At 35.7% G+C, this 115,343-nt stretch carries 131 protein-coding genes, 2 tRNA genes and 2 rRNA genes (1 of these 135 running past the window's edge); 72 read left to right on the top strand and 63 right to left on the bottom strand.

Annotated elements, in window-relative coordinates; all coding sequences use genetic code 11:
* From ACMT7R_RS13695 to ACMT7R_RS13740, 10 genes are all read left to right on the top strand, one after another.
* A 16S ribosomal RNA gene (locus tag ACMT7R_RS13695) occupies positions 1–81 on the top strand; the annotation flags it as partial.
* Between the two features lie 814 nt (positions 82–895).
* Positions 896–3,865: ribosomal RNA gene (locus tag ACMT7R_RS13700) — 23S ribosomal RNA — on the top strand.
* A gap of 301 nt (positions 3,866–4,166) precedes the next feature.
* Positions 4,167–5,156: a DHHA1 domain-containing protein gene (locus ACMT7R_RS13705; RefSeq protein ID WP_415312522.1), complete on the top strand. Its 990-nt coding sequence runs from the start codon at positions 4,167–4,169 to the stop codon at positions 5,154–5,156.
* 52 nt (positions 5,157–5,208) lie between these two features.
* Positions 5,209–5,727 carry a dual specificity protein phosphatase 23 gene (locus tag ACMT7R_RS13710; protein ID WP_415312523.1) on the top strand — a complete coding sequence of 173 codons (519 nt, stop codon included), beginning with the start codon at positions 5,209–5,211 and terminating at the stop codon, positions 5,725–5,727.
* Positions 5,728–5,788: 61 nt separating this feature from the next.
* Positions 5,789–7,564 (top strand): trypsin-like peptidase domain-containing protein, encoded by a 1,776-nt coding sequence (locus ACMT7R_RS13715; protein ID WP_415312524.1) that lies wholly within the window; start codon positions 5,789–5,791, stop codon positions 7,562–7,564.
* A 53-nt stretch (positions 7,565–7,617) separates the two neighbouring features.
* Positions 7,618–8,040 carry a DUF6659 family protein gene (locus ACMT7R_RS13720; RefSeq protein WP_415312525.1) on the top strand — a complete coding sequence of 141 codons (423 nt, stop codon included), beginning with the start codon at positions 7,618–7,620 and terminating at the stop codon, positions 8,038–8,040.
* Positions 8,041–8,445: 405 nt separating this feature from the next.
* Positions 8,446–9,915, top strand: coding sequence for a menaquinone biosynthesis decarboxylase (locus ACMT7R_RS13725; RefSeq protein ID WP_415312526.1), 1,470 nt, complete (start codon positions 8,446–8,448; stop codon positions 9,913–9,915).
* 744 nt (positions 9,916–10,659) lie between these two features.
* The gene (locus ACMT7R_RS13730; RefSeq protein WP_415312527.1) at positions 10,660–11,028 is read left to right on the top strand and encodes a hypothetical protein; all 369 of its coding nucleotides are present in this window, start codon (positions 10,660–10,662) and stop codon (positions 11,026–11,028) included.
* A gap of 83 nt (positions 11,029–11,111) precedes the next feature.
* Complete coding sequence (gene dps, locus ACMT7R_RS13735; RefSeq protein WP_148687977.1) at positions 11,112–11,702, top strand: DNA protection during starvation protein; 591 nt, start codon at positions 11,112–11,114, stop codon at positions 11,700–11,702.
* A gap of 165 nt (positions 11,703–11,867) precedes the next feature.
* Positions 11,868–12,020 (top strand): hypothetical protein, encoded by a 153-nt coding sequence (locus ACMT7R_RS13740; protein ID WP_415312528.1) that lies wholly within the window; start codon positions 11,868–11,870, stop codon positions 12,018–12,020.
* Positions 12,021–12,291: 271 nt separating this feature from the next.
* Here ACMT7R_RS13740 and ACMT7R_RS13745 read toward each other — a convergent pair whose 3' ends face one another.
* Positions 12,292–12,801, bottom strand: coding sequence for a hypothetical protein (locus ACMT7R_RS13745; protein ID WP_415312529.1), 510 nt, complete (start codon positions 12,799–12,801; stop codon positions 12,292–12,294).
* 57 nt (positions 12,802–12,858) lie between these two features.
* Here ACMT7R_RS13745 and ACMT7R_RS13750 point away from each other — a divergent pair, with 57 nt between their 5' ends.
* A complete protein-coding gene (locus ACMT7R_RS13750; protein WP_415312530.1) occupies positions 12,859–13,293 on the top strand; it encodes a J domain-containing protein in 435 nt (144 codons plus the stop codon).
* A gap of 305 nt (positions 13,294–13,598) precedes the next feature.
* Here the strand turns inward: ACMT7R_RS13750 and ACMT7R_RS13755 are convergent, their stop codons facing one another.
* Together ACMT7R_RS13755 and ACMT7R_RS13760 are read right to left on the bottom strand one after the other, a co-directional pair.
* Positions 13,599–14,333 carry a glycosyltransferase gene (locus ACMT7R_RS13755; protein WP_415312531.1) on the bottom strand — a complete coding sequence of 245 codons (735 nt, stop codon included), beginning with the start codon at positions 14,331–14,333 and terminating at the stop codon, positions 13,599–13,601.
* Positions 14,326–14,766, bottom strand: coding sequence for an HIT family protein (locus ACMT7R_RS13760; RefSeq protein ID WP_415312532.1), 441 nt, complete (start codon positions 14,764–14,766; stop codon positions 14,326–14,328). The genes ACMT7R_RS13755 and ACMT7R_RS13760 overlap by 8 nt, the downstream gene beginning before the upstream one ends.
* A 119-nt stretch (positions 14,767–14,885) precedes the next feature.
* Here ACMT7R_RS13760 and ACMT7R_RS13765 point away from each other — a divergent pair, with 119 nt between their 5' ends.
* A complete protein-coding gene (locus ACMT7R_RS13765; RefSeq protein WP_148686916.1) occupies positions 14,886–15,071 on the top strand; it encodes a hypothetical protein in 186 nt (61 codons plus the stop codon).
* A 58-nt stretch (positions 15,072–15,129) separates the two neighbouring features.
* Positions 15,130–16,857: a dihydroxy-acid dehydratase gene (ilvD, locus tag ACMT7R_RS13770; RefSeq protein ID WP_415312533.1), complete on the top strand. Its 1,728-nt coding sequence runs from the start codon at positions 15,130–15,132 to the stop codon at positions 16,855–16,857.
* Here ilvD and ACMT7R_RS13775 read toward each other — a convergent pair.
* Positions 16,854–17,726 carry a hypothetical protein gene (locus ACMT7R_RS13775; protein WP_415312534.1) on the bottom strand — a complete coding sequence of 291 codons (873 nt, stop codon included), beginning with the start codon at positions 17,724–17,726 and terminating at the stop codon, positions 16,854–16,856. The two genes, ilvD and ACMT7R_RS13775, sit on opposite strands and share 4 nt — an antisense overlap.
* Positions 17,727–17,813: 87 nt before the next feature.
* Between ACMT7R_RS13775 and ACMT7R_RS13780 the strand changes: the two genes are divergently transcribed.
* Both ACMT7R_RS13780 and purC read left to right on the top strand, forming a co-directional pair.
* Positions 17,814–18,032 carry a hypothetical protein gene (locus ACMT7R_RS13780; RefSeq protein ID WP_415312535.1) on the top strand — a complete coding sequence of 73 codons (219 nt, stop codon included), beginning with the start codon at positions 17,814–17,816 and terminating at the stop codon, positions 18,030–18,032.
* A gap of 416 nt (positions 18,033–18,448) precedes the next feature.
* The gene (gene purC, locus ACMT7R_RS13785) at positions 18,449–19,306 is read left to right on the top strand and encodes a phosphoribosylaminoimidazolesuccinocarboxamide synthase (RefSeq protein ID WP_415312536.1); all 858 of its coding nucleotides are present in this window, start codon (positions 18,449–18,451) and stop codon (positions 19,304–19,306) included.
* Between the two features lie 13 nt (positions 19,307–19,319).
* Here purC and ACMT7R_RS13790 read toward each other — a convergent pair whose 3' ends face one another.
* Positions 19,320–19,763 carry a DUF371 domain-containing protein gene (locus tag ACMT7R_RS13790; RefSeq protein WP_415312537.1) on the bottom strand — a complete coding sequence of 148 codons (444 nt, stop codon included), beginning with the start codon at positions 19,761–19,763 and terminating at the stop codon, positions 19,320–19,322.
* Positions 19,764–19,831: 68 nt separating this feature from the next.
* Here ACMT7R_RS13790 and psmA point away from each other — a divergent pair, with 68 nt between their 5' ends.
* The 20 genes from psmA to ACMT7R_RS13890 all read left to right on the top strand — a co-directional run bounded on the left by psmA (position 19,832) and on the right by ACMT7R_RS13890 (position 30,237).
* Complete coding sequence (psmA, locus tag ACMT7R_RS13795) at positions 19,832–20,563, top strand: archaeal proteasome endopeptidase complex subunit alpha (RefSeq protein WP_415312538.1); 732 nt, start codon at positions 19,832–19,834, stop codon at positions 20,561–20,563.
* A gap of 83 nt (positions 20,564–20,646) precedes the next feature.
* On the top strand, positions 20,647–21,312 hold the full coding sequence (locus tag ACMT7R_RS13800; RefSeq protein WP_415312539.1) for a peroxiredoxin family protein: 666 nt from the start codon (positions 20,647–20,649) through the stop codon (positions 21,310–21,312).
* Positions 21,312–22,172, top strand: a complete 861-nt coding sequence (locus ACMT7R_RS13805; RefSeq protein WP_415312540.1) for a putative RNA uridine N3 methyltransferase — start codon at positions 21,312–21,314, stop codon at positions 22,170–22,172. The genes ACMT7R_RS13800 and ACMT7R_RS13805 overlap by 1 nt, the downstream gene beginning before the upstream one ends.
* 61 nt (positions 22,173–22,233) lie before the next feature.
* Positions 22,234–23,232 carry a 50S ribosomal protein L3 gene (locus ACMT7R_RS13810; RefSeq protein WP_415312541.1) on the top strand — a complete coding sequence of 333 codons (999 nt, stop codon included), beginning with the start codon at positions 22,234–22,236 and terminating at the stop codon, positions 23,230–23,232.
* On the top strand, positions 23,233–24,045 hold the full coding sequence (rplD, locus tag ACMT7R_RS13815; protein ID WP_415312542.1) for a 50S ribosomal protein L4: 813 nt from the start codon (positions 23,233–23,235) through the stop codon (positions 24,043–24,045).
* Complete coding sequence (locus ACMT7R_RS13820) at positions 24,042–24,341, top strand: 50S ribosomal protein L23 (protein WP_415312543.1); 300 nt, start codon at positions 24,042–24,044, stop codon at positions 24,339–24,341. The genes rplD and ACMT7R_RS13820 overlap by 4 nt, the downstream gene beginning before the upstream one ends.
* A gap of 58 nt (positions 24,342–24,399) precedes the next feature.
* Positions 24,400–24,807 (top strand): 30S ribosomal protein S19, encoded by a 408-nt coding sequence (locus ACMT7R_RS13825; RefSeq protein ID WP_415312544.1) that lies wholly within the window; start codon positions 24,400–24,402, stop codon positions 24,805–24,807.
* A gap of 5 nt (positions 24,808–24,812) precedes the next feature.
* Entirely contained in the window at positions 24,813–25,286 is a 474-nt protein-coding gene (locus tag ACMT7R_RS13830; protein WP_415312545.1) for a 50S ribosomal protein L22, read from the top strand.
* A gap of 1 nt (position 25,287) precedes the next feature.
* The gene (locus ACMT7R_RS13835; protein WP_415312546.1) at positions 25,288–26,016 is read left to right on the top strand and encodes a 30S ribosomal protein S3; all 729 of its coding nucleotides are present in this window, start codon (positions 25,288–25,290) and stop codon (positions 26,014–26,016) included.
* Positions 26,017–26,232: a 50S ribosomal protein L29 gene (gene rpmC, locus ACMT7R_RS13840; protein WP_415312547.1), complete on the top strand. Its 216-nt coding sequence runs from the start codon at positions 26,017–26,019 to the stop codon at positions 26,230–26,232. It abuts the gene before it with no gap.
* Positions 26,229–26,513, top strand: coding sequence for a ribonuclease P protein subunit (locus tag ACMT7R_RS13845; RefSeq protein WP_415312548.1), 285 nt, complete (start codon positions 26,229–26,231; stop codon positions 26,511–26,513). The genes rpmC and ACMT7R_RS13845 overlap by 4 nt, the downstream gene beginning before the upstream one ends.
* 5 nt (positions 26,514–26,518) lie before the next feature.
* A complete protein-coding gene (locus tag ACMT7R_RS13850) occupies positions 26,519–26,842 on the top strand; it encodes a 30S ribosomal protein S17 (protein WP_415312549.1) in 324 nt (107 codons plus the stop codon).
* 2 nt (positions 26,843–26,844) lie between these two features.
* Positions 26,845–27,279: a 50S ribosomal protein L14 gene (locus ACMT7R_RS13855; protein WP_148686898.1), complete on the top strand. Its 435-nt coding sequence runs from the start codon at positions 26,845–26,847 to the stop codon at positions 27,277–27,279.
* 12 nt (positions 27,280–27,291) lie between these two features.
* Positions 27,292–27,651 (top strand): 50S ribosomal protein L24, encoded by a 360-nt coding sequence (gene rplX, locus ACMT7R_RS13860; protein ID WP_415312550.1) that lies wholly within the window; start codon positions 27,292–27,294, stop codon positions 27,649–27,651.
* A 19-nt stretch (positions 27,652–27,670) separates the two neighbouring features.
* Positions 27,671–28,393: a 30S ribosomal protein S4e gene (locus ACMT7R_RS13865; protein ID WP_415312551.1), complete on the top strand. Its 723-nt coding sequence runs from the start codon at positions 27,671–27,673 to the stop codon at positions 28,391–28,393.
* Entirely contained in the window at positions 28,386–28,904 is a 519-nt protein-coding gene (locus ACMT7R_RS13870) for a 50S ribosomal protein L5 (RefSeq protein WP_415312552.1), read from the top strand. Before ACMT7R_RS13865 ends, ACMT7R_RS13870 begins: the two co-directional genes overlap by 8 nt.
* Positions 28,901–29,083, top strand: coding sequence for a 30S ribosomal protein S14 (locus tag ACMT7R_RS13875; protein ID WP_148686894.1), 183 nt, complete (start codon positions 28,901–28,903; stop codon positions 29,081–29,083). Before ACMT7R_RS13870 ends, ACMT7R_RS13875 begins: the two co-directional genes overlap by 4 nt.
* Before the next feature lie 11 nt (positions 29,084–29,094).
* On the top strand, positions 29,095–29,487 hold the full coding sequence (locus tag ACMT7R_RS13880) for a 30S ribosomal protein S8 (RefSeq protein WP_415312553.1): 393 nt from the start codon (positions 29,095–29,097) through the stop codon (positions 29,485–29,487).
* On the top strand, positions 29,477–30,019 hold the full coding sequence (locus ACMT7R_RS13885) for a 50S ribosomal protein L6 (RefSeq protein ID WP_415312554.1): 543 nt from the start codon (positions 29,477–29,479) through the stop codon (positions 30,017–30,019). Before ACMT7R_RS13880 ends, ACMT7R_RS13885 begins: the two co-directional genes overlap by 11 nt.
* Before the next feature lie 117 nt (positions 30,020–30,136).
* Positions 30,137–30,237: transfer RNA gene (locus ACMT7R_RS13890), tRNA-Asn, on the top strand.
* Positions 30,238–30,248: 11 nt separating this feature from the next.
* Here ACMT7R_RS13890 and ACMT7R_RS13895 read toward each other — a convergent pair.
* The 7 genes from ACMT7R_RS13895 to bioB all read right to left on the bottom strand — a co-directional run bounded on the left by ACMT7R_RS13895 (position 30,249) and on the right by bioB (position 36,182).
* Positions 30,249–30,605, bottom strand: coding sequence for a hypothetical protein (locus ACMT7R_RS13895; protein ID WP_415312555.1), 357 nt, complete (start codon positions 30,603–30,605; stop codon positions 30,249–30,251).
* A 35-nt stretch (positions 30,606–30,640) separates the two neighbouring features.
* Positions 30,641–30,982: a zinc ribbon domain-containing protein gene (locus ACMT7R_RS13900; RefSeq protein WP_415312556.1), complete on the bottom strand. Its 342-nt coding sequence runs from the start codon at positions 30,980–30,982 to the stop codon at positions 30,641–30,643.
* A gap of 1 nt (position 30,983) precedes the next feature.
* Complete coding sequence (locus tag ACMT7R_RS13905) at positions 30,984–32,081, bottom strand: thiolase family protein (protein WP_415312557.1); 1,098 nt, start codon at positions 32,079–32,081, stop codon at positions 30,984–30,986.
* Positions 32,078–32,983, bottom strand: coding sequence for an LLM class flavin-dependent oxidoreductase (locus ACMT7R_RS13910; RefSeq protein ID WP_415312558.1), 906 nt, complete (start codon positions 32,981–32,983; stop codon positions 32,078–32,080). The genes ACMT7R_RS13905 and ACMT7R_RS13910 overlap by 4 nt, the downstream gene beginning before the upstream one ends.
* A 74-nt stretch (positions 32,984–33,057) precedes the next feature.
* Positions 33,058–33,747: a nucleotidyltransferase family protein gene (locus tag ACMT7R_RS13915; protein ID WP_415312559.1), complete on the bottom strand. Its 690-nt coding sequence runs from the start codon at positions 33,745–33,747 to the stop codon at positions 33,058–33,060.
* Positions 33,748–34,036: 289 nt separating this feature from the next.
* The gene (locus ACMT7R_RS13920; RefSeq protein WP_415312560.1) at positions 34,037–35,221 is read right to left on the bottom strand and encodes an aminotransferase class I/II-fold pyridoxal phosphate-dependent enzyme; all 1,185 of its coding nucleotides are present in this window, start codon (positions 35,219–35,221) and stop codon (positions 34,037–34,039) included.
* Positions 35,208–36,182, bottom strand: a complete 975-nt coding sequence (bioB, locus tag ACMT7R_RS13925; RefSeq protein ID WP_415312561.1) for a biotin synthase BioB — start codon at positions 36,180–36,182, stop codon at positions 35,208–35,210. Before bioB ends, ACMT7R_RS13920 begins: the two co-directional genes overlap by 14 nt.
* A gap of 254 nt (positions 36,183–36,436) precedes the next feature.
* On the opposite strand from bioB, the gene ACMT7R_RS13930 reads away from it, so the two are divergent.
* The gene (locus tag ACMT7R_RS13930) at positions 36,437–37,033 is read left to right on the top strand and encodes a recombinase family protein (RefSeq protein WP_415312562.1); all 597 of its coding nucleotides are present in this window, start codon (positions 36,437–36,439) and stop codon (positions 37,031–37,033) included.
* Here the strand turns inward: ACMT7R_RS13930 and bioA are convergent, their stop codons facing one another.
* The gene (gene bioA / locus ACMT7R_RS13935) at positions 37,034–38,362 is read right to left on the bottom strand and encodes an adenosylmethionine--8-amino-7-oxononanoate transaminase (protein WP_415312563.1); all 1,329 of its coding nucleotides are present in this window, start codon (positions 38,360–38,362) and stop codon (positions 37,034–37,036) included.
* Between the two features lie 94 nt (positions 38,363–38,456).
* Here bioA and ACMT7R_RS13940 point away from each other — a divergent pair, with 94 nt between their 5' ends.
* Together ACMT7R_RS13940 and ACMT7R_RS13945 are read left to right on the top strand one after the other, a co-directional pair.
* Positions 38,457–39,017, top strand: coding sequence for a hypothetical protein (locus ACMT7R_RS13940; protein ID WP_415312564.1), 561 nt, complete (start codon positions 38,457–38,459; stop codon positions 39,015–39,017).
* Positions 39,018–39,069: 52 nt separating this feature from the next.
* Positions 39,070–39,390 (top strand): hypothetical protein, encoded by a 321-nt coding sequence (locus ACMT7R_RS13945; RefSeq protein ID WP_415312565.1) that lies wholly within the window; start codon positions 39,070–39,072, stop codon positions 39,388–39,390.
* Positions 39,391–39,417: 27 nt separating this feature from the next.
* Here the strand turns inward: ACMT7R_RS13945 and ACMT7R_RS13950 are convergent, their stop codons facing one another.
* Together ACMT7R_RS13950 and ACMT7R_RS13955 are read right to left on the bottom strand one after the other, a co-directional pair.
* On the bottom strand, positions 39,418–40,080 hold the full coding sequence (locus ACMT7R_RS13950; RefSeq protein WP_415312566.1) for a Snf7 family protein: 663 nt from the start codon (positions 40,078–40,080) through the stop codon (positions 39,418–39,420).
* A 109-nt stretch (positions 40,081–40,189) separates the two neighbouring features.
* On the bottom strand, positions 40,190–41,146 hold the full coding sequence (locus ACMT7R_RS13955; protein WP_415312567.1) for an asparagine synthase C-terminal domain-containing protein: 957 nt from the start codon (positions 41,144–41,146) through the stop codon (positions 40,190–40,192).
* Between the two features lie 53 nt (positions 41,147–41,199).
* Here ACMT7R_RS13955 and thrC point away from each other — a divergent pair, with 53 nt between their 5' ends.
* Positions 41,200–42,546 (top strand): threonine synthase, encoded by a 1,347-nt coding sequence (thrC, locus tag ACMT7R_RS13960; protein WP_415312568.1) that lies wholly within the window; start codon positions 41,200–41,202, stop codon positions 42,544–42,546.
* A 2-nt stretch (positions 42,547–42,548) separates the two neighbouring features.
* On the opposite strand, the gene ACMT7R_RS13965 is transcribed toward thrC, so the two are convergent.
* Both ACMT7R_RS13965 and ACMT7R_RS13970 read right to left on the bottom strand, forming a co-directional pair.
* The gene (locus ACMT7R_RS13965; RefSeq protein WP_415312569.1) at positions 42,549–43,979 is read right to left on the bottom strand and encodes an anthranilate synthase component I family protein; all 1,431 of its coding nucleotides are present in this window, start codon (positions 43,977–43,979) and stop codon (positions 42,549–42,551) included.
* A gap of 12 nt (positions 43,980–43,991) precedes the next feature.
* Positions 43,992–44,414 (bottom strand): DUF2203 domain-containing protein, encoded by a 423-nt coding sequence (locus tag ACMT7R_RS13970; RefSeq protein WP_415312570.1) that lies wholly within the window; start codon positions 44,412–44,414, stop codon positions 43,992–43,994.
* A 106-nt stretch (positions 44,415–44,520) separates the two neighbouring features.
* Here ACMT7R_RS13970 and ACMT7R_RS13975 point away from each other — a divergent pair, with 106 nt between their 5' ends.
* On the top strand, positions 44,521–45,102 hold the full coding sequence (locus ACMT7R_RS13975) for a DDE-type integrase/transposase/recombinase (protein WP_415312571.1): 582 nt from the start codon (positions 44,521–44,523) through the stop codon (positions 45,100–45,102).
* A 104-nt stretch (positions 45,103–45,206) separates the two neighbouring features.
* Positions 45,207–46,610: a glycerate kinase type-2 family protein gene (locus ACMT7R_RS13980; protein ID WP_415312572.1), complete on the top strand. Its 1,404-nt coding sequence runs from the start codon at positions 45,207–45,209 to the stop codon at positions 46,608–46,610.
* A 10-nt stretch (positions 46,611–46,620) separates the two neighbouring features.
* On the opposite strand, the gene ACMT7R_RS13985 is transcribed toward ACMT7R_RS13980, so the two are convergent.
* Positions 46,621–47,070 carry a DNA-directed RNA polymerase subunit K gene (locus tag ACMT7R_RS13985; RefSeq protein WP_415312573.1) on the bottom strand — a complete coding sequence of 150 codons (450 nt, stop codon included), beginning with the start codon at positions 47,068–47,070 and terminating at the stop codon, positions 46,621–46,623.
* A gap of 75 nt (positions 47,071–47,145) precedes the next feature.
* Here ACMT7R_RS13985 and ACMT7R_RS13990 point away from each other — a divergent pair, with 75 nt between their 5' ends.
* Positions 47,146–47,541: a cyclophilin-like fold protein gene (locus tag ACMT7R_RS13990; protein WP_415312574.1), complete on the top strand. Its 396-nt coding sequence runs from the start codon at positions 47,146–47,148 to the stop codon at positions 47,539–47,541.
* A 7-nt stretch (positions 47,542–47,548) separates the two neighbouring features.
* On the opposite strand, the gene ACMT7R_RS13995 is transcribed toward ACMT7R_RS13990, so the two are convergent.
* The 5 genes from ACMT7R_RS13995 to ACMT7R_RS14015 form a co-directional block, all read right to left on the bottom strand.
* A complete protein-coding gene (locus ACMT7R_RS13995; protein WP_415312575.1) occupies positions 47,549–47,860 on the bottom strand; it encodes a MarR family transcriptional regulator in 312 nt (103 codons plus the stop codon).
* 32 nt (positions 47,861–47,892) lie between these two features.
* Positions 47,893–48,123 carry a hypothetical protein gene (locus ACMT7R_RS14000; RefSeq protein ID WP_415312576.1) on the bottom strand — a complete coding sequence of 77 codons (231 nt, stop codon included), beginning with the start codon at positions 48,121–48,123 and terminating at the stop codon, positions 47,893–47,895.
* 37 nt (positions 48,124–48,160) lie between these two features.
* Positions 48,161–48,943: a transcription initiation factor IIB gene (locus ACMT7R_RS14005; RefSeq protein ID WP_415312577.1), complete on the bottom strand. Its 783-nt coding sequence runs from the start codon at positions 48,941–48,943 to the stop codon at positions 48,161–48,163.
* A 22-nt stretch (positions 48,944–48,965) separates the two neighbouring features.
* Complete coding sequence (locus ACMT7R_RS14010; RefSeq protein ID WP_415312578.1) at positions 48,966–49,259, bottom strand: H/ACA ribonucleoprotein complex subunit GAR1; 294 nt, start codon at positions 49,257–49,259, stop codon at positions 48,966–48,968.
* Between the two features lie 89 nt (positions 49,260–49,348).
* Positions 49,349–49,423: transfer RNA gene (locus tag ACMT7R_RS14015), tRNA-Thr, on the bottom strand.
* Between the two features lie 73 nt (positions 49,424–49,496).
* Between ACMT7R_RS14015 and ACMT7R_RS14020 the strand changes: the two genes are divergently transcribed.
* From ACMT7R_RS14020 to ACMT7R_RS14030, 3 genes are all read left to right on the top strand, one after another.
* Complete coding sequence (locus ACMT7R_RS14020) at positions 49,497–49,775, top strand: phosphoribosylformylglycinamidine synthase subunit PurS (RefSeq protein ID WP_415312579.1); 279 nt, start codon at positions 49,497–49,499, stop codon at positions 49,773–49,775.
* Between the two features lie 69 nt (positions 49,776–49,844).
* A complete protein-coding gene (locus ACMT7R_RS14025; protein ID WP_415312580.1) occupies positions 49,845–50,156 on the top strand; it encodes a signal recognition particle subunit SRP19/SEC65 family protein in 312 nt (103 codons plus the stop codon).
* A 100-nt stretch (positions 50,157–50,256) separates the two neighbouring features.
* Positions 50,257–52,371 carry a beta-CASP ribonuclease aCPSF1 gene (locus ACMT7R_RS14030; RefSeq protein WP_415312581.1) on the top strand — a complete coding sequence of 705 codons (2,115 nt, stop codon included), beginning with the start codon at positions 50,257–50,259 and terminating at the stop codon, positions 52,369–52,371.
* Between the two features lie 201 nt (positions 52,372–52,572).
* Here the strand turns inward: ACMT7R_RS14030 and ACMT7R_RS14035 are convergent, their stop codons facing one another.
* Positions 52,573–52,863, bottom strand: a complete 291-nt coding sequence (locus ACMT7R_RS14035) for a UPF0147 family protein (RefSeq protein ID WP_196815775.1) — start codon at positions 52,861–52,863, stop codon at positions 52,573–52,575.
* Between the two features lie 323 nt (positions 52,864–53,186).
* On the opposite strand from ACMT7R_RS14035, the gene ACMT7R_RS14040 reads away from it, so the two are divergent.
* The 3 genes from ACMT7R_RS14040 (at position 53,187) to purN (ending at position 55,036) form a co-directional block, all read left to right on the top strand.
* Positions 53,187–53,408: a hypothetical protein gene (locus ACMT7R_RS14040; RefSeq protein ID WP_415312582.1), complete on the top strand. Its 222-nt coding sequence runs from the start codon at positions 53,187–53,189 to the stop codon at positions 53,406–53,408.
* 45 nt (positions 53,409–53,453) lie between these two features.
* Positions 53,454–54,251 carry a sulfite exporter TauE/SafE family protein gene (locus ACMT7R_RS14045; protein WP_415312650.1) on the top strand — a complete coding sequence of 266 codons (798 nt, stop codon included), beginning with the start codon at positions 53,454–53,456 and terminating at the stop codon, positions 54,249–54,251.
* A 173-nt stretch (positions 54,252–54,424) separates the two neighbouring features.
* The gene (purN, locus tag ACMT7R_RS14050) at positions 54,425–55,036 is read left to right on the top strand and encodes a phosphoribosylglycinamide formyltransferase (RefSeq protein WP_415312583.1); all 612 of its coding nucleotides are present in this window, start codon (positions 54,425–54,427) and stop codon (positions 55,034–55,036) included.
* Between the two features lie 7 nt (positions 55,037–55,043).
* Here purN and ACMT7R_RS14055 read toward each other — a convergent pair whose 3' ends face one another.
* From ACMT7R_RS14055 to ACMT7R_RS14070, 4 genes are all read right to left on the bottom strand, one after another.
* A complete protein-coding gene (locus tag ACMT7R_RS14055; protein WP_415312584.1) occupies positions 55,044–56,159 on the bottom strand; it encodes a tetratricopeptide repeat protein in 1,116 nt (371 codons plus the stop codon).
* Positions 56,160–56,241: 82 nt separating this feature from the next.
* Positions 56,242–56,868 carry an EMC3/TMCO1 family protein gene (locus tag ACMT7R_RS14060; RefSeq protein WP_415312585.1) on the bottom strand — a complete coding sequence of 209 codons (627 nt, stop codon included), beginning with the start codon at positions 56,866–56,868 and terminating at the stop codon, positions 56,242–56,244.
* Between the two features lie 55 nt (positions 56,869–56,923).
* Entirely contained in the window at positions 56,924–58,918 is a 1,995-nt protein-coding gene (argS, locus tag ACMT7R_RS14065; RefSeq protein WP_415312586.1) for an arginine--tRNA ligase, read from the bottom strand.
* Positions 58,915–59,622, bottom strand: a complete 708-nt coding sequence (locus ACMT7R_RS14070; protein ID WP_415312651.1) for a phosphoglycolate phosphatase — start codon at positions 59,620–59,622, stop codon at positions 58,915–58,917. The genes argS and ACMT7R_RS14070 overlap by 4 nt, the downstream gene beginning before the upstream one ends.
* Positions 59,623–60,187: 565 nt before the next feature.
* Between ACMT7R_RS14070 and ACMT7R_RS14075 the strand changes: the two genes are divergently transcribed.
* Together ACMT7R_RS14075 and ACMT7R_RS14080 are read left to right on the top strand one after the other, a co-directional pair.
* The gene (locus tag ACMT7R_RS14075) at positions 60,188–60,562 is read left to right on the top strand and encodes a hypothetical protein (RefSeq protein ID WP_415312587.1); all 375 of its coding nucleotides are present in this window, start codon (positions 60,188–60,190) and stop codon (positions 60,560–60,562) included.
* A gap of 34 nt (positions 60,563–60,596) precedes the next feature.
* Positions 60,597–60,794 (top strand): 30S ribosomal protein S27ae, encoded by a 198-nt coding sequence (locus ACMT7R_RS14080; protein WP_415312588.1) that lies wholly within the window; start codon positions 60,597–60,599, stop codon positions 60,792–60,794.
* Between the two features lie 45 nt (positions 60,795–60,839).
* On the opposite strand, the gene ACMT7R_RS14085 is transcribed toward ACMT7R_RS14080, so the two are convergent.
* From ACMT7R_RS14085 to ACMT7R_RS14100, 4 genes are read right to left on the bottom strand one after another with little or no spacing between them, the layout of a single operon-like run.
* On the bottom strand, positions 60,840–61,526 hold the full coding sequence (locus tag ACMT7R_RS14085) for a hypothetical protein (RefSeq protein WP_415312589.1): 687 nt from the start codon (positions 61,524–61,526) through the stop codon (positions 60,840–60,842).
* 12 nt (positions 61,527–61,538) lie between these two features.
* The gene (locus tag ACMT7R_RS14090; RefSeq protein ID WP_415312590.1) at positions 61,539–62,690 is read right to left on the bottom strand and encodes a hypothetical protein; all 1,152 of its coding nucleotides are present in this window, start codon (positions 62,688–62,690) and stop codon (positions 61,539–61,541) included.
* A gap of 10 nt (positions 62,691–62,700) precedes the next feature.
* Positions 62,701–64,065 (bottom strand): signal recognition particle receptor subunit alpha, encoded by a 1,365-nt coding sequence (locus ACMT7R_RS14095; protein ID WP_415312591.1) that lies wholly within the window; start codon positions 64,063–64,065, stop codon positions 62,701–62,703.
* Between the two features lie 7 nt (positions 64,066–64,072).
* Entirely contained in the window at positions 64,073–64,759 is a 687-nt protein-coding gene (locus ACMT7R_RS14100) for a diphthine--ammonia ligase (protein ID WP_415312592.1), read from the bottom strand.
* Positions 64,760–64,822: 63 nt separating this feature from the next.
* Here ACMT7R_RS14100 and ACMT7R_RS14105 point away from each other — a divergent pair, with 63 nt between their 5' ends.
* Complete coding sequence (locus tag ACMT7R_RS14105) at positions 64,823–65,038, top strand: hypothetical protein (protein WP_415312593.1); 216 nt, start codon at positions 64,823–64,825, stop codon at positions 65,036–65,038.
* Positions 65,039–65,051: 13 nt separating this feature from the next.
* On the opposite strand, the gene ACMT7R_RS14110 is transcribed toward ACMT7R_RS14105, so the two are convergent.
* On the bottom strand, positions 65,052–66,827 hold the full coding sequence (locus ACMT7R_RS14110) for an SDR family NAD(P)-dependent oxidoreductase (RefSeq protein WP_415312594.1): 1,776 nt from the start codon (positions 66,825–66,827) through the stop codon (positions 65,052–65,054).
* 206 nt (positions 66,828–67,033) lie between these two features.
* On the opposite strand from ACMT7R_RS14110, the gene ACMT7R_RS14115 reads away from it, so the two are divergent.
* Positions 67,034–68,113, top strand: coding sequence for an LLM class flavin-dependent oxidoreductase (locus tag ACMT7R_RS14115; RefSeq protein ID WP_415312595.1), 1,080 nt, complete (start codon positions 67,034–67,036; stop codon positions 68,111–68,113).
* Between the two features lie 9 nt (positions 68,114–68,122).
* On the opposite strand, the gene ACMT7R_RS14120 is transcribed toward ACMT7R_RS14115, so the two are convergent.
* The gene (locus ACMT7R_RS14120) at positions 68,123–69,133 is read right to left on the bottom strand and encodes an MBL fold metallo-hydrolase RNA specificity domain-containing protein (RefSeq protein WP_415312596.1); all 1,011 of its coding nucleotides are present in this window, start codon (positions 69,131–69,133) and stop codon (positions 68,123–68,125) included.
* Positions 69,134–69,265: 132 nt separating this feature from the next.
* Here ACMT7R_RS14120 and ACMT7R_RS14125 point away from each other — a divergent pair, with 132 nt between their 5' ends.
* Positions 69,266–70,555 carry an alkaline phosphatase family protein gene (locus ACMT7R_RS14125; RefSeq protein ID WP_415312597.1) on the top strand — a complete coding sequence of 430 codons (1,290 nt, stop codon included), beginning with the start codon at positions 69,266–69,268 and terminating at the stop codon, positions 70,553–70,555.
* Positions 70,556–70,571: 16 nt separating this feature from the next.
* On the opposite strand, the gene prf1 is transcribed toward ACMT7R_RS14125, so the two are convergent.
* Positions 70,572–71,849, bottom strand: a complete 1,278-nt coding sequence (gene prf1, locus ACMT7R_RS14130; protein ID WP_415312598.1) for a peptide chain release factor aRF-1 — start codon at positions 71,847–71,849, stop codon at positions 70,572–70,574.
* Between the two features lie 224 nt (positions 71,850–72,073).
* Between prf1 and ACMT7R_RS14135 the strand changes: the two genes are divergently transcribed.
* From ACMT7R_RS14135 to ACMT7R_RS14150, 4 genes are read left to right on the top strand one after another with little or no spacing between them, the layout of a single operon-like run.
* On the top strand, positions 72,074–73,141 hold the full coding sequence (locus ACMT7R_RS14135; RefSeq protein WP_415312599.1) for a galactose-1-phosphate uridylyltransferase: 1,068 nt from the start codon (positions 72,074–72,076) through the stop codon (positions 73,139–73,141).
* Positions 73,142–73,189: 48 nt separating this feature from the next.
* Entirely contained in the window at positions 73,190–73,627 is a 438-nt protein-coding gene (locus tag ACMT7R_RS14140; protein ID WP_415312600.1) for a hypothetical protein, read from the top strand.
* A gap of 25 nt (positions 73,628–73,652) precedes the next feature.
* On the top strand, positions 73,653–75,164 hold the full coding sequence (locus tag ACMT7R_RS14145; protein WP_415312601.1) for a UDP-N-acetylglucosamine 2-epimerase: 1,512 nt from the start codon (positions 73,653–73,655) through the stop codon (positions 75,162–75,164).
* Positions 75,165–75,213: 49 nt separating this feature from the next.
* Positions 75,214–75,885, top strand: a complete 672-nt coding sequence (locus ACMT7R_RS14150) for a hypothetical protein (protein ID WP_415312602.1) — start codon at positions 75,214–75,216, stop codon at positions 75,883–75,885.
* Positions 75,886–75,931: 46 nt separating this feature from the next.
* On the opposite strand, the gene endA is transcribed toward ACMT7R_RS14150, so the two are convergent.
* The 3 genes from endA to ACMT7R_RS14165 all read right to left on the bottom strand — a co-directional run bounded on the left by endA (position 75,932) and on the right by ACMT7R_RS14165 (position 78,224).
* Positions 75,932–76,483: a tRNA-intron lyase gene (gene endA, locus ACMT7R_RS14155; protein ID WP_415312603.1), complete on the bottom strand. Its 552-nt coding sequence runs from the start codon at positions 76,481–76,483 to the stop codon at positions 75,932–75,934.
* Positions 76,483–77,133, bottom strand: a complete 651-nt coding sequence (locus tag ACMT7R_RS14160; RefSeq protein ID WP_415312604.1) for a DUF47 domain-containing protein — start codon at positions 77,131–77,133, stop codon at positions 76,483–76,485. The genes endA and ACMT7R_RS14160 overlap by 1 nt, the downstream gene beginning before the upstream one ends.
* 74 nt (positions 77,134–77,207) lie before the next feature.
* On the bottom strand, positions 77,208–78,224 hold the full coding sequence (locus ACMT7R_RS14165; protein WP_415312605.1) for a homoserine dehydrogenase: 1,017 nt from the start codon (positions 78,222–78,224) through the stop codon (positions 77,208–77,210).
* Positions 78,225–78,424: 200 nt separating this feature from the next.
* Here ACMT7R_RS14165 and trxB point away from each other — a divergent pair, with 200 nt between their 5' ends.
* Positions 78,425–79,360, top strand: a complete 936-nt coding sequence (gene trxB, locus ACMT7R_RS14170) for a thioredoxin-disulfide reductase (RefSeq protein WP_415312653.1) — start codon at positions 78,425–78,427, stop codon at positions 79,358–79,360.
* 32 nt (positions 79,361–79,392) lie between these two features.
* Here trxB and ACMT7R_RS14175 read toward each other — a convergent pair whose 3' ends face one another.
* Positions 79,393–80,409 (bottom strand): PLP-dependent cysteine synthase family protein, encoded by a 1,017-nt coding sequence (locus ACMT7R_RS14175; protein WP_415312606.1) that lies wholly within the window; start codon positions 80,407–80,409, stop codon positions 79,393–79,395.
* A gap of 1 nt (position 80,410) precedes the next feature.
* Positions 80,411–80,668 carry a sulfurtransferase TusA family protein gene (locus ACMT7R_RS14180; protein ID WP_415312607.1) on the bottom strand — a complete coding sequence of 86 codons (258 nt, stop codon included), beginning with the start codon at positions 80,666–80,668 and terminating at the stop codon, positions 80,411–80,413.
* Positions 80,669–80,904: 236 nt separating this feature from the next.
* On the opposite strand from ACMT7R_RS14180, the gene serB reads away from it, so the two are divergent.
* Genes serB through ACMT7R_RS14200 form a run of 4 tightly spaced genes read left to right on the top strand, consistent with a single transcriptional unit; the run spans position 80,905 to position 84,966 of the window.
* Entirely contained in the window at positions 80,905–81,552 is a 648-nt protein-coding gene (serB, locus tag ACMT7R_RS14185; protein WP_415312608.1) for a phosphoserine phosphatase SerB, read from the top strand.
* Between the two features lie 27 nt (positions 81,553–81,579).
* Entirely contained in the window at positions 81,580–82,350 is a 771-nt protein-coding gene (gene cofE / locus ACMT7R_RS14190; protein ID WP_415312609.1) for a coenzyme F420-0:L-glutamate ligase, read from the top strand.
* A 39-nt stretch (positions 82,351–82,389) separates the two neighbouring features.
* Entirely contained in the window at positions 82,390–83,373 is a 984-nt protein-coding gene (gene meaB, locus ACMT7R_RS14195; protein WP_415312610.1) for a methylmalonyl Co-A mutase-associated GTPase MeaB, read from the top strand.
* 6 nt (positions 83,374–83,379) lie between these two features.
* A complete protein-coding gene (locus tag ACMT7R_RS14200; RefSeq protein ID WP_415312611.1) occupies positions 83,380–84,966 on the top strand; it encodes an acyl-CoA mutase large subunit family protein in 1,587 nt (528 codons plus the stop codon).
* 15 nt (positions 84,967–84,981) lie between these two features.
* On the opposite strand, the gene ACMT7R_RS14205 is transcribed toward ACMT7R_RS14200, so the two are convergent.
* On the bottom strand, positions 84,982–86,829 hold the full coding sequence (locus ACMT7R_RS14205) for a PINc/VapC family ATPase (protein WP_415312612.1): 1,848 nt from the start codon (positions 86,827–86,829) through the stop codon (positions 84,982–84,984).
* A gap of 1,255 nt (positions 86,830–88,084) precedes the next feature.
* Between ACMT7R_RS14205 and ACMT7R_RS14210 the strand changes: the two genes are divergently transcribed.
* Positions 88,085–88,861 carry an ABC transporter ATP-binding protein gene (locus ACMT7R_RS14210; protein WP_415312613.1) on the top strand — a complete coding sequence of 259 codons (777 nt, stop codon included), beginning with the start codon at positions 88,085–88,087 and terminating at the stop codon, positions 88,859–88,861.
* Positions 88,862–88,879: 18 nt separating this feature from the next.
* Here the strand turns inward: ACMT7R_RS14210 and ACMT7R_RS14215 are convergent, their stop codons facing one another.
* Complete coding sequence (locus tag ACMT7R_RS14215; RefSeq protein WP_415312614.1) at positions 88,880–89,701, bottom strand: hypothetical protein; 822 nt, start codon at positions 89,699–89,701, stop codon at positions 88,880–88,882.
* Between the two features lie 80 nt (positions 89,702–89,781).
* On the opposite strand from ACMT7R_RS14215, the gene ACMT7R_RS14220 reads away from it, so the two are divergent.
* On the top strand, positions 89,782–90,393 hold the full coding sequence (locus ACMT7R_RS14220; RefSeq protein ID WP_415312615.1) for an NUDIX hydrolase: 612 nt from the start codon (positions 89,782–89,784) through the stop codon (positions 90,391–90,393).
* On the opposite strand, the gene ACMT7R_RS14225 is transcribed toward ACMT7R_RS14220, so the two are convergent.
* The 7 genes from ACMT7R_RS14225 to ACMT7R_RS14255 form a co-directional block, all read right to left on the bottom strand.
* Positions 90,390–91,427: an isocitrate/isopropylmalate dehydrogenase family protein gene (locus ACMT7R_RS14225; protein WP_415312616.1), complete on the bottom strand. Its 1,038-nt coding sequence runs from the start codon at positions 91,425–91,427 to the stop codon at positions 90,390–90,392. The genes ACMT7R_RS14220 and ACMT7R_RS14225 overlap by 4 nt on opposite strands.
* A gap of 27 nt (positions 91,428–91,454) precedes the next feature.
* Positions 91,455–92,975 (bottom strand): 2-isopropylmalate synthase, encoded by a 1,521-nt coding sequence (locus ACMT7R_RS14230; protein WP_415312617.1) that lies wholly within the window; start codon positions 92,973–92,975, stop codon positions 91,455–91,457.
* Complete coding sequence (ilvN, locus tag ACMT7R_RS14235; protein WP_415312654.1) at positions 92,965–93,456, bottom strand: acetolactate synthase small subunit; 492 nt, start codon at positions 93,454–93,456, stop codon at positions 92,965–92,967. The genes ACMT7R_RS14230 and ilvN overlap by 11 nt, the downstream gene beginning before the upstream one ends.
* A 51-nt stretch (positions 93,457–93,507) precedes the next feature.
* Positions 93,508–95,199, bottom strand: coding sequence for a biosynthetic-type acetolactate synthase large subunit (ilvB, locus tag ACMT7R_RS14240; RefSeq protein ID WP_415312618.1), 1,692 nt, complete (start codon positions 95,197–95,199; stop codon positions 93,508–93,510).
* 220 nt (positions 95,200–95,419) lie between these two features.
* On the bottom strand, positions 95,420–96,241 hold the full coding sequence (gene lsrF, locus ACMT7R_RS14245; protein WP_415312619.1) for a 3-hydroxy-5-phosphonooxypentane-2,4-dione thiolase: 822 nt from the start codon (positions 96,239–96,241) through the stop codon (positions 95,420–95,422).
* 55 nt (positions 96,242–96,296) lie between these two features.
* A complete protein-coding gene (locus tag ACMT7R_RS14250; protein ID WP_415312620.1) occupies positions 96,297–97,337 on the bottom strand; it encodes an alcohol dehydrogenase catalytic domain-containing protein in 1,041 nt (346 codons plus the stop codon).
* Positions 97,338–97,372: 35 nt separating this feature from the next.
* Positions 97,373–97,513: a YHS domain-containing protein gene (locus tag ACMT7R_RS14255; protein ID WP_415312621.1), complete on the bottom strand. Its 141-nt coding sequence runs from the start codon at positions 97,511–97,513 to the stop codon at positions 97,373–97,375.
* A 373-nt stretch (positions 97,514–97,886) separates the two neighbouring features.
* Here ACMT7R_RS14255 and ACMT7R_RS14260 point away from each other — a divergent pair, with 373 nt between their 5' ends.
* From ACMT7R_RS14260 to ACMT7R_RS14270, 3 genes are all read left to right on the top strand, one after another.
* On the top strand, positions 97,887–99,053 hold the full coding sequence (locus ACMT7R_RS14260; protein WP_415312622.1) for an aldo/keto reductase: 1,167 nt from the start codon (positions 97,887–97,889) through the stop codon (positions 99,051–99,053).
* A gap of 70 nt (positions 99,054–99,123) precedes the next feature.
* A complete protein-coding gene (locus ACMT7R_RS14265; protein ID WP_415312623.1) occupies positions 99,124–100,023 on the top strand; it encodes a prenyltransferase in 900 nt (299 codons plus the stop codon).
* Positions 100,024–100,030: 7 nt separating this feature from the next.
* Positions 100,031–100,894: a biotin--[acetyl-CoA-carboxylase] ligase gene (locus tag ACMT7R_RS14270; RefSeq protein WP_415312624.1), complete on the top strand. Its 864-nt coding sequence runs from the start codon at positions 100,031–100,033 to the stop codon at positions 100,892–100,894.
* Between the two features lie 45 nt (positions 100,895–100,939).
* Here ACMT7R_RS14270 and ACMT7R_RS14275 read toward each other — a convergent pair whose 3' ends face one another.
* The 6 genes from ACMT7R_RS14275 to ACMT7R_RS14300 form a co-directional block, all read right to left on the bottom strand.
* Positions 100,940–101,326 carry a hypothetical protein gene (locus ACMT7R_RS14275; RefSeq protein ID WP_415312625.1) on the bottom strand — a complete coding sequence of 129 codons (387 nt, stop codon included), beginning with the start codon at positions 101,324–101,326 and terminating at the stop codon, positions 100,940–100,942.
* A 260-nt stretch (positions 101,327–101,586) separates the two neighbouring features.
* Positions 101,587–102,180 (bottom strand): PsbP-related protein, encoded by a 594-nt coding sequence (locus tag ACMT7R_RS14280; protein ID WP_415312626.1) that lies wholly within the window; start codon positions 102,178–102,180, stop codon positions 101,587–101,589.
* Between the two features lie 87 nt (positions 102,181–102,267).
* Positions 102,268–102,576, bottom strand: coding sequence for a DNA-binding protein (locus tag ACMT7R_RS14285; RefSeq protein ID WP_415312627.1), 309 nt, complete (start codon positions 102,574–102,576; stop codon positions 102,268–102,270).
* Positions 102,577–102,612: 36 nt separating this feature from the next.
* A complete protein-coding gene (locus ACMT7R_RS14290) occupies positions 102,613–102,843 on the bottom strand; it encodes a hypothetical protein (protein ID WP_415312628.1) in 231 nt (76 codons plus the stop codon).
* A gap of 89 nt (positions 102,844–102,932) precedes the next feature.
* Entirely contained in the window at positions 102,933–103,124 is a 192-nt protein-coding gene (locus ACMT7R_RS14295) for a SecE/sec61-gamma family protein translocase subunit (protein WP_415312629.1), read from the bottom strand.
* An 82-nt stretch (positions 103,125–103,206) separates the two neighbouring features.
* Entirely contained in the window at positions 103,207–103,659 is a 453-nt protein-coding gene (locus ACMT7R_RS14300; protein WP_415312655.1) for an Lrp/AsnC family transcriptional regulator, read from the bottom strand.
* A gap of 180 nt (positions 103,660–103,839) precedes the next feature.
* Between ACMT7R_RS14300 and ACMT7R_RS14305 the strand changes: the two genes are divergently transcribed.
* Together ACMT7R_RS14305 and rpl12p are read left to right on the top strand one after the other, a co-directional pair.
* Entirely contained in the window at positions 103,840–104,334 is a 495-nt protein-coding gene (locus ACMT7R_RS14305; protein WP_415312630.1) for a hypothetical protein, read from the top strand.
* Positions 104,335–104,370: 36 nt separating this feature from the next.
* Positions 104,371–104,679: a 50S ribosomal protein P1 gene (gene rpl12p, locus ACMT7R_RS14310; RefSeq protein WP_415312631.1), complete on the top strand. Its 309-nt coding sequence runs from the start codon at positions 104,371–104,373 to the stop codon at positions 104,677–104,679.
* A gap of 156 nt (positions 104,680–104,835) precedes the next feature.
* On the opposite strand, the gene rplJ is transcribed toward rpl12p, so the two are convergent.
* The 3 genes from rplJ to ACMT7R_RS14325 all read right to left on the bottom strand — a co-directional run bounded on the left by rplJ (position 104,836) and on the right by ACMT7R_RS14325 (position 108,338).
* Positions 104,836–105,738 (bottom strand): 50S ribosomal protein L10, encoded by a 903-nt coding sequence (gene rplJ, locus ACMT7R_RS14315; protein ID WP_415312632.1) that lies wholly within the window; start codon positions 105,736–105,738, stop codon positions 104,836–104,838.
* Positions 105,739–105,756: 18 nt separating this feature from the next.
* Entirely contained in the window at positions 105,757–106,410 is a 654-nt protein-coding gene (locus ACMT7R_RS14320) for a 50S ribosomal protein L1 (protein ID WP_415312633.1), read from the bottom strand.
* Positions 106,411–106,673: 263 nt separating this feature from the next.
* A complete protein-coding gene (locus tag ACMT7R_RS14325) occupies positions 106,674–108,338 on the bottom strand; it encodes a hypothetical protein (RefSeq protein ID WP_415312634.1) in 1,665 nt (554 codons plus the stop codon).
* Between the two features lie 140 nt (positions 108,339–108,478).
* Here ACMT7R_RS14325 and ACMT7R_RS14330 point away from each other — a divergent pair, with 140 nt between their 5' ends.
* On the top strand, positions 108,479–108,865 hold the full coding sequence (locus ACMT7R_RS14330) for a hypothetical protein (RefSeq protein WP_415312635.1): 387 nt from the start codon (positions 108,479–108,481) through the stop codon (positions 108,863–108,865).
* 153 nt (positions 108,866–109,018) lie between these two features.
* Here the strand turns inward: ACMT7R_RS14330 and ACMT7R_RS14335 are convergent, their stop codons facing one another.
* The 4 genes from ACMT7R_RS14335 to ACMT7R_RS14350 all read right to left on the bottom strand — a co-directional run bounded on the left by ACMT7R_RS14335 (position 109,019) and on the right by ACMT7R_RS14350 (position 112,743).
* Positions 109,019–110,197: an ABC transporter substrate-binding protein gene (locus ACMT7R_RS14335; RefSeq protein WP_415312636.1), complete on the bottom strand. Its 1,179-nt coding sequence runs from the start codon at positions 110,195–110,197 to the stop codon at positions 109,019–109,021.
* Positions 110,198–110,496: 299 nt separating this feature from the next.
* Positions 110,497–111,018, bottom strand: a complete 522-nt coding sequence (locus tag ACMT7R_RS14340; protein ID WP_415312656.1) for an ABC transporter substrate-binding protein — start codon at positions 111,016–111,018, stop codon at positions 110,497–110,499.
* Between the two features lie 279 nt (positions 111,019–111,297).
* Complete coding sequence (locus tag ACMT7R_RS14345; protein WP_415312637.1) at positions 111,298–111,657, bottom strand: hypothetical protein; 360 nt, start codon at positions 111,655–111,657, stop codon at positions 111,298–111,300.
* A 156-nt stretch (positions 111,658–111,813) separates the two neighbouring features.
* Positions 111,814–112,743 (bottom strand): ABC transporter permease, encoded by a 930-nt coding sequence (locus ACMT7R_RS14350; RefSeq protein ID WP_415312638.1) that lies wholly within the window; start codon positions 112,741–112,743, stop codon positions 111,814–111,816.
* 270 nt (positions 112,744–113,013) lie between these two features.
* On the opposite strand from ACMT7R_RS14350, the gene ACMT7R_RS14355 reads away from it, so the two are divergent.
* Both ACMT7R_RS14355 and ACMT7R_RS14360 read left to right on the top strand, forming a co-directional pair.
* On the top strand, positions 113,014–113,511 hold the full coding sequence (locus tag ACMT7R_RS14355; protein WP_415312639.1) for a hypothetical protein: 498 nt from the start codon (positions 113,014–113,016) through the stop codon (positions 113,509–113,511).
* Positions 113,512–113,645: 134 nt separating this feature from the next.
* Positions 113,646–114,356 carry a hypothetical protein gene (locus ACMT7R_RS14360; protein WP_415312640.1) on the top strand — a complete coding sequence of 237 codons (711 nt, stop codon included), beginning with the start codon at positions 113,646–113,648 and terminating at the stop codon, positions 114,354–114,356.
* A 131-nt stretch (positions 114,357–114,487) separates the two neighbouring features.
* Here the strand turns inward: ACMT7R_RS14360 and uvsE are convergent, their stop codons facing one another.
* Positions 114,488–115,343 carry the 3' portion of a UV DNA damage repair endonuclease UvsE gene (gene uvsE, locus ACMT7R_RS14365; RefSeq protein ID WP_415312641.1) on the bottom strand. Its footprint extends 38 nt past the window's final position, so the window shows 856 of its 894 coding nt (coding positions 39–894); its start codon lies off the right edge, out of view; its stop codon occupies positions 114,488–114,490.

The following is a 115,343-nucleotide window of genomic DNA, read 5'->3' on the forward strand; positions in this document are numbered from 1 at the left end:
TACTATCGAACCTGGGGTCAGCAACGAGGGAGAAGTCGTAACAAGGTGGCCGTAGGGGAACCTGCGGCCGGATCACCTCCTTAGATATAATATTGTGTAGATTAGGGTAGCGGGTTAGAAGATTGCAAGGTCTTCTAATCTGCGAGACTATTTATACAATAATTTTATACTAACAAAATCAAATAAATAATAAATAATCCAACAATTCCTTCATTTTTCACACGTATGTTGATTGAAAAACTAACTATCAATTGCTTGATTGATCTAACGATTGATCGATTGATCGATTGAAGAACTATATATGTGCACGATTATTCTGATATTGTGACATCTGTGTAAATATCACAAAATAGTATATCATCATCATAATTATCATCTATCTGATCAATTCCTGATAAAAAAATAGTAACAGTGTCAGCAAACACAAAAAAAAGTAAGTAGGTAATAATAACAACCGGATGCAATTCTTTGTCAAAACGTCGACTGACGCGAGGAGTGAAAGAAAAAAAAGTGCGACTGACAAAGGATGAAGTTGATGTAGTAAGCGTGAGTTTACAATGATCATCGTGTATAGGAAAAACTCCAATTAAAAAAATAATAACACCATAAATACGACAATATATAATACAAGATTTCAAGATAAATTTATTCGCGTAATAACAATTTAGTACGCGGATTCTAGATTTAATGTTGATACCTTGATTTGAATATTGTACCGTAGTTGTAGTGCAAACAGCAAACAAAATATAGATTATCAAACTGACAGACAGAAATATACATACATACATACATACACTCGATAAAAAACAAGAATTAGACTTCTACCACAAGTGGAACGAACGAAATAATATAATCATCATCATTAGACTAGATCAATCAAATAAAAAAATATACTGGACTGGTGCAAAGACGCCGATTGGTGGATGACTCGGCTTGGTAAGCGATGAAGGACGTGGCAAGCTGCGATAAGCCTGGGTTAGGTGCATGCGACCGACGACCCCGGGATTTCCGAATGAGGTCTCTCTATACACTCCCTTGCTTCTTTTAGCTTGGGAGAGCGAACCGTCCGAAGTGAAGCATCTGAGTAGGACGAGGAAAAGAAATCAATTGAGATTCCGTTAGTAGCGGCGAGCGAAAGCGGAATAGCCCAAACTGAATCTGTTACGGTAACGTAATAGAGATGTGGTGTTACGGGTATGGCGTATAGGATCCTGTAATCACAGCTAAAGTGTACTGGAAAGTACCGGAATAGAGGGTGATACCCCCGTAGGCGAACGAAAGCAGGATTCTGCCATATTCAGAGTAGCTGGCCTTGGCAGTGGCCAGTGAAGATGGGTGAAAGTAGCATCCAAGGCTAAATATTCACCAAGACCGATAGAATACTAGTCCCGTGAGGGAACGTTGAAAAAGTACCCGGAAGGGGGGTTAAAAGCGCCTGAAACCAATCGGTTACAGACGTGTATGGCTCGAAAGGAATTCTAAGGTATACGTTCAGTATAAACACGGGCCAGGGAGATTGCTGTCATGGCGAGCTTAACCTTTAACAGAGGGAAGAGCAAAGGGAAACCGAATTTGCGCATTTTTTCTTTTTTTCAAAAAGAGGCAATGGATCTGAAAGGGTCTTAGTAATGGCAGTAAGGCTAGAACCGGACGATCTCGTCCTGGATAAGACGAAGGTGAGCAAAGACTCGCTGGAGGTCTGCAAGGGTCCTGACGTGCAGATCGGTCCCCTGATCTGGAATTCCGGGTCAAAAACCAATCTAGTCCGGTGATCGCTAGTTCCCACCGAAGTGATCGCAGTCCTGCCTTAGTTGAGATTGTTTATGTCCGAGCGCCAATCGGCGGTCAGGGCTTAGAAAGAGCAGCCGCCATCCATTCGAACTCCGAATGTGCAAGCGTCGTAGAAACTAGGAGGCGGGTTTATGTGGGGTAAGCCTCATAACCGAGAGGGGGACAACCCAGACTAAAGTTAAGGTCCCCAAATGTCTACTAAGTGTCAAACCAAAGGGTGTTTTCGAGCAAAGACAGCAGGAAGGTAGGCTCAGAAGCAGCCACCCTTCAAAGAGTGCGTAACAGCTCACCTGCCGAGCTCGAAAGCCCCCGAAAATGTACGGGGCTCAAGTAGACTACCAATCTTTAGACCACCGACGATGTCCGGTGCGTGGTAGGTGGGCGTAGTGTTTCGGGTAAAAGCTGGGCTGTAAAGTCCAGTGGACCGAACTGCTGGTGCAATCCTGGTGGTAGTAACAGCAAAGCCGGGTGAGAATCTCGGCGACCGCATGGGCAAGGGTTTCCCGGCAATGCGTCATCAGCCGGGGAGTTAGCCGGTCCTAAAAACAACCTCAACAGAATTGTTTGAATGGGAAACTGGTTAATATTCCAGTGCCTTGAAAGTTAGTTATACCTTTTTTGTCGCTTGGATAGGGTAAGCAGAACCGTCGTTCTGTCCAGTACTTCGAGCCTTCGAGGAGTGCCGTAATGGCGAGAATTGAGGCGAGATGCGAATCACCTTCACAAGAAGGGTTTACTTGATTCCAGGAGACAATGAGAAGCAGAAATCAGGAAGATACTTTCAGAGCCCGTACCCGAGATCCGACACTGGTGCCCTGGATGAGAAGTCTAAGGTCTATCGGGTATTACCGTATGGCAAGGGAGCTCAGCAGGATCGCTGGCATGTGCTGTCGGGTGTAAGGAGTGCCATGCAGTTTTTACGAGGAGTAGGGACTGCAGGTCGCAGTGACTAGGGGGTCCCGACTGTTTAATAAAAACACAGGTGGTCGCTAGTCCGAAAGGATGTGTATGGCCTCTGTATCCTGGCCAGTGGCGGTACCTAAAACCTGGGTTCAACTGGGCTAAGGGCCGCTAAACGCCGGGAGTAAGTCTGAGCTCTCTTAAGGTAGCCAAATGCCTTGTCGGGTAAGTTCCGACGTGCATGAATGGAACAACGAGGGCCCCGCTGTCCCTGCCTACAACCCGGTGAAGCCACATAACGGGGAGCGAAACAGTCCTCGAACCTCTTTGTCGGGGAGAGAAGACCCTGTGGAGACTTACTGCAGCCTGTTGTTGCGATATGGTTGCAAATGCAGAGAGTAGCTGGGAGCCGTTAAGGTCAGTTCTCCGGGACTGACATAGGCAAAAGTGTAACACCAGCCATTTGTTACCGTATCGCTAACCTGTTTATCAGGGACATCGGCAGGTGGGCAGTTCGGCTGGGGCGGCACCCCCTTGAAAATGTATCGAGGGGGCCCAAAGATTGGCTCAGGCGGGACAGAACTCCGCCGGTGAGGGCAAAGCCAAAAGCCAGTCTGACTGGATTCCCAATGATACGGGATTCAGAGGCGAAAGCCGGGCTTAGCGATCCATCATGTCCTCACTATTGGGGGCTGGTGGTGACAGAAAAGTTACCCTAGGGATAACAGGCTCGTCGCGGGCGAGAGCTCCCATCGACCCCGCGGTTTGGTACCTCGATGTCGGCTCTTCCCATCCTGGTTCTGCAGCAGGAGCCAAGGGTGGGGCTGCTCGCCCATTAAAGGGGAACGTGAGCTGGGTTTAGACCGTCGTGAGACAGGTCGGTCTCTGCCTGACAGGGGCGTGGTTGTCTGAGGGGAAGTTGCCCCTAGTACGAGAGGAACAGGGCAGCGCAGCCTCTGGTTTATCAGTTGTCCGACAGGGCAAGCTGAGCAGCTAAGCTGTTTAGGATAACTCCTGAAAGCATCTAAGGAGGAAGCCTTTCCCGAGAAAAGACAACCTTCCGTAAGGAGAAGGGCGGCCATAGAAGATGGCGTTGATGGAATGGAGGTGTAATTATCAAGCCTTCGGGCGAGGTATTCAGCCTGCCATCACCAATAGCCCAACGCACCTGAATCAAGTAAATCTATAAAGAGCTGGTAACAGACTACGATATGCATTCAAAAGAAGGTATCATAACTAGATCAATAATACGTTACTAAGTTGTGCGTAAAGAATAAATTTTTCTACTAGGGATCTAAACTAGTGTGCGTAGTTAGGTGATATGATTATTTTAATTGGTTTTTTTCTTATTTTGGTTACGAGAATAGTATGTTATCACTTGTTGTTGAACCCGGAGCGGATCTACCATAGATTCTATGTATACCTTTAGTAATATAAACATCTAAATAACAAATGAGATTTAAACCTCCGTTGTATTGAAAAGTATTTGTATTTCCCACAAAGAAGACGTTGATGGGATAGTTTCGGCCGCTCTATTACAAAAAGGTTTGAAAGTAAAGAATTTATTTTTGGTAGATTATCCAAATTTATTAAATTCATTGGACTATGTAATCTCTATTTGTAGTAAGGATAAGAAATTTACAAGAGTTTTCATTTGCGACGTTGGTTTGAATATGAAAAATCAGTTATTATTTTTAGAAAAGTTAAAGGTATTGATCTCAAACAATATTGAAGTGATCTATATCGATCATCATTACCTTGAACCCGAATTAGAAAATCAAATTACTGAAATTGGGATTAAATTAGTACATAACATTGGCGAATGTACATCAGTGCAGATTTATTATCTGCTTAAGAATCGTATTAGTAAAGTATTCTCATTTTTTGCCGCAGCTGGAGCATTGACCGATTATATGGAAGATCGTCCAAGGGCCCAAGTGTTGGTAAATAAGTTTGATCGAACGTTCCTGATGTTGGAAGCATGTTATCTTTCATATATTATATCAGCATCCCAAAAAGATATTGATTTTCTAAAATTAATCTCTAAGGAAATTTCAAAAGGAAAAATGCCTCATGAATTAAAAAATAGCTGCAATTTGGTTAGACAGTTCTCAGGGAAGGTAGCAAATGCTATTAGTTTGATCGAGAAACAATCAACTCATCTCAATAACATTTCCTATTTTGAACACGATCTCGATCTTTCCTCTAGTATGATTGTAAATTTTGTGTTGGGTTTGTCAGGAAAGAAGGTGGGAATTGCGTTTAAAATGAAGTCGACTATTAATTCCTACATATTATCTATAAGGGGATCAAAGGATTGTCAGATTCATTTAGGAAAGTTGGTGAATAATTTGTCAATGGATTTCGGTGGTAGTGGTGGAGGTCACGATAAGGCATGCGGAGCTGTAATACCAACGGAAGGTTTTCATAAATTTTTGCAAAGACTAGATGAATCGATCCGTTAAGATGATTTGAAAAACTCTTAAAGAGTTTTATCGTAATTAGGACAATATCTAGATGACTAAAATAGGAGAAATTTACAGGAAAGTTCATGGTCGCTTCGTAGAAAGACCTACTAATTTCAGTTGGGTTGTTCCTCAAAAACTTGCGGGGAGTGGTTTACCTTCGTCATTTGATCAGTTGACATGGCTTGCTTCAAACGGAATAAGAAGCTTGATAACCGTTAGGGAAATACCATTACCAAAAATTTGGTTTGAGAAAATAGATTCTCAATACGGGGAATTAGAAAATTACTTTTTAAAAACAGATGATTATAATGCTCCAACTGTTGATGAAATTCATCAGGTAGTTGAGTATATTGAGCAAAAAATCCATGCTAATAAACCCGTGTTAGTTCACTGTGCTGCTGGCAAAGGAAGGACTGGAACTGTCCTTGCAGCATACTTCATAAAGAACGATGGCTTAACTCCCATGGAAGCAGTTAAAAAATTAAGAGGAATGAGACCAGGTTCCATTCAATCTGAGAGACAAGAAATGGCAATAAATACATTTTATAAGTATCTCACAAGGAAATGACCTGACATTTGAAAACATACAATACTTAAATTGATATTAAATGCTTGATAAAGTGATGAATGTGTCAAGCAAAATTGATTGCAACGTTACTAATTTCAAAAAAGACTTAGGATTTTTGGAGCTAGGATTTGCTTTGTTGATAAGCTTTGTTGTTTTCAATTTGGTATTTGGAACGAATGTCTATGGTTTTACAGAATTAAGTTTAGTGGGATTTGAGATTGATAATGGATCGTCTCCCACTGCAGTCAAATCGTTTAATGAATCACAAGATAAAATGCTAAACTATGCCGATTCGTTACCTGATCTCTTTTCAAAAGTTGAGAAGTCTGTAGTTCAGATTACCGAACCAGGCAGCATTCAAAGCGTTGAACCTAATCCTTCCAGATTAGGTTCTGGATTTGTGTACGATAAGTTGGGTCATATAATTACTAATTTTCACGTTGTAGATGGCTCCAAGAATAACAAAGCATACGTAACCTTTTTGGATGGGGTATCGTACGAGGGGGAGATAATTGGGGCTGATCCATATTCTGATTTAGCCGTTGTAAAATTGTCTGGTGTGGACAAAAACATCAGTTCAAAACTTATTCCGCTAGAACTAGCAAATTCCTCAACTGTAAGGATTGGGGAAAAAGTAGTTGCAGTCGGAAATCCATTTGGGCTATCTGGATCACTTTCTGAAGGAATCATAAGTGGATTGGGTCGGTTAATGCCCGCCGGAGGACAAGATGAATCTCCTCCAAAGGAATTCGAGAATAAATTAAGTCAAATTCCATCTCCCTCCTTCTCTATACCTGATATAATTCAAACAGATGCTGCTATAAATCCTGGAAATTCAGGTGGTCCGCTAATTGATATGAATGGTAAGGTGATTGGTATCAATACTGCCATTTTTTCAAATACTGGTGTGTATTCGGGAATTGGTTTCGCAATTCCATCAAACTTTTTGATTAAGATCGTTCCTGAGTTGATTAAAAAAGGTTCATATGAGCATCCATACATTGGAATTAATGGTTTTGACATTACTCCAGAAATTGCTAAAATGCTTAAATTACCTGAAGCAATAGGATTTTTGGTCGTTAATGTTACAGATGGTAGCCCAGCCAGTCAATCAGGAATAATAGGCGGAAATCAAACAGTACAAGTTAATGGCATTCCACTAAAAATTGGAGGCGATATAATCACCCATATAGACGATAAATCAGTGAGGAAAGTTGACGATATTTTGTCCTATCTAGAGAACCACAAGACCATCGGAGAAAATGTCAATTTGACAATACTCAGGGGTCCAAACCTTGTTGAAAAAGAGATTTCAATGAATCTAACATCTAGACCTACTCACGAAAGCTATCTAAATCGGCCTGCATTAGGAATTCTCGGCTTGGATCTAACCCCGGAAATAGCCAATTTACTCAATCTTAACCATTCAGATGGCTTTCTTATCACAAGCATAATTGAAAATAGTTCTGCTTCAAAGGCCCATTTGAGAGGAGGGTATATAGTAAATGAAATTAATGGTACTCTAGTTGAATTAGGGGGCGATATAATTACCAAAATTGATAATCACTCAATTAAGACGCAAGATGATATACAAGAATATTTAAAATTGAAAAAAATTGGCGATTCAATTACCATTACTATTCTAAGGGATGGAGATTACAAGACCCTCTCACTAATTATCGAGAAAGTGAGTGAAAGTCAACGTGAACTTGAAGAGTCTATTCAAGATCCATCAGATCAAAATCCCTTATCATCTCAGTCACTTGAGCAGTTCCTAGAATCCTGTCTAAAAATACTACCAAAGGAAATATGTGATTCTATGATAATAATACGATAGACATTCTATGAACTACCATATATAAAGGGAGTAAGATTATATGATTTGAGAGTATGAAATCAAAGAATGAAGATGAATTTAATCAATTTTGTAAACAAATTATAAGTTTAGATTCATCTATAAGGTTTGCCGGCATCGCCAATGAAGATGGTGCTTTAGAATCCATTGCTGAAAGGGAAAATTTGATGCCTTTGCTGACCCCTGAGGAAAGGGCTCAATATGCCATTACAGCCGCGACTCGTCAATATACACGCTTAAGATGGGAATTTATGCTTGGAAAAATCCAATATGCAAGTTCAAAATATGAGAAATTGATCAGGGCTACGATTCCTATAACTGACGAAAATAGCACACTTTCATATGTCTTGTTGCTGTCATTTGATCCGGAAGTTTCTAATTTTCATGAGATCATTACAAAGAAAATAATACCTTTTATTAATGACAGCAAAGCTAATTTAAAAAGACTACATGGATAAAAGTTTAGGATCATTGTAATAATTCTTTTACTTTTTTGGGAACTTGATTTCGCATTCGTTCAAATACTTAAAAAGGTATGTCTTAATGGTAAATGAATTGTAATAGAGTGAAAAGCTTAAACGTGTTCTAAATAATGAGTATCTTAAGATATGCAAGTTAATCTGGTTTAATAGTCGCTCCCATTCTGACCTTGCGTGATAAAATAACGACCATAGACGTCAGGTGCTTGAGAATAAATTAAACGGGTAATATAATCATGATTGGGTATTACTCAACTTATATGGTAAACGATCAGTTCATGTCATTAAACTAATATTTCATTTTTATTTTAAATGATCAAACTTTATTTTCACACCATTCACGACAGACTGAATATTATATAGGACTGATTAATAATAACCTTGATGCCCTTTGAAAACTTGTCGGAATACATTGAAAAATTGGAAAATATTGGTGAATTACGAAGAGTTAGCACGGAGGTTGATCCTGAATTGGAGGTCGCCGAGGTAATGCGGAGAATGATGTATTCTAAAAATAGTCCAGCACTTCTATTTGAGAATGTAAAGGGATACAATATACCTATTTTAGGTAATGCATTTGGCTCAGTTAAAAGATTAGAAATTGCCCTAGAAATAAAAGATTTTTCTGAAATAGGAAATAGGATTGTTGAGTTGACAAAAATGAAAATACCTTCCGGAGTCCTAAACAAGATTCGAATGTTACCGAAATTGTCAGAAATTTCTGAATATGGCCCAAAAATAGTTGAAAATGGTCCAGTGCAAGAAATTTTTGAAACAGAAAATGCTTCATTTAACAGATTTCCTATTCTGAGATCATTTGTTAAAGATGCTGGCAGATTTATTACTTTTGGAATGACTGTTACTAGGCATCCAGACACTGGGATCAGAAATCTTGGCGTATATAGATTACAGATCATAAATGACAAGCAAGCAATAATGCATTGGCAAATACACAAGAGAGGTGCCCTACACTTTGATATTTCTAAGGAATCTAAAAATCCCATTCCAGTAGCAATAGTAATTGGATCTGACCCAGGAACGATTTTTAGTAGCATTGCCCCAGTTCCCGAAGGAATGGACAAGTTCCTATTTGCAGGAATTTCTAGGAGAAAGGGGGTTAAACTGGTCAAATGTCGAACAATTGACCTAGAGGTGCCGGCCAATGCTGAAATAGTGTTTGAAGGGACGGTGGAACCCTCGAATTTGGAACTTGAAGGACCATTTGGAGACCATACCGGATACTATACCCCACCAGATTATTTTCCAGTTTTCACATTAAAGGGGGTAATGTGCAAGAAAAAGCCTATTTATTTAACGACAGTTGTTGGGAAACCTATACTAGAGGATGCATATTTCGGAAAAGTAATCGAAAGATCTTTTTTACCATTAATACAAATGTTTCAGCCGGAAGTAGTAGATTTTTCCATGCCTCCATCGGGATGGTTTCAAGGGTTGGGGATTATATCGATTCGAAAAAGATATCCTGGTCAAGCAAAGAAAGTGATGATGGGATTATGGGGGTTGGGACAATTATCACTGACAAAGATTTTCATTGTAGTCGATCATGACGTAAATGTTCACAATATAGAAGATGTTATTTGGGCCGTAACTACCAAGTCCGATCCAAAGAGAGATACTATGATTATTGAGAACGTCCCTACCGATACTCTTGATCCAGCATCCCCTCTCCTTAATTACGGTTCCAAAATGGGAATAGATGCTACTACAAAGTGGAAGGAAGAAGGATTCTTCAGGGAAATACAAGAAGAGGTAACAGTCGATAATGAAACAAAGGATCTTGTAGACAGAAAGTGGACACAATATGGACTTGATCCAAATACCACAATATCTTAAATCTAGTTATATTAGTTTGAGATACAGAATTTATCACTTTCGTTACAATCGTTATCACAAATTGACGTAATTAATTCAGCTACTGTCATAAAGTTTACCTCTTGTATAATGATAATCTTCAAACAACGATTCTAACACAACCGATTAGTTTACAGTGGTTCATTTTGATAGTAAACTGCCTCAGATATTTGAATTGTCAAGGAAGGCTGATATCATCTGTTTTAATTCTAGTTTTCCCCAATTCACCGATAATGGGCGATAAGAAATGAAAAACTATACAAAAAAGTCTATAATATTACTTTACAAACCGTTATGAACCTTATCTCCTGATGAATCTAAACGACTGGTTTAAGAGGTTATGTTAAACCTTAAATATAAATAATTTCACAGATAGGTATTGCCGAGTATTGAAAAACCTCGTGAAATTTTTATTCGTGGGTTTGTATATACACAATATACACAATGACCGTATCCTAAATCCCTGCGGTGCCGCCACAAACTATGGTCTGGGAAACGAATTGTCCAAAAAAATTTATTACTTCGCATTTAGTGGTTTTCTTGAATTAGATGATATTGCACCTTATTTTCCTGACATGTGATCATCATAAATGACTAATATTTTCATAATTCCTGTGGTTAAATGTACTTATGTTGTCTATTCCAATGCCGGCTGAAAATCCAAATCCGTCCGTTATAGAGTTAAGTTTTATAACTTAGAATGACGTGTATGTTATATCCCGATAGATGATGTCTGACCCAGACAAAATCAAACTCAAAATGAATAGCCAACAAATGAAGAAAGTTGAAAAGTGTGAAGGCCTTGATGAAGGGACGTTTGCATTTCTTAATTGGATGAATTGTAAATCTTTTATTGGAGACGACTATGAACTTAATCCGCCTATGATATTAAAAAATATCGACTTGCCAAAAATAACTCGGGCGAAACTATATGATAGATACCTGGGAAAAGATATTATAGTCGATATAATTGATAACGTTCCACAATGTAAAAATTGCAGTTCAGATGATTGTTCGCACGTAGGCTTTATCATATGTTTAATTCAATTAATTGAAAGAGAGGGATTAGGTTCAATGGATGAATTAACAAAATAGATAAAACAAATGTTATTGTTAATCATGAGTAAACAAATCCTTTTACAATAATATTTTTATATTCAATTACCTAAAGCTTGATGATGACCGAAAATAATGAATACGTTCCAAATGTAGTTGCCTTGGAGGTTTTAGAAAAAAATGGAGTTAATGTTGAGAGATTAAAGGAATTAGTTACAAAGGGAGTGGGAGCAGAATTTACGACATACTATTATTATACTATTTTAAGAATGCATTGTACAGGTCTCGATGGCGAGGGAATTAAAGAAATAGTTGAAGATGCAAGAATTGAAGATAGAAATCATTTTGAAGCTATGGTGCCAAGACTATATGAATTAGGTGGTAGTTTGCCCCGTGATATTCGAGACTTTGCAACCCAGGCTGGGTGTCCTGATGCTTACTTGCCAGAGAACTGGAAAGACTTGACTTCTATCATTAAGGTATTGCTCGAAGCAGAACAATGTGCTATCCGTTCATGGGGAGAAGTTTGTGACATGACTGCAGGTAAGGATCCCAGAACTTATGATATCGCTCAAAGGATAATGCAAGAGGAAATTGAACACGAAGCATGGTTTATTGAGCTGTTGTCAAAAAGACCGTCTGGACACTTTAGGCGAAATTTCCCAGGCCAATCACCGTATTCCTCTGGTGCTGGAAATCTGAGCCACCTTTAATCTTTTTTTGGATAAATTACAATATATTTGTGACAAGTGAACACTTCAATCAATATTAAAACCATTTAAAGATATTAGGGAATTACTATACGATTTGGCATTGAATTTTCGGTAATATTGAAAAGAAACCTTTTATAAACCAGTCATAATTTAATGATGATTGACTTGCATTTAACGAGTAGAAGAAAGGGCGAAATTTTGATGACTATTTCAGGAATCGCACTAGCAATAGGAGCTGCGAGTATTAGTGTACCCCAAGTTGCTTATGCCGGTTTGTGTATAAGTGGTCTTGGGATTGTTTCAATGCTTTGGAGATGATCTTTCATGTTAATCTCAAAAAATAGTATTTCCATGGTAAATATTTAATAGCATAATTCGAGATTTTTCTAGTTCATATACATACTTTTCTAAAAATTTTAGGGAAACAATAATTTTATCAATATCAAGACATGTCTTGAGTATTAGTAGTCACAAAAGGAAATAATAACCTTATCAAATTTCAGACGAGCCGGAATAAGAGGAATATTTCGTTTTGAAACTTGTACCAATCAAATAGATTCAAACTCAAACAATATCAACTCCTATCACATTACTTCTTTCCTTCTGATTTGCTCTGTTCAGAGGTGTTCTTGGAATCCCAGCACTTCCTGCACATTTGTCCACTCATCTTCCAAATGGGCTTCGGGTTATATCTTATAAATCCTAATTTTTTTTGACAAGAATTACAAAAATTAATTATTTTTTCATATTCGTTACCCTTCTTAGTATAACATTCTGCGCAAAGAAGAGTGTTTGGTTGTAGATTCCACTTCCAGTTTGCCTGCACACCGTTTGCCTTTATTTCACATCTGCAAAAACTACAAACGCCGCATGTAGGGTTGGGAACCACATGAGCATCTTTACTGATTTTTTCTCCTAATTCTGAAATATTTTGAAGATTTTCAGGTGGGTTTGGTCTCTTTTTATCATTTCTGATTCGTTTTGATAAATCATTAGATTCCTCACTAATATCATGTTTTACCTGGCTGTACTTTTCAATTAATTTACGTATTGAAAACATCACATTACCTATAATCAATGAATATGATTTTTCAGGCATTTAAGGTTCGTGTTTACATAAGAATATTTATCTTTGGGGTCGCACATATCGATATCAGTGTCAGTTACTTATTATGACATACTTCAACTGGATCATAATGCTAGCGCGACTGATATTAAAAAATCGTTTAGACATTTGGCCCTAAAGTATCACCCAGATAAAAACAAAAGTTCAGAGTCCAATCAAATGTTTCTGAAAATCGTAGAAGCGTATGAGGTACTATCTGACATAAATACAAGAAAGAAATATGATTTGACTCTTCGGAACGATATTATTCAATCTTCTGATTCAATCAATGACGAATGGATTCCTTCTGCTGATTTATCAAGATTTTATAGCTATGATATGATCAAGAATTGGAATGTGCCTAAATCCGGAGGAGGTATTTGGGATATTGGGGAGAAAGAAAACATTGGGATGTGGAAAACAACCCTCGCATTGTTTGGGTGTCTTGCTACACTAGCAATCTGTATAATTATCATCTCAGGCTAGGAAATGCCTAGTCGATAAAAATGTTATACAATCCTCATACTGGATTTCTCAAATGTATCAAATCATAGTATGTACTCAAGTTCACAAATTAGTTACAGAAACTTTATGTGCTTTTAATGAAAATAATAAATGCATAATAAAATTATTCTAATGAACTTTTTGCTTTGTACTGTGTGCGATGTCCCATAGGTGCGTAACTTTGGAGCTATTCCGGGCATAAAATAGTGGAAAAAGACTGAAACAAAGTAGGAGTGAAATTGCTCCTCTTGGAAACTGTATTGAATTTTTCAAAAATTCTTTTATAATTACAGAGGGGGAGCTTCTAAATTAAAACTCTTCATAATATCCTTTATTTGGTCATAACCTTTCATAGATCGAACTATTTGGCTAAAAAAATCTTTGCGGTTATTCGGGGTGATAAAATAGACCTTGGCAGTGTCATCATAGACTACATTTTTATTTTGTTTCATTACCATACATTGAACATAAAGATCGATTGCAATTGTTTCCTCCGGGATTAATATTTTCTTAGCCACATGAGTATCTAAAGATAGCGCCCTGCCCATTGTCGTATACTGCGAAAGACCGTATAACCTCATAGACCTAAGCCAATTCGCTATAAATGAGGCGGCATTGGAATACATATTGTTATCTTTTCTTATAGGAATGGTATTGGAAGCACAAAGTCCTACATCTCCGTCAATTTTGTTAGCCAATATTTGAATGCAACTATCTCCCAAAGTTATATCTGCATCAAACAAAATCAGCACCTTGCCTTTCGAAACACTGAATATAGTATTCCATGCATGCGATGCTCCTTTCCTGGTCGTATTATGAATTAGGCGTATGCTAATTTCTGGGTTATTAATCCTTAGGTTTTCAATGATTTGGGGGGTAGCGTCATCTGAATCATCGATGAAAATAACTTCAACGGACCAGTCTTGGGAGGTTACCTGACTCTTTAGGACTTCAAAGAATTTTATTATATTTGCTTCTTCGTTATATGTAGGGATTCCTATTGTGATGTCAAATTCATTCATGCTGGTGCGCTAAACTCTCTGTAATTTTTCGTGCAAGATCTTGCAATTCCTGCATTTTAGCAATTTTTCGAGTCGGCCATTGACCTTTGACCTTTTCTGCAGAATATCTTGGTACAATATGTACGTGAACGTGAGGTACTATTTGATTTGCTGATTTGCCGTTATTCTGATTTATATTAAAACCGTCACTTTCGATTACGCTTGTAATAGCCTTGGCTAACTTAGGAATCAAAGAATACATTTCACCAACAATTTCAGCAGGCATTTCTAGAATGTTGCCATAATGCTCTTTAGGTACTATTAATGTATGACCGTGATTAATAGGGTATTTATCCATAAATGCAAGAAATTTATCATTTTCATAGATTATTGCATTAGGTATATCCTTCCGAATGATTCTGCAAAAAATGCAATTTCCATTTGCTTCATCCATCCAATTATCTTAATTTTGGAAATATTTAATTCATTAAATATTATCGGTAACTGTGAATTCTTCTCAATCAGGATTTAAATTTAGTTCATTTTAAATAGGTCGAAAATTTTTTACAATGTATGAGTGAATCGATTGAGTTAGATAATTTCACTGTGAACTTCTCTTTCCCTTGCCCTAAATGTGAATATCTAAACGAAATAGCATCCAGTGAGTTGCATAACAATAGCATTGAGTGTGGAATGTGTGAGACTATTTTCAAATTTGAGGGTCTGGATTCTATTAAAATAACTGCTACACTCGAATAATCTGACACAAGAATTATAGCACAGTCTTTATTCAATAGCCTTGATTTAGGTAATAGTAATGGTTTTACCGAGCAGAAAAACACTAGAAGGTCCTTCCCGTGCTCCTCATAGAGCTATGTATAAATCGATGGGTCTGAACGATGACGATCTGTCAAAGCCATTGGTGGCTGTATGTAGCACTTGCAATGAAGCAACTCCATGTAATATTCATTTGGGGAGACTTGCACTAAAAGCAAAAGAAGGTGTGAGAGAATCAGGTAACACACCTAGAGAGTTTACGACGATAGCAGTATCTGATGGAATTGCAATGGGGCATGAAGGAATGAAATCTTCTTTGATAAGCCGTGAAATAATCGCAGATTCAATAGAAATAATGGTACGTGCCCACCAATACGATGCGGTTGTAGGTATTTCGGGTTGCGATAAGAGTCTACCTGGAACCTTAATGGCAATGGCAAGACTCAACTTGCCGTCTATTTTTGTATATGGTGGAACAATTCTTCCAGGAAATTGGAACGGCAGGCCTGTTACAATACAAGATGTGTATGAAGCTGTAGGAACATACGACGCCGGCAAAATGACATTAGATGAGTTAATAGATTTGGAAAATGTAGCCTGCCCTTCAGCGGGATCCTGCGCAGGCATGTATACTGCAAACACAATGGCTTCAATAAGTGAGGCATTAGGGATGTCCTTGCTTGGCAGTGCTACTCCTCCAGCTGAGAGCGAGGAGCGACAACGCATAACCTTTGAGACCGGAAAATCCATTGGTTCTTTATTGGAAAATAACATCAAACCAAGAGACATCTTGTCATATGAGGCGTTTGAGAATGCAATCATCATGGCAAATGCTATAGGAGGATCCACTAATGCCATTTTACACCTCTTAGCGATCTCGAGAGAGGCAGGTATAGATTTAGACATTAAAGATTTTGAGTACATACGAAGGAAAACACCTCATATTGCAAATATGAGGCCAGGAGGTAATTACGTAATGCTAAATTTAGATAACGTTGGTGGCATACCAGTAATTTTAAAATCGCTGTTAGATAAAGATATTATAAATGGTAACGTGCTCACGGTAACAGGGAAAACTTTAAGACAAAACTTGGGCTCACATAACTTTCAGAATTCAAAGGTTTATTATAAAAACCACAGAACAGAATACAGGAATATACTAAAAACAGTTGACAATCCAATTGATAAACAAGGAACACTAAAAATATTATTTGGTAATTTGGCTCCTCAAGGAGCAGTAATCAAAATAGCCGGGCTGAAGGAGGAAACCTTTAGTGGTTTTGCAAGAGTGTACAATTCTGAAGAATCTGCATTTGAAGCTGTATCAAAAAGAGAAATAGAAGAAGGTGACGTTGTTATAATTAGATACGAGGGGCCTAAGGGGGGTCCGGGGATGCGAGAAATGCTTGCGGTTACGGCAGCGATTGTAGGACAAGGGTTAGGCGAAAAAGTGGCTATGATAACTGATGGCAGATTTTCGGGTGCAACGAGAGGATTCATGATAGGACATGTTTCTCCAGAGGCAATGGTTGGAGGACCGCTGGCAATAGTACAGAAAGGAGACAAGATCGAAATAGATCTTCGAAAAGAAATTGTCGATCTAAAGATAAGCAAGAAAGATTTTGGTGACAGGATGAAGAAAATTAAGACAATAAAGAATCGATATACGTCTGGAGCTTTAGCTAAATACGCTTCACTGGTTCAATCTGCCTCAGAAGGCGCCATTACAAAACCTATCACAAAATATATGAAAAGCATCCCAAGCTAATTTGGAATTTCAATCATATCAATCGTTCCATATATTGGCTGGTTATATAGGTGACCAGATATTTGATCATCCAAGAATATGATTTGAATCGTCTCCAAATTATTTATCATTATTGCTGTTTTGACGTTTTTTGAGACAAGTTTATTCTCAGTAAAAAAATCTACTGTGCCAATTAAGTAAATGTTCTTGTCATTTCCAAAATAAACCTTCGCATCGCTCTTAAGACCATTAATGGTATGCCAATGAAAGCCTGTTCCATTTGTAGTGATCATGACAAATCTAACATCAAAAACCGTTAAGTTTGATTTCAATACCGACATTTGCCAATTTCCTGCTAAAATTATCGAAATATTCTCGCTTTTCAATTGCAATGGGTCACTCAAATTTATAGAATTTATAGTCGGATTACCTTTTTCAATTGATTGAATAATTATTCCAGACAACATTGATACGAGATTGTTTGATAGATCATCCGTTTGATTCGATTCCATTAACAACGAAGGTTGTTGATTGATGCCAATTGAGGAAGAAATGCGACCCGAATCATCGATTTTTTCATTTTCCTCATCAAACTGACCGGAGATACCCGTGTTTGTATTTCGGGGGTCATTCAAATCTGCTCTATCTTCCGACCCCGGGGTCTTTGAATTTTTTATAATTTCGGTCATATTGGAATTAAGATCTATAGTCGATATAACTGAGCCTGAAAGGGAAAATGTTTCATTAGCACCTATACCGGAACTAAGTGCTCCTACGACCAAATTTTTTGAAATATGATCATCAATAGAAGATAGGTCAAATGATGTAAAGGTTAAAAAGAAAACGAAGATATTTGTTAAAAATATTAAAAAAGCTTTTTCATAGTTCAATGATGTTTATTAAAAACATTTTATTAAATCTCTTTCCATAATGTAGCCAATGTATAAATTTTGGATTTGAGGATATTGATTAGAAATATGTTAGACAAACAGGTTTTACTTGATTTTTTGAAATCTAATGATGGCAAAGAGTTTTCAAAGGAAGAATTAATCAATAGGTTTGCAGAATCGGATGATGACGCGAAATTAATTGACAAGTTGTTATCAGAAATTGAGGTTGATCATACTTATGTTATCAATCAGTTGGTGGCCTCCTGTAAGGGCGGTACTGTTTATTTTAGATGGGATAATCAATAAGCATGATGGTTCGAAACTTAATATTTTTGATTTCTTAGCCTACCATCAACAAAATTATTGGATATTATGGATTGTAAATTCACTCTAAGATAGGGTAACTTGCTTATTGATATCATGGCTTAGATTAATAATCAATGAAATAGTCGAGATAAAATAATTATGATCTATCATAAAGTTCGATATTCTATAGAACAACTATGGCAAAATTACAATTAAAGACTACATTTTAAATACTGCATACATGGAAGCCGAAACCGCGAATTCATTATCTTCTCCAATCCTAGATTTCAACCAGGTTTCCCAAGATAAGAAGTGTCAGGTTAGGTTTTTTTTGAGTCTTAAATTGAAGTTAAGTAACCTAATTAAAAGGATTTAAGAACTTCAATTATTATAAATTTACAGAATTCTATTTGAAATTGATAAGGAAAGGTAAAGTAAAGGATATTTATGAAGCAACGACTAACACGTTAATTTTTTCTTTTTCTAATAGGGTCTCTGCTTTTGATGTAATACTTGAAGATGAAATACCTTTTAAAGGTAAAGTATTGTGCGATTTTGCACTCTTTTGGTTTGAAAAATTAGAATTTAATAATCACTTCATCAGGAGGGTTTCTCCTACTATGATAGAAGTAAAAAGACTACAAGTGATTCCAATTGAATGTGTGGTTCGATCCTATCTCTATGGGAGCTTGTACTCTAGGTATCTAAAAAATAATCTTGATTTAGATGACTTGACTCACTATTTCAAAATTAAAGATCTTCCTATTGCCTCAAAATTGCCTCAATTACTTTTTGACCCTACTACAAAATCGGACGAGCATGATGAATCGATAACGGCCTCTAGGATTTTGGAGAATAAAGTGATTACTCAAGATGAATTTGATTTTCTGAAAAATTCCTCATTGGAGCTGTTTAGAAAAATAGATTCTATAGTTACCAAAGCTGACTTTATCCTAGCTGATATAAAATTTGAATTTGGAAAAAATCAAGTTACTAATGAATTGCTCCTTGCCGACTCTATCGGACCAGATGAATTTAGAATTTGGAGTAAAGATGATTATCGACCAGGCGTCATGCAAGAAAGTTACGATAAACAGGTGCTGAGAGATTGGTTGGATAAAACTGGGTTTAAACAACATGTAGAAGAGTGTCGCAAATCAAAGATAATTCCAAATGTACCTCGCCTACCTACCAAACTGATCTCCGATATTTCTGAAAAATATATCAATGCTTATGAGCGAATAACTGGACGCAGATTTGAAAAGTCCTATTAAATTTTTGAAAGTTCTATTCTGCTGTGATCCTTAATGTCCCTTTCTTTTCGGGATCTTTGAGCAGCTCGATTATTTGTCGGGGAATATCGACAGCAGCGGTGCTACTATTTAGACAAATTGTGCGGCTACAAACGAACGTACTTTTTCTTAGTACAATGTCGTGACTGTGGTTTAAAATTAGCTCACTACTCCCTAAACCAGAGATCCTTAGAGTAAACGGCTCTACAATTAGTTCAAATTCTATATGAGAGTTATTTGTCCTGATCTTCTGCTTTAGATCCGCACAGATGTCAGAGCAAGCCTTGGTAGCTTTCACACCTATAATACAATCCCCATTTGAAGTCAAACGCTGATCTTTCGTAATTTCTAATGTTCGCGGATGTAGAGAAAGAACATTCTTATGGCCAAAAAATTTAATTTCCTCTGTTATCAAATGACTAGTGACACTAACTAGCAAGGATAAATATTCGTTTATTTTTTAAATAAGGTAACTATAAATAAAGATCTACAAGTAGTTTAGTTGAATTGTTACCAGCAGCAGCAGGTTATGATAGAGGAATTACTGTTTTCTCACCTGATGGCCGTTTATATCAGGTAGAATATGCAATAGAAACGGTTAGAAGAGGTACTCTAGCTTTGGGGATTAAAAGCACTGATGGAGTTATATTAGCCGTTGAAGAAAAAACTCGAAAATTACAAATATCAAATGTTACTCAAAAAATATTTCAAATAGATGATCATATAGGACTTGCAGCAGCAGGTTATATTCCGGATGCTAGGACTCAGGTTGACCATGCGAGATTTTTTGCTCAGAGTAATAGATTGATTTATGATGAGGTGGTCGACGTTGAAGGGGTTGCCAAGAATCTAGCCGATATGGCGCAGCAATATACCCAATATGCGGGAGCTAGACCTTTTGGTGTTGCATTGATACTTGCAGGAGTCGATAAGAATGGAATCGGATTGTATCTTACAGACCCAAGTGGAACGTACATTGGCTATGATGCAGTTGCTATTGGAGCAGGTAGTGAACAAGTTACTGAGCATCTTGAGAAGAATTATAAGAATGATATTGGCTTAGAAAAAGCCTGCATTCTTGCAATTGAATCGATATTTATGGTTAGTGAAGAAAAAACAGGTACAAAACATATCCGACTGGCAGTGATTGATTCTAAAACTAAATCATTGCGTATGATGTCATCTGAGGAAATAGAAAACTACTCAAAACAGGTACAGAATAAGGAAACACAATCCTAATTTTTTTATTGATATTCTAAAAAAAATTAATTTTAAATACTTATCGTTTAAATAATTCTAAATTAAAGATGATCTAATTAATAATGTCCATTGAAATTGGATCTAAAGCCCCAAATCTTATCTTATCAGATTGGATGCAGGGCTTGCCAACCAATATTGACCAAATGATCGGTAATGTTATTGTAGTTGAGGTTTTTCAAGTCAACTGTCCGGGTTGCTTTCTGTATGGATTACCACAAGCAGTAAATCTATACGAAAAGTTCAAGGATAAGGGTGTAAAGGTAATTGGAGTCGCTACAGCATTTGAAGACTATGATAAGAATACGATTGAGAATTTGAGACTCTTAGTTTCGGAGGGAAAAGTAATAGGTGAAACTTACAAGGCTTTGAAACAACACGGAAAATTAGTAGAAGGTGATAAGTTATATTATAAAATTCCATTTCCGATAGCTCATGATAAAATTATCAAAATGCCTACAGTTGTTACTGACAAAATGATTACAGAATTCATTAACGTGTATGTGCCAGATTACTCTTCTTATTCAAATAAAGATAAAAGCGAATTAACTCAGAGAGTGCGGGATTATTTGGCTAATAAGGAATATTCACCTATTACTTTTGAAACATATAGGTTGCGCGGGACGCCTTCTTCAATAATCATAGATAAGGAAGGTACATTGCGTTACAGCTTTTTCGGATCAGAAGGATACTTAGAAGGCGCTGTTAATGAACTGTTAAGTGAAAGGTAGTGCAAACTACAGGAAAAAATTTGAAATATGATGTCGCTATTCCAGATTCATATCTATATGGAATTACAGAAGACATAGATAAGACTTTAAAAGTATTTCAATTAGCAAGAACTCTCTCAATATTCCGAATCAATAACATCAATATATTTCATGATAAAATTTTAAACCCTAGCACTTACGAACGAAATTTTCTATCAACCATATTAGAATATTTAGACACACCTCAGTATTTGAGGAAAAAAATTTATCCAATGTCAGAGATGTTAAAAACAGTTGGCCGACTTCATCCTATAAGAGCACCTCACCATAAAAACAAAGTCAATATTAGATTTCTGAAAAGCGGAGAAATCCGGGTTGGCATAATAGAAAAAAAAGGAGGGACACTATTTGTAGATATAGGACTCGATTATTTAATAAATTATGATGGACGATTTAATCAAGCTGGCAAAAAAATTAATGTAAGGTTGTTAAGGAGAAATAAACAGATACGCGCTGTAGATGTAACGGAAAAAGAACTTTCTAATATGTTTTGGGGATACTCCGTACGTTACTTTCCTGATTTGAAAACAATCGTTGATAGGTATAATCCGTCTAATTTGATTCTAACCTCAAAGTATTCAAAACATTTCGATAAACAAGAATTTCAAACTCAGATATCAGGAAATGTGAAAGCAGATGCAACAATTTTGGTGATGTTTGGATCTCCAAAGTATGGTTTAGACATGATATTTGCAAAGGAAGGAGTAGATATCCAGAGGTATCATTCTTATAATTTTTTTCCATTTCAAGGAACTCAAACAATAAGGCTTGAAGAAGCTGTTTTAGGAGTTTTGTCTATCCTGAACTCTTGTGTTAAATGAATTCAAAGTTTGGTTAACCGATAATAAACTTATTAATGGGATCCGAAAAATTTTCCTATCTATGGGTCACCGCAAATATAGCGCACCGAGAAGAGGTAGCATTGCCTTTCGCCCTAGGGCCAGAGCGAAAAGCTTAGAAGCTAAGATAAGAACATGGCCCGAGAATTCTAGTCGTGATAATGTTGGATTAGTTGGTTTTGCCGGATTCAAGGTAGGGCAAATTCAGGTTATGACAGTTGATGACAAGGAGAAAACTCCAAATTTTGGTAAACCCTTGATGAATCATTCCACGATAATATCCTTACCACCTTTAAAAATTGTGGGAATACGTGCATACTCTGAAGATCAATATGGCAAACATGCATTATTTGATGTATATTCTAAAGACAGCGTTAAAGAAATCTCTGCAAAATACAAGACCAAATATTCAGAAGATGCTATGAAAAAAGCCGAGGAGAAACTTTCAATAGCCAAGTATTTGATGGCTATCGTTGCAGTAAATCCAAATAAGATTGGATTATCCCAAAAATCCCCGTTTATTTATGAAATTTCTGTTTCTGGAAAAGATAGTCAATCAAAATTTGATTTTCTTAAATCAAAACTAGGTCAAGAGATTAAAGCTTCTGAAGTATTCAAGACTGGTCAAAATATTGACGTTCATGGAATTACTAGGGGAAAAGGGATTGAGGGCCCTATAACCAGATTCGGTGTAAAGAGGAAACAACACAAATCAAGGAAGAGTGTCAGGGCTGTTGGTACCCTTGGACCAATTTCTCCGGCCACTATAATGTATACCGTAGCAAGACAAGGACAAAGAGGATTTCATCAAAGAACCGAATATAATAAACGAATCTTGCTAATGTCAAATTCCGAAAATACAGAAGTTGTAAATATAAATCCTGCTGGTGGGTACAAGCATTTTGGATTGGTTAATGGGGACTATATGGTTGTAAGAGGCACGATTCCAGGAGTTCCCAAAAGACTCATAAAATTAAGACAGCCCATCAGGAGTAAACAATCTAAAGTCAACGAACCTAAAATATTGGAGGTAGTGATTTAAATGAATTCGAAGATTTTTGATCTAAAAGGTAAAGAAATAGAAAGCATCCAATTGCCTGCTGTATTTAATTATCCATATCGTCCAGAAGTCATAAAAAAAGCATTTGTTAATATTAATACTCATCACTTTCAGAGACAGGGTAGATATCCGGCTGCAGGTGAAATGGTCAGTGCCGAATCCCGTAATACAGGATTGGGTATTGCTAGACTCGCTCGTGCGAAGGGTGAAGGATTCTCCAGAGCAGGTCAAGCAGCTGGAGTTGGTGGAGTTCGCAAGGGTAGACTGACACATCCGCCAGAGTCATGGAAAGTAACGTACAAGAAAATGAATAAAAAGGAAAGAATTTTAGCGTTATATTCTGCGATCTCATGTACGTCCAATGGTGAGTTAATTACTAAAAGAGGTCATCTTATTGATGGCGTAAATTCATTTCCTATAGTAGTAACAAACGATGTGGAGAAGATTAGTAAAACAAAGACATTGCTTGAATTATTGAAAGTATTGGGTTTAGGAAAAGATCTTGAGAGGGTAGACCAAGCGGTAAAAAAACGATCGGGAAAAGCAAAACGGCGTGGACGCCCAGCCAGAGTGGGAAAAAGTGCTCTAATTGTGGTAGGAAATGATGAATGTGACCTATTAAAATTGGACAATTCTTTGCCTGGCGTAACCGTAAAACGAGTTAAGGATTTGAGCATACTTGACTTAGCTCCGGGAGCTAAACCAGTACGCCTAACTCTTTTTTCAAAGAGTTCGTTGGATGCACTAGAAAATATCAAAATTCCCATCCATAAACTGATGGAGGAACAGAATTGAATAAACTATTAAACAGCAAGAGTCTTGATATTGATGCTGATTTGGCCAGTAAAATAATTCTAGAACCCTATGTAACGGAGAAGACATTTAACATAATAGAGAAGGAAAACAAACTTAGTTTTATAGTGCATAATAAAGCAACTAAAGGACAGATTGTAAAATCAATGAAAATTATTTATGAAGCAGATATCAGCGAGGTAAATACTTTTAATACGATTCGTGGTAAAAAGGCCATTATGAAATTTAGGAATGTGGACGGGGCAAGACAGCTTGCGACAAACTTAGGACTGGTATAGAAAATGAAAAATTTTGTGAATCAAAAAACTAGACTATATATGCTTGGAGTGGTATGAAATGGCGCGAGAATTTAAATTTAAAGGATACTCAGGAGATCAGATTCAAAAACTCTCAATTGAGACTCTTATGCCTCTTCTGAATTCCAGACAAAGGCGTTCGCTTGACAAGAGATTATCTACATACATGAATGATGAAAAACGCAAGTTTAGAGAAGATCTAAAATTGGCTAGAGATGGTAAATTGAAGGGCCAATTAAAGACACATATCAGAGACATGATAATACTGCCTGATATGATCGGACTAACTGTACTGGTACATAATGGAAAGGAGTTTGTTTCTTACACCATAAGACCAGAAATGGTAGGCCATTACCTTGGTGAATATGCAATAACAAATAAGAGAGTGCAACACGGAGCACCTGGTGTAGGATCTTCAAGATCTAGCCTCTACGTCCCACTAAAGTGATCTATATGCCAGATTATTCATACTCTTTTCAAAAATATGAAAAGTCAAGACATGTTAGAGCTGCTATAAGAGATAAATCCATCTCACATAAACACTCTAGGGAGATTGCACTGGCCATAAACAACAAATCTATTGAGAAAGCAAGGGAATTTTTGGAGGATGTGTTAACAAAAAAAATAGCAGTTCCCTATCGTCGATATCATAATGAGGTTGCTCATAGATCAAATATACGAGACGGTTACTGCTCAGGGAGATACCCACACAAGTCTACTAAAGAATTTCTTAAACTTCTTGACAATCTTGAGTCCAATGCAGAATACAAAGGAATGGATTTAGATAGATTAAAGATTATTTCTGTAGTTGTTCATCAAGGTACAAAACTAAAAAGATTTACTCCCCGAGCTATGGGTCGGGCTAGTCCAAAATATGATACTTTGGTACATGTAGAAATTGTTGCCATGGAAGGAAGGATAACTTAAAATGAATGCAATCAAAAATGTTTTAAAAAATAACTATCGCAATAGTGAACTTGATGAATTTCTTAGGACAGAATTAAAGGATGCAGGATTTGGTGGCGCCGATATACAAAAATCACCATTGGGTACTCGCCTTACTTTATATGTAACAAGACCTGGGTTAGTAATTGGAAGAAAAGGGAGTGGAATTAGAGACCTTACATCCAAACTTGAAGTAAAGTTTGGCCTAACAAACCCACAAATTTCGGTAGTAGAAGTCGAAGTTCCCGAATTAAATCCAAAAATAATGTGTAACCGTCTAGCCCAACTAATTGAAAGGGGAACCGCTTTTAGGCGTGCGGCACTTTGGACTGTAAATACTATTAAGAATGCAGGCGCATTGGGAGTAGAAGTTACGATTTCAGGTAAACTAAGAAGTGAGAGGGCTCATTTTGAAAAACACTCTTCAGGTATAATACCGAAAAGTGGAAACATGGCTGATAAAGTCGTGAAGGAAGGAATCACTCATGTATTAACTAAGATGGGAATAATGGGAATTAGATTAAAAATTGCGATTAAAGACGCGACTCCTCCCGAATTTGAACTAGTCTCCTTGTATAAGGAACATACATCACATAAAAGTGAATTAGGTGCAAAGGAGATCAATAATTCGGAACCAAACAAAGGTGATGAAACTACTGAGAAGAATGATCAGAAAGAAATATTAGAAAACACAGGAGAGATCAATAAGTAATTGGCCAGAAATAAAACTAAGACGCTTCGACAGTTTAATGATCCTGATTTAAAGGACAAATTAACGGATCTCAAGGTCGATTTAGCAAAGCTCAAATCTGAAGCTTTAAAGGGCACTCTCAAAAAAGACGCTGGAGTTATTAGGTGGAAAAGGCGTGACATAGCCCGAATCTTGACCTTAATGAACGAACGAACCGGAGGACAAAATCAAAAATGAAACTAAATAATGATTTTACAAACAGTCTGGATAGTGAGTTATTGCACTCATCATTCCGCATTCTCAATTCATCAAATCCACAAAACAATGGAAAAAATGGCAAAGTAGTGAACATAACCAAAAATATGATTGTTATAAGAAGTACCACTTTTGACAAAATAATAAAAATTCCTAAGAACGAAATTTTAAAGTATTGTATAACTACTAAGCAAAAGATGTTTGTTTTGCCTGGCAAGCGATTATTAGGAAGGCCAGAAGAAGTTAAGGGTAAGATCAGGTGAATTTAATGGTAAGAGATATTGGTATTCAAGTTAAAGGTCCCAAAAAAACATGTTCAAACAAATACTGTCCATTTTGTGGGTCCCTATCTTTGAGAGGCAAGCTTGTTAGTGGCGTAGTAGTTAGTCACAAAAGTAAGAATATGGTTGTTGTTGAAAGAGAATATTCCAGATTTGTTAACAAATACAAAAGATACGAACGCAGCAAATCAAAGATACATGCTTTTATTTCTGATTGTCAGGAAGTAGAAGATGGAAACAAGGTAAAGATTGCAGAATGTCGTCCGCTTTCAAAGACTGTTTCATTTGCAGTAGTGGAGGTTAGTGAATAGTCATGTCTACAAAATCAAGAGCAGTATCCTCAAGAGGAGTCGAGGAATTCAGGCCATACGTTACCCGATCGTTACCTTTGTATGCAAATTTAGTTTGTGCCGACAATACTGGAGCAAAAATATTACAAATTGCTCAGGTAACCCGTTATAAAGGAAGACATTCCAGATTACCTGCAGCGGCCGTGGGTGATTTTGTAACGGTAACAGTTAAAAAAGGTCCAGCCGAATTGAGAAAACAGATTTTTGGTGCAGTTATAGTGAGGCAAAAGTATCCCATTAGGAGATTGAATGGAGTGAGAGTATCCTTTGAAGATAATGCAGCAGTTTTGGTGACACAAGAGGGGGAAATAAAAGGGACCGATCTAAAGGGACCGGTGGCTGCCGAAGCTGCCGAAAAATGGCCAAGAATAGCTAACTTGGCATCTATGATTGTTTAAGTGATATTGAATATGAAAAAGAAAACAAGTACTATTTCAGCAAACTTGTCCGATAGTTTAAGCAAGGATTATGGTAGGAAGAGTGTGCGTGTCATAAAAGGTGATTCAGTTAAGATCTTGCGTGGTGAATACAAAGGGGTAGAAGGCAAGGTAGAAAAATTAAATACCGTCAAAAGTAGGTTGAGCATCGAAGGAGTTCAACGAGAAAAAATAAAGGGTGGACAGGTAAAAGTACAGATACATTCATCAAATGTTCAGGTTACTTCACTCCACCTAGATGATGATAAAAGAAAGAAAAAATTACAAGGAAAAGAGGAACAAATTAATAAATCATCAAGAAAACCAACAGTAAGAGCGAGTAAAAAGGAGTAATAAAGGTAGTGAATAATATTTGGTAAGAAAAAGTGGGAGTACTAAGTTAAAGAGGCAAAAGGCTCCAAAGTTTTGGGATGTAAAAAGAAAATCTTCACAATTCATTTTATCACCCAGGCCTGGACCATACTCCAAGTCAAAGTGTTATCCTCTTGGTATAGTAATTAGGGATATATTACATCTTAGTTCTACAGCAAGTGAAACCAAACAAATTTTGAATTCCGGTCAAATAATGGTCGATCGTGTTGTAAGAAGGGACATGAGATTCGGCGTAGGCATAATGGACATTATTGAAGTCACTACAAGCAAGACGGCATATAGGTTAATTCCGAAAGGATCAGATCTATTGGTTCCTGTTGAGACAAAAGAAAATACGTCAAAGTTATTAAAAATCACAAGCAAAACCACCATTAAGGGAGGAAAAATCCAATTTGGATTTCATGATGGGAAATCATTGATCTCTGACGCTAGTGATATGAACGTGGATGATGTATGTTTGGTAACGCTACCAGAAATGAAGATCGATAAACATATTAAATTCGAAACAGGCTGTTTTGTTCTAGTTGTACAAGGTGAAAATGCTGGAAAGATTGGAAGAGTTGAAGAAATAAAGAGTGGAATGTTTTCATTACCAAAGCGAGTGGTGTTAACATTTGATGAGAAGACAGTTGAACTACCAGTTGAATTAATTATGCCTATTGGATTAGATAAACCAGTATTGGAGGTATTGGTAGTTGAGTGAAAATACTGAAAATCCAATGAAGGAAATTCAATTATCTAAAGTGGTAATAAATATAGGTGTTGGGAAATCTGGTGACCCGGTTGAAAAGGCTAAAAATGCTCTGATGGAATTAACTGGCAAAAAGCCGAGTGTTAGAGGCGCCAAAAAGAGCGTAAGAGATTTTGGTATCCATAAAGGTGAACCAATTGGGGCAATGGTAACTTTAAGAAGATCAGATGCCACAAACTTTTTAAGACGAATTATAGAATCAAAAAGGAATGTGATAAAGGCTTCATCTTTCGATAATAACGGCAATATCTCGTTCGGTATACATGAACATATAGATATACCGGGTACAAAGTACAATCCTGACATTGGTATTTTCGGGATGGACGTCTGTGCCGCATTAAAGAGACCTGGATATAGAATATCCAACAGAAGAAATCCAAATAAAATAGGTAAAAGCCATAGAATCACTCGGGATGAATCCATTCAATATTTTAAATCACAATTTGGAGCAGAAATAGTATGAAGATCAAGATTAGGGACTATGCTTTAACAGGCAGAAAAAAATTAGCACATGGCAAAGGTACTAGATGGTGTAAGAGATGTGGCTCATTTAGCGGAATGATTTGCTCTTATGATTTGATGTTATGCAGGAGATGTTTCAGAGAGGTCGCTTTTTCCCTAGGTTTTAGGAAGTACGAGTAGAGGTTTAGAAGTTGCCCGCATTAAACATTTTGTCTAATTTGTTTACCACATTATATAATAATGAAATGAGACGAAAAAGAGAGTGTATTGTGTTGCCTGCATCGAAATTCTCTAGCGAAGTATTAAGAGTAATGCAAAAGCATCGTTATATTGGTGAGTTTGAACAAGTTGATGATGGACGTTTAGGTAAATTTAGAATTCAGCTACTCGCAAAAATAAATAAATGTGGTATTATTACCCCCCGATTCAGCGTGAAAAAGGATAAATACTTAGATTGGGAACGACAATTCTTGCCTTCCTATAATATGGGTATATTAATAGTATCGACAAACAAAGGAATTATGTCTCATCATGATGCTCAAGATCAGGGTTTAGGAGGATCATTAATAGGATATGTCTACTAAACCGGAATATTATACCAATGAATTGCCAATTCCAGAAGGTGTTACCGTTAAGAAGGAGAATAATATGATTACTACCCAAGGATCAAATGGGTCTGTTCAAAAGGATTTCACCAAGATGCCTGCTACTATAGAAGTTGAAAGTGAAAAAATCACAATCAAGTCATATGGTAACAGAAAAAGTGATTATGCATTAGTAAATACAATCCACAGCCTTATCAGCAATATGATCAAAGGGTCCACATCTGGATTTACATACAAATTGAAAATTGTCTTTGCTCATTTTCCAATTTCAGTCAAGGTTAAAGGCCAAGAAGTTCATATTGAGAATTTTTTTGGTGAACGTTCATCTCGTGTTTCAAAAATAATTGGTAAGGAAACTAAAGTAGTTGTTCAGGGTGATGACATATTGATCACAGGACCCAATATTGAGAATGTTTCCCAAACAGCGGCCAATATAGAATCTTCAACCAAAATAAAGAATAAAGATTCAAGGGTGTTCCTTGACGGAGTTTACATATATTCGAAGGGTTAACAAAATCACACACGATTAACTGATAATCTAATATCTTATTTTTACTATTTTTTGATTTATGTCTTCATTCAACAATCATAACATTTAATTATTCTTCATAATTTTTAAATAGATAGTGCCGCTGTAGCTCAGCTTGGTAGAGCAAATTCATAATTTGTGTTATGAAGCTCAGCTGGCTGTTAACCAGTAGGTCATCAGTCCGAGTCTGATCAGCGGCGCTTATTTTTTTTTAGAAAGATACTATATCTAATGCGATAGCATCAGAAAGGAGATATGTGTGCCTACTTCCAGAAACAAAATTATTTTTAATGTCTACGCGCGGGACCCATCTATTAGAAGATGTAAATAGTCTTTCCTTTTTCATTCTAGATTCAAGCTCTTCTATATCTAATTCTATTTCTTCTATTTCCTCAGTCTCCAAATTTTGAATTATCAAAAGAATCTTTTTTATTAATACTCGATCACCATTTTTTGATAGATCTCTATTTCGTTCGTCGTGTTCCAATATTTTTATTTTTATCTGCTTCTTGTTTAATGCATCTCTACTCATCAGCATTCTATCGCTAAGATATCCCTCGTAACCCATTAAAAATTAGATTGTAATACTTACTAATAATTATTTTAGGTTGAACTGCTAACAAATATGATATCCAATCTTCCGTTGGTTACTCTGATTTCTTGCATTATGATGCTCTCACCAACCATCATTTTATCTTTGATAGTTCCAATAATTCGGATCCCATTGAATTCTCCAACAGCAAAAATTCCTTTTTTACCTGGGATATTTGAATAACCCTTTCCTAATATTCTGCCTTCTCTTTTTACAATTTTAAATAACACTTTTGAATTGCAATAATTACAATAATACTTCGGTGGCCAAACATACTTCTCACACTTCTCGCAATACGATGAAACTAGTTCTCCACCCTTGGCAATTTCTAAAACAGAATCGAAGAGATTCATGCTATTTCTGCAGAATTATAATCGTTGTTGATGTTCCCGCTGCCGCCATGTTATGGACTAGCCCTATGTTAGCATTAGCTACCTGTCTCTGGCCAGCTAATCCTTGTAGTTGAAGTACAATTTCATTAGTTTGATCGATCCCAGTGGCACCGATCGGATGACCGCATCCCAATAGACCACCTCTCTTATTAGTAAAAGGTCGGTGTTTTTTATACATTTTTTTGCCATCTCCTTTACTTACAAAGCCGATATCCTCGTATGCTATTATTTCTAATATACTAAAAGCATCATGCAACTCCGCAATATCAATATCAGAAGGGACCAAATCCGCTTGTCTAAATGCCTCTTTGGCGGCTATCCTGGTTGAGAGTATGCCATCTAGGTTATCTGTTATGGTTGCAATACTTGCACCTTGATTGCTTTGGGATATTCCCACAATCCAAATTGGCTGTTCAAATTTTACGGATAAATCCTCTGAGACCAACAATACCGATGATACGCCCTCACAAGGATAACAGCAATCAAATTTCCTAAGTGGAGCTGCAACTTCTACTGCGCCTATTATCTGAGAAAACGTGAATGTCTTGTCAAAGAAAATAGCATTGGGATTTTTGTTTGCATTTCTATGATTCTTAAGAGAAATCAATGCCAAGTCTTCCTCCCTAGTACCAAATTTTTGAAAATGATTATTTGCATAAAGTGATGCCCAATGTACAGGCATATCATAAATACCTCGAGAAATATCCCAAATCAATTTATTTCCGGGGCTATCTTGTTTTTCAACGCCTGTTACCAAAACTGCTTTACATATTCCGGACCGAATCAACGAATATGCTAGCAATATTCCGCTTGTTCCAGAGTTACAAAGATTTTCCACCTTTGTTGAGAATTTAGGTTTTAGGCCTACCATTTCTGAAACAATGTTACTTAGATATGGTTCAAATGAATTACTTGATACTATTAATCCATCGACTTCTGCCTTTTGGATCTTTGACTTGGATAATAAACTAACAATTGACCTAGAGGCGATTTCCGATACCGTATAGTTTGTATTCTTTGTAAATTTCTGTGTGTCTGACGAGGTGATCGCTACTTTCATAAGTCAAAGAAATCCTTATAACTGGTTATTCCGTCCGAACGTATGGTAGGGTTGACTTGCAGTATTGGCAAATCAACACCTGTTTTTATGAATCCTTTGATTTGATAAATACAATCATTTACACTTCCGGCAATTACGAAATCATTTAGAATCTCTGGAGTAATATTTCTTATTGATTCATCAATACCATATTTGTGATAGTCCGAATAAATTTTTTTTACTACGTCTTTATATTTTGTCTTTAGCAGATAGTTGTAATAGATTTTTCCAACTGATATATAAAATGCAAAAGTTTTTGCAGCACGCCGCACGGCTTGGGAGGGATCACTATTGGAAACTGATGTGATAATTACAGTGGCCTTTGTAAAGGGCCTATTGATCGTAAATCGTTCTGCTTGTTTCATTATCGTTTCTAATTCTTCCTTTGGTTTTAGATACAAGATAAGACCATCAGCGATTTCTTTAGCGAGATTCAGCATTTTTGAATTAACTGCGGCCACATAGATCGGTATATTATCTCTGGAATGTTCTAAAAGTTCAAAATCTGATATTTTGACAAAACGACCTTCAAATGTCGTTTTCCCTGTCTTAAGTAACAATTTTATGGATTCCACATACTCTCTCATTCTTAAAAGAGGATGTTTGAATTTCATTCCATGCAGGTTTTCTATTAGTTGAGGGGTGCTCGTACCCAATCCGATAATGACTCGGTGATTCGAGAGGATATCTAATGTTATTGCTCCCATGCTTATGGTCGCGGGGGTTCTAGTATAAACATTGATAATGGATGTTCCTATTTTAACTCTACTTGTGACTTGTGAGATAGATCCTAATAATGAAAACGCTTCTTTTCCCCATGATTCAGGTGTCCATACCGAATGAACATTTTTGTTGGTATCCACATTTGAACAAAAATTCAGAATTTCCTTAGGATTTAGTAGGGATCCTGTACTGAAGGCGATTTTGTTTTTCATCACTATTTGGAGTATAGTCTAGCTAATTCCTTGGAAGCTTCTTCAATGTCCTTATGTGAATCGATTGACTTCCAAAATGATTTATCAAATTTTTTTGCTCTTAGTTTTTGTTCATTTGCCATAGCGGGAAGGGCAGTAGTTTCTATATTCCCTTTATCTGGAAGAAAATTAAATATCTCTTGGTTAAAATAGTATACTCCGGCATTTATCCATTTGTCTAAGATATTAGGTTTTTCTTTAAATCCTGTAACAAATAATTGATCATTAAAGTCAACTATCCCAAAAGGACTCTTCAATGGCACGACAGCTATTGAATTGAATTCGGCCTTCTGCGACAACGTATTAAATTCTATGTTTGTCAGGATATCTCCGTTCATCATGAAAAAACCATTTTTCTCGTCTTTTAGCAATGATTGGGTATTTTTTAAAGCTCCTCCGGTTCCTAGAGGTTCTTCTTCAACCACATAAGCTACGTTCACATTAAATTTGTTTCCGCTAGCGATATGATTAATTATTTGTTCTTTCAGATACCCTACACAAATAATTATCTCTCTTATGTTGTTCTTAGACAATAACTTTATCTGCCACTCAATAATAGGCTTGCCCAAAATTTCAATCATAGGTTTTGGACGGTTATCTGTAATAGGTTTAAGTCTCTTTCCAAATCCCCCTGCTAAGATTACTGCTTTCAAAACAGTTTAGTTTGTATTAATAAAAATATATTGTTTTCCACATAGATACAATTTAATATGTTACCATAAAATAGTACTTATATGGTAAATGGGTGGTTTTGATGCTAGACACATAGTATTACATCTATAGATATAATACAAACACTATACAAATAGCATAATATTAATATATTTAGAATAAAAACTATACATGTAGTATGATCAAAATAAATTTATACAAACAGTTTTGATATTTCAAAGGGTAAAATGACTTATATTTCAGAATTCGAATTCTGAAATATACAACTTATTATCGTTTCAGAACTTGTGCAATGTTTACAATCAGATCTGAAATCTGGTCAGATGTGTGCAAGGCAGTTAATGAAACTCTTAACTGACCTTCATTTTTCTTTACTGTGGGGTACCTAATTCCCTGAACATAGAAACCGCGTGTTTGTAATTTCCGTGATATAGTAATAGTTTTTCTTTCAGATCCAATAACAATAGGGATAATAGGAGTATGTATACTTTTAGCTAATCCAGGGATATCATACTCCCTAGCAAGATTTTGAAAATATTTTATATTATTTTCAAGTTTCTCTTGTTGAGTTCCTTGTTTTGCCAATGCGATTGAAGAGTTGGCTAATTCACACAGGAAATCAGGTAGTGCGGAAGTAAATATGAAGGATCTGGACTTGTTAATCAAAAACTCCCTAATTAACTTCGAACAGCTTACGTAACCACCAAAACAACCCAAACCCTTGCTCAAACTACTAATGTGAATATCGACATTTTTGTCAACATTAAAGAAACTTGGAGTCCCTGAATAGTTTTTCAATTCTTTGTTGCCTACTACAAAATCACCATGCGCGTCATCGACAACCAATAAACAACCATATTTCTCAGCAATTTTGGAAATTTCTGTCAGTTTAGCAAAATCGCCATTCATACTAAAAATTCCTTCAGTAATAATTATTTTTTTGTTTTTTTTTGAACTCGATACTTTTTGTTCAAGTTCAATGGTATTGTTATGAGAGAAAACATGTGTCTTTGCTTCAGACAGTTTACAGGCATCAATAATACTAGCATGGTTCAGTGCATCACTAAAAATTTCAGTACTTTTGTCTGCGATACAACTGATAACACCTAAATTTGCCATATAACCAGTTGGATAAACCAAAGAATCTTCTGAGTTCCTATGATTGGATAATAAAGCCTCCAATTCTTCTAGTTTTGAAGTGTTTCCACTAATTAGTCTCGAACTACACTGGGATATTGTATTAAGAGATAAATTTCTTAGTTTCTCGATCAAAATCTTATTTCTGGATAATCCGAGGTAGTCGTTTGAAGAGAAATTACATATATTTGATCCAGGTCCTCGACTTCTTGGTAAGGAGACCTCGTTTAGAATTTTTAGTTGTCTATATAGGTGCTCATTCTTTAGGTTGTCTAAAACATTTCTAAAATAAATTGAATTATTTTTATCTAATACCAATCTCTTCTAGCATCTTAAAGTCATCGTTAGGTTTATTCCCTTTTGTTGTTAAATAACCACCAGTAATTATTCCATTAGCACCAGACTGGAGAATTTTCTTATCGTTTTCTTTTAAGTGAACTTCTCGTCCACCTGCGATTTTTAATATGGTTTTTGGCATTAAAAATCTAAAGGTAGCAACTGTCTGAAGAATTTCTTTTTCGGTTATGAGATGTTGCCCATATAGAGGTGTACCTTCTCTACCTATCAGCATATTTATAGGAACTTCGTGAGGATTTAATGATGCCAATGCTACCCCCAATTCGACCCTCTGTTCAACAGATTCCCCCATGCCTATAATTCCACCGCAACATAATTCTAGACCTGCATTTTTAACAATTTTAGCCGTATTTATTCTGTCTTCATAAGAATGTGTAGTACAAATTTTTTCGAAGTTGCTCTTTGCAGTTTCAAGATTATGATTATACCTTTTAACTCCTAAATTTTTTAACACTTTTGCACGTTCGGTTGTCATAAATCCTAGTGATACGTTAACTTCTATGTCAAGCTTTTCGCGGATCAATTTAATGGTTTCACAAATTTGTTTGAAATCCTTATCTGGTGGTGCCTTATATGCGCAGACAATACAAAAGCTATCTGCCCCGCTGTTCTTAGCATTTTCGGCCTGTTGTAATATTTTTTCTGGCGGAAGTAGAGGATACTTCTCGATCATGGTGGAATTAAAAGAGGATTGAGCACAGAAAGAACAATCTTCCGGACAAGTACCAGATTTAGCGTTGATTAACGTTTCCACATCAATCTTATTCCCCGCAAATCTTTTTGTCAAATTTTTAGCGCAATTAGCTAAGGTATCCAAATCCTCAGAGTAAATTAATTGCAGGGCTTCATCGTATGTAATTCTCTGGCTATCCAAAACTTTCGACATCATATCAAAAATAAAGTCATTATTTGAATTGGTCAATTATGCTTACTTTTCTTATTAGCTACGTCTCACCTATATTAGTATTCTAATAAACTTAGATTGGTTTATAAAAAACGAATTTCGGCAATAGAATCAGATATAAAGATTGGCTAGAAAAGGACCATTAATTGAACCGTTCAGATTGTACTACCTTTTTTTTACTATTGATTCTGAATTTTAGTTCATGAATTTTAGATAAATTATCGCATAATTTTGACTACCTTTTTTTTACTATTGATTCTGCATGGAAGAATATGAAATACGCATTTGCGTACCTGCGTGTAAGCACAGAAGATCAAACTGTTATGAATCAGAGACTATCGTTGCAGCGATGGGCTGCTTCGCACGATTTCCAAATAATCGATTACTTCGAAGACTCTTCAGTGAGTGGAAAGACTCCTGCAACTACCAGACCGGGGTTTAAGGAACTTCTAAATCTGGTTGCCAGAGAATTAATTGACGCTGTATTAGTTTATGAGTTGTCTAGGATAGGACGAACTTTTTGGGATACTTTGGAAGCAATAAAGGCTGTGGAGCAATATACTCCTCTGATTTCTTGTTCTCCGAGGGAGACCTTTCTTCAAACTACAGAGCCAAGTATAAGAAAATTAATGTTGGGAATACTGACTTGGGTAGCAGAACGTGAAAGGGAGTTGCTGGTCCAAAGAACTAAGGATGGAATATTACGTGCCAAATCAGTTGGCAAAAAAATCGGAAGACCAGTAAAAAAAATTAATGACAAGGAACTAATAACATTACTTTCCCAAAGCAAATCCAAATCAAAGATTGCAAAGGAATTAGGAGTGTCTAAAGCAACGCTGTATAAGAACTTAAGAGCAATCACCGATTAATCATCCAATTGATTTTTGAATGTCTGCTACAATCTCATATTGGGTACTGATAATTTTTTCAAGTGAATCTTTGTCGATCGCAAGGGGAGGAATAAATAAGATCGTTGAGCCAAGAGACCTTAAGTACACCCCTCTTCTGAGAGATTCTCTCATAACATATATCGAAGTGGGTATTCCATTGATGCTACTAATTTGGGTTCCGCGATTAATCAAATCAAAAGCTGCCAATAATCCCTTTCCTCGTATATTTTTTACAATTTGGAACCGACTAAACTCTTGAATCCTTTTAGACAAATATTTACTGTTATCTCGTATCTTGTTAATGAGATGATTTTCATGATACATTTTTAAATTTTCAATTACTGCTGCGCAGCCTACCGGATGTCCTGCGTATGTATGACCGTGAAATAGTTGCTTCTGTTCCATCCAATTGGCTTCAAATTCTTTATATATTTTCTCAGATGCCACTGTGATAGCGAGTGGGAAATAACCGCCGGTAATCGCTTTGCCAAAGCATGCAATGTCAGGTATTGAATTCTGGGCTAGATACTCTATCATGTTTCCGAGTCTACCAAAACCGGTTGCAATCTCATCTAGAATAAACAATATATTGTTTTTCCTACAAATTTCGGCAATTTTTTCTTGATATCCTGACGGATAAATGGTAACACCGCCAGCAATTTGTGCCCCACTCTCCATTACCAAAGCTATTGATTTTTCTGAATTTTCTTCAATTATTTTTTCAGTCTTTTCCAATAGTTCTTTAATGTCGTAATTATCACTAGTAACAAACAACATCGTACTACTTGGCTTAGGAATAGTTTTTGTTTTCATTAACAGCCTTTTATACTTTCTAAAGTAAGTGTCTACATAGCCTACTGACATTGCTCCAATAGTGTCCCCGTGGTAACTAGATTTTATAGAAAGAAATCGTGATTTAGTGTAATTGCCCTGGTTACTCCAGTATTGTGTAGCCATCTTTAGTGCTGATTCGATTGCTGATGAACCGTTATCGGTGTAAAAAATCTTACTCATTCCCTTGGTCAACTTCAGGAACTCCGCCGACAATTTGATTGATTTATCATTAGTAAGGCCAAAAATCGTTGAATGCGGGATTTTTCTAATCTGATCGATCATTCCTCTGGTTATTCTATTTTCATTGAATCCCCAAACATTACACCACATGTTTGCTATTCCGTCTAAATATTTTTGTCCATTTTCATCTATGAAATAAAAATCCTGACCCGATTCAACAATTCTTCTGTTGTACATCTTTGAAGAGTTGTACATTTGAGAATAAGGATACCAAACTTTGTCGATATTAGACAAATATTCTGTTTTTATTAGGATCTAGGTAAATAAAATCCTTATCCTAATTGTGAAATAATTAATAGTGTAAACAAACCTAATCAAGTTATCAATAATGGATTTGAAAAATTTGCTTTATACTGAAATAGAACAAATGGGTTCAGTACACATAAAACAAAAATTAAAAGAAAAAAATGAAAATTCTAGACATATAATGGAAGAATTAATGAAAAATTGTTTGAATTCTTTAAACGGGATTAAACTTCCCGATGCTGAATGGGTTTCTTTAGCAGAAGCTTTGATGCATTTTATGCTTACGACAATGATGTTACCTTCTCAGCGTAAAATTGTATTAAATGGAATTGAGGTTAGTATAATTATCCCTAATGCAAGAAATTTCGTCAAGAATTTAGATCAAATTTTGATTATTCAATTTTGTAAAAATGATGTTATTATCAAGAATTTAGTTGATAAGTTAAAAACTATCCAACCAAATCAACAAAAGGTTTGGCTTGTTTCTTATTCTCCTTTGAAATTAGATATGCCATTAAGAAATTATGTAATTTCAGAACCGATTTGTGCAAAGGATGAGACGCTCTTACCTTTCGCTCAAATTATGGTGGACATTGTGTATTATATTGAGAAGATTAATTACTCTGGCTTCAAAATACTGTAAATTTGAGATATTTCATTATTCGAATTCTGAAATATGATTATTGTGATGCAAATTGAGAAAGTATCGAATTGAATTCTATGCTCTAAGGAACGAATATCTTGAAGTAAGATATTATTTCGAGAAACTACCGTTGGATGTAATTTTATCTGGACTTAGGTTCTCTAATAGTCGATACGTAGCTACTATTGGGGGATATTTGAATCCAGGAAGAAAAAGTATAGTAAAAATGGAGACCTCTTTATTAACTAAGAAACAAGCCAGGGTAAGATTGAAGAACTGGAAAATGTTGGTAAAGAAATATCGTGAAAAGGGCTATAGCTATCCTACAATCTACCGTATAAAGGTTCAACTAGAAAGGATTCTAATTGATTAGTCCTTTCAGTTAAGAAACCCTCTGTCATCAGTAAAGAGAATTGCTCTCTGATATTTTTGAATCCATTCCTGAAGTTGGTAAATCTGGGAATTTGTCCTTCATATTTTGTTCTACAATTGCACTTGCTTCTTCAATTATTTTGAGTGCGTCCTCGCTTACACTGCCTGTGTTTCCATTAATTTCTGATGCTGTGGGGATCTGACCAGAATCATTCATTATACCATTTAATATATCAGTAATCTTTCCAAAGGACTGTCCTGCTTCGGGTATCATTGAATTCAATCCTCCTTGGATATTCTTTATGACCGACATAGCAGGGCTTAATGTTACTACTACATCACCTAATTCTGTAATTGTATTTAAGCGAAGTTGAATTTGCTCTAGGGCCAACTTGGCTGAAGTTATCATCTTATTCATCTTTCTGATTTGAGAAAGCTCATTTGATAGAATTTTTGCATATTGGCTATCGTGATTTTGCATTGCGCTTATAATTCTCTTAAATATAATCTGATCTTTTTCATCCATCTTTGCTGACATGCTTTCTAATTTTGCTATTTGCGAATGTAGTCTCTTCTGTGCTTCTTCTATTCTTGGTTTGAGTGGAGATGGAGGCTTTATATTCTCCAATAATTTCATTCCAACATTGCCTATTTCATTTTGTGGTTTGATCCATTTGTTGCTAAATGACATTTGACTTTTATACCCTTATGCAAATGTAAAAATTTGTATTTAAGGATGCATTTCATTTTCTAATTGTGACTATAGTAACTAAAGTCTATGGTTACAAGATGGGAAGTTGCTATACTGGGTAGGCACCGCAAACTTTGCAAAATGATCCTTGCCAAATGAATGGGGAGTGGCATGAGGAACAATTCCTGAAGACCGAATTATGATTAGCTAAATCATGAATTGGGGCCTGGAAATATTTTCTGTAGATTTGATAGTAATACAAGTGTTCCTTGTCTCTGATCGTTACCATATCATTTTTGGCAATCTTAACGTCATTTATGTATTCTTGATCCGAAATTTTCTTATCTAATGCGGAAATAAAATTCGACATCCCAGATCCAGTTTCTAAAGCTTCCTTCTTCCTCCAAACAATGGCATCTCCTAATTTATCCTCGTAACATCTCCTGAGGAAAAATTTACCAAATATAGTTCCATTATGGTCTGCTAATTTTTCTTTAATTTGCAAGGCTTTAGCAAACTCAATTACATTCTCATGGAGAAAGGGAGTATAGGCCTTCAAGTTATACTTTCTCGCCAAATTTCCAGAAACGAAATTCATATTTTGTATCAACTGCTTTAGCTTTGATTCGAGAATTTTAGGCTCTTTATAATATGTTTGGAGGAAGTTATACCCACCAAATAATTCATCTGCTCCATCGCCGATAATCACGGATTTGAATCCAAGCTCAATTGCTTTTTGAAATCCAATTTGTTGGATGACCATATTTCGAATAAATATGGGATCAAAGGTTTTATAATCCGCAATCAACTCATCAATACTCTTATAAATCAAACTTACGCTTGGTTGGAAGATGGAATGACTTACTTTAAACTTCCTGGCAATCAAGGAAGAGTATTTGTAATCACCTGACAAGCTATCAATCACAATTGTAATTGCTTTTCTCGGCTTCTTGCAATATAACAAAATGCTGCTGTCCAGTCCCCCAGAAAGTAAAATAGAATCTCCAGGTATAGATTTACAAACCTCATCCAATAATAATCGAAATTTATCGCAGGAACCTGCCACTATAGTATTACTTTTTTTACGTTTATAAATCTAGGTTGTTGATTTATTATTATATGCAGTTTGGTGCTAAGAAAAAATGTATTAATCCTTCTTGTGGAATTGAATATCTAATTGATAATGATGTTTATCGCTGTTCATGTGGATTTCTTTTAGATGTTAAATATAAAGAAACTCCAAATAAAAATCTCATTGAAACTTTTTATCAAAGGCGAAATTATATGGGAAATATTTTTAATGAGAGCGGTGTGTGGAGATATCGTGAGTTATTGAACTTTGTTGGCATTGATACAGAAGATATTGATCAATGTTCGGAATTTTTGGTTTCTTTAGATGGTTCAGAAGGCAGATCCTCAAGACCATATCAAATGAGTAAAGTTGCTAGTTATGTAGATATGCCATCAGATAATTTTTACCTTCAACCAGAAGGTTATAATCCAAGTGGTTCTTTCAAGGACAACGGAATGGCAGCGGCGGTAACACACGCAAAGCTCCTGTCTGTTAAGAAGATAGTCTGCGCCTCGACAGGTAATACTTCTGCCTCCGCTGCGATGTATGCTTCAAATGAAGGTTTTGATTGTGATGTTTATATTCCTCAAGGTGAAATAGCTCCAGGAAAATTAGGACAAGCATTTCAATTTGGAGCTCAGGTTATTGAAGTTGTCGGAAATTTTGATGATGCGTTGTCAATGTCATTGAGTAGTGCATCGCGCGATGGCGGTTATACAGTAAATTCGATTAACCCGTTTAGAATCGAGGGGCAGAAAACGATAGTATTTAGAATTATGGAACACTTAAACTGGAATCCTCCTGATTGGATCGTTTATCCCGGGGGTGCACTCGGAAATATTTCGAGCTGTGGTAAGGCTCTAATGGAATTGTACGCTTGGGGTTGGATAAAAAAAATTCCACGCGTGTTGGTAGTAAATGCAAAAGGTGCTGACACGTTTTATCAACTCGTAAATGGATTGTTCGAAAATTCAAAATTAAGTTGGAATGGAGGTAATATCGATATACCGTTTATTGAGAGATTTTATAAACATCAGGACAATAATAACATTTCACCCAAGACTTTAGCAACTGCAATACAGATTGGAAGGCCCGCCAATATAGCAAAAGCATTAAGGACGATCGATTTTACAAATGGTATTGTAGAAGAAGTTGAGGACATGGACATGTTGGATGGTATGTCTGTAGTAGGCTTAAATGGTTTTGACTGTGAAATGGCCTCAGGTTCAGTTCCCGCAGGGATCAGGAAATTGCGTAAAAAAGAGATAATCAAAAAGGATGAAATTGTGGTAGGAGTCTTAACTGGTAGGCAAAAAGACCCTTCATTAGCCATCAATTACCATTTGAATAAATCGAATTTGTTCGCAAAACCTCCGCGTGATCATTTAAAATAGGTTTATTTAACTTTCCTTTTTTGTCTAATGGTGTTATTTGATATGCTAGGATCTAATCCCTGAAGTGCAATCAGTATTGCCTTAGATTTGTCTTCAGTTTCTTGAAATTCTTTACTTGGAATGGAATCAATTACTATCCCTGCACCAGACTGAGTAAATCCTTTTTGATCACTTATGAATGCCGATCTAATCGTAATGGCAAAATCGCAACATTGGTTAAACGAAAAATATCCAATAGCGCCAGCATAAGGACCCCTGCTTTCTGATTCCAAATTGTTAATTATTTCCATTGCCCTTATTTTTGGGGCCCCTGAAATTGTTCCTGCTGGAAATACTGCCTTGAATGCATCAAAAATATCATACCTGTTATCTAGGATGCCTACAACATGGGATACCATATGTTGGATATGGCTAAACCTTTTTACTTTCATTAACTCTGGAGTAGATACGGTTCCAAATTTACAAACTTTTCCTAAATCGTTCCTTGCTAAATCCACAAGCATCGTATGTTCAGCAACCTCTTTCTTATCACTTTTCATCTCTTTTTTGAAATTATTAGTAATCTTTTGATCATTTGATACTGGTCTTGATCCTGCAATTGGATAGGTTTCAACATATGATCCTGTAATTCTTAAGAGCATTTCTGGACTGGCCCCCAACAAGACCTGTGATCCATTTTTGAAATAAAACATATATGGAGAAGGATTGATCCTTCTTAGTTCTTCGTATAACAGCAATGAATCTCCAACATATTTAAAAGTAATTTTTTTTGACAATACAGTTTGAAAAACGTCCCCATTCTGGAGATGTTTTTTTATGATATTCACTTTTTCTTCATACATTTTTTTACTGACATTTCTCTTGAGATTTGAGTAAGTTGGTTTATTCAAGTTTTGACTTGATCGAGGAATCTCAATAATTGATCTAATTTTTTCAATTCTTGATTCATCATAGTAAAAGTATTCCAACTTGCTTTTTTTGTGATCGTAAACTAACCCATCCTCGTACCAGCCAAATTCGCATAACGGGAATTTCAATTCCCTTTTTATAGGGATTTTCTCCCAAAATCTAATCGCCTCGTAGCAAAAAAAGCCAACTAGCCCTCCTACATATCTGTATTGTTGTTCCTTGACTATGGGAAAATACTTTCTAATGATCTCTAATGGACCTTTTATACTCATTTTCTGGATTTCGTTATCTTTGTTTAGGATTTGCAAACTTCTTAAATTACACTTGATTATGTACTTTGGATCAAAACCAATAATAGACGATTCCACTAGTTCTTTAGGCCCGTCTAAAGATTCAAAAATGAAATTATTGTCGAATTCCTTGCTGATTTTTTTGAAAATCTGAAATGGCATCATTTTGGTGTCCAATTTTTGGAATTTAGGCTCACCTTTCAATCTGAACAAGTAATCCAACTTTTTGTTCATATGCGATCCCATTTACCGCAAATCCTCTAACTTGTCCTCATCAAATGTTCCTTTTAAAGATAAAGGTTTTCTGCCAAGAAACCCTTCATCCTTCGTATGCCAAAACATTACTCTATCTTCACCCAATTTCCAGCAGAGCCAAACCTCTTCATCAAATCTTTTTGCCGGAAAATCTATTAAACCCTCTTCAAAACTTTTTATAAGAATTCCCATTCCTTCGAGTACTTCAATTTCTTTGTATAGTTCACTGATTGATTTATTGATCTGATCCTTAATTCTGAAAAATTTTTCATGATTATTATTTTTTTCAACTGTGAGACTCAATTCTGATTGTAACTCCAATATTGTCTCACGTTGATTTAAAATTTTGGCAAACCTTGAGCGAACTACAGGTAAAATTGAGTTTGCCCTAACTGGTGTGAAGAATTTAAACATTATTTATTTTGATTAAGATAATATTTATTTTTATGTAACAAACCTGTTAAATTGGTGCTGTTAACTTAATGATAAACCTATAGCTTTAAGTTGCTCTATTTCAATCATGATCAGTAAAAGAAACAGAACACCTTCACAGTATATTGGTTATAGTCTGTATTTGTATTTTCTTGGACTATCATTAAGAAATGTTGTAAAAGCATTATCATATCTGCATCGAGTAAAAAGAAGTCATGTATCCATCTGGAAGTGGATTCAAAAATGTCATCATGAAGGGAAATTATCAACAAGGAAAAATAAGATTTCAGAATACATTGTAGACGAGACTATTCTAAAAGTTGGTTCAGAATTTATATGGCTTTGGGTTGCGATTGAGCCAGAAAACAGGCTGATTCTCGCACAAAATATAACTAAAGAGAGAAACATGCTTGTTGCTGAAAAGTTTATATCTGATCTAATAAAGGCTCATGGAAATCATCCAGTATCTACAGATGGAGGTAGTAAGTGGTACCCAATGGCTTGTCAATTCCTTAAACTAAAACACCACACCCATTCCCCTTTGGAGAAAAGTCTGATTGAGAGGAAAATGCAATACATCAAAGACAGAACTAAAGAATGCTTTGAAGATTACTTTCCCTGTAGAAAAAAGAATTGCAAACTCAACTCAACCATGTACGGAAATGGTTAAACCTGTTTGTTGATTATCATGATAAGGAGAAGATTTGTTCTTAAGTTAACAGCACCGTTAAATTGAAGACGAGTTATAAATAGAGGGTAATTTAGATATTTTAGATGAGCTTGATCAAAAATCGAGCATCGATTCTAAAGCACCATAAATTTCAATCGGTAGAGGATTCACTAGATGCTCTTGAATTTGCATTCAAGAATTGTAGTCCGGAAAAATTAGTAGTTTCATCGATATCAGTAAATTCTAAATTTGGAATTACTGATATTAACGGAGAATTCCATGGGTACCCTCTGCCCCGGGGTAAGTCTATTTTGGTAATAAGCGTTGGGAAAGCCTCCGAAAAAATGTTAAATGGATTTTCTGCCAAGATGGGCGATACAATCGCAAGAAGTTTATTGATTATCCCAAAAGGTTACAAAATCAAGAATACACAACAGTTAGGTTTAGGGAAGGTTTCCATAATACGATCCTCTCATCCAATCCCAAATAGAAATAGTCTTTTAGCATCGAGAATTCTTGTCCGAGAATTACAGCATTTGGATGATATAGAATTAGTGGTATTTTTGATCTCTGGTGGTACATCAGCACTGTTGGTCTCTCCTATTCAGGGATTAACATTGTCTGACAAAAGAGAGGCAAATAAGCTACTAATCTCTTGTGGAGCTGACATAAATGAGATCAACATAGTCAGAAAACATTTATCACAAATTAAGGGGGGCAAGATTCTAAGACTCTTAAATCCTAAGAGGAAAGTAATTAGTCTTATTTTGTCAGATGTCGTGGGAGATAACTTGAGCACAATTGGCTCGGGTCTAACATACTTTGATGAATCATCCTTTGCGGATGCAATAGCAATAATAAAAAAGTACTCTATTTTTGAAAATAGATCTGATTCTATGAGGAATGTCTCGGGAGCTTTGACTAGGGGATTAAAAACAGACGAATTTGAAACTGTAAAATCAAGAGAATTTAAGTCATTAAGCGTAGACAATCATATAATCGGAAATAACTTGATGTTTTGTCAAAAAATAGCTTACCATTTAAAATCTCGTGGTTATCATGTTGATTACAAAGGTTCGGAATTTAATTTTAGCATGAACGAATTCTCAAGTTTTACAAAATTGATATTTGATCAGCTCCAGAAAGATAATACTGCAGTCCTGATGGGTGGTGAACTTACCAATGTAATTTCCAAATCGAAAACTGGTTCTGGAGGCAGAAACCAGGAAGCAGTTTGCAGAATGATGGAATTAATGGATCAATTGAAAAATTCAGACTGCAGTGTGATATGTATAGGTACAGATGGTATTGATGGAAATTCGAATTCTGCGGGTGGCATTCTTTCACCTTCCACTTTAAAGTATCTTAAACTCAAAAAATTAAACGTCAACGACTTCTTGGAATCTCATAATTCAAACATCTTACTAAAGGGCTTACATTCTACCATAAATACAGGCTACACCGGTACTAACTTCAACGATGTGTATTTGTTTGTTAGAAAAACTTGATAGTTTTGGTCTATGTCGTCCAATCAATAGGTATATCTTGAAATAGACCATTGGGCAAAATCCTCCTAATTGAAATCGGAAGTGTCTTTTTCTCCAATTCGTATCTGGCTATCATAATGGTATCTGTCAATTCTGTTGGAATTTTAGTTAATATGGGGGCCCCTAATGATAACTGTAACGATCTAGCTCCCGTAATCCTAGCCTTTTCAAATCTGGTGAGCCGATTTGGGCCAATAATGATTTCGTCATTTTTTGAGGTTACCTCTCTTAGTTTAAAATCAACATCTGCATCATAAGTTTTGTAATTCTTTGTTACATCCTCGTCCTTAGAAACGGTCACAAGTTGATTTTGGGCATTCTGTATTTTCAGGCTATTATCCGAATTTTCTCCTATCACTTCTTTCTCGCCATCATCAGTCTTCTTAGGACCTGATTTCTTTTTTGTTCTCTTAATAGCCACTACTATCCAAAAAGATTTATCAATATAATTAAATGTTACTGAAAGTTCATATTTATAAACTTTTGAATACTTTGTATGTCTGGTGCTATTTCAAGCGTTTCACGTATAGAGATTCAATTGCTGATTAACGATAAACATGTGATAAGTGCTGAATTTAAGAGACATTTCTCACCTCTGACCATAAAAAAAATAATTAGAAGATTGCCCATCTCGGGGTTAATTAGTAAATATAATGAAAACTTTATCTATATAAGGACCGACCTAGATATCGGGATTGAAAAACCTGTTAGTAACTTCAAGAAAGGGAATATTGCCTTTAGCCCGTCTGGAAATTTCATATCGGTTTTCTTGAAGGATACCTCAACCGCTCAGAAATACAACATGCTGGGTAATATTACCTCAGATAATTTGGGCTTGTTGCTGTCAGTTGGCGCAGGAGATATTCTTACATTTAAAATTCTAAACCAATAAAAAATATTCACTTTATTTTTTGATAAATTCTATGTCCACTATAACCTCCAACGCTTTTTATAACGCTTTTGTTCTCTAGATTTTTAAGATAATTGTTTGCGACGGAGATTTTGACTCCTAAATTTCGAGCAAATGCTTGTACTGTGATAGCCTTCATGGCATCCAATGCCTTAAGCCCTTGAGCATCTTCTATCAATACTGACAATCTTTGCTTTTGCTGCACCTTTGGAGTCTTTTTAGTTTCTTCTTTTTTATTTCCCTTATTGTCCTGTGATTTATTCGCACTAGATTGAGTTGGCTTCTTTTTGTTACCGCCCATTATTGAACGAATATTTTATATTTTTAGATAATTTATACCTTTAACGATGGTTTTATTTTTAGAGTTATTCTGAAGCAGGTAAGGATGTCCTTACATCTGTTGCGAATGGTGACCTCAGTAACTCCAGCTAACTTTGAAATATCCATCTGAAGAATATTAATTCCCAACAAAACTGATGCCAAATAAAGGTAAGCTGCGGCGATTCCATTAGGTGATTTTCCATCTGAAAGCAAATGATTTTCTGTCTTCTTTGCTATTTCCAATGCCAGTCTTTCTATTTTGATATCAAATTTGGCTGTGTTAGCTGAGCTTAGAAATGTATTGATTTATATTAATTGATTGCAAGTTTGCAATGTTATGACCCGCCTTGCTTAAGGTGCGATCTTTTGATTGTAGAGATATGAAATCAGTAATCTTGTTCTGTTGCGGTTGACTTCGACCTGAACAATCGTCATTTTCACATACTAAAACCATGGATCGATAGTATTTTGAAGCTAGTTTTTGGTTTTCATTAATCTGGTCGATAGAATTACTACAACAAACTATTTCATTCAAAGATCTTAATACTTTACATATTTTACAAGCATAATATACGGAGGCTGCCGCCATACAAGAAGTAGATTTTCCTTTAGTATCACATTTGTTTTCATAATTTCTATACAATAATGCTGCAGTTTCACACACTACCTTTGGGACAGATAATAATGAACTAATTTCATTTATCCTACATAGCACGTTGGAAAGTCTCCTTTCCTTTGAACTGGAAATTCTGATTATGCTATTCCATTTTCTAAGAGTGAGCATAGATTTCTTCGTATTTTCTTTAAAACATTTGCCTGTATAGTCCCTAAATTGACTATCGATTTCTGTATGGAGACCAAAGTCGTGATAAGAAATGCTATTTACACCACTTGCGCGAGTATTCTTAAACCTACTTGTAGGATCACTAATAAACGAATCTTGACCAAAATCCTCAATATTATCTTGAACGACGTAACCGCAAATACTACAAATGAATTCTCCCTTTAATATATCCTGCACAATTGCAGAATCACACTCTGGGCATGTATTTTTTAAGTCCAAATTGCTAGAAATTTCGTATCACCTATTTCTTATTTCGCTTAATGTAATTCCGGGTTCTAATTGTGCGAGCCTTATTATTTGTTGGATTAGTATAGACCTTCATGCCGCTAGTCTTGCTTCTTGGCTGAATGAATGGAATTATTGAGGCGTAGGGTGATTTCACCGACCCAATCAACTCGACTATTTTGCCAATCTTTTTTTCGTTGTTAAATACAAGCAATCCCGCTCTAGGGTTTTTTCGATTTTGATCAATTTTTACAATTATCCGGCCGCTTTTAGAAAAATGAAGAATTTCTCCCAGTAATTCCATAGTCATTTAGTGATTATCATTATTACATACAAATTATTCTGTCAAATAAAGCTATCAAATAAATCAATTAAATTTATTTATTCTCAAGAGATTACAGGTCATGACGGGATTTGAACCCGCGACCTAAGGTTTACAAAACCTTCGCTCTGCCAGGCTGAGCTGACATGACCATTTTTTAATATCAGATAACGCCTGTAATTAAAAGCTTCTGTATATATATTGGATTTTTTCGTTAATATTTAGATGACCTCATCTCCCGAAAAGCGTATTATTTGTGTCAATATAACAATTAGTAATAAACCATTTCTTAATGACCCTGAGGGAGAAACGGTGCTTCATGACTTAATTCTAAGGGAAGATTATAAAGATGTCTTGTCTGTCCGAGCTGCTAAATCGTTTTCTGTTAAAGTTTTGGCATATGACAATAAAGACGCGTTGGATAAGATAAGCCGTATGTGCGAAGAATTGCGATTGTATAATCCAATTGTAAGTACATGTGAATTCTCTATTGTGGATAACTAGGAATAACATACAATGCTCAGCAAAGGAAACCCTTAATGGTTTGATAAGTTAACCAATTGCATTAGAAATATGAAGGATTACGATAGTGTCATTATTTGGTTAGATTATTTCAACAAGAATTTGTCTAGAGAAAAAGGAAGAAAAGTGTCTAAATCCCTTGCTGTTTATGACCCGCTTGTTTCAGAGTTGGTTAGTGCCGTTGAATCACTAGGACATAGTGTTGACAAAGATCAAATTAATGAAGGTGCACGTTTTCCAAAGCGATCTCATATTAAATCCGGGTACATTATGATAGAAAAAAAAGGTTTAAAAAAAAATTCCTTGGTAAAGGGTATTTCCGAAAAAATAGTGGTAAATAGAGCGAAATCAAAGGGTAGATAGGTTCTGCGTTTGATGTTAAAAACATAAATAATCAACACGTAGTATTCAATATATCTGATTTTTTGTGATATGCATAATAAATTAAGGAATATGTATTAAATTGATTCCAGAAAAGAAAATAATAAGCAAGAAACATGGAACAAGTGTCAATCAATTTAACTTGGGTGTAGATACTACTCAAAGTAATAGAATTGATAAATCCAAAAATGAATTAGATGAAACCCTTGAGAATAGGATCTCTAATTCCATACCTAAAGAAGCTCAAATTACAAATATAAAACTCGAGGCTGCTAATATCGCCCTGTATACAAAAAATCCTCGGTTTGCACTGACTGAATTAACTTTGCATTTATCGGCCATGTCAAAATCAATTAAAAAGAGATTCATAATTAGGACCGACCCTTCTATTAGATTGGCCGAAGATGAGACCCGAAACGTGATAAGTAAGATTTTACCAAAACAGGTAACTATATCTGTAATTTTCTGTGACGAGGCAACGGGTGAGGTCATTTTGGAAGTTAATAAACCCGAAGAAATTACGTCCGAAATTTTCATAAATATTGCAACTAATACTGGTTGGATAGCTCATACAAGACGATCACCTCATATCCCCTCAAATAGCATCAAAAATATCCACTCAGTACTGAAGAGTTCTTCAAAGGACCGGATAAGCTTTTACCAAAGTCTAGGACGAAGAATATTCAGGCCGCATTTGCTTTCCAATTCATTACTACAATCCAATAATGGAACAATAACAACTTTTCAAGAAGCGTCAAAGGATACGGCTAAGTTTCAGATAGATCATAAATTAGGTGGGAATCCTTATCGATACAGTACCCTTAAAGAAGTTCTGATATACTGTCTGGGCGGCGTCAAACAAGTAGGCCGCTCTTGCTTTGTCGTAGTTACGCCTGAAAGCAAAATAATGCTCGATTGCGGAATAAATCCGGGTGAAAACACAAATTACAATGCTTATCCTAGGATCGATTGGTTTGATTTCAACTTAGATGAATTAGATGCCGTAGTTATAAGTCATGCTCATATTGACCATCAGGGATTTTTACCTGCTCTCTATAAGTTTGGCTACAAGGGGCCAGTTTATTGTACAGAACCTACGTTACCTTTAATGACGTTGTTGCAAATGGATTCTGTAAAAATAGCCCAAAATAATGGCACCTATATCCCATATGAAATCAGAGATGTAAATGAAATAATAAAACATTGTATTCCAATCCCTTATGGAAAACCTACTGACATTTCCCCAGACGTTACAATAACATTAAACAATGCTGGACACATACTGGGAAGTGCTACTGTGCATATCAATATCTCTGGTGCTCACAATATTCTATATACCGGCGATTACAAATACGCACGAACTCAATTATTAGATGGGACAATGGCCAATTATCCTCGAGTCGAAACGATAATTACGGAGAGTACATACGGAGCATCAAATGATCTAATGCCTGATCAAGCAACCGTCTATGGATCTTTTACAGAAAGTATTAATCACACTCTAAAACAAGGAGGCAAGGTTTTAATTCCTGTTCCCGCGGTTGGAAGAGCCCAAGAAATTATGTTAGTTTTGGATAAAGAAATGCGAGAAGGCCGCTTGATAGAATCGCCTATATTTATAGAAGGGATGATCTCTGAAGCAAGTGCTATTCATATGTCGTTCGCGCATTATTTAGGATATGAGGTTAGAAAGTCAGTGTCTGAGGGTATCAATCCATTTACCTCATCATATTTTACCGTTATAAACGGAATAAGTAACAGGGAGGAGGTATTCACTGATGAATCCCCTGCTATAATCATGGCTACGTCAGGAATGCTTGAGGGTGGCCCGTCAGTCGAGTATTTTAAGCAAATTTCGCCTGGACCACAGAATAAGATTATTTTCGTTTCTTACCAGATAAACGGAACACTTGGTAGAAGGGTGCTAGACGGATCAATATCCGAAGCCAGCATGATTGACAAGAATGGAAAGGTTAAAGTAATCCCAGTTCGTTGCTCTAAACAAAAAATCGACGGGTTTAGTGGACATAGTGATTTTAATCAAATAATGAACTTTGTTTCTAAAGTACGCCCGAAGCGAGTCCTGGTGAACCATGGTGAAAGATCAAAATCAGAGAATGTTGCAAGCATGATTTACTCACGGATGCGAATACGGTCTAGCGTTCCTGACAACAGGGAGATAATCAAATTAAAGTAATTCGATAGGTTTTTTCCTATGTATAGCGTTCTAAATGTTGAACTGAGTTGGCAATAAGATATAGGTGTATAAATTGCAATATAGTTTTAAGCGGAGAAGGTGCATCGCGCCATTATTTAGCTAATCCAAGTCACAAATTAGAGAAATTACCTCCCCCCCCTAAGCCCGGCAAACCTGCCACTTAGGAACAGGATTGGCAAATTATTCGCGAATGCTTTCCAAAGCTGAAACCACTTGCCATAAACTTGTTCTGATATGTGATTGCATTTGTGGATTTTGGGTTACTCCATCTAGCATGCTAATGGCGTTTGCAGCTCTAACAGAGATACTTCCACCCTTTTCGTCCTTTAAGATTGCCAAAACCTCTCTAATCATATTTCTAATGTTTCGCTGAATATTTACATTCTTTATTAGCGAATCCAGGGTCGAGATTGCATTATTTAATCTTTCAATATTCTCTTTTTGTTTTAATTCTTTCTTTGTTACGGTCAATTTGAATCACACATCTTAATTTTTACCTTATTCCTATTAATAGCTTTATTTATGTGGCTTTTAACGTCCAGGCCCTGTTAACTTAAGCGTTTGAATTAGGGTAAATTTGAATTGTCATTGAGCCAAACTACTCACTTTCGACAAGTTTGTTTGGAGTTTATGCACGATTTGAGACATAATGTTCTGATATTATTCATCCTAATCCATATGAAATATTGGAAAACATTTGAAAAATCACGTTAAGTTAACAGGGCCAACGTCCACTATGAAAAATTTAATAACAAAACAAAATATACCCCTTATGTCTTAATGGGGAATTAATAGTGAATAGGGTACTCTTGATCATACTATTTTGGATCCTTGGTTTCATTGGGGGTATCTTAATCTATTCGGCCTTACCATCTATAACTAGCTTTTTCAGTACTTTTATGCCTAGTTTATTTACAAAGTACTTTTACGAGGCACTAATAGCAGGGGTTATCGGATCTGGAATTAGCACCATTGCGATTCTATACTGGGCGAATAAATCTTCAAAGGAATTCTGATATGATAAGATTGGAGAATTAAGCACAAAGAGTATGCGTGAATTGGTGTTGATTGAAATATTTATTGGTTTTTTCGTTTCCTTGTTTGCCGGATTGGTAGGTTCTATGGTAGGAGTAGGCGGTGGAATAGTCAACGGACCTTTCCTCAGCCTTCTTAACTACCTCCCCTCACAAATTTCGGCCACAAGTTTAATGGCTGTATTTTCAACTAGCATTTCTTCCTCAATTCAGTTTATGAGAAAAGGATTAGTTGTAAAAAAAGTTGGAATTATTTTGGCAATCTCGTCTATACCAGGTACGTTCATTGGGGTGCATTTTGCAAATATCTTTTCTATGGAACAATTTAGATATCTTTTTGCAGTAATCCTGCTGGGTACTGCGATATATCTTTTCCTTAGAAAAAGGATTTATTCCACATATGATTCGAAGCTTCCTTTTAATTTCAATTCAGTGCATTTATCTATAAGAAACCTAAGACTGCTGGTTTTAGTGTCTTTATCATTTATTGCTGGAATTGTTTCGAGTAGTTTTGGAGTCGGAGGCGGAATAATTTTTGTACCATGTTTAATTGTAATAATGAAATTCAATGTGAAAAACTCGACTGCAACGTCACAGTTTGCTCTAATTTTCACTTCTATCTCGGGGCTGATGTTGTTCATGTTGCAGGGTAGGCCCGATTATCAAATGGGATTTATACTTTCAATTGGAGCGGTCATAGGCGGTACGCTAGGTAGCTTATTGTCGATGCGGGTAAATTCTTCATTTATATTGAAATTGTTTAGCGGACTATTAGTCATAGTATCGTTGAAGCTTCTTTATGACGGGGTGGTTTTACAAAATTGATAATCTAAAATAGTTCTCGATATTATTGTGCTGATTTCTATATACAATTGCACCAGAATATTATCGAAACTGATTTTAAATTGATCCAAAAACATTACTGGCAAAGTTTACATAAGATTAGTCTTAACAGTTGATTTAATATTGTATTATTAGATTGATTATCTAGGAAAGTGATGAATATCGCTATACTCATTTCAGGGAGAGGGAGTAATATGAAATCAATACTTCAAGCCATTCAGGGTGGAGAGATTGAGGGAGTTAAAGATGTGATAGTAGTATCAAACAGATCCACAGCGCCAGGTTTGGAAATTGCAAGAAAGGAATTTGGAGTCAAGACATTAATTGTTTTGCCTGAAGAAAATGGACAGATGTATGACAAAAAGCTAATGACGGAATTGCAGAGAAACGAAATTTTTGAACATAATAGTCTTATCTGCTTGGCCGGATTCATGAGGATTTTGAAACCTGAATTTATTAAGGCCTACAAGAACAAGATAGTTAATATTCATCCATCTCTACTCCCGTCTTTCAAAGGATTACATGCACAAAAACAAGCTCTTCTCGCAGGTGTCAAAATTACTGGTTGTACGGTACATTTAGTTGATGTGGGCATCGATACCGGACCGATTCTTCTACAAGAATGCGTTCCTGTACATGATAATGATACTATAGAATCCCTTTCTGCAAGAATTTTGATTGAAGAACACAAGATTTATGTTAAAGCTTTGAAACTATTATCTGCAAACAAATTTTTGTTAAAGGGAAATAGGATGGTTCAAATCTAGTTACATGTTATCCTCTGATTTTCTTATCCATTTCCAGCATAAATTTAGAGATCTCGTCCTTGTTAGAATTAAGATATTCTTGTCCTTTTTCTCGCAATCGGCTATTGAATAGCCGCAATTCCCTATGTTCTTCAAAGAAGTTATCAAGTATTAACGTACCATGTAAAATCGGGTTTAGCAACTGATCAATGTTTTGCATTAACGCCTTAAAGTCGCCCTTCTCAGATGATTCGGAAGCCTCGTACAAGATTTTACTAATATCCTTGAGTTGTTGAGAAGAGAATAAGACCTCTTTTTTAGGTTCAAAATGTTTCGAATTTGATCCTGTGCTTCTTTTCTCTACCCCAATTTTTGAGATCAACTCTTTGGTAAGCTCATACTGTTCATCCCTACCCGTAAATGTCTTTTTGATATTCTTAATGAGTAAGCCTTTGTTGGCAAGACGAGTAGTTGCATCTTGGATTTCAATGCTATCCAGCCCCGTTATCCACACTATCTTTCCTAGGTGATCATTGCCTTGTCGGATAGATTCCAGAATGACAACTTCTATTATTCGTTTGTAGTCTTCCTCCATTCTTGCACTCACAAAATCTCTATCCTTGACAGCTTTTTTTGCATTTGATATGTCGAGTTCTATAGATTTTTTTAATGCTTCCATCCCCTCGGTTACTTTGCCATCCAAAGTCAAATAACAAGCATAATTATACCATACCATGGGATCATTTGGATTAATGTCTAATGCTTTTTGGCAACATTCTATAGCTTTTTCATAGCTCTTTGTTTTATAATAGACCAGACCCTTAAGATTCCATACTCCGGCATTGTTAATATCGATTTCAAGTACCTGGTCAAACAACGAAATTGCTAAATTATATTGTTTTAAATGAAAATGAGAATAACCTTTCTTAATTAGTGAATCTACAAAATAGGGATCTATTCTCAGTGAAAGATCAAAACATCTGATAGCATCTTCAAATTTTTCTTCTGACATCTTGTTAACTCCCTTGTTATACAAATTAACCTTCTTTATGTCATCTTCAGTAATTTTGTAACTGCCAGCAGAAGGGGAAGACTCTGAACTATTCTTATCCGACAAAAGTTTCTTCCCGAAAATCTTTTCCATTATAGATATTAGTATTGTTCACGAATAAATATATTCTTTTTTTGATTAGGTATGATGCCAACTAATGCTTAACAGGCATTACCTAAAAAGTGGGAATACTTGTGTTGGTTACCTTAGCCACTATCCCGGTAAATGCAAAATTAACTAATAAAAACCATCCCCATAGGAATACCTGACCCGGAACCTTACAGGGGCCCTGCTTGACCTCAGTGTTGGTGCTGTTTGTAGTTTGAACCGGAGTATCGAGCTTTACATTCTCATCGGAACAAGTTAAATAAGGAATTGCAATCGGTGACAATGCCACCGTCTGGCCAAATATCGCGGGAAATACAAAAATCCATAACATAAATGATGGGACCATATAAAGCATCATTGGTCTCATTTGTTGTTGCTGCATCTCCATACTCATTTTTTGCATCTGAGATTGCTTTTTCTTTAATTCTTCAATTTGTTGTTTGTCCCTTTTTTTAACTGCTTCAGTATATTTCTTTCTCCATTCGCCAGTTTCTTTCATTACCGTTTTCATTTTTTCAATGTTAGTTGTTTTCCTTCGCAACATGGCCATGCCAAGATTTAGCCCTATAGCAATAATTGCTGCCAAAACTGCAGACGTGAACATGTCAGGAAAAATAGGATGTTGAGTATAATGAGGCGTTAAGCCCGGGAATTGTAGAATTATTTTTTCAGACAGGCCAAAAATATCTATCAAACTATTGGAAAATGATTTTTTGTGATTTATTAACCTTTTTGCCTATTACATTAAATTACATCCTTCTAAGCGGTGAAATCCCAATTATTTCCATGCATTCTTCAAATACGATTAAGCATTTTTTCATAATTATGGTTCGTGAATGCGCCAAGTTAATGTTTGATTCACTTAGAATTGGTGAACTTTCATAAAAGTTATTAAATAATGTAGCAAGTTGATAGAGGTATTTTGCCATGATTTTAGGATTGGCATTTTGAGACGAGTGGTTTAGTTCCATAGTATACCTACACAAATGTTTGATTAGAGCCATTTCCGCACCTGTGGATTCAATAGTGGATTTATCTGGTAAAAGTTCCTTATAACTACGCTGATGATTCATTTCCCTTAATTTCTCTTCGATTTTTTTACCTCTCGCATATGCGTATTGAATGTAAGGGGCAGTATCTCCATCAAGACTTAATGAATCGTTAAAATCGAAAGTAATCATTTTTCCAAAATCATACTTTATGAAATAATAGCGAATGGCTGAAATTGCAATCTCCTTAGAAATGTTCCTCATTTCATCTTCACGTATCTCGGGATTTCTTTTTCTTGTCTCCAACATTGCTTTTTGTTCAAGCGATTTCAATGCAAGGTCTGCCTCAACGAATATCCCCTTTCGCCCCGACATGTGAGCTGCCCTGTTGTTTTCTGTCTCGATTCCAAGCATAGCTATAGTGTTCTTACTTAAAATAACAGGTTCGTAACCAAGATATTCATATTTTGAAGCAGGTATTCCCAATTTGATCAAGATTTCAATTATAAGATTTTGTAATCTTTCTTGCCTTGAATCGATAATAGTAATGACTCTACTAATTTTATCGAAATCAATAGTGAAATTATTGCGGTCATTTCTGTTCTCCTCAACATTCGCATTTATTTCCTCTTGTAATGTAGTTGAGTACAACTCGGTAGAATCCCATTGGGTTGCAAAAAAAGAAAACAGAAAGGGATTTTTCAAAAAACCAAGTTTCCATACGGCAAACGGAATATCCTTTGCAAAGTATGTTAATGTCGAGTCACTCCTTATCAAAATCTTGTCTCCTTCTGTAGCTGACCTATAAATCCAACATCCATTATTTTTTCCCTCCACTTCATATTTGATAATTTCTTTCTCCTTAAGAATTTCAAATAACTGATACCAAAGACTCGATTGTACTATTTGTGATTCAAAATTGAGCAAGTCATAATGTATTTTGAAATTCCATGTCGTTTTTAGCTGCTCGATTAGAACTTTATTTACTATACTTTTAGTAAAAATCGATGTTTCAGAATTGGGATTTTCGAGTTCCTTCATTATCTTAGTCCTCTTTTCAAGGAGATCTGGTCTATTCTTGTATAACTCGTTCACTTTTACGTAGACTTCGTTTCCGCAATACTGATCGAATTTGAAATATTCAGTTTGATTCGATTTCGACTCCTCTGTGGGTATTCCAGCATGTTTAAATCCTACTATGATGTCTGCTACCTGTAGCCCTGAATCATCCACATAATTCAGAACCTTTACTTTATATCCTGTTTTTTTAAATATCCTGTATAGGCAATCTCCTATTATCGCATTTCTCAAATGGCCAACATGTAATGCCTTATTTGGATTTACACTAGTATGTTCTAATATAATAGTATCTTTATTATTTTGATTGAAGAATCTTGAAGTAGATGTTATATCTTTTATGTTATCATTTTGTAGGAAATGTCCCAGAAAGACTTGCCTGTTTAATACAAAATTGATAAAACCAGGCTTTTCGTATCTAGCATTTTCAATATAATGTCTGTTTGTCCACTTACTACATAACTCTAGTTTTCTTCTTACTATTTCCTCAGCTATTGAAAGAGGAGATTTATGTAGTACCTTTGCTAACTGAAAGCTAATGTTTGTAGAATAGTCGCCAAATTCAGGTAAAGGGGATTCAGTTACATCGTAACTAATTTGAGGATTCTTAAGATCAAAGAGTGTCAATACTTCTTTTAGAAAACCCTCAATTTCATCAATCACTTCCTCAAGAATCAAATGATTTCACTGCTTGCTTTTTGTTCAAAAACTAAGTCTATCGCATTTATTAATCCTTCGCCATTTCCACCCTTTACTATGTGAGTCGCTTTATTACGTACAGTTTCATCGGAGCTTTCAAATGTAATACTGTATTTAGTTTTATTAAACATTGGAATATCTGTTATACTATCTCCTATTGCAATTACTTCTTCCTTGCTGAATTGGAGATATTTCATTAATGTTTCCAATCCAGTTCCTTTATTAACGCCGATTTCATTTATATGATAAGCATAATTACTGTCCACTAGTATCAATTTATGACCGCTATCCATAAGTACCTGATTGCCATGAGCCAAATCAAATGTCCTTTCTAGTACTACTTCGCTCATCCTCGGAAACACCGATTTTTGAGAGACATGTTTTATCTCCTTTCTCAATAGGTCATATCCTTGAAGACATTTTTCTTTATCTGCAAGTATTCTAAAGTCATTTGGTGCTGTAATTATTACCCCGCCGTTCTCGCCAATAGCTGTATGTGTTGTCCCTCCAAAAACGGCTAGCGCAAATGCTTCAATAGATGATCGCCCTGTAACATAAATAACTTGATAACCTAATTTTACGAGGTATCTTAACTTTGATATAGCATTAAGATTTACCATGCCATTTCCATTTAATGTAATTGTTCCGTCAATGTCCACGGCAAAACATTTTATTCTGTTCAGATGAAATCAATGTATTAAATAACACATATAAAAATCTAGATTTATAGTGTTCATATTCAAAAATTGTTTAATGGACCTTTGTAATTTAGGTTCAATGTTGCCATATGGGATTGGCAATGCGATTGGTAACGCTGAATGTTTACTATTTCCTTTGTGGAGCACTAATTTTTTTTGTTCTAACAAAATAATAGGATAAAAGGTGAATTATGAGATTTTTCCAACGGAGACTATGATATTAATTACTTATTATGGTATTATTCGATACATGCGTTGCATAAAAGTAATTGAGGCAAATATGCAGAATTGAATACATTGTATTAGGAATATTCTTAGGATAACTGCTATTAGTCTCTTGTTGTAGTTTGGTGAAAGGATTGGCTATTTGCGAGAAATGATGGTTAATCTGAATAAAGACCTGAATTTGTCACTTATTGAGTTGAATAAATTTATAGGAATATTGGGGATTAGAGAAAGCACAAATTTCGTCCGTTCACACAGAAGACAGTTGACAGATAGACTCAGTAATATATATATTGAAATAATCAGTGACTAGAATTAGAATAGATTGAGTTTAGAAGTAGTGCTATTAGAAGATAATAACAACGTATTACTGAAGCGCAGGGAGATAAAATCGATGATAAAAAATGCCGTAGGATCTATCCGCAAAGACGAAGCTGCGAATTTGATAGCCGAAAAGCTACAGATCAATAGAAAAAATTTGATTCCGATCTCATTGGCCAGTGAGTATGGTAATCCTGATGTATTAGCAATGATGTATTACTATAATGACATCGAAGACGCAAGAAAACAGCTTCCTAGATACCGGTTTTTGAGAATAATGGGTAAGGATGAACGCAAGAAAATTATTGATGAAGAAAAAGCTGCCAAACTAAAGGCAAAACAAGCTGCAGCTGCAGAAGCGAAATCAAAGAAAAAGTAATAGCAACTTGGCAACAATTGAGGTTTGAAAAATTATGGGTAAAGATTCAAAAACAAAAAATGGCGTTTCAAAATTTTACAAGATATCTGATAACAATGTAGAAAGAATTAAAAGAGAGTGCCCCCGTTGCGGGAAGGGTGTATTTATGGCCGAGCATAAAGATAGATTGACGTGTGGCAAATGTAGTTATACAGAATTTCAAAAGGAACAATCTAAAAAAAACAAGTCGTGACACTAATTTTTTAATTAGATTTCCTTTTGCATTTTTAAAAGGGGGTTATGCCCATTCGATGATTTTGTTTCTTAAGTGGTTTTCAATCGGGGTATTTGCGATCGCTTGAAAAGGCAATTTGGTGTAGTTACCTCCGATCACGATACGCTTTGTTGGCAATTTCTTTTCAATCCAGAACGTTTTAGTCTTATTATCCAACTTTGGGTCTACCAAGCCATGGTCAAACTTTGAATCAAGCATCCTCGTTAGGGATCTATCTTTTTTAAACACCATTCGGTAGTCCATGGTTTTTTCAGTGTCTATAAACCCAGCTTCGAATCCCGTCTGGGGTATCAAATCTGAATTAATATCGAGATTGATGAACTTCTTTATCAGATCTAAATAATGCAAGAATTCATGAGCCACAACCGCATGAATTGTCCCCTTTAATCCATAAAGAACTAGTGGTAAGGACAGTTGAACCATTATTCTTATCTGATTCTGTTTCGTACAAATAGGGATAGTCCTAGCGTACATAATATTGAATTGACCGTATTCTATTTCAGAGGAACTTAGAAACAGGGCTGGTTCAATAAAATAATCTGGATAATCCAGGGAAGTATTTTTCTCAACTCTTTTTATTGCTTCCTCAACTATTTTGATTCTTTTCATGCATTGTTGAACGATTTTTTGATCCAATCTGTTATTATCAATATATTTATCAAATAGTAAGAACGGATTGATCCTTTTCATTTGATTTCCAGTTTATCTAGAATACATAAATTCAATAATATCAAAGTTTATACATTCACATTTTAGTCTTAGGACCTCTGAAAGTGCCGGTTCTATAGGATCATTTCCTCCTATGAATTGTTTGATTGGTATGCCATTGTCCATATTGAAAAGCAATTCCATATTTTCTCCCCTTTTATCAATAATTCTCGATTCGTAAATGTTTCGAGTCACCGTCTTCTTCTTTGTACCAAATCGTACCATTCCTACCAAGCTCTTCACTCTTTGATTCAACTCTTGCTCATTATCCTGATTTCCCTTAAGTAATACGAAGACCTTGACGAGTTGTCTATATCTATGAATATTCTCAATATCATTGGAATCGATTGTTTCGAATTCTATCTCCATACCATCATCAATAAATACTCTCTTTTCCCTAATTAAGGTGGTACAACCACTTGCCTTAACTATGAAAGGCCGTCCTCGACCCATTACGAGACTATTTTTGTCTTCACCACCGGTCCAGCTTATCTTAAATGAATTAGGCTTGTAATTCTGGTTTATTATTTTATTTACAAAAGATTCAATACTACGTTCATCGACTTGAAATTTTGGATTATATAAATCGAGATGCAGGTGATTTCCCTTAGTTCTATTTTTTTGACTAATTCCTCTCTTTAATTTTCGGTATCTTCCCAAGAGGTAAAACTCTCTTCTTGGTATAATTGAAAATGTTCGATCATTTTGGATTGTTATATCAAATCTGATCTCAGGATTACTATGATTTATACGACAACTTGTAGTATTTCTTATTTTTTCTCTGATCTGTGAATTAATTTGATTTTTAATATTCATGTTTCCTCGGATTTGGAACATTGATCTTAAATAGTCCTCATTTTCATAGAATTGAAATGGTAAGATAGTTCCTATATCAATAGTCGGAACCTGTTCCTTAAAATCAGATAAATGTTCTCTAATTTGGCTGATTATTGATGGAAGTGTTTCTACAAAGAAATTCTGACAGATGAAACAATTATTGGTTAGATCCGATCTTATAGCCACACGGGTAGAATATTTTAGTAACGTGGTTTTATTATTGCCTAAATTTCTCTTGTGGCAGTATTTGCATAGAGGAATGTTGAAAACAGAATGAGAGATTATTTCCTTCTGACCTTTATTAAGCAACTTGGAATATCTAACCAAGACCAAATCTTCTCATGAGTCCCTGCATCTGCCGGCCTTTTGCTTGCTTCATCATTGTTTTAGAGTTATTGTATTGTTTGATTAGGTCTTTAACATCATGTTCCATCACTCCTGCCCCTCTAGCGATTCTTTTTCGCCTTGCCTCGTGAATGATATCGGGATTCTTCTTTTCCTCTGATGTAAACGATTGAATAATAAATCTCCATTTTTCCATTTTCTGTTGTAAAACATCTAAATGGTCATCCTTGACAAAATTTGACAATCCAGGCAAGTTCTCGATTACATTTCGAAATCCCATTTTTCCCATATTTTCCATTTGGGAGTAGAAATCTTCTATCGTCATCTTTCCACTCATAAGCCTTTTGGCCTGATTTTCATCTGATTGAATTTCAAGATTTCTGGCCATTTCTAAAAGTGCTTTTATGTCCCCCATGCCAAGTAGCCTGCCGACAAAGCTAGTTGGGGAAAATTGTTCCAAGTCGTCAATTCTTTCACCAGTACCTATAAAGAGAACCTTAGCTCCGGTAGCGGATGATGCCGCAATCGCTCCTCCACCTTTTGCCGTTCCGTCTAGCTTGGTTAGAATAATTCCACTAATCTTGGCATTCTCATGGAAAATCTTTGCTTGATTGAAAGCTTGTTGTCCAATCGTCCCATCAATGACCAAAAATACTTGATCAGGTATAACAATCGAGTACATGGATTTCATTTCATCCAACAATCCTTGTTCCTCTTTATGCCTGCCTGCCGTATCTATAATTATGATATCTACTGGCTGAGTTTCAAAATATGCTAACCCATTCTTAACAATCTCCAAAGCATTCTTGTTTTCTTCCTCACCATACACCTGAGTATTTATCTTACTACAATTCATTTTAAGTTGGGTTAATGCCCCAGGTCGCCAAGTATCAGCACCTATTACGCCTATTCTATATCCATGTTTTGAAAGCCATCTAGCTAACTTTGCAACAACAGTTGTTTTTCCACTACCTTGAATTCCAAGCATTAATATGGTGTTCTTCTTCTCTGAATTGAAATCAATCAAGTTCTCCTCAACTTTCTTTCTGTCAATAGTTCGGATTGTTTCTCCACTATAGCCTAAAAGGCTTGAGAGTTCTCCATATAGAATAGTAATGATATGATCCTTTTTTGACAAACCTTTCGGAGGTGTCTCAGATAATGACCTTTCTTTCAGATTCTTAGTTATTTGTAAAACCAATCTGACATTCACGTCGGCAGCTAGCAATGCTCTTTGCAAATCCTTGCATAATTCATTAATCAATTCTTCATTGACATCTGAAGCACCAACAATTTTTTTTAGGGCAACACGTAAATTGTCTTTTAGACTATCAAGCATATAGTATCTACTTTTTTATTAGATCAACTTCTGCTATTTCAAATATTCCCCTTACTCCGTCCCAAAATACACTACTTTCTTTAACAACTAATCTTTTTTTATAAATGGGACAGTCCAAAACCAACGTTTCTGCTTCGCCGCCTTCAAATGTGATGTTAAATCCGAAATTCTTACTTAATCTCCTCAAGGTCAAATAGTTCGAATAATCGATAGTTTTTCCCAGCCAATACTTGTCTAATCCTCCTGCTGCAACTCTGGTGATAATGATTTCAAACCCTTGTTTGAGCAGCTGATTGAAATAGAATTCACTATCTATATGCCATAGAGGCGATAATACATCCAAATTTAACTTTCTGCAAATCTTGTCAATAATCTGTAGCTGAAAATTACTGCTAATGCAACCATGACTTACCCCTGAGATCGGAAAAGAGTAACTGGCTTTCTCTATTGCACTGTACAATTGATTTGATTCAGTTTCCTTATCGAATGAGTGACAATACACTTCAATTATGGGAACATCGAGTACATTAGATATCTTTCTTAGTAATCTGGTCGAAGGATAATGAAATAACATGCTTTCATCACTTACTGGATGAATAACTATCAAGCAATTTAGAGTATGGCCCTTTCTAATTAATTCACTTATCGCAAAAGTACTGTCCTTTCCTCCAGAAAAAAGTGCTGCGAAATTCATTCCATTAGAAAGCCTTTGTCAATAAACTAATAGTTTTTATACTCGAATACGCTTTTTGGAATTATGCAAGGGATCAATTCTGAAATTATTGCAGGATTATCAGTATTTCTGTTGGGACTTTTATTTTTCATTGCTGGATTACTAAACTCCGTATGGGCCACTATTTTCGTAGTCGACTATCTCATTATGGCCATAGGTCTTGCTACAATAGGGGTAGGAGTATGGACAGCGATGTATGAGAAAAAACATCATCTCCACAAGTCTGAACATCATCATTGATTTTACTTTATAGTTATTCGTCAATGTAATAGATCAAATTATTTCTATAATCTTCTTGAGATCCTAACACAATCAGGGTGTCTTTTAATTTTTCATAATTTGCTGCATCACCGTTTACACTTCCTTGCAGAATCAACGTCAAATTAATATTCGAACCTAATACGTCATGAAGTTCTTGATTTGAGGTAGTCACGTAAGGTCTTAGTGCCCCTCTGAAAACTTCTGCTCTTGCTCTTATGAGTCCTGATATCTTTTTTCCAGTAGGTGCTTGTGGACCTATTATTATGATGTTGCCTCTAGCATTCTTAAAAAGATCTGGACTTTCTAATGCATTTCGAGATGCCATGGATAGTGCTGATTCGCGAGTAATTAGATGAGGTATATTTATGAATTCTTCAACTAACCTATTCCAGCTCTTTGGATCAAGAGAAGTGAATTTATTCTCATAGTCATATGAGCCTGTGAAATGAAAGGTCGAATCTACCTTTCCATAACGAGAATTTATTGTATTGAATACCTTTTTCACGGCATCTTCATTTGAGAAATCCAAATTATGATGATGAAAGTCTTTGAACAGACTGTTTGAGACTTCTGAAAGTTCATTTTTGTGACTCAAAATTATCAATTGTTTCGTATTACTATTTTCTATTTCAGAAGCTAGCTTTGCGACTTCTCTTAATTCCGTTTCGGAAGTAGATGTTACAGTTATCAAAATTACTTTATTTTCGAGCGTTTTAATAGGATCATAGCTTATTTTTCTTTCGACAATTGGCTTTACAGGATAAAATACCCTATCGTTTGGAATGACTTTCCCGTTTAGAAGTTTACTCGTATTTACATCGGCTAGATTGAAAACCATTTGGGCTACATCGTCTTGTGACAAAAATTCATTATCCACAATCATTTTCTTGGTATTGTTCTGCACTTTTTCCGCAATTTCTTGAATTTTTTGCAAAAGTTTTTTTGACAAATCTTGAACCTTGTCTAAATCTAAATTTGCATTAGCCTCGACTATGCGTTGAGCAACTTCCTTTGAATGAGTCTCTATGATTTCATCATCGTCACCCAGATAGGGGAGCAATTCTGTAGATATCTCTTCTACTTGCTTGTTGGTCAATCCTGGGAAACCTCCAATTCTTAAAAATTCTGCAGCTGCTTTTGGATACACAGTTTTGTAAATTCTATCTGAATGAACCGGGCCAGGATTTGTTGCAATGGCTTGTATACCTTGTTCGACTAACTCCCATGCCAAGCATTCAGAAAGCCTATTCTTTGCACCTTGGGCTGCAGTATATGGAGTTCTAAATCTATATGGTCTTTGTTCAAACTTGTTTTCTTCTGTGAAAAATGTAGATATGGTCACTATCTTGCCTGATTTTCCAAGTACGTCCAAACCTTTAACACTGGTCCAAAATGTCCCACTCAAATGAATAGACACACAATCTCTAAAATCTTGAAAAGTTGAATTGGTAAAAATCTTTACCGGTCCAGATACTCCAGCATTATTAACTATGATATCGATGTGTCCAAATTCACTTTTGATCTTATCAAACATTGATACTAGTCCATCCAAATCTGAGACATCGACCCCTGGGAAATAAGTTACTCTAGAATCAAACTTTCCTTCTCTTATAATCTCGTTGAGGATTGCCGATGCCTCGACCAGAGGTTCTTTTCTTCTGCCCAATATGATAATATTATATCCTGCACTTGCAAATTTTCTAGCTACTGCTTGTCCAATCCCTGTTCCACTGCCAGTAACAAGTATTGTTTTACTAAGATCATTCATGGTGATAATAGTTGTGACATAAATATTATTATTATTTGTTTATTGGCAATTATATTATTGATAAATTTCCTAAGTTATCTTGGTAATTGATAAGACATTTTTCTTACTATAATAAAACTTTAAAATAAGTTGTATTTCACAGATAGTATAGAAATGGGCGATTATGGATTAATCAATAGATTTGTACCGTTGGGGGAAATAGTTATATGAAAATTAAATTTGGACTAACTTTTGGCTTAAATGTTGCAAGATTGGGCTTGGATGAGACACAAGTAATTACCGCTGCACAAATTGCGGACAGAACAAATTTTGACTCGGTTTGGGCCATGGATCATACAAACGTACCACAATGGAAAAATGCCGTTGTAAATGACGCCTGGCTTATGTTGGCTGCAATCGGTGCCGTAACAGACAAAGTTGAATTGGGGACTTGTGTGACTGATGCCATTAGGAGACATCCATCTACTATTGCATTGTCAACAGTGACCCTCGATCGTATAACCAAAGGGAGAGGTATTTTGGGCATTGGAGCCGGGGAAGCCCAGAACGTGGTTGATTTTGGAATCGAGTTCAGTAAACCTGTTACCAAATTCAAGGAGCAACTGGAAGTTATTCAAAAACTATTTGATTCCAGTCCAGATAATAGAGTAAATTATGAGGGAAAGTATTATAACCTTGTCGAAGCCTGTTTGCAGGCTAAACCTGTGAGAAAACCCAGACCCCCAGTGTATATTGCGGCTGGAGCACCAAAGACCTTGGAATTATGTGCTACATATGGAGATGGTTGGATTCCAATTGGTTACACACCTGCCCTTTTCGAGAATCATGCAAATGTCATAAAAGACCACGCAAAGAGGCTAGGGCGTGATATATCCAATTTCGAATTTGCGAATGATGTAGATGTTTACTTTACTGAAGATGGTGAGTCGGCCTGGGAAAAAATGAAAGGAGCGGTAAAAGTGAGTTTGTATAAACCAGAACTTCTTAAGGTACATAACATTCAACAGGATTCAGAATTTGATTTCAGAAGATATTTCACAGAATATGCCATGAATAAACCAGAACTTATGGAGCAGATGAAAAAGGCCTCACTTCAAATACCAGACGATGTGGCAAGAACAGCAATTGGAGTTGGAAGTCCTGACGATGTCATAGAAATGTTAGAGCGCTTCATAAAGGCTGGCACCAATCACTTTATTATTAGGTTCTGGGGAGACGGATTGTATAAGAATATAGAAACATTTGGTAACAAGGTAGTACCTTATTTCAACGATTTACAAAAATGAGGTGCCACATCAAAAGTAATTATCTAATGACTTTGTTTTAATACCTTCTTTACCTTTTTGTTTGGGGAGACCATTTTTATGCGAAATTGATTCTGCATCATATCCTCTCCTAACCAGCTCCGTTGCAAATTCCTTTTCAAAACCATGAAAAGTATAAATCTTATTGGGTTTACATCTGGCAACAACTTCCAATAATTCTTCAAAATCACAATGATCACTAAAAGGAATTACGTGGTCAAGATTCATCATATACTTGTACCTCTTATTAATACCCCAACCGCTAAAGCCAATTGTGATTGCTCCATATTTTCTCTTCAACCTGTTAATTACGGCTTGGTTAGAATTTACTAGGGGGTGTATCAAAATCCATGGTTTTTTATCTAATATTTCTTTTTCAATAGCATTGGTGAGAGATATTTCTTCTTCAAGGGGAATTCCAAATTTTCTGTATATCTGATTAAACTTCAGTACCTCATCATGCACTATTAGTGGTTTCCATGAACCAAATAAGGAGCAAAGAATTTGTGCTTTTCCTAGTGAGTATCCCATTAGAATAACGGGGATTCCTTTATCATACATATTGGAGATGAGTGAATTTACCTCGTGGATTACGTGTTTTAATGGGGGGAAAATATATTCACGTTTACCAAATGTCGATTCTATAATGAGGGTTTCGACCTTCGGTATTTTTGGTTTTGCTAAAAAAGCTCTATCTCTCATTGAAAGATCACCTGTATAAAATATTTTGTCTTCTAAGAGGAGACCTCGTGACCCAAGAATATGACCAGTGTCCACGAATTTGAATTCCCTATAACTACTTTCAAAATTATCAAATATGTGACCTCTTATCTTGGCGATTGCAATAGTTTCCTGGGAACACAAAATTTTTTTTTCAAAATTGAATTTTTTTAGACTAGTTTTACTAACTAAATGATCTGTATGTGCATGTGATATAAACACCAGGTTCTCAGAGGAGAGTTGTCTAGGGTCCAGATAGATTCGTGTATTTTTATCATGCAAAAAAATCTGGTTCTTAGAATCTGAGGAAACTCGGTAACTCACAATCCCATAAGACATCTTTGCTTATTTATTTAGTGTTATTGAAGCTGTCGATCCATTAAAATTAAATTTGATGAATCGGACATCAAAATATTGGCAGAGGTTAAAACAATTTACGTATTATTGGACGGTGTTGGGGACTTGCCTCATCCAGAATTGAATCATTTGACACCCTTAGAGGCAGCTTATACTCCTTTTCTTGATAAGATAGCTAGAAAAGGAGTATCTGGAAAGGTTACTAGTGTAGGTGAAGGGATTGCACCTCAATCGGATATTGCTGTCTTTAACATGCTGGGCTACAACTTTAAGGATATGGAATACTTCGGCAGGGGTGTTGTAGAATGCATTGGATGTGGTATTGATTTTATCGAAGGCGATCTGGCGCTAAGAGGAAATTTTGCCACCATATGTACTTCAGACAAACGGATTCTGGATAGAAGAGCGGGTAGGACGATTTCAAAAGAAGATTCAAATGCCATCTGCGATTTGATAAAGGAAAAGGTAAAGATAAAAGACGTAGAGTATTCAATTGAGCCAACTATTGGACACAGAGTTGTGTTGAGGTTTAGAATGAAAAATTCTAAACTGGGCCAAAATATAACTAATACAGACCCTGCCTATGATAAGGTGAATGGGATTGGAATTGCCCTTGACACATCTCAAACTGATTTGTTTGTAGCCAGGTCCCAGGCTAAAGATGAAATTTCGAAAATTTCTTCAGAAATAGTGAATGATTTTTCGGATCAAGTGATACAGATTTTGGATAATTGTCAAATAAATGAGGATAGACAATCAAGAGGTCTATTGCCAGTAAACTGCATTCTAATGAGAGATGCTGGAAATAAGTATCCCCGAGTTGATGATATTAACCAAAAATACAAACTCAAATTTGCGTCTCTAGTTGACATGCCAGTGGAGATCGGAATATCAAAAATAGTAGGGATGAAATCGTATGAAGCAGGAGGTACTAACGAATACGAATTAAAGGCTAAAAAACTCTTAAGTATACTTAAAGATCATGACTTGATTTATGTTCACATTAAAGGACCCGACGAATTCGGCCATGACGGGGATGCAAGAGGAAAAAAACGCAATATTGAGGAAATAGACAAATATTTTTTTAGCAATCTGATATCGGGTTTGGAAAAAATGGATAATCGACCTCATGTTCGATTCATTATCTGCGGGGATCATTCTACTCCATGCATAAAGAAGGCACATACAGATGACCCAATACCACTACTTGTCTCTGGAGAAGGACTTAAGACTGATGGGACCAGCCGTTATACAGAAAGTAATGCTGACCGTGGAATGCTTGGAAAAATTTTTGGTTACAAAGTGATCGAGATTGCCTTGGAAATTCTAAAAAATAATGGCAAATGATTACTTATGGTCCAAACTATGTGATCTGCTTAAATCTAAGCAGGGCTCCTATCTTCCCAAGACTTTCGATCTGAGCACCCTCTTCTGTTTTTGAAGAAATAATGTCCAATTTAGTTCCAGCAAGCGATGCAAGCTCCTCAAGATAATCTATGAAATCCTTTTCCTTTATTTGATAATCCAAACCGCTGCATTTAGAACATGGCGTAGAAATAATAGATTGTTTTATGTCTATGACTTGTTCTCTTTCCACAATTTTTTCAATTACATTTCCACATTTATTGCAAATAATTTCCAGGTACAAGAGATCAATATTGTCAGTTGCAATAATTGATTCTGCAACGCCATTCTTTAGATAATTAACAACTTCATTCAATCCATAGACGCCCAATCCCTTGCCGGAAAAAACTTCTCCCATGAATTTCTTGACTATTTTCTTTTCTTCCATCGAACGAAACTCTGACATAATTCCCTGCTCGTTGACCTTGTCAATAATTTCTCGGACACCCTCATCACCAGAATATGATGTATCCAAGGTTGCTATTACATTATTTTGCAATCTATAATCTAGATATTCTTCGCGAATGAATGTCTCTTTAGTTGGACCTGGACCGCCTACTATTAAACCTTTGACTGTATACTGGTCGATAAAAATTTTTTGGGCATAATCTGCCACTCTACGATAATACTCGTTTAGTTCATTGTCTCGCAATCTCTCAAATCTCCTTGCAGACTGCCCTCCCTGTCGATGTTTCCCTGAAACACCTGAGGTAAGTGTTTCAACGGTCTCCCACCTATCTCCTGTAAGGATGCCTAATCCTGCCTCTTGTGTATCTATTGAGATTATTGCAACAGTCCTATCATCTTTCAACATTTCCTTTATGTGGTCTATCCAAAAGTGATCGTCACATCTGTACAAATTAATTTGGACTGGTTTCGGAGGGACAACTGTATAAATTTCTATTTTCTCTGTCCCAATGCCTTTTCCAGTAGGAATCGCTCCACAAAAGATTACTAATCCATTTTCAGGTGGTTCCTTATAGAGTTTGAGTTGCTCCATAGTCTTGTTTAGAGCATCCTGAACATGATTTCGAGTAAGATCAGATTTTATATTCGTGGCCGTGCCCGCTTCATTTCTCAACTGAGACAATACGTCATGAATTGGCCTCTTGGGGGGGATATATACGGTTACCAATTCAGTACCATGACCAGTTATTTTGGATAAATCATTTAACATTTTTGTGAGTTTGTATTTTCTTACAGAATCCCATTTCACTTCGCTAGTCGGCTGCGGCATATCTCTTTCACTCCTTTACATAATTTAATTTTTGACCATTCTTTGAAAACCCCTATGAATACCCTTAACTTTTCACATTTTTCAAACTATTTTACAAACGCATAATTTTCTGGGTCACCAGAAAATTTTTTTTACATAATTTATAAATGGATTTCATGCTTTTAGAAAAAAAGGTTACATAATATTTAATTAAAACAAACTACTGAACTTTTTAGGTAGAAGAGTTGTCGGAGTTAAGAAAAGATTATTATGTACCTGATAAGTATGTTATAATACCAAATAATTTTGATCAATTAGATAAATTTTCTGAAATCATTCACAATCAACAACAAACAAGTCATAATATGGAACCTGAAAATTGTCCATATTGTCCTTGCTCAGTCGAAAAATGTAATAATTTGGTTTTGTCATTCGTTGTCAAAGAGGGTATATTACAAAGGCTGTATGATACCACAGAGGAGGAAAACGAAAACTGGACCATTCGTGTCTTTGAATGCAAGGATCCGATCGTGACTTCAACGTCAAATCACCAATATTCTGACAGACCGTTTTATAGGGAGCCTGCGTGTGGTTATGATCTTATAGTTGTTCCTACTCCTCAGCACGAACTAGCACTTTCGGAATTATCGGTGGATCAATGGACAAATTTGCTTTTAGTTTTGCAGGATAGAGTTCGATGGCTTTATAGTCAAAAAGGCGTTACATATGTGGCGATTTATGCAAGTAGAGGAATAAACGGAGACAACAAAATTAAACATCCTCACTTTCATATAACGACCTTCTCAGCTATCCCGCCTATAATTGAGAAAGAGGCCAAGACTTTTCATCAGTCGATGAATGAAAGTGGTAGCTGCCCAGCTTGTGATATGATTGGGACTGAGATAAATGGCCCAAGACAACTATTTTCTACAGACAATTTTATTACATTGGTTCCTTGGGCACCCACATATAATTATGAATTTTGGATATGTCCAAGAAAACATTCGACTTTTTTTTCTAAAGCTACACAAAAAGAAATAAAAGATCTCGCACTAGTTGTTTGCTCATCCCTCAGAGGAATGGATAAGATATTGGCTCGCACTGATTTTAGTATGGCTTTTCATATTTCGCCTGAGAAGAAGAATAGTAGGCAACTCCATTGGCATTTAGAAATCTACCCACTTGTAACTTCCTGGTCTGGACTTGAGCGAGGATTTGGGATCTTTGTCAATACTCCTACGCCTGAGGATTCAGCCAAATTACTTGGTGAAGCTGCTAGGAAGGAATTGGCTAAACTAATCGGAGTACTCTAATTATTAACAATATTAAAATATTGTATCTAGAGAATAGGAGTATCTAAAATGTTTAAGGCAGGCGAATGGTTGTCAATTGCAATATTAGGCCTTGTTTTGTTATTTATTTTTACTTCTATTGGTTTTTTTAATTTTTTAATAGGCCCAAATGGCTCAGGCCCAACTACCACCGTAGAACCTTCCAGTGCTTACTTTCAGGTAATTTTCATTTCCTTGGCACCTGCTGTTGGTTTATCTTTTTTTTCAAGAGTCTTATCTGAGGGCTCTAAACTATCATCCATTTTAGTTTTGGCGTCAGGAATTTGTTTGATTTTTGGGATGTTTTATGTTTCAACATTGATTCCTATGATAACAACTGTTGACTTGCCCTGGTGGCTTATTAATTCACCTTGGATTTTTGTTGCCTTTGGTATTTTGCTTCTCGCAATAGGATATCTTGGTTATAGACACGTCACACTGCGATCACAGAGAGATAGGGATCGATAACGAAAAATAGGGAAATTAAGCAGGATTGAAACACACAAGAAAGGCGGAATTCGATATTGAAAAAAACTTTGAAATTGACTCAAGTGTAAATTATCCAGAAAAAATCAACGTGGGTGAGAAACTCCTCCCTATACTCATCAACAAGAAAAATCTCAATTCCTTGTTTTCAAAAAAATCGGACTTGGACAAGGCAATGGCAATTGTAATTGGGACGAAGCCTGATTTTTATAAACAAGCACCACTCTTGATGGAATCTAAGAGACAAGGGTTACCTGCTTTCATTATTTCAACAGGACAACATTATGACGACTTGCTTGGTTATGGCATTAAAGAATTCGACCTCCAAAATTCTATTATTTGTGATTTGCAGATTAGGGGCAACCTCATTCAAAAGTCAAGTGACTTGATGCTTAAATTCGGTTATTTCGGCAGATATACCAAGAACCACTTACCTAATAAAGGGATCTTGCCAATTGTACATGGTGACACGTTAGTAGCGGGTATAGCGACGTTATCTTGGGTCTTTGGATTGGGGCAAAAGGTAAGCCAAAATGAATCTGGACTGCGGTCAATGAGCCCATTAAATATTTTGCATATCAAATCAAAGAGTGTCCCAAATAACTTGGCAGTAGAAAAATTTATCACTGACCAATTATCGATGAAATGGTTTTTAACTCGTGAGGAACCATTTCCAGAGCAAATAGATACCTGGGTCTGCTCAGCAGGAACCAAATACTTTTTTGTCCCTACCAAACTAAATAGGGATCATCTAATACGAGAAGGCTATCCCCCGGATGACATACATATAGTCGGAAATTCTGTTGTAGATGCTATTGATTTAAAACGAAAGAAGAAACCCAGTAAAAGCGTATTCGAATTATATCCAAAATTAGAATCGGGAAACTGGATCCGAATGGATATTCACCGCAGAGAAAATTTGACTAAAAATAGATTCAACGCAATTATAGGTGGCCTTGTTGAGTTGATAAAAAATACTCAATTCAAAATCGTCTTAGTCTTGTTGAATGCTACTATATCAGCTCTCAATAGACATGATCTTTATTCAACAATATTGGATCTTGAGCAAAGCTACCCAGAAAAATTTTTGATTACTCCTTTGTGGAAGGAATATGGACACGTGGTCGAATTTTTGGATAGCGGAAAATGCTGGGCCGAAATTACCGATTCGGGATCTATGCAGGAGGAGCTTTTGTATTTTCCAAATGTTAGTTGTTTTACGGTAAGATTTAACACAGACAGACCTGAAACTGTTTTTGACGCTAGGGGTAATATCTTGGTGCCTCCGATCAACAAGTATTGGTTACCAAAAATAGTTTCCGCTGTTTATGAAAAAGAGGAGGGTTTTGGTTTTAACTTTGGGAAGAAAAAAATGATATATGGTCAGCCGGGCAAGGTATCTACCAAAATCGTAAGAATAGTAAAGAAGGAATTCGAAAGCAAAGAAATTAACTTTTTCCCATGGCTTCACCAAAGACTAAAATATTGGCATGAGGCCGATGACTTTGATTATCTATAATTCTGCCTCGATGCAAATAGTTATATAATTATTAATTAGAAAAATTTTATTGACCTCTGATACGAAGTTCAGAATTAATCTGAAGGAAGGTTTTTTTGAACTTGAGGGAAACGAGTCCTTTGTGGACAAGCATTTAGAAAAGTTTGAGGAAATATTTAAAATTGCCATAAAAGAAGTTATCATAAATAACAAGGAAAATATTCCAAAGTTGGATGTCAATAACATACTAACATCTAATAACCCGATTTCATTGGAATCTTTTCCAAGCGAGAGCGATAAAATTCATTTAGTCAAAAACAAAAATGGAGGAAACACATCAACACTTGATATGCACACTGAAGTTCCTATTTCAAGTAAGAGCACTAAACATTCAATCCCCAAGTTATCTGTGAACATACCCCCGTTACCTGTGGATCTAAAGACAAGTGATAATAAGCCGGGACTACGAGAGTTTTATAAGGAGAAGAAACCGTCCAACCATTATGAGAAATCTACTCTATTTGTTTATTACTTGACAAAATATAATAAGCAAACTGAAATTAAATTTGGCGAAATATTATCTTGCTATGAAGAAATCAATGAAAAAAAACCAAGTGTTATTGACATTGTCAAAAACTCTATACGCTACAAAGGCTGGTTAGAACCAGGATCCGAAAAATACTCGGCCAGATTGACCATTTCAGGAGAAAACTACATAAAATTTGATTTACCAAAAACTTGAACAGAAATGGAGGAGAATCAAAGTCACCAAGCCCGTAAAATGTTAGTCAGGCCCTCCACCAATCAAATCCTACAAATTTTACGGAATCGTTACCTTGGTTGACAATTGCTAAAATAAATTGCTTCTTAACTGTTGTTGCCAATCTGCCTGCAAGTACGATATCCATACTTGTTATCTTTTCACTGTTCGTCAAGACCTTTACAAGGAAGGGAGCGTGATCTATACCAGGGCCATGTATATAGACCGCAAAATCACAGCCAAATTTTATTCCTGGTGTTACAACGTAGCCTTTGTCTCTAAGACTCTTGAAAACTTTGAATTTTACTTCAAAATTAACGTATTGCTTCTTGCATTCTTTTAAGATTTCATCTGATTCTACAGCGATTCCATTATGTTTAAAAACGTCTAGTTTTTTGTTTAGATTCAAGTAATAGCCTTCAATGAGGTCTAAGACTAAAGGCGAATCGAATTCAGAATTCTTTGGCTTTGATATCCCAAGCGGTTTACCATAATATCCATCAGCAAACAAACTTCTCGATTGATGCAAGTCATGAATGAGTATTCTATTTTCAATTAGTTGACCGGTAAATGGCATCATCAAATACTTAATGCCAAAATCGTGAAGGAATTGGAGGCCTGCTGGCATTTGTCAACCATACCTTCGATCCCTTCGATAGTATCTTTAAAAAGCATCAGATCCTTTGGATTGTGTAGGCAGTCCAACGCTTTTATAGTCATTTCTCTGTACTTTTTATCCACTTCTGATTCTATTCTTTGAACTTCGCCGGCTAACTCTATTGTGTTTTCAGGTTTTATCGTGAGCGTTCTTGACATTTCATTTATCTTAAAAATTACATTAATGATAACATCTATCATGTTTTTTAGATCGATTTCAAATCGTTCTCTTATGACTTGAGGATCAATATTTGACAACCTAAAAGAAATACCTCCTATAAAACCAGAAATTTCATCTATGAAATAGGCGGTTCTCAACAAATCCTCTCTATATGTCATCAGGCTTCCAATGGCTATGACTTCTCTTGTAATTTGTTTTCTCAAAATAACAATTTCATTTTCGATTATGCTCATCCTCTCGAAGGATTCTGTAACCTTTGTCTTATCTCCATCAAAAATTGCACCGGTCATTAATGCCAGTTCCCTGGATAGATTCAATATCTTGTTCGTTTCTTCTTGCAATATGGAAATGGTTTTTCTCTTGGCTTGGAACTCTAGCTCACCGCTATACATACAGAATTTCTAATTTCCAATTGTTCTTATAATTCTTTTTTTGTACCCCGAGGGAAGATGAGTTTACAAAAATCCTAATTTAATTCATAATTGGTCATGTTTTGCTTAATTTCAATAAGATCTCGTAAGATAGAACTTGCAGTTTCCATGCCACCGGCGCCTTTTCCAATTATCGTTTGTTCTCCTGAATGTTCTGACCTGAAAGTAACGGCATTTAATGTCCCATTCACACAAATCGGATCGTCCTTTGAAATAGGAAGAGGTTTCACAAATAATTCACTCTTATCACATTTTGCGATCAGTTTTACTGATTTTCCTTGTTCTGATGCCTTGGCAAATTCGTTCGGATCTATGTTTGAAATTCCCACCTTCTCTACATCGGCCAGTGTTACTTTATAACCCATAATCCAATTTGCCATTATAACTAATTTAGCAGCTGCATCGTCACCATCGATATCTAATGAAGGATTTGCTTCTGCATAACCCTTTTCTTTTGCATCCTTTAGAGCTTCATTAAAGGGTAACCCATCAGCCATTCTGGTAAGTATATAATTTGTCGTGCCGTTTAATATCCCAGTAAATGATGTTATTTTGTCTCCTTTAAGACAATGTTTTGCAAAATCCAAAACTGGAGTCCCTCCCCCAACTGTTCCACTAAACCTCAACATTACATTATTATAATCTGAAAGTTCAATAAGTGATGAAAATGACAGTGCAAGCGGACCCTTGTTGACCGTAATAACATTCTTTTTTGATCGTAATGCTGAAATAATATGTGACAACCCGGGCTCTGCTGTCGAAAGATTCGTAGGGGTGAGCTCTAAAAATGCTTCCGCATCTAAATCTTCAATATAATTATCTGAGGTTAACTTGGGTCCATCAAAGGATTCTAAACTACCATATTTTTCTTTGGTCGCGAGTACCTTTTCCAAATCCAGTCCTGTTGGTGAAAAAGCTATTCCTTTGCTGTCAACACAAGCGATTACTCTTGGTTTAATTCCATAGTCTTTGTATAGACTTGAAGAACTTGTCAAGAGCAATTTTAAAAAGCTTTGTCCAACGACGCCCATGCCACATACGATTATCCTCATTAGATTTGTCTTTCTATTAATATAATCAGAGATTATAATAAAATTTGTATTCCATAAACAATAGTTTGCGCCATAAATGATTTAGAATTTAAGAATTTATTAATAATACATTAATAAATGAATTTATGATAAATTGACATGTTATGACGACTCCAGCTGAAGAACCTACAGTCAATATTGATGATACTGTTTCTAGGAACATGAGTGATACACACTTTGATGTTGCCATCATTGGTTCAGGACCCGCCGGATACACAGCGTCAATATATACATCCAGAGCTAAACTCAAAACAATTATTATCTCCGGAAGCTTGCCTGGTGGACAATTGATGACTACAACTGAAGTCGAAAACTTTCCGGGATTTCCAAAAGGCATAACTGGACCAGAATTGATGATGAACATGCAACAGCAATCTGAACGGTTTGGTACAAGAATAGTGATTGATGAAGTAACAAGAGTAGATTTCAAGAATAGACCTTTTAAGATATTCACGGGATCGGCTGAGTATACAGCAGAGAGTGTGTTAATTTCAACAGGTGCGTCCCCTAGAAAGTTAGGGTTAAAAAGCGAGAGTGATTTCTCTGGCAAAGGTGTTTCATACTGTGCAACTTGTGATGGCCCATTCTTTAGAGATCAAGAGATTGTTGTTGTGGGGGGCGGGGACACTGCACTGGAGGAAGCAACCTTTTTGACGAAATTCGGCAAAACAGTAAAAATTGTTCACCGAAGAAATGAATTAAGAGCAAGTAAGATTTTACAGGAGCGAGCATTTGAGAATCCCAAAATTGAATTCATTTGGAATTCAACCGTAGTTAATATAGAAGGTACGGGCAAGGTTGCTTCCGTTACTATTAAAGATATTAATACTGGCGCAGAAACCACTCTAAATGCTGGTGGTTTGTTCGTGGCAATTGGACATGAGCCAAATACTACAATATTCAAGGATCAACTTGATTTAGACGAACGAGGTTATGTGGTGTTAAATAATATTACTCGAACTAATATAGATGGTGTTTTTGCAGCCGGAGATGTCCATGATCATAGATATAGGCAGGCAATAACAGCTGCAGGATTTGGATGCATGGCAGCCCTTGACATTGAAAAATGGTTATCAGAAGCCAGAGGCAAACAATAGGAGGTTTTTAAATTCTCTCTTGTCACATGTTATTAGTCATATGCTAATTGAGAAATGAAATTACCATTTTTTAAATATTTGTCAAATTCTTCATCAGTAAATATCCCTTGTTCTTTATAAAGACTCTTAAACTTGCGACCATCGTCAGCAAATATTCCTACAAAAACGTTTTCCTTACCTGAATTCTTTTCTGCCATATCCATCATACCTGCAAGTACCGAACCAGACGAGGGTCCAACCAAGATATTTTCTTTCATCGCTATCTCTTTTGCCATTCTAAAAGACTTTTCGTTGGTGGCCGTGTACCACTCATCGACAACATCCTCTCTTCTTAAGAATAGTTCCGGCTTGGCTGATTCTTCAAAATTTCTGAGCCCTTGTAATAGATGATTCTTTTGAGCTTGAATAGCAACAATCTTGACGTCACTTTTCTTTTCTTTCAAGAATTTTCCAGTGCCAGTTATTGTACCTCCTGTACCACAGCCTGTAAAAAAGTGTGTTACTCTACCCTCTGTTTGCTTCCATATTTCGGGACCGGTACCCTCATAATGAGCAAAATAATTGGAATCATTCTCATACTGATTAGGCATATAGTAAACATCAGGTCTTGGTTTCGATATTGCATATGCCAATGCTATGCTTTGGTCTGTTCCTGCTCCAACCCTGGGGCACAAATCGTCTGAAGTCTCATGGAGGGCGGCCCCCAATTTTCTGAGGATATTTTTTGTTTCCGTGCTTACCTTTTCTGGGATTACTATTTCAACCTTGTACCCTAAGTGTGCAGCAATTCCAGTCAGTGCAATGCCTGTGTTTCCAGACGTTGGTTCTATTATGATACTTTTGTCTTTTTTCAAAATATTCTGACGTTCGGCATTTTTTATCATCCAATAAGCAGCTCTATCCTTTACTGATCCAAAAGGATTATGCCATTCAAGTTTTGCAAAGATCTTCGTTTTAGGGGTGGAAAAGCTCTTTAATTCTATTAATGGAGTGTTACCAATCCTCTCAATTACATTATTGGAGTATGGATAAACAGTGGATGTACTCATATCACTTTGCCTTTTTAATGGTAAACTCTAAATCTTTATCAGTTTTATTTAGGGATAATAGTTCATGACCGTTTCTATTTACCCATCTTGATATGTCTTCTTCAGAATCGGGGTCATCTGATACAACTTTTAGCAAATCGCCTTTAGTCATTCTTTCCATTTCAATTTTTGTTCTAAATACTGGTTCAGGACAGTATAACCCCCTCACATCAATTGTTTTTGTGCTAGACTTTGATGGATCATCAGAATTGGACGACATAATCTTATAAAGGCATTTCTACTTAATTAAATGTTTTTCCATGAGAAAACGTAACAATACTACATTTGATATTTATCTTCAAAAGTTACATATCTATGGCAAGAAAATCAATCAGTCCTTAAATCTTGGAGAGGATTAATATCATTATTGATTAATCTTATTAATCAATGTTGAGTTAGATAGATATTTCTGCAATATGTTAATATTATGTATAAACAAGGAGATTGAGTTGAGTAATGCTTGTTATTTTTGACGTAGAGGGTGTATTGTTAAATGCGGAGTATTTACCTGTGCTTGCAAAGCTCCTAGGACCCAAAAAAGAAGAGGAAATTTGGGACATTACAAATAAAGGTATTAGAGGAGAAATTAATTGGGAGGAAGGACTAAAGGAAAGAGTCCATGCCTTAAGAGGCATTGAGTATAGTCAGGCATACAGGATAGCCCAAAATCTTGAAATAATGCCAGGAGCAAGAGAACTATGTAGTTTCCTAAAGGGACTGGGTTGGAAATTAGTAGCGGTATCAGGTGGGTTCAATATCATAACAGATAGATTACATACAGAATTGCAAATTGACAAAATATTTTCTAATGATTTGATCTTTAGGAATGGGAAGCTGGATGATGTACATATACGAGTTACATCTGACAAATCTGCATCCGTTAAAAAATATATCGAGGAAAATGGCTTTGTGAGAGATGAAATCATCGTCGTAGTCGACGGCGCTAATGATTTGAAACTTTTTGATCTTTCTGCATTTACTGTAGGATTTTGTCCGGTAGAAGTAATACGAGACAAAGCAAATATAGTAATTGAGGAAAAGGATTTGTCTTCCCTAATCCCAATAATCAAAGAAAAATTTGGGATAAAAGTAAATCCACCTTAACAAATTTTGTCCTCCAGGGTAAATTGATTGTTATCAATCATACCAATACCTATCAGCGAAGAGATTAGGGCAGACCACGATCTCTCCAAAAGTATTCTATCTTCTATCAAATCGTGCGGGCTGACCATCGAGGAGTTTGATATACTAATTGTAGCCCAGAAGATAATTTCTAAATCCGAAAGTAGGCTAGTCGATATGGAATCTATCGTGCCGTCAGATCGAGCGCTGGAACTCTCTAAAGTTCATGAAAAAGATCCCCGATTAATTCAACTTATCCTAAATGAATCCAAAAAAATAGTTCGTCTAACCAACAAACACATCATCGTTCAAACTAAACAAGGTTTTATCTGTGCAAATGCTGGTATAGACCAAAGTAATGTATCCAAAGATCCAAGGTTTGTCTTAATGCTTCCGGAAAACCCAGACAGATCCGCAAGGAAATTAAGGGAGGATATTTTTGAAATAACAAAGAAAAATGTATCAGTAATCATCAGCGATACATTTGGCAGGCCTTTTAGAAATGGTCAGACTAATGTAGCAATAGGAATATCCGGTATTAATCCAATTAAAAGCTATATAGGAACTCCAGACCAGAATGGAAGAGTCCTTAAAGTAACAGAAATAGCAATTGCTGATGAAATTGCTTCAGCAGCAGAATTGGTAATGGGTAAAACACTTCAAGTACCTGTTGCCATTGTTAGAGGTTATGATTATGAATTTGTAAAATCAGACATAGAAAAAAAAATAGAAATTAGTATCTTGATTAGAAACGAAAATGATGACTTGTTTGTGAAATAATTCTAATTAATCTCGCAAACTTAAGACAGCCATGATGTAGTGCAAAATAATTTATTTGCAATGTATATTCATGTTCATGTGCATATGGATATTCTCGTCGAGGGAATTTTGAGCAAAAATAAAAGAGTAATTGCTCAAACGATTTCGAAAATAGATAACGAAGATCCCGCTGCTCATGAGGTTATAAAAAAAATATTCCCTAAAACAGGAAAAGCCATGACAATTGGTTTTACTGGACCTGCAGGAGCAGGTAAGAGCAGCCTAATCGGAAAATTAATCCCATACTTCAAGAACTATGGAATGAGGATAGCTATTTTGGCAGTTGATCCGACTAGTCCAATTACTGGAGGAGCAATATTAGGAGATAGAGTGAGGATGCCTTCGACAATGGACGACGATGAATTGTTTATGAGGAGTCTTGGATCGAGAGGGGCATCAGGTGGTATTTCCACTTCCTTAAGAAATGTGATAAGAATTCTTGACGCTGCTGGATATGATTTAATATTGGTCGAAAGCGTGGGAGCAGGTCAATTAGAGGTAGAAATTTCAAAAGTAGTAAATCTGACAATTGTAATTTTTAACCCAAATACAGGTGATAATGTTCAAGCTGTAAAGGCAGGACTAACTGAGGTAGGTGATATCTATATAGTAAATAAGGCTGATTTAGATGGATCAAACACTTTGTATCTAACTTTGGTAGATCTGATCGGACAGTCATCACGTAATCCGCTTATTTTTAAGGTTTCCGCTAACACAGGCGAGGGACTAGATGATTTGACAAAAAAGATAATGGAACTCATCAAGACAGATGATTGGAAGAATAAACGAAAGGATAAGGAGCGTACAGATTTAGAAAACGAACTCAAGACAATGGTTTTAAGAGAGATAAGAAAAAAGTCACTAAAGATAATTGATTCAAATAATGCTAAGGTTTTGGAACTAGTAAAATCCATGTTGGATAAGTCAAAAGACCCATACACGGCAGCAGAAGAATTATCTTTATTAGTATTTCCTGGCAATTGATATTTTATGAGCGAAGAACAAAAACAGATTAAAACCGATTCAAATATTCCAGTAAAAAAATTCTACAAATCGGAGGATACTAAAGGAGAATATGAATCAGACCCTGGTACTTTCCCATTTTTGAGGGGAATATACCCTACAATGTACAGAGAACGACACTGGACCATGAGGCAGTACAGTGGATTTGGGAGTGCGGAGGAGACTAATAACAGGTTCAAGTTTTTGCTAGAGCATGGTCAGACTGGCTTATCACTGGCTTTTGATTTGCCTACACAAACGGGTAGAGATTCAGACAATATACAATCTGAAGGTGAGGTAGGAAGAACTGGTGTTGCCATAAGCTCAATAGAAGATATGATGGTTTGCTTTAAGGATATTCCACTTGATAAGGTAAGTACTTCTATGACTATTAATTCTACTGCGGCCACATTACTTTCATTATACATCTCTGTTGCAGAATCACAAGGAGTCTCTCCATCTCAAATTAGGGGAACGACTCAAAATGATATATTAAAAGAATATCATTCAAGAAATACCTATATCTATCCACCGAGACCTTCGCTCCGACTAATTGGAGATATGATTCAATACTGTTCAACCAATGTTCCACAGTTTTACCCAATTAGCATTTCGGGTTATCATATAAGAGAAGCAGGTTCGAATGCAATTCAAGAGTTAGCATTTACTTTTGCCGATGCAATTGAATATATTAATACATGTCTAAGTAGAGGTCTGGAAATAGATAGCTTTGCGCCTAGATTGTCATTTTTTTTCTGTTGTACCATGGAATTTTTTGAGGAGATTGCAAAATTTAGGGCTGCAAGAGTGATTTATTCAAAGATTATTAAGGAAAAATATGGAGCAAAAGATCCAAAATCCTCTCATTTGAGATTTCATGTACAAACTAGTGGGGAGTCTCTAACTGCACAGCAAGTTGATAATAATATTGTAAGGGTAACCACTGAGGCATTAGCAGCTGTTCTTGGAGGATGTCAATCTCTACACACAAATTCCCGTGACGAAGCATTAGCTCTTCCGACAGAGGAATCAGTAAAGATAGCCTTGCGTACCCAGCAAATAATAGCTTATGAAACTGGTGTTACAAAGACCGTAGACCCGATGGCTGGTTCTTATTATGTAGAACACTTGACAGAACAAATAATAGAAGGTGTTAATGACTATTTGGCTCGGATTGACAAGATGGGCGGAGCATTGGCCGCTATAGAGCGTAACTTTTTTCAAGAAGAGATTAGAAAGAATGCTTATTCATTAAAAAAAGAGATAGACAAAAACGAAAGGACGATAGTAGGTGTAAATAAATTTAGGGATCAGAAAGACTTAGAACCCAAATTGGCTATAGTTGACCCCCAACTGGAAATCAAACAAGTTAACAGACTAAAAGAGTTTAAGTTGAAAAGAGACAACACTAAAGTACAGCATCAGATTTCAAAGTTGACTGCTGCTGCAGAAAACCCTGAAACAAACTTGATGCCATTCATCATATCTGCGGTAAGAGAGAAAGTAACACTTGGAGAAATTAGTTCTTCATTTAAAGATATCTTTGGAACTTATGTTCCAAAGATATCTTTCTAAACTCTACTATTTTCCTTATATTTTCTGATCTGTCTTACTCTCAAAAAGTCTCAAAGAATCTTGATTGTTGCTCATTATGAGGTTGAACACTTTTCTGCCTACATCGGATTTCTTGTCTATCTTCAATTTTGATCTTTTGCCAATTTGATTGCTGACCAATAATTCTTCATTCAAAAACAAATTGACCTTTTTTCCGATATGCTCCTCATCTACAAGCAAGTAGATTCTAGAACCAGATTCAGAAATGCTAAAGGGTATTTCACTCCCTATCGAGGGTACCTTAGCCTCCACATCAATCTTGACACCCAATATTTTTTCGATTTCGGAAATTGTAGAACCTCCACGGCCAATAATCTTTGGAATTCTTTCTTTATTTACCAAGACTCGTATCCTGTCATTTGAGATTATCTTTATCTCGGCTTGTGTATCATATCGTCCTATTATTTCTCTTATTTTGGACTCTGCAAGTCTATTTATCTTATTATTCTTCTCGCCCTGACCTCTCTTGTCAATATTTTCTAAAGGTATGATTATGTTTTCTTCACCATAAGAATAGATTTCATATTCCACTTCGTTTGAATAAAAGTCTCTAATCTCAACCACCGGCCTAGAAAGATCTTGTTCAATCATACCCGAGGGAACTTTAACTGTTAACTTTAATTCGTAAATTTTTTCAATCTTCCCCCCATTAATGAAAATAACCGTGTCTATAACATGAGGAATCATACCCAATTCTATTTTTCCGATAAATCGTTGTATTGCATCTAGTGCTTCATTTGCATGGATGACGCCAATCATTCCAATGCCCGTGAGCCTCAGATCAGCAAACATCTCAAAGTCTCTTATTCTCCTCACCTCATCAAAGATGGTAAAATCTGGTCTTACCAGCAATAATAAATCAGCTACTCTCTCATAACCGTTTTTAAATGAACCATACTGGACTACATTGTCGGGAACTTGTAGGTCACGTGGGGATTCGAGTGTCTTAACCAATCTATTATTTGAAACATAGTGATCTGCGATACTGCTTGCAAAAGTGCTTTTCCCAGATCCTGGTCTGCCAGCAATAAGAATACCTTCCGCATCCTTTGATAATCTGTCTACCAAATTAGGATCCAAATTATAATCATTCAGTGTCAATTTCTTTATCGGCCGTACCGCTGTAATTTCTATCTTGTTGGATACTGGAGGAAATGTGATTACAATCCTAAGGTTCTTGTACATCAAAACATAGCATCCATCAAATGAAATTTCAATATTGGAAACTTTCTTGTTATCTTTGGTAGAAAACAAGAAATTCATGATCTCGTCTAGGATCTGTTTGTTGAGTTTACTTTCTGATATTTTTTCAAGAGAAAAATTTCCTGGGGTTCCCTTTTTGGCAAGTGGTTCTACCCCTTCAATTAGATGCACACTCATCGTATTTTGATCAAAGTATTTTTCAATGTCAAAACTAGAAGAGGTAATAGATTTATCAAAAGTGCTTTGTATTCCAGAAGCCAGAGCTGTCAGATGCTGGATATAGTCTGATGTAAAGAGAATAGCATTTTCTTCTTCAGCTATGTCGCAAATCAATGCATCAATCCGTCCATTCTTGGCAAGCTTTATATCACTCAAGCTTGGTTTTTGTCCTGAAATTCTTATTGAAATGTTATGGTTAATGCATTTTTCTCTAATTTTCTTTAACTCCCCCAATCCTACGAATCCATGATCACGTTGTTTGCAGGCTTGAGATTGCAATTCATCGATAGCCAGTCGAGGGATAATGATTTCATAACTATCGTCTATCTCATTATTGTCAATTTTATTACTTATAACACCATCAATTATAATGCTGGTATCTAACACAATTTTTTTATTCAAACTAAATATAATTTAAACATCAAATGGATTACTAAAAAAGGTTACTACCTAGAAGATTTGACTTGGAAGAATAAATGCTGGTTATCATCTATTGGTTTGATTTAAAATAAAATGAAGGTAATCATGGGTTAACGTATCAGAATACTGTTGGATTTTATTTAACTTGTCAGCAACTTTAACCGCACAAATTCTCAATTTTTGCAACTTACAATACTTATTTACACACAGTGGGCCAAATTGAACAATACTAGCGAAGTATAGTTTCTCGAATATTCTCATAGTTGTCACATGCCTCATAGTTGTCACATGCCATTGTTAACACTGTATTGATACTAGTACTTTATTTTTTTAAAATCGCACTACTTTTTGTAAACTATATCTTTTCAAAGACCAAGCAATATTGAACTTTGTGGAGGATGATATCACTATCGAAAATAAAAATATTAATTAGTGATAAGAAATTCTAGAACTCTTTTGCATGAATCAATAACATCCCAATCTGCATCTCTATTACAAGTTCTATCCCAAATATCTGTAAATTCAGTATTGCAATCATCTGTAATTGTTGAATCGGATTTGCAGATATCTACAAAGCTGCTTAATTATGTGTCTAGTTGAAACAATCTTTCATCAAAGATATTGTTCCAATGCTGTTCCCTTTGAGCAATATTCTCATAGCTAGCAACCAAACCTGACATACTTGTCACTCCAAAAATAATGCTTAATATAGTTATAACAATGCCAATTTTTGACAAAGATTTTCAAATTATTCAAGGATCAATCTGACTATATATGCTTATTCTCTCTCCTTCTGCTAGGATCAATTGTATTAAAGAGGTAGACAGTGTAATTTATCGGGTTTAATTTCATAAAAAATTGAAGTTGTAAAATTTATACTTACTTAGGTTATGTTGACAAATTTGCTCAAATGTATAGAAATTCGAGTATCAGTTTTCAATTTACTACAAGTGTTACCAATGGTTATTTCTCAGCGCTTCAATGTGATGGTTTTGTGGACGAATTTAATACAGGATACATGTTCTTTCAGGATTGCTTCTATGGTTAGTTATTCCACTATCCTCTGCTTTTTGCTGAGCTTTTTCATCATGCAAATAGATTTGCATTAGGACGTTCTAATTGGACCCCGGTTTTATGTTCGATTGTCCCAAATATCTTGCTTGAATGCTGCGTATAATTTTCATCCTTTAAAATATATTGATGAAATGTAAATATAACTTTACTTCCTTGAGCCAAGTTGGAATTAAAAAATATCACTAAATCATTTTCTGTAAACTCCTCTGCGGGTGAAGAAAGGAGGGTTTTGGCTGTAGACAGTGTTAACCTTTCAATTGAAGAAGGTCAGTTTGTTTGTTTTGTTGGACCATCAGGTTGTGGAAAATCAACACTTCTTAATATAATTGCTGGGCTCGATAAGCCAACCGAAGGTGAGTTAATACTGAATGGGAGGCCAGTTTCTGGTACAGGTCCTGATCGAATTATGGTGTTTCAGGAGAATGCTTTGTTTCCTTGGTTAAGTGTAATTGATAATGTAGAATTCGGTTTAAAAATGGTAGGAGTAGAAAAAGAAAAGAGAAACAAGATTGCAATGCATTATCTCGAAATGATGGATTTGAGCAAATTTTCCAAATCATATACGTATCAATTATCTGGGGGAATGAAACAACGGGTAGCAATAGCAAGGGCCCTAGTAATGGATCCAGACGTTTTGTTAATGGATGAGCCTTTTGCTGCCCTTGATTCTCAAACTAGAGATCTCCTGCTCGTTGAACTTCAATTAATTTGGGCAAAAACTAGAAAAACTATTGTTTTTGTAACTCACAATATTTCGGAGTCTATTTGTTTGGGAGATAAAGTTGTAGTATTTACTAAAAGACCAGCTCGTGTTAAAAAAGAGATTGAAATCGATTATCGAAGACCGCGATTATCTGAGGATTCAAATCTTTTCGAATACAACAGATTGGTTTTGGATGAATTAAAAAATGAGATCACACAACATAGGAAGAGTGTATAGTTGTGGTAGCAGTAACCATTATTTGGCGATATTTTCAAGAATACCAACTCCTTCGTCAAAACTATTGGGTGATGTCAATAGTATATTGGAAATTCCTAGATCATCCAATTGATAAATGAATTCATAAATGTTGTCCCTATAGGAACTCCAATCAAGACCGATCATCCTTGCAGCCCTTTCATTCTTCAGAGAAGGGACCATGATACAAGGGATCAGTTTGATGCCGACCTTACCCTTTCCGTCGATACTTCCAACTTTTTCAGATTCAGTTTCGAGTAATGACTTTAGATTTTTTATTTCTTCAATCGAACTTATTGATTGAGTAATAAATCTATGAGGCTTTACTCTTATCTTATTACGCAAAGAATCAATGTTTGATACCTTGTTTGGTATTGATAAATCAAGATTAGTTAGATTTCTGAATCCCAGCGAATCAAGTGTGCTAATTACATCTGTTGGTTTAGGTGAAAGGGATCTGACGTTCAAAGACCCGTAACTTGGTTTGTCTCCTTGGATAAAGAGCAACCCCTTAATATTTAAGATGATAGAATCCGCAACGCATTGAATTATTGAATTCATGTTTCTGTCTCTGGTTCTTATACTGCAAGTCAAATTGACAGCATTTTTGTCGTCTATTTTGTTTAAGATCAAATGTGCGGCAGTTAGGCTAGAGAGTCTAGGAATACCTAAAACCGAGTCCGTCAGATGTATGTATTTCGTAATCCCCGATATAATTGAGGCTCTTGAGAGGAATTTTTCTATTTCAAGGTTAAGACTTGATAGATCAATATTTTTCCCATGAAGGATTTTCGGGGGATTCAATTCATAGATTATATTCATATGCAGAGTTAAAATAATGAGCTAACCCTACGTAAAAAAAGTTTTATAAAATCTCTTCTCACAACATATACAAGTGCTTGTTGTCAGATAAACAATTCAGCGAACGAATTCTTAAGAATATTCCCATGCCTCAGGACACTTACAAGCTACATTTGTCAGAAATTGATCTTTCAGATAGAGTTGATAACTCTGGTGTTTTAGTGATAGTTTATTACAATCAGAAAAATATTCCGATTGTAATATTTACCAAAAGGAGTTCAAAACTAAGAAATCATGCAGGAGAAATTTCATTTCCCGGAGGTAGAATGTCAGTTTATGACGATTCGTTGGTGGACACTGCAATAAGAGAAACCTATGAAGAAATAGGGTTGAAGGTCAGTAAAGAGAATATATTGGGATGCCTCACTCCTACAAATACATATACAACTAAAATATTGATTTTTCCGTTTGTTGCTATAATTTATGGTGGTGTGAACAATTTGGTTCCCAATGAAGAAGTCGAAGAAATTATTGAAATACCATTGGAAAGACTAACAAATTCTGTCGAAATAGATAAAACCCATTCAAGTAGTAGTTACCAGATGTTTAAATTCACAGTTGGGGGACACTTGATTTGGGGCGCTACCGCCAGGATACTAAAAGACTTGTTAGAGGTTATAGGGAGTAAAAAAAACAGTAACGTTACTTACTAAAATCCTTTATCATTTAAGATACTCAAAAATTTTTGATTGAATTCAAAAGTTGACAAAGCTCCTCCGATATCCTTTGTCTTTATATTTTTTGTGAACAATTCATCGATTGATTTTTCAATATTTATAGATAGATCTAACATTTCCTTATCTTGATACTTTTCACCTAACCAGTCAAACATCATTTTTATTGCCAAAATAAAAGAAGTAGGATTGGCAATATTCTTACCTGCTATGTCAAATGCAGCACCATGTACCGGCTCAAACATTGCAAAATTCTCACCGATGTTAGCCGCCGGAGCAAGTCCTATACTTCCAGTCACTTGTGCTGCTTCATCAGAAATAATATCCCCAAATAAGTTTGTGGTCAAGATTGTATCAAATCTATTAGGATACCTTATCAGTTCCATAGAACAAGCATCGACATACATCTCCTCAAATTCGATATTGGGATATTTTTTAGAAACTTCTTTGGTTGTATCAATAAACAATCTGTCACTTAATCTTAGGACATTTGATTTGTGAACAATAGTTACTTTCTTTTCCTTTCTAGAATCCGCTATTTTAAATGCGTGTTCTGCAATTCTCTTTGAAGCATTCCTACTTATTTTTCGCAATGAAATTACTGTATTGTCGTCGGAAAAAAATTCCCAACCTAGGTATAAATCTTCTGTGTTTTCTCTTACTGTAACTAAATCTACATTTTTCGATATGGAAGGAACGTTGGCATAGTTTCTAGATGGCCTGACATTTGCATACAAATCAAAGAATCTTCTCAATACCAATACGACATCTGCAGCAGATTCTCCAACCGGTGATTTTAAACACGCCTGAGACCGTTTAATTTTTTCAAAAGTATCTGGTGGTAACGCCTTTCCATATTTTTGTTTGGCCGTATCCCCTGCTTCTACTTTTGCTATATTAAATTTTATTCTTGCCGATTTGTCATGTATGTACCGTAATATATCCTCTGCACACAGAGATAACTCCGGACCAATACCATCTCCCACTAAAAGTGAAATTTCAAAAGTAGTCAATTACGTAAAACATCCTAGACTTTGGTTTTACTTTACTTTGTTGCCTTTCTCTATCAATTTCTTAAGCATGGTTTTATTAATCGCGTCAATCATAGCTTGAACGGAAGTTACAACAATATCTTTGCCAGATTTTCGAGCCGAGATTATATTTCCCTCTTTATCTTCTACTTTCACGGAAACCTCAGCAAGTGCATCAGAGCCGCCAGTAATGGAATCAAGCTTATACTCCCTAATCTTTATATTTGCTATTCCATGGGCTATGGTCTGGATTGCCTTTAATGCCGCATCCACGGGACCAACACCTGTTTCAGATGCAATAAAGTCCTTATCATGAATGTTTAACTTTACCACTGCTGTCGGTATAATATTTAGTCCTGTAACAATGTGAAAGTCATTTAACTTGAAGCTTTCATCAAATTGTTTGTTTTTAATTACCTCTGATGCTAGTGACAAGAGATCTGAAGTTGTTATCGATTTACCTGCATCTGCTATTATTTTCTGTCTTTCAACTATTTCTTTAAGTTGTGACTCAGTTGTGGTAATACCAAATTCATCTAAAATCGCCTTAATACCATGAGCCCCTGCATGTTTTCCTGCTTGCATCCACCGTTTTCTTCCGACAAGTTCCGGGCTAATTGGTTCATATGTTAAAGGATTGTTTATGATGCCGTGTGTATGGATTCCAGATTCATGTCCAAATGCATTTTCTCCAATGATTGCTTTGTTTGGTTGAACGATGATCCCCATAGCACTGGAGACAAATTTAGATACATCATATAATAATTCTGTCTTTATATTATGTTCTATTTTGTATAAACATTGACATGCCATGACTAATTCTTCTAATGCCGCATTACCTGCTCTTTCTCCTAACCCATTGATGGTAACATGAGCGCATTTTGCTCCAACCTGGAATCCCGCAATTGAATTTGCCACCGCCAATCCAAAGTCGTTATGACAGTGAACACTCACAGGCAAGCCAGTCGAGTTGATTACATCTGTAACCAACTTCGACATATATTGTGGTGTTGAATAACCTACCGTATCTGGTATGTCTATTCTGTCAGCTCCCACTTCTGCAACAGCCTTAAAAACCTTATTCAAGAATTCCCTATCACTCCTTGTAGCATCCTCTGCAGAAAACTCCACTATCATACCGTGCTTTTTAGCATATTCTACAGCGAAAATGGCCTTCTCCAAAACTTGTTCTCTGCTCATCTTGAGTTTGTACTGCATGTGGATGTCGGAAGTTGCAATGAAAGTATGGATGTAACCCAAGTCACTACCAATTGCAACATCAATATCGTTTTTTGTAGTGCGGGCCAATCCGCATATTTCGGCTCTGAGACCTTGTTTCATAATTTTCCTTATCGCTTGTATTTCACCGGGGGACACGACTGGAAAACCTGCTTCAATTGTATCTACACCTAATTCATCTAATTTCATGGCGATTTCAAATTTTTGATCTGGTGAAACGGTAACACCAGGAGTCTGCTCGCCGTCTCTTAATGTTGTATCAAAAATCCTTATATTCTTACTAGAGGTCATCGTCAACTGTTCCCCTTGGTAAAGCTGATACACCAGTTCGGGCTACTTGTATTATTCCATAACCGGATACTAGATTTTTAAACGCATCTATCTTGTCGGGAGTACCGATGATTTCTACAGTAATTGTTTCATTTGTAATGTCCATTATGTTTCCCCTGTAAATGGAAGCAAAGTTTGCAATTTCTATTCTCGTAGTTGGATCTTTTGCACTCATCTTAATTAAAGCCAATTCACGGTAAACTGCGTTTTCTTTATCTAGCACATTAATCTGTATGACATCTATTAATTTCTGCAACTGTTTCACAAGTTGTTCTAAGGTCTTTACATCTGAAACGGTCGTAATGGTCATTCGGGAAAGGTCTGGTTTTTCTGTTATACCTACAGTTATACTTTCGATGTTAAAGTTCCTCGATCTAAAAAGATTTGTGATTCTAAACAAAACGCCAGGCTTGTTTTCTACAATGACTGATAATATGTACATCTTGTTTGCATCTTCTTCGTCGAAAACTGAGTATTTATTTTTCAATATTCATTACGCTCCTATTATCATATCCTTGAGACCGGTTCCTGGTGCTACGAATGGATATACGTCTTCATCAGGATCTATTGGGATGTCAATCACAGTTGCGACATCCGATTTTATGGAATTCTTGACTGCCTTATCCAACTCCTCCATTGACGAAACCCTAAATGCCTGTGCTCCGTATGATTCAGCAAGCTTACAGTAATCCGGGCAATTCTTTTGATGAACGCCGCTATATCTTCTGTTATAAAATGTTCTTTGCCATTGCGCGACCATTCCTAACATTTGATTATTTAGAAGGAACACAATAACTGGCAAATTCTCTAATACAGAAACAGCAAGAGAATTTTCGGTCATGCTAAATGATCCATCCCCTGCTATGTCGACAACAGGTACATCATTTCTTGCAGCCTTAGCGCCTATTGAAGCAGGGAAACCAAATCCCATTGTTCCTAATCCTGTGGAACTAAAAAATGTTCCAGGTGATATTACATCAAAGTGTAATGACGCCCACATCTGACATTGCCCAACTTCTGTAGTTACTATTCCTTCTGCGGGAAGCAATTCACGTAATTTCTTCAAAGCTTTCTTGGCGGTAATCTCTCTTGAATAGTCTTTAATGCTGTCCTCATAGTAATTAACCAACTCCCTTTTTCTTGCCAACCATAATTTTGAAATTTCTTCATTTGTCCTAAAATTCTTTGGAACTAATTTAATAAGTGAACGTAAAGATGATTTCACATCCCCTATTACTGCCGCATTCACTGATTTGTTTTTTCCTATCTCTGCCGGATCTACGTCAAAATGAATAACATTGATATCCTTGCCAAACTCATCAAACCTGCCAACTGTCCTATCCGAAAATCTTGCCCCTATTGCAACTATACAATCAGCTTCCAAGACCATCTTGTTTGCCTCTGCATGTCCATGCATTCCGATTGGACCTAAAGCCAACTGGTGATTCTCTGGAAAAGCACCCTTTCCTTTAAATGTTGTTACTACTGGAATGGAAAGCAATTCTGCTAAGGCTTGTAATTCAGAGAATGCTCCTGAGAGAATTACTCCTCCTCCCGCCATAATAATCGGTTTTTCGGCTTTGAGTAACATTTCACATGCTTTATTTATCTCTGATAAATCTGCATCAACTACAGGATTGTAACCACGAACCTTGATATATTCAGGAAATTCCATTTTTGTAACCTGCTGTTGAACATCTTTTGGAATATCTAAAAGGACGGGTCCTGGTCTCCCACTTTCCGCTATGTAAAATGATTTTTTTACCATTTCAGGTATTTCAGATGCAAGTCGAGGTTGGAAGGCATATTTTGTACATGGATTCGTTACACCTATTATATCGGTCTCCTGAAAGGCATCTTTGCCTATCATTGGTAAGGCTACCTGACCTGTAACCGCAATTATCGGTGAAGAATCAGCATAAGCTGTTGCTATACCTGTCACCAAATTAGTAGCTCCAGGGCCAGATGTAGCAAAACATACACCTGCTTTTCTTTTAATCCTTGCATAACCATCAGCCATATGGGCAGCTGACTGTTCGTGCCGGACGAGTATATGTCTTATTTTAGAATCTACCAGTGCATCATAAATAGGTAGATTCGCTCCACCAGGGAGTCCGAAGATATATTCAACCTTCTCTTTCTCCAAAGCAGCCATTAATGCCGCAGCACCAGACATTTCACTCATAACTAAAACAACTCCAATCTATAGAACTCAATATTATAGTAGTAATTTAGGCTTAACAACACTAATTTTGTCACATGTTAAAGTGCAATTTATTGTTTCACTTGAGTTCATCAATAATTATAGTGTAAGTTAATTTATAAATTTTTTTTAAAAAAGATAGAAATGTGATTGGAAATGCTTCTTATCACTCCCATCTATTCTGTAAAAATTATTTACCTTGTCAAGTTCTGGCTGAGGGATTTTTTCTTATAGTGCTTTTTAATTCTGACATGTTCAAATAAAGATCATATGCCTGGGCGGCGGTAAAATTTTCATGCACTATTGCCCTGACTGCTTTAATCATCGCGATTGGGTTATCTGATTGCCAAATATTTCTGCCCATATCCACACCTGACGCACCATCTCGCATGGCATCAGAAGTTAGCTGGAGCGCATCTCGTTCGGCTAGTTTTTTCCCCCCTGCAATTATTACAGGGACGGGACATCCTTCAACAACCTTCGTAAAATCAACACAATGATAAGTTTTTACAACATGCGCTCCTAGTTCGGCTGCGATCCTACATGCCAGTCCTAAATATCTCGCATCTCTTGCCATTTCCTTCCCTACAGCAGTTACTGCTAATACTGGAATTCCGCATTTTTCGCCTTCGTTTACCAACTTTGATAAATTTTTTAGTGTCTGATACTCGTATTTACTTCCTACAAAAATTGATAGGGCCAAACATGAAGCGTTGAGCCTTATTGCTTCATCTATGGATGTGGTAATAGTTTCTTTGGATAAGTCTTCTCCTACAATACTTGATCCCCCAGAGACTCGCAGTACAATAGGTGTATTACTCTCTGCAGAAACCGACGATCGAAGTACTCCTCTTGTTAGCATCAATGAGTCTGCTAAATTTAAAAGTGGCCTAATTGTTTCTCTTGGATTTTCTAATTTTTCTGTAGGTCCAAGAAAATATCCGTGATCAACGGCGAGCATAACACACCGTGCATTATCTGGCTTTATTATTCGTGAAAATCTGTTTTTCATTCCCCAGTCCATTGCAAATACCTATCTGTTGTAGTTTATTGAAAAGCTATAAAAATTTTCACAAATTTCATTCGGTTGTTATAATGATCTTCATTGAATCATTTGCCACGTGGGCACATTGAAATGCCTTTTCAGAATCAACCAAACTAAATTTATGGGTAATCAAAGGTTCCAAATTTATTATCCCATTTTCCATCAAACTAATGGCCTGGTGGATCTCCTTTTCTGATGTTGCATAACTGGGAATAATCTTTAATTCTTTGGAATATATCATATTTAGATCTATTACGGACTGATTGTCTTTGGGCGGGACGCCAAATAGTGAAATCGTTCCCCCCCGGCGTGTGGTTTCAAGTGCTTGGACAAACGCCGATATACTGCTGGTACAAATAATAGACTTGTCAACTCCATCCTTACCAACAATAGATGTTAATCTTTTTTTCAGATAATCTTTGTCCGATCCCTTGACGTTAATCGTAGTAATTGTGGAATCAATTTTCTTTGCAAAATCTAACCTAAAGTCGTTAATGTCCACTACTATTATTTGTGAAACTCCTGAGCACTTTAACAAAATTAAATGCATTAATCCCGTGGGCCCAGCTCCAAATATCGTCACATTATCCGCTTTTTTCATATTGATCTTGTCTATAGAACGTAAACAACAAGCAACCGGTTCTATGAGCGCAGCCTGTTCGTAAGCGATTGAATCTGGAATCTTGGCCACACCGCCCCTAGATACATTCCATTCTGGAATCAAAATAAATTCCGATAAACCACAGGGTTCAATGTTGCTTCTTTGATACATTTCACACATTGTATAATCTCCATTATTACAGAACTTACATCCATAACATGGCACGTGATGATGAACAAAAATCCTGTCTCCCTTTTTAAAATCAGTAATTGCCTTCCCCAACTTAACTATCTCTCCGACTGGTTCATGACCAATTCTTGAGGATTTCATTCCGTAACTCCCAAAGACTTTTTCTAAATCCGATCCACATATACCACAGGCTTTCATTTTGATTAGTATTTCATTCTTGCCAACTTTTGGCAAGACTATTTCCTTTATCACAATCTTGCTTTTATTTAGAATGGCAGCTTTCATAGATGAATGTTGAATGCACGTTTATTAAAGTTGTATTACTTTGAATACTTTTTAGGTTTTTTTTGAAAAATCCTTTTGCACCCTTCGCAACAAAAATAAATTTTTTTATCATTAAATTCCAATACTGTAGCAAGTTCCTCACTTAGCTCAATTCCACATACAGGATCCACTGGCACAATTCAAAAAAAAAGATACATAGATATTTAATATTTCCTAAAATTTATTTTGCGAATATGGATCCAATGGCCTAGATTTAATCTTTAGGTCAACGATATTTAACCATCATTTAATTTATGAAGAGTAATCTAGAACGTATAATGTCTTGTCCAATAATCGAAATTTATTGTTACAAATGCAATAGCAAAATCAAACACATGATAAACGTCAAACCAATAAGGGACGTTTTGAGAAATACTATGAATAGGTGCTCAAATTGTGGCATCGAATTGAATCCGACAGATTTTATAATTGAATTAGAAAAGCAATAGATTTATTGAATTTAGAGCCATGCGAGATAGTTATAAATTCGTAGACTAATTTATCTATCTCGTGTCGTTTGATAAAAAAAAATTCATTTCAGGTTACGCTACATCATCTGGAACGACTAATTTTAGAAATTTGGCAATAAACAAGGGTGTCCATAATTCACATTTCAAACTTGTGGAGGACATGTATCTTTCATCCCTGGGTATGGGAACATACTTGGGAAACTTATCTTCACATGACGACATGAATCTAGAGTCCTCAATTTATCATAGTGTAAAGGAAGGCTCCATTAATGTTATTGATACCGCCCTCAATTACCGGTCTATGCTCTCTGAGAAAAGTATTGGCCGTGCAATACGCAAATTAATAGATGATGAAGTAGCACATAGAGATGAACTCTTTGTTTGTACAAAGAACGGATATTTTACAAATGACGGGGACTTTGCTAGTGTTGATTTGAACGAGTATCTAAGATTAATGTACCTTGACAAGAATATCATCAATCCCGATGACATAAGTTCCTCTTATAATATTATGAATCCCACCTACATATCTAATTGTATAGATCGGTCATTGTGCAATATGGGTCTTGATACTATTGATTTGGTATATATCCATAACTCATTTGAGAGTTGGTTTAATGAGGTTGATAGGCCAACATACTTAGAAATGCTTTATAGTGTTTTTGAGGTGTATGAGAGATATCGAAGAAGTAGGAAGATACGTTATTATGGTATGGCAACGTGGGATTGCTTTACAGCACAGGAAAATAGCGCAAATTACTTGTCTCTGAACGAAGTAATAAAAATCGCAAATGACGTAGGAGGTGATGATAACGGTTTTAAATTCATTCAATTACCATACAACTCGTTTATGACCGAACCTTATACGTTACTGAACCACAAAATCGATGAGCATTCTCAAAATGTATCAATTTTAGAGGCGGCCAAACACCATGACATACATGTGTTTACGAGCATCCCATTATTTCAGGGCAAATTGCTTAGTTTAAAAATAGATGGTGAACCATTAGTCAATTTGCCCTTTGAATCCACCAGATTGCTCCAATTTGTACGTTCTACACCTGGAATTGTGGCACCTCTTGTGGGTCAGAAATCAATGGAACATACCGATCAAAACATTGTGATCTCAAAGTACCCTCCGTTAACCCACGAAGAATTCAAACATGTATTGGGCCTATTTGAGTCTTTAAGAAAACAGTATAATTAGGCTATAATCTTGTGGGTTGTGTGTTGAATTTAGTCTAAAAGTCTGGCTCAGAGCTATACGATTTAGATTTTTGGCCGCTTCTGCTATCGCTGTTAGTTGTGGCCTAGCATTGACTGTCTGCTTAAACCCACTGGAGTTTAGTGTTTTAAATGCAATTCTGATATACTTGGGAGTTTTTTGTCTTCACAGTAGCGTAGATTTGCTCAACGATTACTTTGATTTTAAGAGAGGAATTGATTTAAGGACAAAGAAAACAAAATTTAGTGGAGGTACTGGTGTACTTCCAGAGGGATTGTTATCTCCTACCAGAGTTTATTTAGCTGGTATCGTTTTCCTACTTATAGGATTAATGATAGGAGGATTTTTTGTATTCTCAAAAGGATACATTATTGGATTAATTCTTTTATTTGCTGCGATCTCTATATTACTTTATTCTACAAAACTAGTGAATCTGGGTTTAGGTGAGTTATTTGTCGGAATTAAGGGAATGTTAATAGTTGTAGGAACATATTATGTTCAAACTTCTATGTTAGCAGTTGAGGCAGCTGTTTTAGGCGCGGTAGTGGGTCTTCTCTCATCAACGGTTTTATATGTTAATTCCATTCCCGATATAAAACCTGATAGGGAAGGAGGAAGAAGGACACTGGCCATCCTGTTAGATAGGTACGGCGGCAAAGAGAAGTTATATTTTCTCACTGGGTTGTTCGTTTTGATATATTTTACTGCAGCCATCTTTTTCATGCAACTTGCTAATGATTTTACGATTTTGCTCCTACCGGCTATTTTTTTATTACCCTTAGTAGTGAAAATTTTGGGCGGCTTCAAAAATTATTTCAATGAATCCAATGATGTCGGGGATTTGGATTACGTAAAGATAATGGGCAATACTGTCTTGTTTTCCAGACTATTTGGGATAGCGTTGATATTGGGAATCACATTTGTCATACTTTTTAGACTGAATACCACATGAATAGTATATGATTAGGATACAGTGTTCGGACAAAGAAAAGTTGGATTTTATTTGTAATCTTTTGAATAAATCAGAACAGCAACTGCCTATTTTTCAAGAATATTATTTTTTTGATACTCTCTTATCAACCCAAGATTTTGCTAGTAATTTGTACAATAATGCTGAAACAAAATTTCCAGTATTCATACTAAGTGCATCTCAAACTGGAGGTAGAGGACGACGAGGATCGAGTTGGGCTTCTCCACGGGGTGGAGTTTGGATGTCCATGATGTTTGAGAGCGAATTGGAAACAAGCGAATTGTTCACTTTCTTGATATTGGCTGCTCTTATCGTATCTGAAGCAGTAGAATCTCAAGTTGGGATAACTCCCCAAATTAAATGGCCAAATGATCTTCTAATTGGGGGAAGAAAATTTGCTGGAATTCTAATGGATACCGATGTAGAAACAGGCAAGTTAACCAAGGTGACAATTGGGATAGGGATTAACTCAAATAACGATCTTGAAATAACAAGAAATCAGATTTTAGACAAATCTACATTAAAACCCGCCATAACAACTTTAAGGTCTGCTTTTGACGGTCAACAAATTAATAATTTTGAGTTGGTATCATTCATTTTGCACAAATTCAGCAATCTTGTACCTAAATTAAATTCAAAATTGTTTAGAGATGAGTTAAGATATTTATTCAAGCGAAAAATCGAAGATTCGGCATCGACTTTAAGCTATAGATTTAAGACCAAAAACAATGAATTTGCTGGTGAGATCGTCCTGGTTAATGATGATGGGTCTATATTGGTGAGAAATTTAGACGAACCACGTAGTAACCCTTTGGTCAGGATTGATTCAGTTTTTGATACTAGCATGGGCTAAATTTCATATTCAATTTTACGTGTCTGGAATCAAATTTCTTTGTGCTTAGGACCCTATCATTCCAGGCATTTTTATGGGGGACCTAAATTGCTTGTCAACACTTATTCCTTCTGCTGTAACTACCTTCACACTATTTAGACTTGCACCTTGAGGAGGGGAAAGTATTATTGTTTGACCTGGTTTTATCGTTTGTAAGTTTTCTATTATATCTCGATTATTATCATATATGACAACGATATCATTTAGTGGCAACTTGCCATTATTTTTTAACACAACTCTTGAATTGACCAAGAGTGATTCGGGATCTCGTAAGGCATCAACTTCTAAAGAGTAATCTTTGAAAGGAACAGAAATGAGCACATTGTAAAGTACTACTATCGTTACGACTACTACCGAACAAATAAGTAATAGTTCAAGCTTTTTTATCTTCAATACTATTATTTAATATAACTATTTTGTAAAAAAGGGTTTTCATTTGTCATACTATTTGAATATAATCGCTTAGATTTAGTACATTCTGTTAACTGGCACTATTAATTTATAAAATTTTACGCATTCCTAATAAATTGAAGAATCTGATAGGTTTAAATAGGATTTAGTTTCAGTGAATAATACATCGACCAAACCGAAGGGGAACATGCTTAACAGGCTGATATGATTATTAGCCTGTTAAGCAATTAATTTTGTTAATGTCAATTTGGCAGAAATTTAAAAGAATTAATCATTTGATTAGCAGTGTTTTCGTACGAGCCGTATTTGTCCGTTGAAGCCTTGTACGTCAATACATACAAACTCTCATAATTAGAAATTACAATTTGCATTGCCTTTCTATTTTGTAACTTGCTGTCAGTTGCAGTAAAAATTATTTTACTTGCTTTTTTTCCATCTATAGTTGTAGGTGTATTAGATTCCAATTTGAAATCCTTATGTTCTGACTGTATTTGAGAAATCAATTCCTCTGCTGCCGAAACCGTGGAAATGTTTTTACCTGGAGTTGGTATTGTTTTTACTACCAATCCAGCCGGATTACTCACAGAATTGACATCTTTGGGGGCGATAAAAATAACTTCATTATTCAATTTAACTGACCTTTCCCAGTTATTTGGATATTGTATCTCAAAATTGTGTTTGTTATCTGTATAGGTAAGCATGGTTAGGGACTCTCCACCAAATAAAGATCCAAAAACTACTGGATTATTATTATTAAATCCTATAAGAATAATTGGAATAATGATTCCGGTTAATAAACATAATAGAACTAATTTGTGATTACTAATTTTAGACATATCATAATATGTACTTACCATAATATCAAATTTCGCGTTCTAAAGAATTAACTAAAGAAAGCTCTAAGGCTTAAAAAAAGAATGAACTTACTTTGATCTCGAAATAGAAACCTCTATTGTAGAGACATTTCTTGGTTTATCATCTTCAGTACCCGTTAAAGTATCTGAGCCTAATTTTACACTTTCAACTCTATAACCCAACGTGTTCATCCTCTTGACAATAATCTGAGCCACATCTACCGCCCTTGTAATACTCTTTCCTCGAGCTTTGATCACAACCGTTGGTTCATTTGCCAGTTGAACTAGTGTTGCTGTTACATACGTCATTAGTGGTTTTTTGCCTATGAATATTTCGTTGCTCTTCCTGTTTCCTGTTTCGTATTTGCTATGTGACATGAAATATATTGCATAACTCAATAATATAATGGTATATTATTTGTTCCAATCCTCCAACATCTCCAAAATTCTTTGAGGATTTTTTTGTGCCTTTTCAACTAATTCCTTTTCAGTAACTTCATAACAATTGATCAACTCATTTTCATCTTTAAAAAACAAAAATAGTGAATTTTCAAATAAGATGGGATACAAATTTTCTGTAATCATCAACTCCGGTTTGATTTTTATCTTATTATCTTCATCAATAAGTATAGGAGATTCAGACATTGCTATTTTCAAATATACTATGTGTTGAAAAAAATATTACTATGAGAATAAAATTGTAAAAGCAATGTTCACACTTTCTCAATTAGGGTCTATTTGTTGACAAAAATTAATTCACCAATCATCTTTATGACAAAACCAATCCCTCCGACTGCTCCGATAGCTAATAGAACTAACCTTAAATGTGTAAAATAGTCATCTTTGCTGGTTTTTTTTGCTAATTTTAATGTTTGAAATATCTCCATAATTCTTCTTTGAACGGTAGTGCCGATTGATGATAACAACTAATTTCTAATGACTAAAAATCATTAATATAATTTTAATATTTCTAATTCAAAACTGATACAATAAGAGTAAAATATTATCCTAGACATATCCTTGAGGAGCACTCTGGATGGAGTACACAGGCTCTTTATCTGTACGCTGCATTTCAACAAAAGTTTCTGTAGCTTGTATCCCATTAATCTTTCCAATCCTTTCTATGACCACTTTGTGCAGTTCCTCTAACGTTCTAGCATAAACAGATAGGATTATGTCAAATCGTCCCGTGACTTCAATTAATGATCTTACTTCTGGGATTTGCATTAGTTCATTGTGAATAGGTTCCTTGAGTTTTGGATCCCTATTGATTCCTACCGTTGCCTTAATATTAATACCAAGTTGCGATTCATTTATTATAACAGTAAACTTTCTTATGAGCTCTCTTTTCATCAGTCGCTTTATTCGACTATACAAAACGGATGAGTTTATATTCAATTTCTTGCTCAACTGGGGTATAGAAATACTTGCGTCTTTAGTTAATTCTGATAAAATTTTCATATCTAATTCATCAAATCTTTGCAAGATTAACTCAACTTTATAATTATTGGCTACATTAATAAATGTAATTAAATTATTTACCTAAAATGATTATTTAATTATAAAATCTGGGGATTATTTGGTTCAGAATATTAGTAAATATTATATTGTTATGGACCGGTAATTCTAATTATGTTCGGGATGTCAAAGTTAAAAGCAGGTAGTTTTGTATTTGTAGTCAAAAGGGATGATACATCCAATTATGTAGTCATAGGCAGGATCGTTTCTGATGCTGACAAGGTCTATAGGATTAGGGGTACATTTATTCGACCTATAGGTTTGATAGAACGAATTAAAGCTGGTAGGGCTCAAGGCAAGCCAATAGATGCATTAAACAATCCTGATCCTAATAACTGCATTTTCTTTATAATAGATAGATTAGATACGGGAAATTTTGATGAGGTAGTTGATCCTCGAGTAGATAAAATAATACCCATAAATGAAAATAGGTATTTCGTTTTGGATGGTTGGATAAAAGAGAGCATGCCTGAGCTATTTAGCAATTACTTTAATTCAATATCTGAAGATGAAAAGGCTGAGGCGCGTAGTATTCTGATTAACCGGATGAATTCTCTTATGTCACAAGAACTAAAAGAACATGTTTATGCCGTAGCACGCAGTTCTCAAATTTTATAAAGTTTTATATTATGGACATATCAAATTTTTCTTATCATGGAATATGTATATGCTGCTTTATTATTACATAAACTAAAGCAAGATATCAATGAAGATAATGTAAAAAGTGTAATAAAATCCACAGGTGTCGAGCCTGATGATGTTAGAATTAAATCCTTAGTCGCAGCTTTGAGTGAAGTTAACATAGAAGATGCATTAAAAGCCGCTCCAATAGCAGCAGCCGCAGCCGCCCCTGCCGGTGCCGCAGCAGGTACAGCCCCAGCCGCAGCTCCAAAAGAGGAAGAGAAAAAGGACGAGAAAAAAGAGGAAGAAGCACTCGAAGGTTTGTCTTCTCTTTTCGGCTAAATCTTTTTATTTTTTTACAATTAAATCATTTTCAGTAATATTAGTATCATAATAAGATATTTTCAGTGTTATATTTTCCTCAGAATAGACAATTCATGTATTGATTAAATTGTAAAGCGGATATTATAAAATTATAAAATTTCTTTAAGAAATTAATTAGTTCTGAGGTGAGTAACCTTTGGAACTTAGCTGCTGGGAGAGGCTTCCTGCAACTGCATTAGCCTTTGCTAATACTAATTGAACACTTTCAGTGGAAAGATATCCTGCCTCAACTGCCAGTGACAAACCATGCTGTTTAGCTTTTACCAACAATAAGGGTGTTGACTCCTTTGTAAAGTAAACTGCCTCTACGGAGAGAGATAAAGCTTCTTGGAATGATTTTATTAACTCATCTACATAATCTTGGACTACTATCTTGAGATCTTTTTCCTTAAATTCTAGTCCTTCTGCAATCGCGTAGTTAACTGACACGCCCGCTTCAATGGGTTTGACATCTAGTTTGCTTAATAAAGCTGCCAATTTTTGAGATATTACGTCACCTGGTTTTGCAACTATAGTATCCTTTGAAACCCAAATTGTGCCCTGATCAATTTTTGTAGGCACGTTTGATTCTTTGAATTCTGACAAAACCGGACCAGGATTTATTCCTGTGTTACCTGCGGGTATGACTAACTCATTTGGTGCTATATCGCCCCCCTTTGCTGCCATAAAAATCTTATTTTTGTCAAATGTCAGGTTCAATTTGAATGGACTCAAATTTGTAAACATGAGAGCACATTGCCCCTCCAATTCTTTATTTAGAAATTCCAAACCCTTTACATCATTAAATATCTGTTCAAATGCCCTTTGAGCCACTTTATTTTTGATCGTCAAAATTTTTATCTCATTTTTAAACTTCTTTCTAATTGCCATGAGTTGAGCAGATCTTACTTTGGTCATTCGACACAAGGCTATTACACTGTAGGATTTTGCCAGGTTTTGTAAATTCTCATACAAAGCAACCTTTCTTTCTGGATATGATGTTCGACCTAACTTGTTGATTACAGCGGTTTGACTCATTACTATTATCCCTACCGATTACTTCCCAAGGGTACTTGCTTTTAATGCTTTACCCATAGTGAATTTAATTATTGCATTTTTGAAATTCTTGTCTCCCTGAGGAAGTTTTTTTTCAACGGAGGCTATTACAGCACTTGCATTGGCTGCTAGCTGCTCATCTGTCATTGACTCGTCTCCTATTTTTGTGGACATATTTAATTGATTTTTTGATCGTATTCTTGTTGACGATCTCAATCTTGATGCAATGTTTTCTATTGGAGCTCCGTAGGGAACAGGTGTAGGCATTTTACCTTTTGGACCCAAAAACTGACCTAATGAACGACCTACAGATGACATTAAAGTAGCATCTGCTAGGAAAAAATCATAAGAACGAACAATTTTTCTGGCTTCTCTCCTGTTGGTCCCTATTCTATCTAAAGTTTCAGGTTCCATCACTTGATCAACACCTGCTTTCTTTGCTCGTAACCCCATGTCTCCTGTTGCAAGCATACAGAGTGAAGCTCCATCCTTGGAAGGATTAGGTAAAACCACAATCTCGTTTAGGCTAAAACCTTTTTTTACATCGATATCTCTTAGTACCAAAGTTAATTCAGCTGACTGAGCAAAATTTCTTTTTGGAGTGGCTTCTCTTGCCTTTTTAACAAGCTCCTTTAATTGATCATTGTTAAACATTAGTATATGCTTTAAACTCGTAAAGGCCATTTAAAATCGTTTTTACGTCAAATAGTATTCTGTGGCTGTCAATAGAATGAAAAAATCTTTTTATTCATTTTGAAGAGGAGATGATATTTATGAGTACCTCTATGATCATGATAGACTCCTCCAATTTGTGTACAAAATATCACTTTAATTTAACAGATGTTAAATAGAATCGTAGGCTCCAAACATCCAGAGGTAGCCTAATAACTGAATCCTTCCACATTTGCAAGTCGAGTCTACAACTTACTAATCTTGTTTATATAACTTATCAAGCGCTTATCTAGAAAATCAAACTGGAAATCTGTTAAAGATCCTCTTCTATATGTATTGAAGATATCCCTTCTGAGGTTTTCCAACTTGATTATACTTTCTGTTTTATCACCTACATCAGCATCTTCAATTGCCTTGTTTGTTACTTGGATTAGCTTGTTGAATTTTCTTCTCTGACCTCCTTTGAAAAACCATCCTAATAATACAGAAGACATTCCTGTAATACCTCCTATTAGAAAGATATACTGCTCCGTTGACAAAGTTGGTCTAAAATGCGCAATAATATTTCCGTATTCAGATGCCCTAAATTCAATCGGATTTGAGGAACCAAAGACTAGTCCAGACCAAGAATCAAACGAAAACCCTCTCTCTGGAACAGCTTTGCAGGTTGCTTCTACGTTAGTCGGAACTGTAGTTGTATTTTGATTAAGGTTTTTAACTCCATTGCATTCTATGAATCCAGAATTATCGGGTCGGGTTTCAAACCCTATCCTTACTATACTATCATCAGTTTCTCCATCAATTAGAGATAGAGTGTTGGAAGCAGTATTGGTAACGTATGTCAAATTGGTGATTGGATTAACTGCAATGAAACTAGCTATGAGTGGAAACTTGATGTTTGTGGGTAGTGCATAAGGATACTCTGCTCGCTCAGTTATAGAAGATGGGTTAACCTCAATATCCTTAACCTTCTTGAAATTTGATTCATTTATTATACTAACAGAGTTGGAGGCTATATTACTAACATATAATTTACCTAGAATTGGATTTACTTTCAATCCTACCGGGGACTTTCCCACAGGCAGATTAGATATAACTGTGTCATCACTGCCGTTGATTATAGAGATCGAATCAGACCCGTAATTGGAAACATAAATTAGATTTTTTTTCTCATTTATATCAATACCAGCTGGTGCCCTTTGTACATTGATGTTTTTTATGAAACTATTATTGTCTTCGTTGATAACGGTTAATGTTGAATTAGCAATGTTTGAAACGTATATCTTATTTGATAGCGGATTAACTGCAATTCCATAGGGGGCATTTATCCCATTTATTGTCCTAATTACTTCATTTGTAATTCCATCAATTACTGAAATAGAATTCGAATCAATGTTAGTAACATATACCCAACTGCTTGACGGATCAACTGAAACCTGAACTGGGGATCTTCCTACTGTGATATTGTCGATTACCGAGTCCGTGGAACCATCAATTACAGTTATATCTTCAGAACCTCTATTTGTTACATAAATTCTATTGTTAAATTGATTTGTATCAACACTATATGGAAAAATACCCGTAGGAATAGTCTTGATTAACTTGTCTGTCTTTGCGTCAAAGACCGAAACAGTATTGGAATACTGATTTGCAACATATATCTTATTCGTAAATGGATTAAATGTAATCCCTACTGGATAACTTCCCGTACTAAAACCGGAAATAAATTTTCGTTCGGTTTCTTGTCCGTCAACAGTGCTAAATGAAAAACCAAAAAAATCTTCGTGATCGTTGTGAAAAATTTTTGGTAAGAGGCTACCCTCGATAAAGATGAAAAAATCGGTGCTCGATAATGAGTTTATTAAGATCAATAGAACAAGTGCTACGGATACAGCGAAAAACAACCTCACACTCTGACTATTATTTTATCGATTATAATTTTTTGGTATGATTTGATTTGTTCCAGGAAATAATTATGTAAGAATTTTACTAATAAAATTTCCTTAACAAATATATCTCAAATTCCTTTATATATAAAAGTCAAGTATAATTGGTACTACAAGGATTTCCAACAATCTTATCTACAGCCTCTATTGGATTACTATTAATATTTTCGGTGTCTGACAACTTTCTCGTTTTGTCCTATGAGGTAACTGATCAAAATAATGAAGGCGTATTTAGTTCCCTGAGCCGAAATTTCGATAAAACATTGGAGGAAATAAATAGTGACGATAAAAGCCAAAGCTCAGAGCATCAAGATAGTCCTTCTAATACAGCCAATACCGACGACGACTCAGAGCATCAAGATAGTCCTTCTAATACAGCCAATACCGACGACGATCTCTTACAACAAAATTCTACATTGGCAGCTGAGTCTCAAAATTCAACAGATATTGCAGAATTAGAAGATATCAAACTAGAGACGCCTTTAATCTAAATAACGCTCCTTCTCTCTCTGGATTTGGTCATGACTGTCGAAGTTGAAACCTATAATACAAACTTGAATAAATATTGAAAGTATTCAAACTGGCTCTTAGTTGTCGCAAAGAAAATCATTTAGAATATTGCCAGAAAAAAGATAGATAAATCACTATGCCACTATGTCTGCTACAGCATCTCCTCCAGATGTTCTATTGGTAGAGGTAGCTCCTCTATCTTCCCCATCAATCAGTGGGAGCCCTTTCTCAGCAAGCACTTCATCTAATAACTTTGTGTCGTAAATTCCTGATAGGTTTGGTCTTTCCTTCCCTTTTTCAATAAACCCAAGGTCATATGCGTCATTGGCACTCTTGTACAGTGTTAGTTTTAGTGGATCATAAGTTATTTCCAAATTTGAATATGCATTACTAAGTACTTGTGGATCAATTTTTTGACCTGTTATTCTATCGAGCTGAGTGTTAAACTCCTTAACGGCATCTGTCATATCCTTGTTTATCCACAATGTTTCGTCTACATGTGCTTGAAGTAACCTTTTGATCACATCAGGGTTATCTCTTAAATAGTCTGTCCTAACGATGATGTTGCCAGTAACAAATTTACCATTAGGCCACAAATCTCTTTCATCAAGAAATACTTTACCATCAGCTTCCTGAACCAACCTAGTTGCCCATGGTTCAGGTACCCATGCACCATCAATTTCTCCCTTAAGGAAAACTGTTAGAATATCAGCGTTTGCTATTGGAAGAAGTGTTACATTCCCGCCTTTGTCAACCGTGTTAAAACCATTTTCTACCAAGTATTTTCTTAATGCCACATCCTGAGTGTTACCTAATTGTGGTGAAGCAAACTTTTTCCCGCCTAAATCACTGACTGAATTTATACCCGAGTCGTTTCTTACAACGAACGAAGCACCACCGCTTGAAGCTCCTGATATTACTCTAACGTCTTCTCCATTTGAAAGTAAATATCCATTAATTGCTGGATTGGGGCCTATATAGGTTACATCTATTCTATCTGCTAGCAACGACTCTATGGCAGATGGACCTGCGTTAAATCTAACGGTTTCAACACTCACATTTTCTCCTAAAGTTTTTTGAAAATCGCCATTATTTAGTCCAATCACTGCTTGCGAATGAGTAATATTTGGAAAATATCCTATTCTAAGTGTCTTTTGAGAATTTGCTGCAGTTTGTGCACCTGCTACGGAAATAGGTGCAGAAATTAAAGTTGCTGCAGTTATAATCATTACAATTGCAACTGAAAGAGATCTTCTTTTATGTTGATGATCTCTAGAACCTTTGAAAAGTGATTCTTTAAATTTTTGATTCATTGCTTACCAATGTCATAAAGTTATTTATTATTCATTTTCAATGTGCAATTTTTCATGAAACTATGTAATTTAGGCACATAAATTGTAATAGGGAAAATTATACAAATGTCCACTGCCACTTTAATCAGATGACTTAAAAGAAATTTCGGATCCTCGTTTTATGAGTTTATTTAGGGTCATAGCTATGTGTAAATAATTGGAACATTGTTAAAATAACCAGTTCAAGGTGTTACAAAAGGACATTCAGAGGTATTGCAGATTATTGATAATTAGCAAAAAAGTATACAGATCTTAAAAAATTAGCTTTTTATGGTTTGCAATCCTTTTTCACTTAACACCTCGTTTAATAAAGTGAAATCATATAACTTTTGTAGATCTCCATCCCAATTTACCCCTTTCTTAATATATCCAAATTCGTCTGTGTCATCGGCAATCTTTAAGAGGGAATCAGAAAGAGGATCGGTGGTGAATTCAATTCTCGACAAAGCTTCAGCCAATTGAACATCTGGAAAAGTCTTACCAGTTAAATTTTTTAAACTTTGATTGAAGGCTGACGTAAGAGCAGACACATTCTTCTCATCAGCTTTGGTATCATTAGATTGAAGTAATTTTTCATTAATCCACAATGTTTCGTCTACATGTGCTTGAAGTAACCTTTTGATCACATCAGGGTTATCTCTTAAATAGTCTGTCCTAACGATGATGTTGCCAGTAACAAATTTACCATTAGGCCACAAATCTCTTTCATCCACAAGAATTTTTCCATTTGATTGTTGTTTTAGAATAGTTGTAATGGGTTCGGGAACCCAGGCGCCATCTATGCTCTTACTTCTGAAATTGGGATATTATATCACCAGGATTTAGTGCTACTACCGTAACATCTCCTCCATTTTCAACCGTGTTAAAACCATTATCAACCAAGTATTTTCTTAATGCCACATCCTGAGTGTTACCTAATTGTGGTGAAGCAAACTTTTTCCCGCCTAAATCACTGACTGAATTTATACCCGAGTCGTTTCTTACAACGAACGAAGCACCACCGCTTGATACGCCGGAAATAATTCGTAATTCTTCTGGACCAGATAGAATTAATCCATCGATTATAGAATTAGGTCGCTACATAAGCCACATCTACCTGTACCTGAATATAAGGCATCTACAACCGAAGGGTTAGAATAAAAAACGCGAGCGTTTATGGTGAAATTACTGTTTTCGTCCGAGTTATTTATTGCAGTGCTAAAATTTCCTGTTCCGATTCCTATAATTGCTTGAGCGTGATTAACATTAGGAAAATATCCAAGACTTAAGGAATTTGATTCCGAATCACTGTCGTGTCCAGTCAGTGGGTCTGTATTTGAGTTTAGACCAGAAAAGACTGACCAATTAATACTAGAATTTGATGATACTATTACTGCAAGAATTATGGCAAAAGAAATACTTAATTTTACTTTAGAATCCATGGAATATTTGATCTGGCCCACCTACTATCTATTAGTAATTTGAAATAGGCAAAAAATGTTGAATGCATGAAAATTTTGCATACCCAGATTCCCTGATTGACATGGTCGGTGGTTTTCAACGTAGAGCTTGATTCGACGGGTGCCCCATCAGTCAACTTATTTGTTCTCTATATCCTGCTCCTGTCTCAACCCCCACTTTTCTCTGACCTTATCTTCTAATTTAGCAAATATTACCTTATCGAATATCATTCCTAAAGCAAAAATGGTGATCATGGATGCGATTATCTGATCCATTAGTTGAAATTCCCTTCCTATCAATAATATGTGTCCTATTCCTATAGACGCGGCCATTAGGATTTCAGCTCCCACGAGAGCGTGCCATGCAAAAGACCAAGCTTGTTTGATCCCTATTATCAATGCGGGTGTGGCTGCTGGGATCATCAAATACCTAAATAAAGAAAAACCCTTGGCTCCCATGTTTCGTGCGGCCTTTAGATAAATGGGGGGTATATTTCTTATGCCGCTATATGCTGACATCATGACTGAAAATACGGAACTCATAATAACTACAAATAAAATTCCTATGTCATTTAGACCAATAAGCAGTATGGCAAAAGGTACCCAAGCAACACTAGGAAATGACTGCAGTCCTATTGCGAATGAGCTCATTGTTTTACCAAACCCAGTAAACTTTACCATTGCAAGTCCCACACCAACACCAATGGCAATAGATGCTGCAAATCCAATCAATAGTCTATAAAGTGTAATTCCAATACTTACTAACAATGTATTGTCTTGAATAAGACCATAGAATGATTCTGCCACCATTATGGGTGAAGGTAACGATACCTTGGGCCAAAATCCACTTAAATAAGCTATTTGCCAAATACCTATAAAAACGGCTATAAATAAAATAGTGTTAGAGATCTCCTCTATTTTGACTCTGCTTCTTACAGAACTCTTCTTTTTCTGTCTACTTTTTTCAACCGAAATGAAATCCGATTCTTCTATTACGTTGGGTCCAACCGCAGGATCAACCTTGTCCTTAAAATCATGGTCATTGTTGTCCGCAGAGTGTGCATTCAAGGAAATCTTTAATACTAGTAGATCGCCCGTATATCAATTTTGTTCGATTATTAAATAAAACTCCTACCTCTGATCACATTTGCTCCTAAGTCAATAAAATACAGTCATCGAATGGGCATTAATATATACTTTGAAAATATTTTCGATTTCCTAGATTGATTTGTTACCACTATTGAAACCACTATAGTTTAGCTTTCTGATACGTTTGTTAAACGTCTGCAATAAACAATAAAAGACTTAAACTTAATAATTCGAAAATAACTTCTCTCAGTGAGTTCAGGTAAAAGTCATTTGACTGTCAAAAAATTCTATCAAAAATATAGAGATTATATATTATTTAATAAAGATATAATAATTTCTGGAATTTTTGCTTTTTTTGGCGGGGCAGCTTTTACCCAATTTTATTCATATTTGGACAGTAACAGCTTTTCAAACTCAATTGTCACCCTCGCTATTGAATATTGTATTTATTTACCGATTTTTGGCTTTCTCTTTTATTCTGATAATAAACCTAGATATTTTGATCCCATAACAGGAGAAAAGGATTTTAATGTAATAAAAAGTGACATAAAGAAATTAATAACAGCTTTTACTATTTCAGAAATTGTATTTTCTGTTTCAAAGGTCTTGATACATTATGAATTACTGTCTTTTGAATTAGTGGAGCCCTACCAAGCATCTATGATTGCTTCGCTCTCTGCTTGGGCGATCTTTCTCTTTGTCATAAATTTGAGTGTGCGTTCAGTTCACCTCTTTAAATCAAAATGACCTTTAAAATGCTATAGTCACCTATTCAAATGTTCAATACCAATTGGATTCAGTTAAGAAATTGACTCATTTAGTTCCTATTTTACCATGTTGATTAGTTATCAATATTAGATGTATCAATTTACTCTAGACTAATGAGAGTGGGGGCAGGAACTGTATTTTTTGATGACGCAAGAGGATTGCAAAGATGTTTAAATTCTGTGGCGCCATATGTTGATCTAATAATAGCAATAGATGGCAGGTTTAAAGATTTTGATGAATTTTATGATATTAGTATTGATGGCTCAAAGGAAGTAGTTGAATCCTTTCCTAATGCAAAATATTATTGTTTTCCTAATCTTACAGAAATAGAGAAAAGAAACAAATATTTGGAAATTGCACATTCCTATGGATTAGATTTCTTAATAGTAATAGATTCTGATGAATATGCTAGATTTGATGGCAATATCTTTAGAAACAATCTAGAAAAAATAATATTTCAAAAGGAATATTCCGAATTCGGTTTGGATTCATCTCCTGAGGTTTATGGTATCAAAATGTTTGACCAACAATTTGAAAGACAGGACGTTACGGTTGAAAGGTATAATGAGAGACTATTTTATAAACCGGGGAGACTTCGTTATTCCTCAATTCATAGTAATTTAATTGATGTCCGTAACACAAGTAGAAATTTTACAACCGCTAAATACACATCAGAGATTGAGGGGATAACTCTTTATAATGATGATAAATTACGCACTACTGAATATATCCTAAAGAGCAGAAGATACCAACAATACTTATTTGGATCAGAAAGGATAGAAAGAAAAAGGATTGTAGGCTATGAGACACTAAAGTACAAATAGGATCAATATATTGGCTTTACTACAACAGCTCAAAAGTAGGTCCTAACTTCCATAATAATTGATTTTCGAGATGACAAACAACCTCGCGCGTATTCAAAGTAATTTTCTTATGATTTTGTGATTAAAATAAATCAATTATGTTTGGTCTTTATTCGGTCAAGCAATAATCTTGCTTGGGTGGCGCTCTTCTCTTTATCTTTGATCTCCAGCATTATATCAAAATCCAAACCTTTTGTATTGGAAATAAATTTCTCAAACAAGTCATGGTTCAGAGTGTTAGAATGCTTACCCTTTCTAGAATTTGGTTCTTGATGACTGTAGTCTACCATTAAGATTCCATCTTCTCTATTCCAGGTTTGGGCTGCTAATTTAATAGCATCACCGACCTGAATTTGACCTAAACATTCGTTATGTAAAGTATCAAAAATTACTGGAATGTCGATTTCCTTGTTAATTCTTAAGCAATCCATTAAATCAAACCGAAAGTCATCGTTTTCGATGACTAATCTCGACTTAATCTTGTTGGAAAGTGAGGTCGTATATGTTTTAATGAATCTTTTGATTGATTCTTCTTTGTTTTGGTAAACACCACCGACATGAATCTGAATTTTTGCTGTACTACCCAAACCAAGTTCATCCAAAAAACCTGATTGATAATCTAATTCCTTTATACTATTATCAATTATCGAAGGATTTGGTGAATTAATTAAGACAAATTGATCCGGATGCATCGTAATCCTAATATCGTTTTCCTTGATTAGATGCCCTAACTGATTAAGCTGTTTTGAAAAGATATCTTTCCATTGAAATTGAAAAATCGGGTGAGACGCGAAAGGAATAATATCTGAGCTTATCCTGAAAAAATAAAGTCCATGATCGATATTGTAGCAGAGGATTTCATGTAGACAATTCAAGTTGTATTCGATACATTCTTTAACTTTGGCTTCTGAATACGACCGCAACCTGAATGTCGAAATCGACTTTTTG

Origin of the sequence: Candidatus Nitrosocosmicus sp. FF01 (genome assembly GCF_047711275.1) — an archaeon.
Classification (GTDB): Archaea; Thermoproteota; Nitrososphaeria; order Nitrososphaerales; family Nitrososphaeraceae; genus Nitrosocosmicus.

What these genes read in the sequence shown, in the direction of transcription:
- ACMT7R_RS13710 (WP_415312523.1), top strand. Translation starts at nt 5,209, where the DNA reads ATGACTAAAATAGGAGAAATTTACAGGAAAGTTCATGGTCGCTTCGTA.
- ACMT7R_RS13720 (WP_415312525.1), top strand. Translation starts at nt 7,618, where the DNA reads ATGAAATCAAAGAATGAAGATGAATTTAATCAATTTTGTAAACAAATT.
- ACMT7R_RS13725 (WP_415312526.1), top strand. Translation starts at nt 8,446, where the DNA reads ATGCCCTTTGAAAACTTGTCGGAATACATTGAAAAATTGGAAAATATT.
- ACMT7R_RS13730 (WP_415312527.1), top strand. Translation starts at nt 10,660, where the DNA reads ATGATGTCTGACCCAGACAAAATCAAACTCAAAATGAATAGCCAACAA.
- dps (WP_148687977.1), top strand. Translation starts at nt 11,112, where the DNA reads ATGACCGAAAATAATGAATACGTTCCAAATGTAGTTGCCTTGGAGGTT.
- ACMT7R_RS13745 (WP_415312529.1), bottom strand. Translation starts at nt 12,801, where the DNA reads ATGCCTGAAAAATCATATTCATTGATTATAGGTAATGTGATGTTTTCA.
- ACMT7R_RS13755 (WP_415312531.1), bottom strand. Translation starts at nt 14,333, where the DNA reads ATGAATGAATTTGACATCACAATAGGAATCCCTACATATAACGAAGAA.
- ACMT7R_RS13760 (WP_415312532.1), bottom strand. Translation starts at nt 14,766, where the DNA reads ATGGATGAAGCAAATGGAAATTGCATTTTTTGCAGAATCATTCGGAAG.
- ACMT7R_RS13765 (WP_148686916.1), top strand. Translation starts at nt 14,886, where the DNA reads ATGAGTGAATCGATTGAGTTAGATAATTTCACTGTGAACTTCTCTTTC.
- ilvD (WP_415312533.1), top strand. Translation starts at nt 15,130, where the DNA reads ATGGTTTTACCGAGCAGAAAAACACTAGAAGGTCCTTCCCGTGCTCCT.
- ACMT7R_RS13780 (WP_415312535.1), top strand. Translation starts at nt 17,814, where the DNA reads ATGTTAGACAAACAGGTTTTACTTGATTTTTTGAAATCTAATGATGGC.
- ACMT7R_RS13800 (WP_415312539.1), top strand. Translation starts at nt 20,647, where the DNA reads ATGTCCATTGAAATTGGATCTAAAGCCCCAAATCTTATCTTATCAGAT.
- ACMT7R_RS13810 (WP_415312541.1), top strand. Translation starts at nt 22,234, where the DNA reads ATGGGTCACCGCAAATATAGCGCACCGAGAAGAGGTAGCATTGCCTTT.
- rplD (WP_415312542.1), top strand. Translation starts at nt 23,233, where the DNA reads ATGAATTCGAAGATTTTTGATCTAAAAGGTAAAGAAATAGAAAGCATC.
- ACMT7R_RS13825 (WP_415312544.1), top strand. Translation starts at nt 24,400, where the DNA reads ATGGCGCGAGAATTTAAATTTAAAGGATACTCAGGAGATCAGATTCAA.
- ACMT7R_RS13830 (WP_415312545.1), top strand. Translation starts at nt 24,813, where the DNA reads ATGCCAGATTATTCATACTCTTTTCAAAAATATGAAAAGTCAAGACAT.
- ACMT7R_RS13835 (WP_415312546.1), top strand. Translation starts at nt 25,288, where the DNA reads ATGAATGCAATCAAAAATGTTTTAAAAAATAACTATCGCAATAGTGAA.
- ACMT7R_RS13845 (WP_415312548.1), top strand. Translation starts at nt 26,229, where the DNA reads ATGAAACTAAATAATGATTTTACAAACAGTCTGGATAGTGAGTTATTG.
- ACMT7R_RS13850 (WP_415312549.1), top strand. Translation starts at nt 26,519, where the DNA reads ATGGTAAGAGATATTGGTATTCAAGTTAAAGGTCCCAAAAAAACATGT.
- ACMT7R_RS13855 (WP_148686898.1), top strand. Translation starts at nt 26,845, where the DNA reads ATGTCTACAAAATCAAGAGCAGTATCCTCAAGAGGAGTCGAGGAATTC.
- rplX (WP_415312550.1), top strand. Translation starts at nt 27,292, where the DNA reads ATGAAAAAGAAAACAAGTACTATTTCAGCAAACTTGTCCGATAGTTTA.
- ACMT7R_RS13875 (WP_148686894.1), top strand. Translation starts at nt 28,901, where the DNA reads ATGAAGATCAAGATTAGGGACTATGCTTTAACAGGCAGAAAAAAATTA.
- ACMT7R_RS13885 (WP_415312554.1), top strand. Translation starts at nt 29,477, where the DNA reads ATGTCTACTAAACCGGAATATTATACCAATGAATTGCCAATTCCAGAA.
- ACMT7R_RS13895 (WP_415312555.1), bottom strand. Translation starts at nt 30,605, where the DNA reads ATGGGTTACGAGGGATATCTTAGCGATAGAATGCTGATGAGTAGAGAT.
- ACMT7R_RS13900 (WP_415312556.1), bottom strand. Translation starts at nt 30,982, where the DNA reads ATGAATCTCTTCGATTCTGTTTTAGAAATTGCCAAGGGTGGAGAACTA.
- ACMT7R_RS13905 (WP_415312557.1), bottom strand. Translation starts at nt 32,081, where the DNA reads ATGAAAGTAGCGATCACCTCGTCAGACACACAGAAATTTACAAAGAAT.
- ACMT7R_RS13930 (WP_415312562.1), top strand. Translation starts at nt 36,437, where the DNA reads ATGAAATACGCATTTGCGTACCTGCGTGTAAGCACAGAAGATCAAACT.
- ACMT7R_RS13940 (WP_415312564.1), top strand. Translation starts at nt 38,457, where the DNA reads ATGGATTTGAAAAATTTGCTTTATACTGAAATAGAACAAATGGGTTCA.
- ACMT7R_RS13950 (WP_415312566.1), bottom strand. Translation starts at nt 40,080, where the DNA reads ATGTCATTTAGCAACAAATGGATCAAACCACAAAATGAAATAGGCAAT.
- thrC (WP_415312568.1), top strand. Translation starts at nt 41,200, where the DNA reads ATGCAGTTTGGTGCTAAGAAAAAATGTATTAATCCTTCTTGTGGAATT.
- ACMT7R_RS13965 (WP_415312569.1), bottom strand. Translation starts at nt 43,979, where the DNA reads ATGAACAAAAAGTTGGATTACTTGTTCAGATTGAAAGGTGAGCCTAAA.
- ACMT7R_RS13970 (WP_415312570.1), bottom strand. Translation starts at nt 44,414, where the DNA reads ATGTTTAAATTCTTCACACCAGTTAGGGCAAACTCAATTTTACCTGTA.
- ACMT7R_RS13975 (WP_415312571.1), top strand. Translation starts at nt 44,521, where the DNA reads ATGATCAGTAAAAGAAACAGAACACCTTCACAGTATATTGGTTATAGT.
- ACMT7R_RS13980 (WP_415312572.1), top strand. Translation starts at nt 45,207, where the DNA reads ATGAGCTTGATCAAAAATCGAGCATCGATTCTAAAGCACCATAAATTT.
- ACMT7R_RS13990 (WP_415312574.1), top strand. Translation starts at nt 47,146, where the DNA reads ATGTCTGGTGCTATTTCAAGCGTTTCACGTATAGAGATTCAATTGCTG.
- ACMT7R_RS13995 (WP_415312575.1), bottom strand. Translation starts at nt 47,860, where the DNA reads ATGGGCGGTAACAAAAAGAAGCCAACTCAATCTAGTGCGAATAAATCA.
- ACMT7R_RS14010 (WP_415312578.1), bottom strand. Translation starts at nt 49,259, where the DNA reads ATGACTATGGAATTACTGGGAGAAATTCTTCATTTTTCTAAAAGCGGC.
- ACMT7R_RS14020 (WP_415312579.1), top strand. Translation starts at nt 49,497, where the DNA reads ATGACCTCATCTCCCGAAAAGCGTATTATTTGTGTCAATATAACAATT.
- ACMT7R_RS14025 (WP_415312580.1), top strand. Translation starts at nt 49,845, where the DNA reads ATGAAGGATTACGATAGTGTCATTATTTGGTTAGATTATTTCAACAAG.
- purN (WP_415312583.1), top strand. Translation starts at nt 54,425, where the DNA reads ATGAATATCGCTATACTCATTTCAGGGAGAGGGAGTAATATGAAATCA.
- ACMT7R_RS14055 (WP_415312584.1), bottom strand. Translation starts at nt 56,159, where the DNA reads ATGGAAAAGATTTTCGGGAAGAAACTTTTGTCGGATAAGAATAGTTCA.
- ACMT7R_RS14080 (WP_415312588.1), top strand. Translation starts at nt 60,597, where the DNA reads ATGGGTAAAGATTCAAAAACAAAAAATGGCGTTTCAAAATTTTACAAG.
- ACMT7R_RS14085 (WP_415312589.1), bottom strand. Translation starts at nt 61,526, where the DNA reads ATGAAAAGGATCAATCCGTTCTTACTATTTGATAAATATATTGATAAT.
- ACMT7R_RS14095 (WP_415312591.1), bottom strand. Translation starts at nt 64,065, where the DNA reads ATGCTTGATAGTCTAAAAGACAATTTACGTGTTGCCCTAAAAAAAATT.
- ACMT7R_RS14100 (WP_415312592.1), bottom strand. Translation starts at nt 64,759, where the DNA reads ATGAATTTCGCAGCACTTTTTTCTGGAGGAAAGGACAGTACTTTTGCG.
- ACMT7R_RS14105 (WP_415312593.1), top strand. Translation starts at nt 64,823, where the DNA reads ATGCAAGGGATCAATTCTGAAATTATTGCAGGATTATCAGTATTTCTG.
- ACMT7R_RS14110 (WP_415312594.1), bottom strand. Translation starts at nt 66,827, where the DNA reads ATGAATGATCTTAGTAAAACAATACTTGTTACTGGCAGTGGAACAGGG.
- ACMT7R_RS14115 (WP_415312595.1), top strand. Translation starts at nt 67,034, where the DNA reads ATGAAAATTAAATTTGGACTAACTTTTGGCTTAAATGTTGCAAGATTG.
- prf1 (WP_415312598.1), bottom strand. Translation starts at nt 71,849, where the DNA reads ATGCCGCAGCCGACTAGCGAAGTGAAATGGGATTCTGTAAGAAAATAC.
- ACMT7R_RS14140 (WP_415312600.1), top strand. Translation starts at nt 73,190, where the DNA reads ATGTTTAAGGCAGGCGAATGGTTGTCAATTGCAATATTAGGCCTTGTT.
- endA (WP_415312603.1), bottom strand. Translation starts at nt 76,483, where the DNA reads ATGATGCCATTTACCGGTCAACTAATTGAAAATAGAATACTCATTCAT.
- ACMT7R_RS14160 (WP_415312604.1), bottom strand. Translation starts at nt 77,133, where the DNA reads ATGTATAGCGGTGAGCTAGAGTTCCAAGCCAAGAGAAAAACCATTTCC.
- ACMT7R_RS14165 (WP_415312605.1), bottom strand. Translation starts at nt 78,224, where the DNA reads ATGAGGATAATCGTATGTGGCATGGGCGTCGTTGGACAAAGCTTTTTA.
- trxB (WP_415312653.1), top strand. Translation starts at nt 78,425, where the DNA reads ATGAGTGATACACACTTTGATGTTGCCATCATTGGTTCAGGACCCGCC.
- ACMT7R_RS14175 (WP_415312606.1), bottom strand. Translation starts at nt 80,409, where the DNA reads ATGAGTACATCCACTGTTTATCCATACTCCAATAATGTAATTGAGAGG.
- ACMT7R_RS14180 (WP_415312607.1), bottom strand. Translation starts at nt 80,668, where the DNA reads ATGTCGTCCAATTCTGATGATCCATCAAAGTCTAGCACAAAAACAATT.
- serB (WP_415312608.1), top strand. Translation starts at nt 80,905, where the DNA reads ATGCTTGTTATTTTTGACGTAGAGGGTGTATTGTTAAATGCGGAGTAT.
- ACMT7R_RS14200 (WP_415312611.1), top strand. Translation starts at nt 83,380, where the DNA reads ATGAGCGAAGAACAAAAACAGATTAAAACCGATTCAAATATTCCAGTA.
- ACMT7R_RS14215 (WP_415312614.1), bottom strand. Translation starts at nt 89,701, where the DNA reads ATGAATATAATCTATGAATTGAATCCCCCGAAAATCCTTCATGGGAAA.
- ACMT7R_RS14230 (WP_415312617.1), bottom strand. Translation starts at nt 92,975, where the DNA reads ATGACCTCTAGTAAGAATATAAGGATTTTTGATACAACATTAAGAGAC.
- ilvN (WP_415312654.1), bottom strand. Translation starts at nt 93,456, where the DNA reads ATGTACATATTATCAGTCATTGTAGAAAACAAGCCTGGCGTTTTGTTT.
- ilvB (WP_415312618.1), bottom strand. Translation starts at nt 95,199, where the DNA reads ATGAGTGAAATGTCTGGTGCTGCGGCATTAATGGCTGCTTTGGAGAAA.
- lsrF (WP_415312619.1), bottom strand. Translation starts at nt 96,241, where the DNA reads ATGGACTGGGGAATGAAAAACAGATTTTCACGAATAATAAAGCCAGAT.
- ACMT7R_RS14250 (WP_415312620.1), bottom strand. Translation starts at nt 97,337, where the DNA reads ATGAAAGCTGCCATTCTAAATAAAAGCAAGATTGTGATAAAGGAAATA.
- ACMT7R_RS14270 (WP_415312624.1), top strand. Translation starts at nt 100,031, where the DNA reads ATGATTAGGATACAGTGTTCGGACAAAGAAAAGTTGGATTTTATTTGT.
- ACMT7R_RS14280 (WP_415312626.1), bottom strand. Translation starts at nt 102,180, where the DNA reads ATGTCTAAAATTAGTAATCACAAATTAGTTCTATTATGTTTATTAACC.
- ACMT7R_RS14285 (WP_415312627.1), bottom strand. Translation starts at nt 102,576, where the DNA reads ATGTCACATAGCAAATACGAAACAGGAAACAGGAAGAGCAACGAAATA.
- ACMT7R_RS14290 (WP_415312628.1), bottom strand. Translation starts at nt 102,843, where the DNA reads ATGTCTGAATCTCCTATACTTATTGATGAAGATAATAAGATAAAAATC.
- ACMT7R_RS14300 (WP_415312655.1), bottom strand. Translation starts at nt 103,659, where the DNA reads ATGAAAATTTTATCAGAATTAACTAAAGACGCAAGTATTTCTATACCC.
- ACMT7R_RS14305 (WP_415312630.1), top strand. Translation starts at nt 103,840, where the DNA reads ATGTCAAAGTTAAAAGCAGGTAGTTTTGTATTTGTAGTCAAAAGGGAT.
- rpl12p (WP_415312631.1), top strand. Translation starts at nt 104,371, where the DNA reads ATGGAATATGTATATGCTGCTTTATTATTACATAAACTAAAGCAAGAT.
- rplJ (WP_415312632.1), bottom strand. Translation starts at nt 105,738, where the DNA reads ATGAGTCAAACCGCTGTAATCAACAAGTTAGGTCGAACATCATATCCA.
- ACMT7R_RS14320 (WP_415312633.1), bottom strand. Translation starts at nt 106,410, where the DNA reads ATGTTTAACAATGATCAATTAAAGGAGCTTGTTAAAAAGGCAAGAGAA.
- ACMT7R_RS14335 (WP_415312636.1), bottom strand. Translation starts at nt 110,197, where the DNA reads ATGAATCAAAAATTTAAAGAATCACTTTTCAAAGGTTCTAGAGATCAT.
- ACMT7R_RS14345 (WP_415312637.1), bottom strand. Translation starts at nt 111,657, where the DNA reads ATGGATTCTAAAGTAAAATTAAGTATTTCTTTTGCCATAATTCTTGCA.
- ACMT7R_RS14360 (WP_415312640.1), top strand. Translation starts at nt 113,646, where the DNA reads ATGAGAGTGGGGGCAGGAACTGTATTTTTTGATGACGCAAGAGGATTG.